The following is a 115,343-nucleotide window of genomic DNA, read 5'->3' as shown; positions in this document are numbered from 1 at the left end:
GACTGTCCAGATTATCGCCTACCGTATTTCGCCGTGATAACGGAACGCCCTGATGAAAGAAAAAATCAGCCAGCCAGGCGGCATTGGTGTCAACGATTTGTCCGTGCAACACCTCATCCCCGGTGGATAGCATTTCCACATTTAGCATTGTGTTCTCCTGCTCTTATGATGAAAACACTATAACGCAAAGAGGAATAGGACGTGGAAAGAAGAATGACGGGAAAAGGAGGAATATGGCGCGACGATTGCCGCGCCGTTAGCATCAAAAGCTGGCGTTTACGCCAACATAAGGGCCGTCAGCAATCGCATTATCGCGGTTGCCGTCTTTACCCGCCAGGTTCAGGTAACGATAACCGGCTTCAATGCTCAGCGGGCGCATAATGGTGAAACGCGCGCCTGCATTCGCTTCTTCATAGCTGTCGATACCGCTGGACAGCGAATCTGGTGAATAATAATACTCGCCGAACAGACGGAAGCTGTTGCCGATTTTCCATTGTAGCCCACCGCCGACAGCCGCCGCATAGCCTTCATCGCTGTCTTTCGGATTGGTATAAATACCTTTACCGCCGACCGTCGCCAGCAGCGGTCCCACCGGAATGTTCAGTCCCAGACCCACGCCCGCAGCGTCGCCATCATCATCGTTGTGCATCCAGTTGCCGCTTAGCGCCAGCCCCGTCGATTCCGTACCAAAACCCACGCCAATGTTGGTGTAATCTTCGCCCGCCTGGCCGCTAATACTGATGGCCTGCGCCGATGCAGAAACGAACAGCATTCCGGCAAAACCTAATAATATGCTTTTTTTCATTTTTACCCTTTCCAGCAAGCACATAAAGAAAAACTCCCCAAAACGGCAGAATTGTACTGCCAGACGCTGAGGAATCAATGCACTAAAAAACCATTCCAAAAACATATTGTAACGAAATACTACTTTCGCCATGCCGCATCATTGCGCCATCACATGGCGACGCCTGCATCAACTGGATTAACAAAAAACGCAGTCTGCGTTATCGCTTCCATTTTTCACAAAGAATTTCGCAGAATGATTTGTTAAGCTGACGACCTGGTGGTTTAAGGAAGCGACTTATGCGTCAACGAACTATAGTTTGCCCATTAATTCAAAATGATGGCTGTTATCTGCTGTGCAAAATGGCCGACAACCGCGGCGTCTTTCCCGGTCAGTGGGCGCTGTCGGGCGGCGGGGTCGAGCCAGGCGAACGCATTGAAGAGGCGCTGCGTCGGGAGGTTCGGGAAGAACTCGGCGAACAACTGATTCTGAGCGATATTACGCCGTGGACCTTCCGCGACGATATCCGCGTTAAAACCTACGCTGATGGCAGACAAGAAGAGATTTATATGATTTATCTCATCTTCGACTGTGTTTCCGCTAATCGCGATATATGTATTAACGACGAATTTCAGGACTACGCCTGGGTCAAGCCAGAAGAACTGGCGCTGTATGATTTGAATGTAGCGACACGCCACACATTAGCATTGAAAGGGTTATTATAATGACGACAGCCGCTTCAGGCTGTCTTTACGCTTTTAACATGCGGCTAGCCGGGAACAAATTCACCATCTAAAAAGAGTTTTCCGTTTTCCGCATGCATAACGAGCGCATTAAGATAGTCCGGATCAAACTTTACGCCGCGCTTATTTTTTGCAATATACGTCAAACAATGATTATGGGTAAAAATGACTATATTTTTATTCTGCGACTTTTTCAGTAACGTATTGATTGAAGCATAAATACCGCTGCCGCAATCCATCATTTTTTTATCCACCGTAAGCGACCTGCCCGCAGAAAACCAGGTTGCCGACTGGATGGTGCGCACCGTATTACTGGAATAGAGATTGTAATTTTGTATATCGGCACTGAAGGCTTTACCCAGCGCTCTGGCATCTTGCGCACCGTTGACCGTAATCCCCGTGCTGTCTGACAGGCAGGTATTATCGGAACGATCGCACCGCTCGGCATGGCGGAATAACACGACTACCGGATGCTGCTTCGCCAGCGCCGCCAGCGCTTTACCGTTAATCTGCGGTAGACCGTTACCACTCCAGGCATGTTGTGAGGTCAACCCGGCGATAATAACCAACGCCCCCGCCAGAGTCGCGAGATAGCGTTTGTTTTTAATAAAGCGTAGGGTAAATGCCAGCACATTAACCTCTCAGGCAGACAGTGCAGCTAACTTAATAGCAATACGATTAAAATGAAATTCCGCAACGGAAGACCAGGCCAGAAACATAAAAACAGCTTTTGGGCATGCATAAAATGCCTTAAACTTTCGGCGAAAGCAAAGCATAATTCCGTTAAAAATTATCTTTTTACTTCACCTTAATTTCTTAATGTTAATTTAATATTCATCCAGTAGGGTTCAGCTAAATGCGTTAAAAAATAAGCCCTTTTCTATTGCCGAAATATTTGAAAAGCGGCTTTCAATGGCTGAAGGAAAAATGATGTCGGACTTTTTGCCTTTCTCCCGTCCGGCGATGGGCGCGGAAGAGCTTGCTGCCGTTAAGATCGTACTGGACTCAGGTTGGATAACAACCGGCCCGAAAAATCAGGAACTGGAAGCGGCGTTTTGTCGGCTAACTGGCAATCAATATGCCGTTGCCGTCAGTTCAGCCACTGCCGGTATGCACATCGCGTTGATGGCGCTGGGCATTGGTGAAGGCGACGAGGTCATTACACCGTCAATGACGTGGGTTTCTACGCTAAATATGATCGTTTTACTCGGCGCGAACCCCGTCATGGTCGATGTCGATCGCGATACGCTGATGGTCACGCCTGAACATATCGAAGCCGCGATTACGCCACAAACCAAAGCAATTATCCCCGTCCACTACGCTGGCGCGCCCGCCGATCTGGACGCTATTTACGCTCTTGGCGAGCGTTATGGCATTCCAGTGATTGAAGACGCGGCGCACGCGACAGGAACCAGCTACAAAGGTCGCCACATTGGCGCCCGGGGCACCGCGATTTTCTCCTTCCACGCCATTAAGAACATTACCTGCGCTGAAGGCGGTATCGTCGTCACGGATAACCCGCAATTCGCCGATAAACTGCGCAGTCTCAAGTTTCACGGGCTTGGCGTTGATGCCTGGGATCGACAGAGCGGAGGACGCGCGCCACAAGCGGAAGTCCTGGCGCCGGGCTACAAATATAATTTGCCCGACCTCAACGCCGCTATCGCGCTTGCCCAGTTACAGAAACTGGATGCGCTTAACGCTCGCCGCGCCGCCATCGCAGCGCAGTACCATCAGGCAATGGCAGACCTGCCTTTTCAGCCTCTGAGCCTTCCGTCGTGGGAGCATATTCACGCCTGGCATTTATTCATTATCCGGGTCGATGAAGCCCGCTGCGGTATTACCCGGGATGCTCTGATGGCATCGCTGAAAGCGAAAGGCATCGGCACAGGGCTGCATTTCCGCGCCGCGCATACGCAAAAATATTATCGCGAACGTTTCCCAACGCTCACGCTGCCTGACACCGAGTGGAACAGCGAGCGGATCTGCTCACTGCCGCTCTTCCCGGACATGACCGAGAGTGACTTTGATCGGGTCATTACCGCCCTTCATCAGATAGCAGGACAATAAGCATGTTTGACGCCGCCCCCATAAAAAAAGTCTCGGTGGTTATTCCTGTCTATAACGAACAGGAAAGCCTGCCGGAATTGATAAGACGCACCACCGCCGCCTGCGAGAGTCTGGGCAAAGCGTGGGAGATTTTATTGATAGATGATGGTAGCAGCGATAGCTCGGCGGAGCTGATGGTTAAGGCGTCCCAGGAGGCCGATAGCCATATCATCTCTATTTTACTCAACCGTAACTACGGTCAACATGCAGCGATTATGGCGGGGTTTAGCCATGTAAGCGGCGATCTTATCATTACGCTGGATGCCGATCTGCAAAACCCGCCGGAAGAGATCCCACGTCTGGTGGCGAAAGCCGATGAAGGGTTCGATGTGGTAGGCACTGTGCGCCAGAACCGACAGGACAGCCTGTTTCGCAAATCGGCGTCAAAAATCATTAATCTACTGATCCAGCGCACAACGGGCAAAGCGATGGGCGATTACGGCTGCATGTTACGCGCCTATCGCCGCCCTATTATCGATACCATGTTGCGCTGCCATGAACGCAGCACCTTTATCCCTATTCTGGCCAACATTTTCGCTCGTCGGGCTACCGAGATCCCGGTGCATCACGCTGAACGTGAATTTGGCGACTCTAAATACAGTTTTATGCGTCTCATTAACCTGATGTATGACCTGGTGACCTGCCTGACGACAACGCCGCTGCGCCTGTTGAGCCTGCTGGGCAGCGTTATCGCCATCGGCGGGTTTAGCCTGTCGGTATTGCTTATTGTACTTCGCCTGGCGCTGGGGCCGCAGTGGGCGGCGGAAGGCGTATTTATGCTCTTTGCCGTCCTGTTTACCTTCATCGGCGCGCAATTCATCGGTATGGGACTGCTGGGCGAATACATCGGTCGCATTTATAACGATGTCCGCGCCCGCCCCCGCTATTTTGTTCAACAAGTTATCTACCCGGAAAGCACGCCGTTTACTGAGGAAAGTCACCAATGAAAGCCGTTATTTTTGCCTATCACGATATGGGATGTCAGGGCGTGCAGGCCGTACTGGATGCCGGGTATGAGATTGCCGCGATTTTTACTCATGCCGACAATCCTGCGGAAAACACCTTTTTTGGCTCCGTCTCCCGGCTGGCGGCAGAATTAGGGATTCCGGTTTATGCGCCGGATAACGTAAATCATCCTATCTGGGTCGACCGCATCGCTGAACTTGCGCCGGATATTATTTTTTCGTTCTATTACCGCAACCTGTTAAGCGAAGAAATTCTGCACCTCGCCCCGGCTGGCGCGTTCAATCTGCACGGTTCTCTATTGCCTGCCTATCGTGGCCGTGCGCCGCTAAACTGGGTTCTGGTTAACGGCGAAAGCGAAACGGGCGTAACGCTGCATCGTATGGTCAAACGTGCCGACGCCGGAGAGATTGTCGCCAGTCAACGCGTTGCTATTGCGCAGGACGATGTTGCGCTTACCCTGCATCATAAGCTATGTCAGGCCGCGCGCCAGTTGCTTAATAGCATCCTGCCCACCATGAAATGCGGCGATATACCTTCTGTTCCCCAGCGTGAGTCTGACGCTACGTATTATGGTCGCCGCAGGCCGGAAGATGGCCTTATCGACTGGCACAAACCGGTTTCCACGGTGCATAACCTGGTGCGGGCGGTAGCCGCCCCCTGGCCCGGCGCGTTCAGCTATAACGGCTCGCAAAAATTCACTATCTGGTCTTCCCGAATTTGTCCGGATGCGCAGGGCGCGCTTCCCGGCTCGGTAATTTCGGTCTCTCCGCTGCGGGTCGCCTGCGCCGATGGCGCGCTGGAGATTATTACCGGCCAGGCCGGAGACGGTATTACTGTACAAGGCTCGCAGCTTGCACAGACGCTTGGTCTGGTGGCGGGCGCGCGTTTGAACCGTCCACCAGCGACCAGCGGTAAACGTCGCATTCGCGTTCTCATCCTCGGCGTCAACGGTTTTATCGGCAATCATTTGACCGAACGGTTACTGAATGAAGAGAATTACGAGGTCTACGGTATGGATATCGGCAGCAACGCCATTAGCCGATTCCTGCTCCACCCTCGCTTTCATTTCGTGGAGGGAGATATCAGCATCCACTCAGAATGGATCGAATATCATGTCAAAAAATGCGATGTCGTACTGCCGCTGGTAGCGATTGCTACCCCGATTGAATACACCCGCAACCCGCTGCGCGTCTTTGAACTTGATTTTGAAGAAAACCTGCGGATTATCCGTTATTGCGTAAAATACCGTAAACGCGTGGTTTTTCCGTCTACCTCTGAAGTGTACGGCATGTGTACGGACGCCTCTTTTGACGAGGACAAATCGAATCTGATCGTCGGGCCGGTGAATAAGCCGCGCTGGATTTACTCCGTTTCCAAACAGCTTCTCGACCGGGTGATTTGGGCTTATGGCGAAAAAGAGGGATTGCGCTTCACGCTTTTCCGTCCCTTTAACTGGATGGGGCCGCGGCTGGATAGCCTGAACGCGGCGCGTATCGGCAGTTCACGCGCGATAACGCAGTTGATTCTGAACCTGGTAGAAGGAACACCGATCAAGCTTATCGACGGTGGTCAGCAGAAGCGCTGTTTTACCGATATTCGCGATGGGATCGAAGCATTATTCCGCATTATTGTGAATGAGGGCGATCGGTGCGATGGCAAAATCATTAATATCGGCAATCCTGACAACGAAGCCAGTATTCAGGAACTGGCGACGCTGTTGCTCGACAGTTTTGATAAGCATCCGCTGCGCTGCCATTTCCCACCGTTTGCCGGTTTCCAGGTCGTCGAAAGCCGTAGTTATTACGGCAAGGGTTATCAGGATGTCGCACACCGGAAACCCAGTATCGACAATGCCAGGCGCTGTCTGGGCTGGGAGCCGTCTATTGCGATGCGTGATACGGTTGAAGAAACGCTGGACTTCTTCCTGCGCAGCGTAGATGTCGCGGAACGCGCATCATGACGAAAGTCGGTTTACGCATTGATGTTGATACCTTGCGAGGAACGCGTGAAGGTGTTCCCCGGCTGCTGGCGACATTGCATCGCCACGGCGTTCAGGCCAGCTTTTTCTTCAGCGTCGGGCCGGACAATATGGGACGTCATCTTTGGCGTCTGATAAGACCGCGATTTTTATGGAAAATGCTACGTTCAAACGCCGCTTCGCTCTACGGCTGGGATATCCTGCTGGCCGGTACCGCCTGGCCGGGAAAAAATATCGGCAACGCCAATGCCGGGATTATTCGTGAAACGGCAACATACCATGAGACGGGACTACATGCCTGGGATCACCATGCGTGGCAGACTCACAGCGGCCACTGGAGTATCCGCCAGCTTGAAGAAGATATCGCGCGCGGCATAACGGCGCTTGAGGCCATTATCGGAAAACCCGTCACCTGCTCAGCCGCGGCCGGCTGGCGAGCGGATGGGCGCGTTGTTCGTGCGAAAGAGCCGTTCAACCTGCGGTATAACAGCGATTGCCGTGGAACCACCTTATTCCGTCCGCTACTGATGCCGGGCCAGACAGGGACGCCGCAAATCCCCGTCACCTTACCCACGTGGGATGAGGTTATCGGCCCCGCCGTTCAGGCGCAGTCGTTCAATACCTGGATTATCTCCCGTATGTTGCAGGACAAAGGCACGCCGGTATATACCATCCATGCGGAAGTCGAAGGTATTGTCCATCAGCCGCTGTTTGAAGATTTGCTCGTTCGTGCACGTGACGCGGGGATCACCTTTTGTCCTCTGGGCGAACTGCTGCCGACATCGCCTGAGTCTCTGCCGTTGGGGCAAATTGTACGTGGACACATCCCTGGCCGTGAAGGTTGGCTGGGGTGCCAACAGGCAGCGAGCGCCTCATGATGAAATCGATACGCTATTATCTGGCTTTCGCCGCATTTATCGCGCTCTACTATGTTATTCCTGTCAATAGCCGCCTGCTCTGGCAGCCGGATGAAACGCGCTATGCCGAAATAAGTCGGGAGATGCTGGCGTCTGGCGACTGGATCGTGCCGCATTTTCTGGGATTACGTTATTTTGAAAAACCGATAGCCGGTTACTGGATAAACAGTCTGGGTCAGTGGCTTTTTGGCGCTACCAATTTTGGCGTGCGGGCTGGCGCTATTTTAACGACATTGCTGGCCGCAGCGCTGGTGGCGTGGCTGACGTTCCGCTTATGGCGGGATAAACGTACCGCGTTGCTCGCCCCCGTTATCTTTCTCTCCCTCTTTGCCGTTTACAGTATCGGGACGTATGCGGTACTCGACCCGATGATCGCGCTTTGGCTTACGGCCGGGATGTGTTGTTTCTGGCAGGGGATGCAGGCCACGACCCGAACGGGCAAGATTGGGATGTTTTTGCTACTGGGCGCAACCTGCGGTCTGGGTGTATTAACTAAAGGCTTCCTCGCCCTGGCCGTACCGGTAGTGAGCGTGCTGCCGTGGGTCATTGTCCAGAAACGCTGGAAGGACTTTTTGCTTTACGGCTGGCTGGCGGTCTTGAGCTGCTTTGTGGTTGTCCTTCCCTGGGCGATCGCCATTGCGCGACGCGAAGCCGATTTCTGGCATTACTTTTTCTGGGTGGAGCATATCCAGCGATTCGCCATGAGCGATGCCCAGCATAAAGCCCCTTTCTGGTACTATCTGCCGGTACTGCTCGCGGGAAGTTTACCGTGGCTGGGGTTACTGCCTGGCGCGCTTAAACTGGGCTGGCGCGAGCGAAACGGCGCATTCTATTTGCTCGGATGGACGATCATGCCGCTTCTCTTTTTCAGCATTGCGAAAGGGAAACTGCCCACCTATGTTCTTTCCTGTTTCGCACCGATAGCGATACTCATGGCGCGCTTCGTCCTGCATAACGTAAAAGAAGGCGTCGCCGCGCTACGTGTCAACGGCGGGATCAACCTGGTGTTCGGGTTAGTCGGGATCGTCGCAGCGTTTGTCGTCTCCTCATGGGGCCCGCTGAAATCGCCGGTGTGGACGCATATCGAAACCTATAAAGTTTTTTGCGTCTGGGGCGTCTTTACTGTTTGGGCGTTTGTGGGCTGGTATAGCCTCTGTCATAGCCAAAAATACCTATTACCCGCGTTTTGTCCGCTGGGACTGGCGCTGCTGTTCGGCTTTTCCATCCCCGACAGGGTGATGGAGTCCAAACAGCCACAGTTTTTTGTCGAAATGACCCAGGCGCCTTTGGCATCAAGCCGCTATATTCTTGCCGACAACGTCGGCGTCGCCGCCGGGCTGGCCTGGAGTCTGAAACGAGACGATATTATGCTCTACGGACACGCGGGCGAACTCAGGTATGGTCTTAGCTATCCTGATGTGCAGGATAAATTCGTTAAAGCCGACGATTTTAACGCCTGGCTCAACCAGCATCGTCAGGAGGGCATTATTACGCTAGTACTTTCAATAGCCAAAGATGAAGACATCAGCGCTCTTTCCCTTCCCCCTGCGGACAATATTGATTATCAGGGGCGTCTGGTGTTAATTCAGTATCGGCCTAAATGATCGGCGTCGTTCTGGTGCTTGCCAGTCTGCTCAGCGTTGGCGGTCAGCTCTGCCAGAAGCAAGCGACACGGCCATTGACGGTGGGCGGACGCCGCCGTCACCTGATGCTGTGGCTGGGCCTGGCACTAATATGCATGGGCGCAGCGATGGTGCTGTGGCTGCTGGTGCTACAAACCCTGCCGGTGGGAATTGCTTACCCGATGTTGAGTCTGAATTTTGTCTGGGTCACGCTGGCGGCCTGGAAAATCTGGCATGAACAGGTTCCGCCCCGCCACTGGTTGGGCGTCGCATTGATTATCAGCGGCATTATCATTCTGGGGAGTGCGGCATAATGGGCGTAATGTGGGGACTGATAAGCGTTGCGATTGCCTCCCTCGCCCAGTTGAGTTTAGGATTCGCCATGATGCGGCTGCCATCGATAGCGCATCCACTGGCGTTTATTTCCGGACTGGGCGCATTTAATGCCGCGACCCTGGCGCTATTCGCCGGTTTGGCGGGGTATCTGGTTTCCGTCTTCTGCTGGCATAAAACATTACACACGCTCGCGCTCAGCAAAGCCTATGCGCTACTGAGTCTCAGCTATGTGCTTGTCTGGGTAGCCTCAATGCTGTTACCCGGTTTGCAAGGCGCTTTCAGCCTAAAAGCGATGCTCGGCGTATTGTGTATTATGGCGGGGGTAATGCTGATTTTTCTGCCCGCCAGATCATGATGGCTTGCGCGTCAACCGCTGCCATTCGTCGCAGGAATAACAGCGTGCATCAACGATTTTTAAGGTCTGGTGTTTTTCCCGATTAATACAATACTGCGCATCCTGTAAAGGCGACAGGATATCGCCGGGACTCAGTAATATCATGGAATTCGCCTCGGCGATCATTTTTAGCGAACCGCCGCTATCGCACAGCACCAGAACATGGCACGCCCTCTTTTTGACATAATGCGATTTCTTAACCAACCATTCCATAGCGCCCCCGTTTCACGCTGATTGTTCATAACACGTTACACATCAACGGATAAACAAAACGGCAATAGCGATGGAATGGTTGTATATTAACCTAACATTAATTTTTACAGTTCTCACACACCCACTGCTGGAGCGCACGGCGAGATATTTTAATCCCTCCGTTTTTCAGTTCTGACGGCAGCGTCAACCAGCGAACCGGCTGCTGAAAACGCGCCAGCTTATCGCGAACCCATTCAGCGAGGTTCACGTCTCCGGCCTGCGATACATACTCCACAACCGCAACGGGACGATGGCCAAACTCTTTATCTTCTACCGGCACGACGAAGGCTTGTTGCACCAGCGGATGCGCGTTAATAACGCGTTCGACTTCCTCCGGCTGAATGCCTTCGCCGCCGCTAAAGAACAGGTTGTCCAGCCGCCCGGCGATGGTTAGCCTGCCGTGGTTCAGCTCGCCGCGATCGCGCGTGGCAAACCAGCCCTCGTCATTAACCAGCGGGATCAGTTTGCCATCACGCCAGTAACCTTCCGCCATACTGGCGGCGCGCAGCCAGACTTCATTATCGACGATTCTGATCTCTCTGCCGGGAAGCGGCGCGCCAACATCATCCGAACCATCGGCCTCTTTGGCGCATACCGTAGACGCGAACTCCGTGAGCCCATACCCGCACCAGCAGCGAATCCCTTGTTTGCTGGCCTGGTCGGTGAGTTCAACCGGAATCACCGCGCCGCCGAGCAAAACGGCTTTCAGCGTCACCGCAGCCCGATTCGCCAGCAGCCGCCACAGCTGCGTCGGCACCAGCGAAGCATGAGTACACCCTGCCAGCATCTGCTCCAGCGGTTGCTTATCGCGTACCGTCATGCGCGCCCCGGCGAAGAGCCAACGCCACATAATACCCTGCCCGGATACATGAAACAGCGGCAGCGATAGCAGCCAGTCATCCTGCGGGCCAAACGGCATTAGCGAAAGCACCCCCTGCGCGCTGGCAAGATGCGCCTGGCACGTATGTACGGCCGCTTTTGGCAATCCTGTGGAACCCGATGTCAGCGTCATGGAAACCAGACGCTGCGGTTGCCAGGCCACGGCATACGCCGCTGTGCTCTTTTGTATCTGCAACGCGGTTAACCCGGAAAATACGTTTTCGCCTTCCAGTGTCAGCGCAAAACGCAGCGTTAACTTCGGCACCAGCGCCTCCAGCAACGTCTGGGGCAACTGCGGATTGACGGGCAGAACCCGCGCGCCGCACTGCATCAGCGCAAGCCATGCCAACAGAGTGCGCGGCTGATTCCCGGCGCGCAGCAGGACACCGTCGCCCTCGCGTACGCCCTGCGCGGCAAACCCGCCCGCCAGCGCATCAATACGCTCACAGAGGGCGTGCCAGCTTAGCACTTCATCGTTCAGGCGCAGAGCGGGCGCCTGGCTGCGAACCTGACGCCAGTGGCGCCACGGCCAGTCCGTGAATGTCATAACAGTCGTTCCAGCTCATCACGCTTCAGACAAGGCAACGCGCTACCGGGCCAGGGACGAATCTGTTGCGCCTGCATCAGATGCAAGGTATCCAGTCCGGGCAGCGTTCCCGGCGTCAACCAGGCGGCAATCCGCGCCAGTTGCGTCAGGCCGAGGCTGGACTCGATCGAAGAGCTGATGACCGCCGTCAGTCCCAACGCATGGGCGGCAGCGACTTGCTCACGCACTTTATCAAGCGATCCGGTCAGAGTAGGTTTGATAACCACAGCCTTGACGCCCTCTTCGGCTTCAAAGGTGAAATCCGCTTCGCGCAGACTTTCGTCCCAGGCAATCGCGATGCCGGTTTCACGGGCAAAGGCGCGGGAATCATCCCGCGTCTTACACGGTTCTTCGAGAAAGGCGATACGAGCGCGGTAATCCGGATTAACATACTTTGCGAACTGTTGGGCTTTTAGCGGCGTCCAGGCGCGATTCGCATCCAGACGCAGATGCAGATCCGGGATCGCCTCCAGCAGCAAATTAACCACCATGCCGTCGCGTACCGCTTCATAAAGACCCACTTTGACCTTAGCGATTTTCTCGCCGGGCATATCGGCAAGCCGCAGCACCAAATCGTCAGGATCGCCAGTGCATAACGGCGCAGCGCGATAGTCCGCCGCCTCCGGCAATACGCCTGTCAGTTCCGCCAGCGCGCAGCTTGCGCCAAACGCGACCGAAGGCATCTCCGGTAATCCCTCGCTCCCCTGAAGCCAGTCGTTCACCCACGTCAGGAGCGCCGTCTGCGCCTCTTCCCACGTTTCCTGACTGAAGCCCGGCAGCGGAGAGATCTCTCCCCATCCCTCACGCTCGCCGTCACGCAGACAAACATACAGCCCGTCGCGAGTTTTTAACCGCCTGTCGCGCAGAACCACCCCCGCGTCCATGGGGATCTGCCAGCGGTATACCTGCGCGCTACGCATTATGGGTTCCGTTTGAATTTGCTGAAGTCAGGCTGACGCTTCTGGTTAAAGGCGTTACGGCCTTCCTGCCCTTCTTCGGTCATGTAGAACAGCATGGTAGCGTTGCCCGCCAGCTCCTGCAGCCCGGCCTGACCGTCACAATCGGCATTCAGCGCCGCTTTCAGGCAACGCAGCGCCATCGGACTGTTTTGCAACATTTCGCGGCACCAGCGCACGGTCTCTTTTTCCAGATCCGCCAGCGGCACAACGGTGTTAACCAGCCCCATGTCCAGCGCCTGTTGCGCATCGTACTGGCGGCACAGGAACCAGATTTCACGCGCTTTCTTCTGACCAACGATACGCGCCATATAAGAGGCACCCCAGCCGCCGTCAAAGGAGCCGACTTTCGGACCGGTCTGGCCGAAGATGGCGTTTTCCGCCGCGATGGTCAGGTCACACATCATGTGCAGCACATGACCACCGCCAATGGAATATCCCGCGACCATCGCGACAACCGGTTTCGGACAGGTGCGAATCTGGCGCTGGAAGTCCAGCACGTTCAGGTGATGCACGCCGGAGTCATCCTGATAACCGCCGTAATCGCCGCGTACCTTCTGGTCGCCGCCCGCGCAAAACGCTTTATCGCCTTCGCCGGTCAGAATAATCACGCCCACGTTGTCGTCGTAACGGGCATCCGCCAGCGCCTGAATCATCTCTTTGACGGTCAACGGACGAAATGCATTGCGCACCTGTGGACGATTAATGGTGATTTTTGCAATACCGTCGGTGGATTTTTCATAACGAATGTCGGTGTAACCCTCCGAGCAGTCGTGCCATTCTACCGGTGCGTAAAGCATTGTTTCATCAGGATAGATCATAGTGTGTCCTTTAGTCAGAGACGCAGAATCTGAGCCAGACTGTCTACCACGCCAGCGGGGTTTTCCCGATGCGCGTTGTGTCCGGCGTTACGAATAACATGGCATGTCGCCGCCACTTCCTGCGCCAGGGCGCGGAATTTGCTGTCGCGTTCGCCACATAAATAATAAAACGGAAATGCCAGCGCGTTGAGCGCCTCGCGTAAATCCGGCTGGGCGGCAAGCGATGTCGCCTCCAGCATCGCAGCCAGCGTTTCGCCGTTATTCTGGCTACGCAGCGCCGTCAGCGCCTGCCTTTGCTGCGCCGTCAGCGAGGCGAACACCGGCTGCTGATACCAGTCGTGAAAAACCTCAGTCAGGGGTTCACGACGAAAACGCTCTGCCCAGCGCCCGTCGGACAATCGTCTTTCAGCGCGCGCCTGTTCATTTTGCAGCCCCGGATGACCGCCTTCAACCACCAGGCCGCACAGGCCTGGTATTCCCTGGCAGGCTGCCATCATCGCCACCCGGCCGCCAAGGGAGTATCCCACCAACCAAAACTTTAGTATGTTGTAACTAATTAACGTGGCGCGCAGTAATCTGATGACATCGGCAAAGCCGCCGACCGGAATAGCCGCAGATCCGCCATGTCCCGGTAAGTCAATATAAAGCCGCGAACAGCCGTGAAACTGTTCGCCAACCGGCTGCCATTCACGGCAATCGCCAGAAAAACCGTGCAGGAAAACCAGCGAGGGCGCCCCAGGCTGTCCGGGCATGTGCTGCGCGTGCAACATCATAGATGGCTTACCTGAGCCAAAAGTTGCTGCAGCGTCTGCGCGCCGTCCGTATCGTTTACCACCAGCTCAATCACCGTTGTCGCCGGGGTTCGCCACGCGCCAGCCAGCGCAGACTCCAGCTCTTCCCAGTTTTCCGGGCGATGATAGCGCAGGTTAAACATGGCGGCCGCATGGTCAAAATGGACGTTTTGCGGCATCAAATAAAAGCGCTCACGTTTGCTTTGCGGCGTCGGCAGCAGGGAAAAGATCTGCCCGCCGTTATTGTTGACCACAATCAACACAAACGGCGCGGATACCTGACGTAGTAACGCCAGCGCGTTAAGATCGTACAGCGCGGATAAATCGCCGACGATAGCCAGCGTCGATTTGGCGCTGGCGCGCTGCACGCCCGCCGCCGTGGAAAGCAGGCCGTCAATGCCGCTCGCCCCGCGATTGCTGTATACCGGATAGCCGGCCGGCAACTGTGACAGCGCGTCGATCAGACGTACCACCAGACTATTGCCCACGAACAATTGCCCCTGCTCCGGCAGATAGTCGCGGATACGGTGCGCCAGCTGCGCTTCGCCAAAGGTGTCTCGCTGCGCGACCACCCGTTGCCACGCCAGTTCCGCCAGACGCGGGATCTCTACACACCACGGTTTACGTTTTTCCGCCGGATGCAGTTCCAGCCAGTCGGCGATTTTCGCTACCAGTCTGCGTCCACGATGGTGCGCAGGGTCCAGACGACCTTCAATATTGTCGATTACCCAGTACTCTTCCGGCTCGCAGGTTGCCTGCCATTGCAGTAAGCGTTTTCCGGTAAGGCTACTGCCAAGCTGGACGACAATCTGCGCCTGCTGCAGTTCGGTAACCGCTTTGGCGTTGCCGAGCCACAGGTCGGCGCACGGCAGCGGCTGCCCGGTTTGCGACAATACGTCGCCAATTAATGGCCATCCCAGAGTTTGCGCCCACTGCGCCACTTTTTTGCCTTCTTCCGCGCTCATACGCCCGGCGACAACGACGCCGCGTTTTTGTCGCCAGAAGAACCAGTCGCGCTGTTTGTCGCTTTCCAGTCGACGCGCTTCGCGCAGCCAGGGTTTTTCATCCTGCCACCAGTCGCCGAGACGCTGCTGCCAGACCAGACCGGTGTCATTCATATCGCCATACAGCGGTTCGGCAAAAGGACAGTTAATGTGCAGCGCGCCCGCATGAAGCATGGCGAGCGCATTATCGATGGTCGACACCAGCCAGCGCGCCGGAATATCCTGCGTGGGACGCGGCAACGACAGAGTTTGGGAGGGGTGCGAGGCAAACATCCCCGCCTGACGGATCGCCTGGTTGGCGCCGCAGTCAATCAGCTCCGGCGGGCGATCGGCGGTAAGTAAAATGAGCTTCTCGCCCGTCAGACCCGCCTCAATCAGCGCCGGATAGAGGTTCGCCACGGCGGTACCTGAAGTGACAATAACGGCAACCGGCTGCTGGCTGACTTTCGCCAGCCCTAACGCCAGATGACCAAGCCCACGCTCATCAAAGTGCGTATGGTGAATAAAAGCAGGATTCTCTGCCGCCGCCAACGTGAGCGGCGTGGAACGGGAACCAGGGGCGATACAAACATGCCTGACGCCATGACGGGTTAAGGCTTCCAGGATGACCGCCGCCCAGCGCCGGTTAAATGCACTTACTGACATGAGTTTGTCCGGTATCAATCATTGGGACTAAGTATAAAGAGCTGCAAAAATGGATTATTGATATGGGTCGGGAATATGTGACTCATTACGCATCCATCTGCAATAAGGTACGTAACCCGGCCGCTTTATTATCTATTTCCTGCCATTCCTGTTCCGGATCGGAGCCGCGGACGATTCCCGCGCCGGCATACAATCGCACCACATTGGCCGTCACTTTGGCTGAACGTAACGTCACGCAAAACTCACTTTGCCGCGTGGAGAGATAGCCTGCCGACCCGGCATACCATTCACGTTCGAACGGCTCATGTTGTTCTATAAAACAACGCGCGGGTTCACGAGGGATCCCGGCGACCGCTGCGGTAGGCTGTAACTGGTGCAGGCAGAGCGTGTCGTCCGCCTGATTAAGCGCCGTCCAGATACAGCGGCGCAAATGCTGTACCTTGCGCAGTCTGAGCACCTGCGGCGGCAGCACATCCAGCGAGTGGGTGCAGTTTTGCAGTCGCTGGCAGATGTCTTCGACAACCAGCATATTTTCTCGCTGGTTTTTATCGTCTTTCATTAACCATTCGCCAAGCTGCCAGGCTTTATGGTTATCCGGATGGTTCGCCACCGTCCCGGCCAGCGCTTCGGTACGCAGCGCCGTTTCACGCCGCCGCCAGAGCCGCTCCGGCGATGATCCCAAAAAGGCGGTATCGGCGGAAAAGGCCATAAAAAAGTGGTAGCAGTTGAGATTTAAACGACGACTGGACGCCATCATCGCGGCGGCATTGACCGGACGGGAGAATTGTAAGTCGGTGGCCCGCGCCAGCACAACTTTATCAAACGCCTCTTGCGCAATGGTGTGGGTGGCCTGCTGAATCAGCTTCACCCAACCGTCTTTGTCCGGCCAGTGCTGTTCGCTCGTGAGCGAAAGGCGCAGCGCCGGAACAGGCTTAATACCGACCAGAGAAGCGAGAAACGCTTTCGCCTGGCGCGCATCATCGCGTAGCGAAACGTCACTGTGCAGATGTAAGCGTAAGGTCGCCGTACCCCCGCTACGTCGCCACTCCAGCCGCGGCAGCAATAAGTAGCCCTCTTTCGGCTCGAACGCATTCAGCCCCCAAATACGCAGATCAGGCTGCGCGTGCTGACGTAAAAACCGTTGCGCCAGATCGAGCGATGAAAAAACGGTGATTGCCCCGAGAACGGCAGCTTCTTCGTCGCCATTGCGCTGTTGCCAGTAGAATTGCGGAAAGGATGACTGGCTGGCCAGCCAGCTCAATGCATCGAAGGCATCGTTTAAAGGGAAAGGCGCATCGAAAACGCAAAGCCCTGGCGTCGCCGGTATCTCTTGCGATAGCTGACGCGTCAGATTTTCCAGCGCAGTAGTAATAGAATGCACGCGGACCCTCCCTGTTAAAAACCCCACATTATACGGGGTACTGCCCTAAAAAAGCAGTACCTCATTTAGGGAGGGTTGCAATTCTGTTCAGTGGGGGGATTTAGCGCCGCGCCAGCAGCAGTCCAAGCACCAGTCCTACCGCCGCGCCTACGCCAATACCCTGCCAGGGTTTTTCATGAACGTAGTCATCCGCTTTATAAACGGCCTGCTTTGCCCGGTAATAATAGCTATCCGACGCATGGCTTACGCGGTTTTTCACCTCTTCCAGCGCTTGTTCCGCGCGGGCTTTCAGCTCAATGTATTTTTGATCGGCGGGATCGCCTGAGGAACGTAAAACCTCTTCCAGCGTTTCGCTGAGCAAAGTCAGATCATCATCAACACGTGATTCACCAAATTGATATGACATTCTCATTCTCCGTTGTGTTAACACCTGCTCCTAACTATAGTCAACGGTTTCGGTTTATGCCTGATGAACCTCCCGCGCCATTCCCCGGTGCGGAATGCCGTCTTCGTCATAAACATCGGTGACGGGAATAAAACCAAACCGCGCATAAAAAGGTTGCAGATGCGCCTGCGCCCCCAGATATAGCGGCTTATCCGGCCAGTGCCGCCCACAAGATTCCAGCGTTTTCGCCATTAATTGCTGGCCCAGTTTCGCCCCTCGCCAGGCGTCGCTGACGATCACCCGGCCAATGACAACCGGGTCTGATTCGTTATCGCTTTTCAGAATCCTCGCATACGCCACCAGCTCATCCTGGTGCCAGCCCAGAATATGCCGATTGTCGCCGACTAAATCATCGCCATCCACATCCAGGTAAGGACAGCGCTGTTCTACCACAAAGACTGCGCAGCGCAATTTGAGTAACGCGTAAAGTTGAGGAACGGTAAGTTCGCTATGGTGGAGATCCTGCCAGTCAATCATGATGCGCTCCTGTGTTGTGGTAATCTTGGGTTAAACGATAACCAAACGTGTATGGACAAGATGGAATTAATTTTTTTAGGTACGTCCGCAGGCGTTCCCACGCGCTCACGCAATGTAACGGCAATTTTATTACATCTGCAACATCCAACGCAGCCGGGAGTATGGCTTTTTGATTGCGGCGAAGGGACACAGCATCAAATGCTTAATACCGCGTTTCATCCCGGTAAGCTTGAGCGCATTTTTATCAGCCATCTTCACGGAGATCATCTGTTTGGCCTGCCGGGTCTGCTATGCAGCCGGTCGATGGCGGGGAATCCCCATCCGCTAACCGTATACGGGCCTCAAGGCGTGCGTGAGTTTATTGCAACCACACTGCGCCTTAGCGGTTCATGGACCGATTTTCCGTTGCAAATTGAAGAAATTAGCGCAGGCGATATTCTTGACGACGGTCTGCGTAAAGTGACCGCATTCAGGCTGGAGCATCCACTGGAGTGCTACGGATATCGCGTTGTTGAACATGACAAGCCTGGCGCGCTGAATGCCAGGGCGTTAAAAGCCGCAGGCGTTACGCCCGGCCCGCTGTTTCAGGCGTTGAAGGCAGGAAAAACCGTCACGCTTGCCGATGGAAGGCAGATCAATGGCGCCGACTACCTTGCTCCCGCCGTGGCCGGGAAATCAGTGGCGATTTTCGGCGATACCGCGCCCTGCGAGGCCGCCCTCGCGCTGGCGCAAGGTGTGGATGTGATGGTCCATGAAACCACGCTGGATGCGTCAATGGAGGAGAAAGCCAACGCTCGCGGACACAGCTCCACCCGTCAAACCGCGACGCTGGCGCGGGAAGCTGCCGTCGGTCGGCTGATCATGACCCATATTAGCTCACGCTATGACGATAAAGGCTGTCAGCGCTTACTGGCGGAATGCCGCGCTATTTTCCCGGCGACGGAGCTGGCTTACGATTTTTCTGTTTTCCCGGTTTAGCGCTCCATTTTTTGTCCTCATTGCCGATAACACTAAAAAAGGCAGGCTTTCATAATGAGGTTAGGATGGACAATTTTCAGAAAGATATTGATGACAGGGCCAATTTAACCCTGTCCAACCGTTTTGAACTGCTGTTATTCCGTCTTGGTACATCGCTGCATGAACAGAAGTCAGAGCTGTTCGGCATCAATGTATTTAAGCTGCGCGAAATCGTACCGATGCCCGCCTTTACGCGCCCGGCAGGCATGAAAGCGCCGCTATTGGGCATGGTCAATATTCGGGATCAGGTCATTCCGGTGATTGATTTACCAGCGGTAGCGGGCTGCAAGCCGGAAACCGGGCTGAATATTTTGCTGATCACCGAATATGCGCGCAGCGTACAGGCATTTGCCGTCGAGTCGGTGGAAAATATTATGCGTCTTGACTGGCAACAGGTGCATACCGCCGAGAAAGCCGTCAACGGTCGCTACATCACCAGTATTGCCTGCCTGGATGACAACAAAGAAACCAACAACCTGGCGCTGGTGCTCGACGTTGAGCAGATTCTTTATGATATTGTCCCCTCCAGCCACGATCTGCGCGCCACCAATCTGAAGACCAATAAATTTTATATTACCCCTGGCGCGGTAGCCATTGTGGCGGAAGACTCCAAAGTCGCCCGCGCGATGCTGGAAAAAGGGCTGAACGCGATGGGAATTCCGCATCAGATGCATGTGACCGGCAAGGATGCATGGGAGAGAATCCAGCAACTGGCGCAGGAAGCGGAGGCCGAAGGTAAGCCAATTAGCGAGAAAATCGCGCTGGTCCTGACAGATCTTGAGATGCCGGAGATGGATGGCTTTACGTTAACGCGTAAAATTAAAACCGATGAACGGCTGAAAAAGATCCCGGTCGTTATTCACTCTTCCCTTTCCGGCAGCGCCAACGAAGATCATATACGTAAAGTGCAGGCCGACGGCTACGTGGCCAAGTTTGAGATTAACGAACTCTCTTCGGTCATTCAGGAAGTGCTGGAGCGCGCAGCAACAAACAGCCAGGGACCACTGATCAGCCGCAAAAGCGCCTGACGTAACAGGGGATGCCTACAGTACAGGCATCCCCTGACGCTTAGTGAGACAAGCCTTCCGCCAGTTTTACCAGTTTAATAAACTCCGCGCGATAGCCTTGTTTATCTTCTCCGCGCGCCTGTTCACCCCATTTAATAATTTGCGGCCAGCTCGTATCTGCCAGCGTTTCTGAGCCACGCAGTTTTTGCCCGAAAGCCGCTACCGCCGCGCGGAAACGAAAATCTTCAGAGGCGTCAGCAAAGATCGGCATTTTTCCCATAACGACCGGGAACTCGGCTAATGTACTTTCGCTGCCCTGCGGCGCTTTCCAGCGCAATTTGATCCACGCCAGCTCGCTTGATTTTGTTGTCTTTGAGGCGGCTTTGTTCTGAGCGTAGCGCAGTTTATCCACCGAGGCTTTCTGCCCGTTAAGCGTCAGTTCAAAGAATAGCGTGACGTGTTTACCCGCGCCGATATCACCGGCATCAACCTTATCGTTATTGAAATCCTCGTCGCGCAGTTGGCGTTTTTCATAACCAATCTGCCGGTACTCAGTCACCCACTGCGGATTAAATTCGATTTGCGATTTTACATCTTTGGCAACGGTGACCAGCGTTTGATGCATCTCATCCTTGAGGACTTTTTGCGCCTCAGAGAGGGAGTCGATGTAGCTGTAATTGCCGTTACCCACATCAGCAATTCTCACCATCATGGCTTCGTTGAAATTGTCATCGCCGACGCCCAGCGTAGATAAGGTAATACCTTTCTCGCGCTCTTTTTTTACCAGCGCTTCGATGTCTTTGGGATCGGTAATACCGAGGTTAAAATCACCGTCGGTGGTCAACAAAATGCGGTTAACGCCGCCTTTGATAAACCCTTTTTCGGCCTGCTCGTAGGCTAGTCGTAATCCCGCTTCACCACCGGTACTCCCGTAAGCATCCAGATTATCAATTGCCGCTTTAATCGCGGTTGTGTTATTTCCCGCTGTAGACGCCAGCGCGACGTGAGTGCCGCCCGCGTAGGTCACAATCGTGATGTTATCCTGCGCACGCAGATCGTTCACCAGCAGTTTTAGCGCCGACTGGATCAACGGCAGGCGTTCCGCTGGCTGCATAGAACCGGAAGTATCAATGAGAAAAACCAGGTTGGCAGGTGGCAGATCTCTGGTCTGCATGTCCCGGGCCTGAACATCAACTTTTAATAGCGTACGCTGCGCGTTCCACGGCGAGGGAGCCAGTTCGTATTTAACCGCAAATGGCATCGGTATACAGGCCGCAATGGGTTTAGTGTTATCCTGCTTATCCGCAACGGGCTGAGGCGCGGGAAAATAGTTCAGCATCTCTTCTACCCGCACGGCTTCCGGCGGCGGCAGTTGCCCCTGATTCAGAAAGCGCCGCACGTTAGCGTAGCTGCCAGTGTCTACATCCAGACTAAACGTGGCGAGCGGCGCCTGACTTACCTGTTTAATCGGATTTTCATCGTAGTGTTCGTAACGCGCGGTCCCCATTACATTACCGCCTTGTGCAGCGAACGCTTTTGATGCCGAGGCACGTGTCCGCATTTCATGTTGCGGTGCTTCGGCTGTTGCCAGAGATCCCGCTTTGGCATCTGCCAGGGCTTTGGCTTCAGCTTTCGCTTTATATTCGGCTGCTTTTTTCGCAGCCTGTTGGGCGGCCTCGGCTTGTCTTTTCTGGACAGTGTCATCCCCGGCCTGAGCGCTATTTTCTTTCTGGATAGCCTGCTCCTGTTTTAACTCAGCCGGATTATTTCCCTGCGGGTCGGAGGGCTCCGGCCCACAGCCCGAGAGAACAACCCCACCCAACAACAGCATTAATGTTTTTCCATTAAGCATACAAATTCCTTTTCAATTATATTCGGGTAATTCTCTGCAGATGTTCTGCATTATATTCCGCTTTACTTTTATTATCAGCATGACGAAAGTAGAAAATGGTATTATCTGCGTTAATAACCACCCATAATAAAAAAGATAATTATATTTTTGAGGCAAATAATATTTATGTTTAAGATGAACGACTTAATCAGTTGCTGGCGTTCGACCCACAGATTCTGCGTGAAGAACACTATTTACAGGTGACCGATTTACCAAAAGTGAATATATAAGATGGGGGACTATCTGCACTGTGCCCTCGCCGATACTTCCTTTTACAACCCACCAAACAGCAATCCATTAAGCCGTGCCGACACTCACGTTATTGATGGAAAGATATTATATGCCGCCGTCACATGAAATAATGAACTGAGCGCGATCGGACGCCCTGAAAAACGCTGACAGAAATACGCTTCAGATCAAGTTTTTCCAATTGAAGTCGATGAGATAGACATTTATCCGGGAAACGGGTCACGAAAACAGTTGGGAGAGTTGTTCCACTGCCTGCTTGCGGAACCGGATACCGAATGTTGCGTTGCGCTCTACCCAACCTACGCCTGATGGCGCTTCGCTTATCAGGCCTACGAATTATCACATATTGATAACCCTGCAGGCCGGATAAGGCGTAGCCGCCATCCGGCATAAATGTTGTACTATGCCTGGTCAGCAACCTACCAGTTATAGCGCATGTTCAGGCTAAAGCTGGCGTCGCCGTAGTCGTTCTTTCCCTTCTGACCGGCGGCCTGGGCGTAGACGCTTAGCCGTTCGCTGATGTTTGCCTGAATCCCCACTTTCACTTCCACGCGGTCGTTCGGCAAATCCTGCGATACCTTCGTGTCGCCAAAGGTGGCCGAGGCATTGTCGCTGGCGTGCAGCCAGTTGACCTCCATAAACGGCTGGATCCTGCCGCTCTCTTTGTACAGTTTACCGTCCACACGCACGCCTAAGCGCGTCGTCCAGCTATCATCGTTCTGGCCGCTGATGCGGGTACCGCCATCGTCAATAACCGTGTCGGCGCTGTAGCGCTGCCAGGTGACCTGCGCCTGCGGTGTCAGGCTGACCGTGTTGCGGTTGCTTAACGCAATATCATAACGATAACCCGTTTCCAGCGAGACGGCGTGCGCGGCGGAGTCGTAACGGCTGGCGCTGAGTCCGTCGTTATCCACGCTGTTGTTGTAAGCGCCGTACTGATACCAGCTATCGATGTAAGCCCCGCGATGGCTTTGAGCATCGGCAAACCAGGTGGCGTAGAGGCCGAGGTTGTAGCCGTCCACGCTACCGTTGGCGGAGAACTGGCTGCCGTCCGCCCCCCGGTTGCCGGTGCTGTCGGTGCTGGCGTTGATGTAGCTGCCCATCAGGCCAACGGTGACGCTCTGCGCGCCGTCGCTCCAGGTCAGGATGTCGCCGCCGAGCTGGAACTGCGAGTAGTCGCTGTCGATATCTACGTTGCCGTTAACCGCCTGCGATTCGGCTTTACCGGCCTTAAAACGCATCCAGATGCTGCCGTCGGCGGAACGGTACTGGCTGCCTTCCCGGTCATAGAGGGTCTGCATTTGCAGGTTGCGCGCCATCCACTGGTTGCCGAGATAAACGCCAATGTCGGCGCGGTACTGCGGCGCCACGGGCGTGACGTCGCCGCCGTCAGGTGGAGTGATATCGCCGCCATCGTCAGGCGGAGTGATATCGCCGCCGTCGTCAGGCGGAGTGACCTCGCCGCCGTCGTCAGGCGGAGTGACCTCACCGCCATCGTCAGGCGGGGTGACCTCACCACCGTCGTCCGGCGGAGTGACATCGCCGCCATCGTCAGGCGGAGTGACCTCGCCGCCATCGTCAGGCGGAGTGACCTCGCCGCCATCGTCAGGCGGAGTGACCTCACCGCCGTCGTCCGGCACGTCATCAGACTCGGAGCGCAAGTACCAGTCGCCGCCGTCTTGTTTCAGCGTGTAGGTCCAGGCGTTAATATCAACATGCCCTTTGTAGAGCGTAAAATCACCGTCGGACTGACCGCCCACCTCAATAACTTCAATACCGTTAACCGTTTGTGCGCCCAGGCCATTGACGTTGGTGATATGCAGCGTGGTGCTGCCGGCGGTGTCGCCGGTGACGATCAGTTTATCGGTGGGCGAGCTGTCATCGCCCAGTTGGGTATTGAGATAGAGATGACCGTCGTTGCCGGTATAGTTTCCCGCGATCGTCAGCGTATTGTTGGGCTGGTCGCTGCCGCTTATCATCGCGCTGCTGTTGACGACATCGCCGTTGACAGTGAACGTATCGACAAAGTACAGGCTGCCCAGGTTGTTAACATGGCCGTTCACCGTGGCGTTGTGGCCGCCAAAGGCGGCGTTCGCGGCGATATTAACCGCCTGCGCGCTCCCCGCAGAGCCGATGGTCGCCGTTTCGGCCAGCCATAGCGCGCCCTCCTGCACGTCGGTGTCGCCGCTGTAGGTATTTTGCGCCCCCAGGATCAGCGTGCCAGCGCCCCGTTTGATGAGCGATTTGCCGTCCCAGTCGGTGGCGCTGTCGGGATCGAGCGTGGCGTCAACGTCCGTCAGCGCGGTGTTCAGCGTGAAGCTGTGGCCTTGCTCGCTCAGGGTGAAGGTGCCGTGAGCGTCGGTGGCGGCGTTGTCGCTGTCAGCATACCAGGACAACGAGGCGGTTACGTCATAGCGGGTGTCGTCGTCGGCGTTCACGCGCCCATCGACGGTGAGAAAATCCACCTGTTTGGCGTCCATACCGGCTACGGTGAATTGCGCAAAATCGCTATCGATGGCGCTGTCCGAGTCAATCAGCGTGTAGGCGTACGCGTCGCGGGTCCAGGATTTCGCTACGTTGCCGATGCCGGTAATATCCAGCGTACCGCCCAGGTTGGCGTGGTCGGCGGTGACGATGGCGTCGCTGTTGCTGTCGGTCAGGTGTACGGCCAGGGTGCTGTTCGCCTCCTGCGTTAGCGTATTTGCCCGCAATGCGCTGCCTGCGCCGATTGCGGTGGTGGCGTTATCGTGAGTGGTGAGATTTGCCGTAACGAACTGGCCGCTGGCGTTCAGTTGCAGGCTGGCGTAATTGTCGATATTGCCGCTACCCAGCGCCTCAACGTTGCTGGCGACCAGCGTGCCGTCGCTGATAAGGGTGCCGCCGGTGTAGCTGTTGTTGCCAGAAAGCGTGAGCGTGTCGCCGCCGGATTTCACCACCTGCCCGCTGCCGCTGATGGCGTTGTCAAAATCACCGCCGGTGTTCAGCTCCAGCGTGGCGTTGTCGGTAACGTCGCCGCTGCCCAACGCCTCAACGTTGCTGGCGACCAGCGTGCCGCCGCTGATGGTAGTGCCGCCGGTATAAGAATTGGCGCCGGAGAGTGTGAGCGTCTCGTCGCCGGATTTCACCACCTGCCCGCTGCCACTGATGTTGTTGGTAAAGTCACCGCCGGTGTTCAGTTCCAGCGTGGCGTTGTTGGTAACATCGCCGGTGCCCAGCGCCTCAAGGTTAGTGGCAACCAGCGTGCCGCCGCTGATGGTGGTGCCATCGGTGTAAGAATTGGTGCCGGAAAGCGTGAGCGTCTCGTCGCCGGATTTCACCACCTGCCCGCTGCCGCTGATGGCGTTGTCAAAATCGCCGCCGGTGTTCAGTTCCAGCACGGCGTTGTCGGTGACGTCGCCACTTCCCAGCGCATCAACGCTAGTGGCAATCAGCGTGCCGTCGTTGATGGTGGTGCCGCCGGTATAAGTATTGCTGCCGGAAAGCGTGAGCGTCTCGTCGCCGGATTTCACCACCTGCCCGCTGCCGCTGATGGCGCTGTCGAACGTGCCGCCGGTGTTCAGTTCCAGCACGGCGTTGTTGGTAACGTCGCCGCTGCCCAGCGCCTCAACGTTGGTGGCGACCAGCGTGCCGTCGCTGATGAGCGTGCCGCCGCTGTAGCTGTTGGCACCTGAGAGCGTCAGCACGTCGTCGCCGGATTTTTCCACCTGCCCGCTGCCGCTGATGCTGTTGGTAAAGTCACCGCCGGTGTTCAGTTCCAGCACGGCGTTGTCGGTGACGTCGCCGCTGCCCAGCGCCTCAACGTTGCTGGCGACCAGCGTGCCGCCGCTGATGGTGGTGCCGCCGGTGTAAGAATTGGCGCCAGAAAGCGTGAGCGTCTCGTCGCCGGATTTCACCACGCTGCCCGTACCGCCAATGTTGTTGGCGAAGTCACCGCCGGTATTCAGCTCCAGCGTGGCGTTGTCGGTGACGTCGCCGCTGCCCAACGCCTCAACGTTGATGGCGACCAGCGTGCCGCCGCTGATAAGGGTACCGCCGGTATAAGTATTGCTGCCGGAAAGCGTGAGCGTCTCGTCGCCGGATTTCACCACCTGCCCGCTGCCGCTGATGGCGTTGTCAAAATCGCCGCCGGTGTTCAGTTCCAGCACGGCGTCGTTGGTGACGTCGCCGGTACCCAGCGCCTCAACGTTGCTGGCGACCAGCGTGCCGTCGCTGATGAGCGTGCCGCCGCTGTAGCTGTTGGCGCCGGAAAGCGTGAGCATCTTGTCGCCGGATTTGACCACCTGACCGCTGCCGCTGATGGCGTTGTCGAACGTGCCGCCGGTGTTCAGCTCCAGCGTAGCGTCGTCGGTGACGTCGCCGCTGCCTAGCGCGTCAACGTTAGTGGCGACCAGCGTGCCGCCGCTGATGGTGGTGCCGCCGGTATAGGTGTTTTCCGCATTCAGGATCAGCGTGCCTGCGCCCTGTTTGATCAGCGATGTGCCGTCCCAGCCGGTGGCGCTGTCGGGATCGAGCGTGGCGTCAACGTTTTCCAGCACCGTATTGACCGCAAAACTGCCGTCGGCATTGGTCAGGTTAAACGTGCCGTGGGCGTCGGTAACGGCGTCGTCGCGGTCGGCATACCATGTCAGGGCGGTGGTCAGTTCGTACTGCTTGCCCGTGTCATCAATGCGGCCATCGACGGTGATAAAGTCGGCCAGATCGGCGTCCATTCCGGCGACGGTAAGCTTTTCAAAATCGCCCGCAATGGTTTTGTCTGACGCGATCAGGGTGAAGGTATCCAGATCGTCCGTGCTGGCGGGATCGCTGTCCAGCACATCGCCGACGCCGGTGATGTCCAGCGTACCGGCCAGCGAGACCTGAGAAGCGGCGTGGATAACAGGATCGGCGGTGTTGCTGTTCAGGTTGATGGTCAGCGTGCTATCGCTTTTTTGCGTCAGCGTGGTCGCCTGTAACGTGCTGCCTGCGCCGATTTCGGTGTTGCCGCCGCTTTCGGTGGTGAGATCCGTTACCGCAAACTGGCCGCTGGCGTCCAGCAACAGGCTGGCGCGGTTGTCGATAGCGCCCGTACCCAGCGCGTTGACGTGAGTGGCAATCAGCGTGCCGCCGCTGATGGTGGTGCCGCCGGTGTAAGTATTGGTGCCGGAAAGCGTGAGCGTCTCGTCGCCGGATTTCACCACCTGCCCGCTGCCGCTGATGGCGTTGTCAAAATCACCGCCGGTGTTCAGTTCCAGCACGGCGTTGTCGGTAATGTCGCCGCTGCCCAGCGCCTCAACGTTGCTGGCGATCAGCGTGCCGCCGCTGATGGTGGTGCCGCCGGTGTAAGAATTGGCGCCGGAAAGCGTGAGCGTCTTGTCGCCGGATTTCACCACGCTGCCCGTACCGCCGATATTGTTGGCGAAGTCACCGCCGGTATTCATCTCCAGCGTGGCGTTGTCGGTGACGTCGCCACTCCCCAGCGCCTCAACGTTGCTGGCGACCAGCGTGCCGCCGCTGATGGTGGTGCCGCCGGTGTAAGAATTGGCGCCGGAGAGCGTGAGCGTCTTGTCGCCGGATTTCACCACGCTGCCCGTACCGCCGATGTTGTTGTCAAAATCGCCGCCGGTATTCATCTCCAGCGTGGCGTTGTCGGTAACGTCGCCGCTGCCCAGCGCGTCAACGTTGCTGGCGACCAGCGTGCCGCCGCTGATGGTGGTGCCGCCGGTATAAGAATTGGCGCCGGAGAGCGTGAGCGTCTCGTCGCCGGATTTCACCACCTGGCCGCTGCCGCTGATGGCGTTGTCAAAATCGCCGCCGGTGTTCAGCTCCAGCGTGGCGTCGTCGGTGACGTTGCCGGTACCCAGCGCCTCAACGTTGGTGGCAATCAGCGTACCGCCGCTGATGGTGGTGCCGCCGGTGTAAGAATTGGCGCCGGAGAGCGTGAGCGTCTTGTCGCCGGATTTCACCACGCTGCCCGTACCGCCGATGTTGTTGTCAAAATCACCGCCGGTGTTCAGCTCCAGCGTGGCGTTGTCGGTGACGTCGCCGCTGCCCAGCGCCTCAACGTTGCTGACGACCAGCGTGCCGCCGCTGATGGTGGTGCCGCCGGTATAAGAATTGGCGCCGGAGAGAGTGAGCATCTCGTCGCCGGATTTCACCACCTGGCCGCTGCCGCTGATGACGTTGTCGAACGTGCCGCCGGTGTTCAGCTCCAGCGTGGCGTTGTCGGTGACGTCGCCGCTGCCCAGCGCCTCAACGTTGGTGGCGACCAGCGTGCCGCCGCTGATGGTGGTGCCGCCGGTATAAGAATTGGCGCCGGAGAGCGTGAGCGTCTTGTCGCCGGATTTCACCACCTGGCCGCTGCCGCTGATGGCGTTGTCAAAATCGCCGCCGGTGTTCAGCTCCAGCGTGGCGTTGTCGGTGACATTGCCGGTACCCAGCGCCTCAACGTTGTTGGCGACCAGCGTACCGTCGCTGATAGTGGTGCCGCCGGTATAGGTGTTTTCCGCATTCAGGATCAGCGTGCCTGCGCCGGTTTTGGTAAGCGACTGGCCGTTCCAGCCGCTGTTGGCGTCAACGTTTTCCAGCACCGTGTTGACCGTAAAACTGTCGTCGGCATCCGCCAGGTTGAAGGTGCCGTGGGCGTCGATGGCGGCGTTGTCGCGATCGGCATACCACGTCAACGTCTCAACCAGATCATAGTGTGTGTCATTGACGTTTTTCTGCCCCACGACGGTAATAAACGCGTCCGGGTTCATGGCGTTGCCGTTGATAGTGATGTCGTCAAAATCGCCGCTAATGGCGTTGTCCGATTCGATAAGCGCCAGGGAGATCAGATCGTCGGTGCTGCGTATCGGCTCCTGGCTGGCGGGCGAAGCGACATTCAGCGTGCCGTCCAGATTCACGTTTTTTGCGCGGATGGCGGGGCCGCTGGTCGCCGTCAAATCGGCCGTCAGCGTGCTGCCGTCCTGCTGGGTCAGGGTATTGGCCTGTAGCGTGCTGCCCGCGCCGATTTCAACGGTGGCGCCGCTGTGGGTGGTGAGATCCGCCACGATAAAGGGATCGCTGGCGCTTGCCGCTTCCAGTTTGAGGTAAGCGCGGTTGTCGATATTGCCGCTGCCCAGCGCGCCGCCAGCGGTGGCGGTCAGCGTTCCCTCTGCAATGGTGGTGCCGCCGCTGTAGCTGTTGTTGTTACTGAGCGTCAGCTCGCCGCCGCCCTGTTTTACCACGTTGCCGCTACCGCTGATGACGCTGCCGTAGGCGGCGGCATCGCTGCGGTTAAACGTCAGCGTGCCGTTGTCAACAATGTTGCCGTTGAACGCGCCCAGCGTGCCGCCGTTGCCAATCTGTAGCGTCGTGCCGCTATCGACGGTCGCGCCTTTGGCGGTCATCGCGCCGTTCACTATCAGCGTGCCGGATTTTACCCAAAGCGCGCTGTTGGTCGTTCCCGAGAGGTTCATCGTCGCGCCCGACAGCGTCCAGTCGCCGCTGCTGGTCACGCTGTTCAGGCCGCTGATGCTGCTGCCCAGCGTACCCTCTCCGTCCAGAATCAGATTATTGTTGGCGCTGGCGCTATTGTTGCCGTCGGTAATGCTGCCGGACATCTCCGTACCGGTATTGAGGGTGAGGGTGTTGTTCTTGCTGCCGCTATTGATGAGAACGGCGTTGGTTACGCCGGTTATTTTCCCCTGATTGGTCAGAGTGTTGCCGGAGCCGCTAATGGTTACGCCATTGGTGTCGCCCAGGATTGCTCCCGCATTAGCGAGCGTATTGTTATTGCCGTTGAGCTGAACGGCGGTATTTGCCGTGATGGAGCCGCCCGCCAGGTTATTGAGCGTGTGGCCCGTGGTGACGTAGACGCCGAATACCGAGGAGTCCATCGTGCCGCTGTTGTTAATCGTGACGGCGCCGCCGTGGGCATAGACGCTCGCGTCCCCGGCGCCTTTACCCGTTGTGGTAATGGTGCCGGTGTTGGTGATAGTGCCGCTGGTGCCGCTATTGTACTGGATGCCGTAAGAGATACTGGAGCCGGTCGCCGCGATGCTGCCGCCATTGGTGACGTTGTTGGCGCCGCTGTTAATCAGAATGCCGTTGTCTTTGGCGACGATAGCGCTTCCGCTTTCGGTCGTGACCTGGTTATTGCCGCTCGCGATACTGATGCCGGTGCTGGTGGCGGTAATCTTACTTCCACTTTTGGCCGTTATCTGGTTGCCGCTGCCTTTACTGACGCGGATACCATTTTTGCCTGAAATTTCACCGCCTGAGGTGGTGACGATATTGTTATTGCCGCTGATAAGGAGGCCGTCGCTTACGCCGGTCATCTTCCCCTGGTTGGTGATGGTATTGCCGTTGCCATTAATCGCCACCGCCGTGTTGGCCGAAATTGCGCCCCCAGCCTGGTTATTGAGCGTATGGCCTTTGGAACGTGCCGAGTCGAGATAGACGCCATAGACGGTGGAACTCATGGTTCCGCTGTTATTAACGATGGTGCCGTCGCCGTTGCCGTGGACATAGACGCTGGCATCTCCCGAGCCGCCGCCCGTGGTGGTAATGGAGCCGGTATTGGTGATAACGCCGCCGGAGGTACTTTCGCCATAATGGATGCCGTAAGTATTGGCAGTGCCATATGCGGAAATCGTGCCGTCATTGGTGACGAGGTTGTCGACGCCCGCTTTAAGTTCCATGGCGGCGGACTGGATGCCGACGAGGCTGCTGTTTCCCGCCGTGATCACCCCGCCGGCGCGGTTGATCACTTCAAAATGCGCGCCGTGATAGAGCGCGACGGCAATAAAATCAGACTGCAAAAGACCGCTATTATCAACAGAAACATAATCGCCCGCCGCGATATCATCAAAGGTATGGGCATAAATCGCCGCATCCTCAATCTCGCCTGAACCATCGCTGGCCGTGGTGATAATGGTGCCGGTATTGACAATCGTACCGTAAGCGCCGCCCCGAAGCTCGACGCCATAAGAGCGCCAGGAGCCATCGGAGTTAATCGTCCCGCCGTTGGTGATGTGGACCTCGCCGCTCTGGACGATCACCCCGGAAACGCCTTTCAACACACCGTTTTCGCTGCTGACATAACTGCCGCCGTTGAGCATATAAATGGCGGCATCTATTTCGGGGGCGCCGAGGTCGAGATTATGAACGTAGATTGCGCTGTTCTCGATCCGGCCATCATTGATCACGCTGCCGCCGTTTTGAAGCAATATCGTTCCATCCGCGCTGGAACCGGTGATCGTCCCCTGGTTATGTACGCTGGTGGCGCCCGTTAACGAATCCAGGTTCATCGCCTGGCTGTCGATCAGGCTGCTCCCCACGACAGCGCCGCTTTCAATCAGCAGATCCCAGTCGTTGCTGTTATCGCCGACGATGGCGGCGCTGGCCGCTGTGTCGGTGGCGATGGTATTGCCCGTTTCCACGACGAACGGCGTAGCGCCTGACAGGGTGTAGGTGGTGGTCTGGGAGGGAATGGAAACTCGCGTTTCCTCTGCGACGGCGGGGGCAGCATCCATCGCCAGCAGAGTTACCGCGCACGAGGCGCTGACGCTGACGATAGCGCGGCTACCGCTGCGCGCCAGTTCGGAGGTGACAATATACATGCCGCGGGCGGCGTTCCATATAATATTGTAGGTTTTGTTCACTTACTATGTCCTTATTTTCTTTTTGTCCTTTTTGTTTACCTCCGTGGAGCAGCACAAAACCCGGCTATATCGGAGTAACGTTTACGACATAATAAATCGGAATTTGTCATTTTATTAAAATTTATAAATGAACATTAGCATGACATGATATGTAAATAAATTTATTTAACGATTATATGCACTTAGAGGTTGCAGTAATAATTAGTAATTCTACCGTTTGGATTCATGTAAATTAAATAAATCAAAATAACATTACTGCGAATTATATTAACAAAGCTGGCTGGCGTTGAATTTTATCGCTTCAGTCTATTATTCAGGGGGAATATAGAGGAGATGTGAATATAATAGCGCCTGGCGGCGCTGTCGGATTGCTGACAAAGGGGAATACAACGTTGATGCCGGATGGCGACTACGCCTTATCCGGCATCTGGTTCTGTGTTCGTTGGAAAAGTGTTGGGTTTCGGCTACGCCTCACCCAACGAGTCTATGGTCTCTATGCGTCACAGGTTTTCATAAGTTGGATGCAATCCAACATTTAGAGGCTCCGGTGTTGGTCATCAGCCTCAACCGCCGATAAATCGGCGGTTATTGACATCATCAACGCGGCATTACATCAGCGGCATCGCCAGTTGCACAAGGCTAATCAGCGGCTGCGGCCAGACGCCCAGTACCAACACCAGCAACGCGGAGATCAGCACCACGATACCGCCTGCGCTGTACTGCCAGTTTGTCGGCGCGTCGCGTCCCGGTTGCTGCGGCGCGTGCAGGTAGAGACTCACCGCAACGCGCAGGTAGTAGTACAAACCAATCGCGGAACCCACTACCACGGCGGCGACCAGCCACCACAAGCTGGCCTGAACGCCGACCGCCAACACGTAAAATTTGCCGATAAAGCCCAGCGTCATCGGGATACCTGCCAGCGACAGCATCATCACCGTCATCACCGCGGCAAGAACCGGACGGTGCCAGAACAGACCACGGTAAGAGTACAGGGAATCGGCATCCGGGCCGCGGAACGGGCTGGACATCAGGCTGACCACGCCAAACGCGCCGAGGCTGCTGAACAGATAACCGGCCAGGTAAACGCCAACCGCTTCCATCGACATCTCGCCGCTCTGCAGGGCAATCAGCGCCACCAGCAGATAGCCGAGGTGAGAGATAGAAGAGTAACCGAGCAGACGTTTGATGTTGGTCTGGCTCAGCGCCATCAGGTTACCAAAGATGATAGAGGCAAAGGCGATAATGCCCAGCACCACGCGTACCGCTTCGCTATCGCCTACCGGCGCATAGAGGAACAGACGCATCACCACGCCGAAGATAGCAATTTTGCTCGCCGTCGCCAGGAAGGTGGAAACCGGCGCAGGCGCGCCCTGATAAACGTCTGGCGTCCACAGGTGGAACGGCACCAGAGAGAGTTTAAAGCCCAGACCGACAATCATCAGGCCAAAGCCCGCCAGCAGCAACGGCTCGTGCAGCATACCATCGCCGAGGCTCTTACCGAGCGCTTCGAAAGACAGGTTGCCGGACTGCGCATAGACCAGCGCCATCCCGAACAGCAGGAAAGACGAGGCGGCGGCGGAGAGGATGGTGTATTTGATACTGGCTTCCAGCGAGCGTTTCTGGCGGAAAGCATAACCAATCAGGCCGAACAGCGGCAGCGAGATCAGTTCAATACCGAGGAACAGCGCCGCCAGATGGTTAGCGTTCGCCAGCAGAATTCCGCCCAGGCTGGCGATTAACACCAGCAGGTAGAACTCTTCCTGGTTATCGTTATAGCCTTCCAGCCACGGGTAGGCAAAGGTACAGGTGGCGAGGCTCGCCAGCAGCACCAGCCCGGTGTAGAGCATCGCAAAGCCGTCAACGCGCATCAGCGGCGTGACGTCCATTGCCCCGGCCTGGCCGACAAACCAAAGCGAAACCAGAGCAGCGTTAAGCCCAATGACCGACAGCGTGGCATTGAGGAAGTGATTGCGTCGCCACGCAATGGAGAGCATCACAACCACCACCGTCAAGCCGACGATCAGCAGCGGTAGCAGCGCAATCAGGTGTTGTGGAGTTATTGTCATGGCGATTTACGGCCTTGTAGTAGTAACGGAATTAACAAACCACTGCTGGATGTTGCTCATCGCAGAATGCGAGGTATCCAGAATCGGCTGCGGATAGAAGCCAAGCAGTACCAGAAGCACCACCAGCAACAGAATGATAAACAGCTCGCGCAGCGACATCCCTGGCAGTTCCTGGCTGGCAATCTGGCTCTTCGCTTTACCGAAGTAAGCGCGATGCAGCATCGCCAGCGAGTATACAGAGGCGAATACCAGCCCAAAGGTGGAGATCACGGTAATCATCGGCACCACCTGGTAGCTGCCGAACAGAATCATAAATTCGCCAACGAAGTTACCGGTGCCCGGCATCCCGAGCGTCGCCACCGCAAAGAACATGGACAGCGCAGGCAACCACTTCATCTTGCCCCACAGGCCGCCCATCATACGCATGTCACGCGTATGCAGACGTTCGTACAACTGGCCACACAGAATGAACAGACCGGCTGCGGACAAACCGTGCGCAATCATCTGAATCACCGCGCCCTGGTACGCCAGCTGACTGCCGGTGTAGATAGCGATCAGCACGAAGCCCATGTGGGAAACGGAGGTATAAGCAATCAGACGCTTGATGTCGTATTGGGTAAAGGCCATCCACGCGCCGTAGAAAATGCCGATAACGCCAAGCCACATAGCGATCGGCGCAAACTCCGCCGACGCGTTCGGGAACAATGGCAGGGAGAAACGCAGCAGACCGTAAGCGGCGGTTTTCAGCAAGATACCGGCCAGGTCGACAGAACCGGCGGTCGGCGCCTGGGAGTGCGCATCCGGCAGCCAGCCATGCAGCGGCACCACCGGCATTTTCACCGCGAAGGCGATGAAGAAGCCCAGCATCAGCAGATATTCCACTCCGTGGGACATCGGCGTATTCAGCAGCTCTTCATAGTTGAAGGTCCACACGCCGGTCGCGTTGTAGTGCACAAAGACCAGCGCCAGGATGGCAATCAGCATCACCAGACCACTCGCCTGGGTGTAGATGAAGAACTTGGTCGCCGCCGTGATACGCGTTTTCCCGTCAGAAGCTTTGTGGCCCCACAGCGCTATCAGGAAGTACATCGGCACCAGCATCATTTCCCAGAAGAAGAAGAACAGGAACATGTCGATGGCCAGGAACACGCCGATAACGCCGCCTAAGATCCACATCAGGTTCAGGTGGAAGAAGCCCTGATATTTTTCGATTTCTCGCCAGGAGCAAAGCACCGCCAGAACGCCGAGCAGGCCGGTCAGCACCACCATTAGCAGCGACAGTCCGTCGAGCGCCAGATGGATAGAGATGCCAAAACGCGGGATCCACGGCAGAACAAATTCAGATTGCCACTGCGGAATACCGGCGGATTGCGTCAGTGAATAGCCGCCCTGCAACCACAATTGCAGACCGAGCGCCAGCGTCAGCCCCATGGTAATCAGCGCTATCCAGCGCGGCACCTTCACGCCAAAGCGTTCGGTCTGCCAGCACAGAAAGCCGCCGATAAAGGGGATTAATATCAACCAGGGTAATAACATAGCTAAGTATGTCCCTTATATTTACTCCTGCTCAGGCTATCTCACTCGTCAGCCCAAATCCTGCCAGTGCTCACACAAAACGCAGCGCGTTTTGAACGTCCGTAAGGACGGCCCCGTAGGGGTGAGCTTCGCGAATCATCCTCACGTACTTCAGTACGCTCCGGTTGCTGTGCGCTGGCGGTATCCGGTCTGACTTCGCCGATGACGCCTGTACTTCAGGAACAGATTTTCAACGAATTCTAAAAATTATTTTTGGGTTTGTAGGCCGGATAAGCACTGCGTCATCCGGCAGTCGTTCATCCAGCCAACAAACTCAACGCAGTACCATCAACAGTGCCAGCACAACGACAGCGCCGATGCTCATGGATGCCACATACCAGCGCAAATAACCGTTCTCGCTCAGTACCAGGCCTTTGCCTGCAAAACGGGAAAGGATAGCCGGAATGTTCATCAACGCATTAAGCGGGTCGCGCTTCAGCAGCCAGGCGATACCGAGGAATGGCTTGACGAATACTTTGTCGTACAGCCAGTCAAAGCCCCAGGCGTTATACCACCAGGTCCCCAGCAGACGGCCCGGCGCGCTGTTGGCGATCGACGTCACCAGCGTGCGTTTACCCAGCCACAGCCATGCGGCAATCAGGATGCCGGCAATCGCCACTACGCCAGAGGTAATTTCCAGCGTCATGACGCGACCATGCGCCAGTTCAGTTGTCTGCGGCAGCACCCCCTGCAATGGCGGCACAATCAGCGCGCCAACAAAGGTAGACAGAATCATCAGGACAATCAGCGGCAGATGGTGGGTAATCCCCTTCCCTGCATGAGCATGAATTTGTTCTTTCCCGTGGAATACGATGAAAATCATCCGGAAGGTGTACAGCGAGGTCATGAACGCGCCGACCAGACCCGCCACCATCAGATTGATATGGCCATTCGCCATCGCCCCGGCAAGGATTTCGTCTTTACTGAAGAAGCCTGCGGTAATCAGCGGCAGCGCGGAGAGCGCGGCGCCACCGACCAGGAAGCAGGCATACACCAGCGGAATTGACTTACGCAGGCCGCCCATCTTGAAGATGTTCTGTTCGTGATGACAGGCCAGAATCACCGAGCCGGACGCCAGGAACAGCAGCGCTTTGAAGAACGCATGGGTCATCAGATGGAAAATCGCCGCATCCCACGCCTGTACGCCCAGCGCCAGGAACATGTAGCCAATCTGGCTCATGGTAGAATAGGCCAGCACGCGTTTGATGTCGGTCTGCACCAGCGCAGCGAAACCTGCCATTACCAGCGTAATCGCCCCGATAATGCCCACCAGATGCAGAATTTCCGGGGTCATCAGGAACAGACCATGGGTACGAGCGATCAGGTAGACACCGGCGGTGACCATGGTAGCGGCGTGGATCAGCGCGGAGACCGGCGTCGGACCGGCCATCGCGTCGGCAAGCCAGGTCTGCAACGGTAGCTGCGCAGATTTACCGACCGCGCCGCCCAGCAGCATCAGCGTCGCCCACATCAGCATGTTGTTGCCGTCAGCAAAGTGCGCTGGCGCCAGCTCGACCATTTCGCGGAAGTTCAGCGTGCCCAGTTCGTTGTAGAGGATGAACAGCGCGAAGGCGAGGAACACGTCACCGACACGGGTCACCACGAAGGCTTTCATTGCCGCTGCGCCATTCTTCGGATCGCTGTAATAGAAGCCGATCAACAGATAAGAGCACAGGCCCACGCCTTCCCAGCCGAGGTACATCAACAGCAGGTTATCGGACAGCACCAGAACAACCATGCTGGCGATAAACAGGTTGGTATAAGCGAAGAAGCGGGAGTAACCCTCTTCTCCACGCATGTACCAGGACGCGAACATGTGGATCAAGAAGCCGACGCCGGTGACCACAGAGAGCATGGTCAGCGACAGGCCGTCCAGCACCAGGTTAAAACCGATGTTGAAGTTACCGACCGACATCCACGTCCACAGCGGCTGGCTGAACGCCTGTTTGCCGTTGGCGAAGAAATCCATCCCGACAAACGCTGTCACCAACGCCGCCAGACCAACGGAGCCCACGCCAATGGTCGCGGAGAGATTTTCCGACCAGCGTCCGCGAGAGAACGCCAGCAATACAAAGCCAATCAATGGCAGAATAATGGTTAAGGCAAGCATGTTCATCCACGCATCTCACTTACTGAATCGATGTTCAGGTTCTGGCGACGGCGATGGAGTTGCAGCAACAGCGCAAGTCCAATACTCGCTTCCGCAGCCGCAAGGCTGATGGCGAGAATGTACATCACCTGACCATCGGTCTGGCCCCAGTAGCTCCCGGCGACCACAAAGGCCAGCGCGGAGGCGTTAATCATGATTTCCAGCCCGATCAGCATAAACAGCAGATTGCGGCGGATAACCAGACCGGTTAAACCCAGGACGAATAAAATCGCAGCGAGGATCAGTCCGTGTGTTAAGGGGATCATGCGCGCTCCTCCGTTTTTCTTTTCGCGCGGTCATCGGCGCGGTTGCTTAGCACTTCGCCCGCACGCTCTTCACGACCGACGTGGAACGCCACCACCAGGCCTGCCAGCAGCAGCATAGACGCCAGTTCGACCGCCAGAACATAAGGCCCGAACAGCGTGATGCCCACCGCTTTCGCGCTAATCGGCGTGCCGTCGATGCCCTGGTCGTTAACGCCCAGAATGGCGTACACAATGACCGCCAGCATAATGGCCGACAAAACCGCCGGACCAATCCACACCTGCGGCTTCAGCCACTGGCGTTCCTGTTCGATTTCGCTGCCGCCGAGGTTGAGCATCATCACCACGAACACAAACAGCACCATGATGGCGCCTGCGTAGACGATAATTTCCAGCGCACCGGCAAAATAAGCGCCCAGCGAAAAGAACACCCCGGAAATCGCCAATAGCGATATCACCAGATACAACAGCGCGTGTACCGGATTGGTATGGGTGATCACTCGCAGGGTCGCGAGGATGGCTATCAGGCCACAGATATAAAAAGCGAATTCCATTGCCCTCTCCTTACGGTAACAGGCTCTTGACGTCGATAGGCTTAGCTTCGTTCTCTGCTTCGCCTTTATCTTTGCCGTCGATTGCCATACCCGCCATCCGGTAGAAGTTATATTCCGGGTATTTGCCCGGACCGGAAATCAGCAGATCCTCTTTTTCGTACACCAGATCCTGACGTTTGTATTCGCCCAGTTCGAAGTCCGGGGTCAACTGAATCGCCGTGGTCGGGCACGCTTCTTCGCACAGACCGCAGAAGATGCAGCGTGAGAAGTTAATGCGGAAAAATTCCGGATACCAGCGGCCATCTTTGGTCTCCGCTTTTTGCAGAGAGATACAGCCTACCGGACAGGCTACCGCGCACAGGTTACAGGCAACGCAGCGCTCTTCACCGTCCGGGTCGCGCGTGAGCACGATACGACCACGGTAACGGGGCGGTAAATAGACCGGCTCTTCCGGATACATCCGCGTTTCGCGTTTGGCGAACGCATGCAGGCCGATCATCCAGATACTGCGTACCTGAGTGCCGAAACCTACTAATAATTCTTTTAAGGTCATGGTCTTTGTGTCCCTTATTGCGCCTGCCACAGAATGACAGCCGCCGTTACCAGCAAGTTGATGAGCGTCAGCGGCAGGCAAACTTTCCAGCCGAAGGACATTACCTGGTCATAACGCGGACGCGGTAACGACGCACGAATCAAAATGAACATCATCATGAAGAACGCGGTTTTCAGCGTGAACCAGACGAATGGCGGTAAGAACGGGCCATGCCAGCCACCGAAGAACAGCGTTACCATCAGCGCGGAAACGGTGACGATGCCGATGTACTCCCCCACGAAGAACAGACCGAATTTCATCCCGGAATATTCGATGTGGTAACCGTCCGCCAGTTCCTGCTCGGCTTCCGGCTGGTCAAACGGGTGACGGTGACAGACCGCTACGCCCGCGATGGCGAAAGTAACAAACCCAAAGAATTGCGGAATCACGTTCCACAGATGCGCCTGGTTATTGACGATATCGGTCATATTAAATGAACCGGCCTGCGCCACCACGCCCATCAGGGAAAGACCAAGGAACACTTCGTAGCTCACCGTCTGGGCAGACGCGCGCATCGCGCCCAGCAGCGAGTATTTGTTGTTGCTCGACCAACCGGCGAACAGAACCGCGTAAACCGCCAGACCGGCCATCATCAGGAAGAACAAAATCCCGATGTTTAAATCGGCCACCACCCAATTAGGGCTAACCGGCACAATGGCGAAGGAGAGCAGCAGCGAAGTAAACGCGATCATCGGCGCCAGGGTAAAGATGACGCGATCCGAGAATTTCGGGATCCAGTCTTCTTTAAAGAACATCTTGATCATATCCGCGACCAGCTGGAGCGAGCCACCCCAGCCAACGCGGTTTGGTCCATAACGGTTCTGGAACAGACCCAGCAGACGACGTTCGCCAAAGCTCATGAAGGCCCCGCAGGTGACGACCACCAGCAGAATCACCACCGCTTTGAGAATGCTCAGCAGGATCTCAATCAGATCCGGTGTAATCCAACTCATTGTTGCGCCTCCCGCAGATCCTCAAGACGCGCGCCAGCCAGAACCGGCGCGATGCCAGGCATACCCATCGGCAGCCCTACCTGCCCTGCCGCTAACCCTTCAGAGATTTCAACCGGCAGCGTCACCGTATTGCCATCGTAGCTAAAGGAGACGCGCGTCCCGGCATTGACGCCCAACTTCGCGGCATCCGCCGGGTTAAGTTTGATATACGGCTGCGGCATACGGCTCTGGAAGACCGGAGAACGCTGAGACAATTCGTCGCTGCCAAACAGGTGGTAATACGGCGCAATACGCCACTGACCGTCCTGCGCCTGGAAGCTTGCCGGCACGGTAGTGAAATAATCCAGACCGCCCTCAGTCGCTTCAATCAAACGCACGCCCGGATCGCCGTGACGCAGTTTGCCGCCCACTTCATCCTGGAATTTGTTCCACGCCTGCGGGGAGTTCCAGCCCGGCGCCCAGGCGAACGGAATTTCAGATCGCGGGGCAGTCGGTTGGTTATTCCCTTCCATCGAGAAGGCGAACATGGTGTCTTTATCCTGCGGCTGACGTGGTTCATGCACGCTGATATTGGCGCGCATCGCCGTACGACCGCTGTAACGATGCGGTTCGCGCGCCAGCTTCTGCCCACGAATGCGGAAGGTCGCATCCGGCGCGGCGTCTTTAATGCCGGCAAATTGCGGCATGGCGGCAATGACCGCGTCGATCACGTGGTCAAGCTGAGTCCAGTCCACTTCGCGGTTTTCGACGGTGCTGTGCAGCGAATGCAGCCAGCGCCAGCTTTCCAGCATAATCGTCTTGTTATCGTAGTAGGCCGGATCATAAACCTGGAAGAAGCGCTGCGCGCGGCCTTCGTTGTTGATGACCGTACCATCGCTTTCGGCGAAGCTTGCCGCGGAAAGCACCAGATGCGCGTTTTCCATAATCGCCGTGCGCTGATGGTCAACCACCATCACCAGCGGCGCTTTGGCGAGCGCGGCGTTCACGCGCGTAGCGCTTGCATGACGGTGGAGATCGTTTTCCAGCACCACCACCGCGTCCGCGTTGCCGGTTTCCAGCTCGCCCAACGCATCGTCAAGCGAACCGCCGCCCATCATACCCAGCCCCATGCTGTTCACGGAACGGGCAATCATAGTAATACCGACGTCGGCGCCACGGCCTTTCAGCGCTTTCGCCACGTTGGCGGCCGCCTGAATCACCTCACTGCTACCGGCGTTAGTGCCGGAGATAATCAGCGGTTTTTTCGCGCCGGCCAACGCCTGCACAATGACATCAATTTTGTTTTGCAAGTCGCTGTCGATACCGTCAACCGCAGGCGCTGTATTGTCCAGCGCATGGGCAATCGCAAAGCCCAGGCGCGCCTGATCTTCCACCGGCGCGCGATAGGTCCAGGCGGCGATATCATCCAGACGGGTGTCGTCCACGTTGGTCACGAACAGCGGATGTTTGGCACGCTGGCCGATGTTAAGGATGGCCGCAATCTGCCAGTCGGCCACTTTCTGCGCCGCCGCCATTTCACGCGCTTTACCTTTCACCGCCTGACGTACCGCCAGCGCAACGCGCGCGCCGGTCTGGGTAACGTCTTCGCCCAAGACCAGTACCGCGTCATAAGATTCGATTTCCCGCAGCGCCGGGGTGTAAATGCCGCCTTCACGCAGCACTTTCAGCGCCAGTTGCAGACGTTCCTGCTCGCCGCGCGCGATACCGGTGTAGAAGTTTTCCGCACCAACCAGTTCACGCAGCGCAAAGTTGCTCTCAATGCTGGCGCGTGGCGAACCGATACCGATCACTTTCTTCGACTGGCGCAGAATATCCGCCGCGCCCTGCATCGCCTGCTCGGCGTTGAGAGTAATAAAGTCATCGCCGCGGCGCTGAACCGGCTGACGCGGACGGTCTTTCAGGTTCACATAGCCATAGCCGAAACGACCGCGGTCGCAGAGGAAGTAGTGGTTAACGGTACCGTTGTAACGGTTTTCGATACGGCGTAATTCGCCATAGCGCTCGCCCGGGCTGATGTTACAGCCGATGGAACACTGCTGGCAGATGCTCGGCGCAAACTGCATGTCCCATTTACGGTTGTAACGCTCGGAGTGCGTTTTATCGGTGAAGACGCCGGTCGGGCAAATCTCGACCAGGTTACCGGAGAATTCGCTTTCCAGCGTACCGTCTTCCGGACGCCCGAAGTAGACGTTGTCATGCGCGCCATAGACGCCCAGATCGGTGCCGTCGGCATAATCTTTGTAGTAACGCACACAACGGTAGCAGGCGATGCAGCGGTTCATTTCGTGCGAGATGAACGGCCCCAGATCCTGGTTGCGGTGGGTACGTTTGGTGAAACGGTAGCGGCGGAAACTATGCCCCGTCATCACGGTCATATCCTGAAGATGGCAGTTACCGCCCTCTTCACAGACCGGACAGTCGTGCGGGTGGTTAGTCATCAGCCACTCCACCACGCTTTCACGGAACTGTTTCGCTTCTTCGTCGTCAATAGAGATAAAGGTACCGTCGGTGGCTGGCGTCATACAGGACATCACCAGGCGACCACGCGTATCTTCCGCGTTTTGGTATTGCTTCACCGCACACTGGCGGCAAGCACCGACGCTTCCCAGCGCCGGGTGCCAGCAAAAATACGGAATATCAAGGCCGAGGGACAGACATGCCTGTAGCAGGTTGTCCGCGCCGTTGACCTCGTATTCTTTGCCGTCTACATGAATCGTAGCCATTAGCATGCTTCCAAATTAAAAATCGTTAACTCACCAGCGCTCTTTGAGCAGGTTCGGCTGAATACCATTGATTAAATGGGTATTGCTGAACGGCTGCTTGATGCCAGCTTCGAATTCTTCGCGGAAATACTTAATTGCGCTTTGCAGTGGCTCAACCGCGCCCGGCGCATGCGCGCAGAAGGTTTTACCCGGTCCGAGGAAACGACACAGTTGCTCAAGTGTCTCGATATCCCCCGGCTGGCCTTCGCCACGCTCCAGCGCGCGCAGAATTTTCACGCTCCACGGCAACCCGTCGCGGCATGGCGTACACCAGCCGCAGGATTCGCGGGCAAAGAACTCTTCCAGGTTACGCACCAGCGACACCATGCCGATTTCGTGGTCTACCGCCATCGCCAGCGCGGTGCCCAAACGGCTGCCTGCTTTACCAATACTTTCGAACTCCATCGGCAGGTCAAGATGCGCCTCGGTCAGGAAGTCGGTTCCCGCCCCGCCCGGCTGCCAGGCTTTGAATTTCAGGCCATCGCGCATACCGCCCGCGTAGTCTTCGAGGATCTCGCGCGCGGTGGTGCCGAACGGTAATTCCCACAGACCCGGATTCTTCACGCGGCCCGAGAAGCCCATCAGCTTAGTACCCGCATCTTTGCTCTTCGAGATGTTCTGGTACCACTCCACGCCGTTGGCGAGGATTGCCGGGACGTTGCACAACGTTTCGACGTTATTCACACAGGTCGGCTTGCCCCATACGCCGGAGGTCGCCGGGAAGGGCGGCTTGGAGCGCGGGTTCGCGCGGCGGCCTTCGAGGGAGTTAATCAGCGCCGTTTCTTCACCACAGATGTAACGCCCTGCCCCGGTGTGCACGAACAGTTCGAAGTCAAAACCGGTGCCAAGGATATTTTTCCCCAACAGGCCCGCCTCGGTGGCTTCAGCAATCGCACGGCGCAAATGTACAGCCGCTTCGATATATTCGCCGCGCAGGAAGATGTAACCACGATACGCTTTCAGCGCAAACGCGGAGATCAGCATGCCTTCCACCAGCAGGTGCGGCAGCTGTTCCATCAGCAGACGGTCTTTATAGGTGCCCGGTTCCATTTCATCGGCGTTACACAGCAGGTAACGGATGTTCATGGATTCATCTTTCGGCATCAGGCTCCACTTGAGACCGGTGGAAAAGCCCGCGCCGCCGCGCCCTTTCAGACCGGCGTCTTTTACCTGGCTGACGATTTCATCCGGAGACAGGCCGGTCAGCGCCTTACGCGCGCCTTCGTAGCCGTTTTTGCTACGATATTCATCCAGCCAGACCGGCTGTTTGTCATCGCGCAGACGCCAGGTCAGCGGATGGGTTTCGGGAGTACGGATAACGTTTTTCATTTATACCGCTCCAGTAGTTCAGGAATGGCTTCCGGGGTCAGATGGCTGTGAGTATCCTCATCAATCATCATGTTCGGCCCTTTATCGCAATTCCCCAGGCAGCAGGTCGGCAGCAGCGTAAAGCGACCATCAAAGGTCGTCTGCCCCGGTTTGATGTTGAGATTTTTTTCCAGCGCGGCCTGAATCCCCTGATAGCCGGTGATATGGCACACCACGCTGTCGCAGTAGCGAATCACGTGGCGACCGACCGGCTGACGGAAAATCTGGCTGTAGAATGTGGCGACGCCTTCGACGTCGCTCGCCGGAATACCCAGCACATCGGCAATAGCGTAGATCGCGCCGTCCGGCACCCAGCCACGCTGCTTCTGAACGATTTTCAGCGCTTCAATGGACGCCGCACGCGGGTCTTCGTAGTGGTGCTTCTCGTGCTCTATCGCTTCACGCTCTGCCGCACTCAGCTCAAAAGCCTCGGTTTGTGGTTGTTGATTCTCGTGCATAATTAGCGGTCCACATCTGACATAACAAAATCGATACTACCCAGATAGACAATCAGGTCGGAGACCAGGCTACCGCGGATCGCCGAGGGAATCTGCTGCAGGTGCGCAAAGCTCGGTGTGCGCACGCGGGTACGGTAGCTCATAGTGCTGCCGTCGCTGGTCAGGTAGTAACTGTTAATCCCCTTCGTCGCTTCCACCATCTGGAAGGACTCCTGCGCCGGCATCACCGGGCCCCAGGAGACCTGCAGGAAGTGGGTGATCAGGGTTTCGATATGTTGCAGCGTGCGCTCTTTCGGCGGCGGCGTGGTCAGCGGGTGATCCGCTTTGAACGGGCCTTCCGGCATGTTATCGAGGCACTGCTGAAGAATGCGCAGACTCTGGCGCAGCTCTTCCACTTTCAGCATCACGCGGGTATAGCAGTCGGAAACGCCGCCGCCCACCGGCACTTCAAAGTCAAAGTTTTCGTAGCCAGAGTATGGACGCCATTTACGTACGTCGAAGTCGATCCCGGTCGCGCGCAGCCCTGCGCCGGTGGTGCCCCACTCCAGCGCCTCTTTCGCGCCGTAAGCGGCAACGCCCTGCGAACGCCCTTTCAGAATGGTGTTACGCAGCGCGGCTTTCTCGTAAGAATCCAGACGCTTCGGCATCCACTCAAGGAACTCTCGCAGCAGGCGATCCCAACCGCGCGGCAAGTCGTGCGCGACGCCGCCGATACGGAACCAGGCCGGGTGCATACGGAAACCGGTAATGGCTTCCACCAGGTCATAAATTTTCTGCCGGTCGGTAAAGGCAAAGAAGACCGGCGTCATCGCGCCGACGTCCTGAATAAAGGTCGAGATGTACAGCAGATGACTGTTAATGCGGAACAGTTCGGAGAGCATCACGCGGATGACGTTCACACGATCCGGGACGGTGATCCCTGCCAACTTTTCTACCGCCAGCACGTACGGCATTTCATTGACGCAACCACCGAGGTATTCGATACGGTCGGTATAGGGAATGTAGCTATGCCAGGACTGGCGCTCGCCCATTTTTTCGGCGCCGCGGTGGTGATAGCCGATATCCGGCACGCAGTCGACGATTTCTTCACCGTCAAGTTGCAGGATAATACGAAACGCACCGTGCGCAGACGGGTGGTTCGGGCCGAGGTTGAGGAACATAAAGTCCTCGTTGTCAGTCCCGCGCTTCATCCCCCAGTCTTCCGGCTTAAAGGTCAGCGCTTCCATTTCCAGATCCTGCTTGGCTTTGGTCAGCTCAAACGGGTCGAATTCGGTCGCGCGCGCCGGATAATCTTTACGCAGCGGATGGCCTTCCCAGGTTTGCGGCATCATGATGCGCGTCAGGTGCGGGTGGCCTTCGATATCAATACCAAACATCTCCCAGGTCTCACGCTCGTACCAGTTGGCGTTAGGGAAAAGTTTAGTGAAGGTCGGCACGCGCAGGTCGTTTTCAGACAACGCCACCTTGAGCATGATATCGCGATTACGCTCAATGGAAATCAGGTGGTAGAAAACGGAAAAATCCGCGGCGGGTAACCCGTCACGGTGCGTACGCAGGCGTTCATCCATGCCGTGTAAGTCAAACAGCATGACGTAAGGTTTCGGCAGTTTCTTTAAGAAATCGCCAACCTCCAGTAGTTGTTCACGCTTGACCCAAACAACGGGGATACCGGTGCGGGTCGCCTGAACGGTAAAGGCATCCGGCCCAAAACGGTTGCGCAGTTCGCCGATAACCGGATCATCAAGATGATCGCGGGTACTCCATGCAGCGTCTTGCGCGGTTAAGTCGGTCATATTGTTCACCATTGCAAATGGTCCGTGGTGGTCGGCAGTGCTTCGCGCTATTAAAATAGTGGTTAGCGAAGTGAAGTGCTGCTGCCGACAGGCGCAAATTAAATCTCGTCCGGGGTACGCAGGTTCGTGACGGCAATACGCTCGCCGCGTTTACGTTCGCGTTCTGGCTGCATATTGGCGCGATACACGCCCTGATCGCCCACCACCCATGAGAGCGGACGGCGCTCTTTGCCAATCGATTCTTGCAGCAGCATCAACGCCTGCATATACGCTTCCGGACGCGGCGGACAGCCAGGGATATACACATCCACCGGGATGAACTTATCAACGCCCTGCACTACCGAATAAATATCGTACATGCCGCCGGAGTTGGCGCAGGCGCCCATAGAAATGACCCATTTTGGCTCCAGCATTTGGTCATACAGACGCTGAATAACCGGGGCCATTTTGGTAAAGCAGGTACCGGCCACCACCATCAGGTCAGCCTGACGTGGCGACGCACGCAGCACTTCCGCGCCGAAACGGGCAACGTCATGCACTGCGGTAAAAGAGGTCACCATCTCTACATAGCAGCAAGAAAGGCCGAAGTTGTAGGGCCAAATTGAGTTTTTACGGCCCCAGTTAACCATGTCATGCAGTTTGCCCATGAACACGTTTTTGTTAACTTCCTGCTCCAGGGGGTCGGTTACGATCTCCTGTTTTTGCAGGGGGTAACGGTCATTCTCACCGTTAGGATCTATGCGGGTGAGCGTATAATCCATCTTAATGCCTCGCGGTTAGCGTTGACGATTAGCGATACTGTTCGTTTCCGGGTTCATACGCTCGCGGCGTGAACGCGCGGGCGTCCAGTCCAACGCGCCAATACGCGCCAGATAAACCAGACCAGCCAGTAACACAAAAATAAAAATTGCAGCTTCCACAAAGCCAACCCAGCCGCTTTCGCGGATAGAAGTTGACCATGCGAACAGATACAGCGCTTCAACGTCGAAGATAACGAAGAACATGGCTACCAGGTAAAACTTGGCAGACAGGCGTAAGCGGGCGGTGCCGACCGAGTCGATACCTGATTCAAACGGAACGTTCTTGTGCCTCGCGCGTGCGCGACCGCCCAAAAACCAACCGCCTACCAGCATCAGGCAGCACAGGCCAATGGCAACGATAAGAAAGATAGCGAATGCCCAGTGATGAGCGATGACTTCAGTGGATGTTGACATACTCATTGCTTACTCATCAAAAGTAGCGCCAGTTTCTCTGCTCTTTACGGCAGATGGGCGCCACATCGATTCATGGGGAGGAATAAAAAAAACCCTACAATTACTGTAGAAAATGATAAAAACAGCTAATTGATGTGGTTTTTTACTCCTTTCTATAACCTTTTGTCAACTTTAACAAAAGTTCCTTCACATTAATTTACATCAATTCATCACCATTAACATTAAGTGCCATCCTGGAGAAAATGACTCTTCGGCCAGGGGGGATTTTATGTTGTTGAATCGTGTCCGTTGTGAAGCAAAAGAAATAACACACACCTATTTTGACAGGAATTTGTGAAGATGCCTCCCCCTAAATGGGAGTATTTTCTTGATCTGTGACACGCTTTTGTTAATTCACCCCCTAAAACAGCAACAATTTCTCTAGTTTTTTAACATGCAAATTCATAAAATGGATGTTCTGGTTATTTTTTGCCCACATTGAACTGCGAATTGCTACTGGCTGATTTACCGCAACTTTTACAATTTGTGCGGTTAAGCGCGTACAGATGGGCACAAAAAAAGAGCCACTGAGCGTTTTTTCATCGCCAGCGGCTCTTTTTTTACATTTACGACTTAGCGCCTTTTGTCTGCGAGCTACTCAAAACCCCCTTCCACCATCAGCGGATCATCTCCGCCCTCTGCAGAAAACTGGTTGTAATGCCATGGGTTTTGATAGCTTTCCATCGCATGGAAAATCACCATCGCCAGCTCGTTCTGGCTATTGGGATCGCGGCACAACAGATATTCCGTATCCGGCAAAGGCGGTAATCCGTCTGCGGCGCCCAGCACGCGAAGGTCTGGACTCATCATTTCGACAGGTCGAGCCGTTACGCCAAGACCGGCTTTAACGGCCGCGCGTACCGCCGGTAATGTAGACGCCACATAGGCCAGCCGCCAGGGAATACCCGCTGCATTTAGCGTCTCCAGCACCATATCGCGGAATGGGCTGGGATCGTCCAGCAGGACTAATGGTACGGGCTCTCCCCTTTGCAAAACATACTCAGCCGCACAATACCAATGGGTGGGCGAGGTCCGCAAATTCAGACAGTCCAGCGAATGAGGTTGGTTAGTCGTCACCACCAAATCTACTTCCTGCGATTTAACCATGTCCACCATATAGGCGTTGCGTTTTACCCGTACATCAAGCGCGAGTTTCGGATAAACCGAGCTGATTCGGCTAAGCAAAAAAGGCAGGATAGTATCAGCTGATTCATCAGAAGCGCCGATTGTTAACACTCCCTGAAGATTACTGAACATTAATGATGAACACGCCTCATCATTAAAACGCAGGATTTTTCTGGCGTACCCCAGAAGCTGGATACCGTGTTCGGTCAAAAGTTTGTTACGGCCATGGCGGGCGAACAATTCCTTTCCCACGAGTTGCTCAAGACGCTGCATTTGCTGACTGACCGCAGACTGAGTACGACATACCGCCGCCGCCGCCGCGGCGAAGGTGTTCAGATCGGCAACGGCCACGAACGTTCTCAGCAGATCGAGATCGAGGTTAATTATCGGACGATTTGCATTTATCATAATTTTTCACTTACTGGCGGGTCATATCGGGCTGACCTGGTTAATGCTGTGCATTCAGAAACAAGCAATTCCATTTGTAATGTGCATCCTTCGCAGTACCGCCTGGTTACCCAGGTAAATGTTAGAATGTAATTGAAAATACGACCAAAACACTTCTCTTACTTACTGATATAATACCAAATGCAACTGATCGGGATATATCAAAGAGAATGTGTCATACCTTTAGGCGTCTACAGATTTCTGCTAATGATGGACGTGTAAATCTTGTAACAGCGTCAAATAGTTTACCGAGACGCACAGATACAAAAACAATATATTGAACAATAGGTTATGTATAAAATCGCGTCATGATAATTAGCAGACAACGCAGACTACGCCCCCGTTTCGGATCATTATCTTAACCTAAAACCGCTATATTTATAAGTATTATTACGAATAATCTTAACCTTGGATATGTTATACTAATCGGACCAGAAAGATATTATTACGACTTTAGTAAATGCTTTTTAAATATTAAATAATAATTAATTAAGATTTCTACCATTCATTAATTATACTTAACAATAGTTTCACACCCCCCGCCGCCGGAAAGGTCTAACCTTCTCATTTTACCTTTAATACTCAGTATTTCCGAAATAGCCAGCGCGACACTAATGATGAATGCTTATCTCTCATAAAACAGATAATTTCTGACAACATAAAAAACCACATTACGCGCAATCATATAGAATAAAACACTATACATACAAACAAAAATAGAAAATACATCTAACCAAATGATTTTATGAAGTTTTAAACAGCACGAAAGCGCGTTAAAAATAAACAAAATCTTCTTCTGTTCACTCTTCAAAACTCACCGTCGTGGGAGTACATTGTTTCGTGCTGACTTCCACGGCAGGGAGTGGCAATAACAGCTAAAAGGTCAAGATTCATGTCCCCCATTGAAAAATCCAGCAAACTCGAAAATGTCTGTTATGACATTCGTGGCCCCGTTCTGAAAGAAGCGAAACGCCTTGAGGAAGAAGGTAATAAAGTTCTTAAACTGAATATCGGCAACCCCGCCCCCTTCGGATTCGAAGCGCCGGACGAAATTCTGGTCGATGTCATTCGTAATTTGCCGACGGCGCAAGGATATTGCGACTCGAAAGGGCTTTATTCTGCCCGTAAAGCGATTATGCAGCATTATCAGGCCCGTGGAATGCGCGATGTAACCGTGGAAGATATCTATATCGGTAACGGCGTTTCCGAGCTGATCGTTCAGGCGATGCAGGCGTTGCTTAACAGTGGCGATGAAATGCTGGTTCCCGCGCCCGATTATCCGTTATGGACAGCGGCGGTATCGCTCTCCAGCGGCAAGGCGGTACATTATCTTTGCGATGAATCTTCCGACTGGTTCCCGGACCTTGACGATATCCGCGCCAAAATCACCCCACGTACGCGTGGTATTGTCATTATTAATCCAAACAACCCTACTGGCGCCGTCTATTCTAAAGAATTGTTGATGGAAATTGTCAACATTGCGCGCGAGCATAATCTCATCATCTTCGCCGATGAAATTTATGACAAGATTCTCTATGACGATGCCGAGCATCACTCTATCGCCGCACTGGCGCCTGATCTGCTGACCATCACCTTTAATGGTTTGTCTAAAACCTATCGCGTCGCCGGCTTCCGCCAGGGCTGGATGGTGCTGAACGGGCCGAAAAAACATGCGAAAGGCTATATTGAAGGGCTGGAGATGTTAGCCTCAATGCGCCTGTGCGCCAACGTCCCGGCGCAACATGCTATTCAGACCGCGCTCGGCGGCTATCAAAGCATTAGCGAATTTATTCTGCCGGGCGGTCGACTGTATGAACAGCGTAACCGCGCCTGGGAGTTGATTAACGATATCCCCGGCGTTTCCTGCGTAAAACCGCGCGGCGCGTTGTACATGTTCCCCAGGATCGACGCTAAACGTTTTAATATTCACGACGACCAGAAGATGGTGCTGGACTTCCTGCTACAGGAAAAGGTGCTGCTGGTGCAAGGTACCGCCTTTAACTGGCCGTGGCCGGATCACTTCCGCATTGTGACGCTACCGCGTGAAGATGACCTGGAGATGGCCATCAACCGTTTTGGGCGTTTCCTCTCAGGTTACCATCAATAATCTTAAATTCAGGCTACTTCGGTAGCCTGAATTGCATCTTCATCTCCCTCCCCGCACAATGAAGTCTGCCGCAGTGAAAACAAAAGGTAATCTATGAAGCAGAGCCATTTTTTCGCCCATCTCTCCCGCATGAAGTTGATTAACCGCTGGCCGCTGATGCGTAACGTGCGTACGGAAAACGTCTCCGAACATAGTCTGCAGGTGGCGATGGTCGCCCATGCGTTGGCGGCGATAAAAAACCGTAAATTTGGCGGTCAGCTCAATGCTGAACGCATCTCGCTTCTGGCGATGTATCATGATGCCTCGGAAGTACTGACCGGCGATCTGCCAACGCCGGTAAAATATTTTAATTCCCAGATAGCCCAGGAATATAAAGCGATCGAAAAAATCGCCCAGCAAAAGCTGGTTGATATGGCGCCGGATGAATTACGCGATATTTTCGCACCGCTTATTGATGAGAATGCCTGGAGCGAAGAAGAACAGGCAATCGTAAAACAGGCCGATGCGCTTTGCGCCTACCTGAAATGCCTGGAAGAGCTATCGGCGGGAAACAATGAGTTTGGACTGGCAAAAACGCGGCTGGAAAAAACGCTGGAATTACGTCGCAGCCAGGAGATGGACTATTTTATGGCGGTGTTCGTACCAAGTTTCCATCTCTCTCTTGACGAGATAAGCCAGGATTCACCGCTTTAGTTGCCGGATGGCGGCTAACGCCTTATCCGGCCTACCGTTCTTCCCGTAGGCCTGATAAGCGTAGCGCCATCAGGCCTTTTCCTGTCTGGGGTTAAAACGGAAACAACATCGGAATCATCACAATACAAACCGCCATCACAATAAGCGTGAACGGCACGCCAAGCTTCACAAAATCGCTAAAGCTATAGTTTCCCGGCCCCAGAACCAGAGTATTGACCGGCGATGAAACCGGCGTCATAAAGGCGGCGGATGCCGCCATCGCCACCGCCATCGCAAACGGATAGGGCGACACCCCCATCGATTTCGCCGCCGCCAGCGCAATCGGCGCCATCAGCACCGCCGTTGCCGTGTTAGAAATGAACAGTCCTATGACGGCACACAGCACGAACAGGCATCCCAGCATCATATACGGCCCATAGCCGCCGCCGATATTCATTAACCCTTGCACGACCAGAGAGACGCCGCCGGTTTTTTGCAACGCCTGCGCAAACGGCATCATACCCACAATCAAGATAATACTCGGCCAGTGGATCGCTTTATATGCGCTTTCAGCATCAATACAGCGAAATTTTCCCATCAGCAGGCAGGCGATAATCGCCGCGATCGGGTTGGGAATTTCATCGGTCAACATCAGCGCCACCATCAGTACCAGGCAGAAAATGGCGTGCGGCGCCTGGCTGTGCGCAGGAGAGGCTTCGCTGACCTCGACCGGCATATTCAGCACTACAAAGTCGCGGCCTTTTTGCCCCAGCAGGCTGATTAACTTCCAGTTCCCCACGACCAGAATGATATCGCCCATCAATAACGGCTCATCGGCCAGCGACCCTTCCAGCGCGACGCCGTCGCGTTTCAGGCCGACCACATTCAGCCCGTAACGTGTACGGAAAGCGATTTCACGCACCGACTTGCCAATCAGTTCAGACTCCGGAATAAGCGAAATTTCCGCCATCCCGACATCCAACGCCTGATCGGAAAAATATTCTCCACGCAATACCATCGGTTCCAGCAGTTGCTCGGCGCAGAACTCTCTGAGGTCAACCTCCGCCGCCGACATATCAATCAGCAGAACGTCGCGAGCGCGAAACTCCGATACGCCGTTCACATTGACGATAACCCGCCGAAAGCGCCGCCAGCGTTCAACGCCGATGACATTGGCGCCGTAACGTTCGCGCAATTTAAGGTCGTCCAGCCGCTGTCCCACCATTGGCGAACCGGGGCGAATCGCCAGACGGCGAGCGCGCCCCGTCAGACGGTACTCGCGGATAAGATCGCGGAAAGTGCGCCGCTTACCGGCCTGTTGTCCGGGCGCATCGCCTTTTAGCATGAAGCGCATCACCAGCATATAAACAATGCCGAGCGCCAACACCACTATCCCCAGCGGCGTCACGCTAAAAAAGTTGAACCCGTGCAGGCCTTCACGCAGCAGTTCACTGTTAACCACCAGGTTCGGCGGCGTCGCCACCAGCGTCATCATTCCGCTGATAAGCCCGGCAAAACTCAGCGGCATCATCAGGCGCGAAGGCGAGGTTTGCATATGCATAGAAACGCTAAGAACAACGGGGATAAAGATCGCCACCACGCCGGTTGAACTCATGAAAGCGCCAAGTCCGGCGACGGTGATCATCAGTAAAACCAGCATTTTGATTTCACTGCTGCCCGCCATTTTAACCAGCCAGGTACCGACCACCGTCGCAACGCCGGTGCGCACGAGGCCGTCGCCAATAATAAATAAGGCGGCGATAAGAATGACATTCGGATCGCTAAAGCCGGAGAAGGCTTCCGGAAGGGTCAAGGTACCGCTAAGGACAAAAGCAACAATGACGAATAAAGCCACCGCATCCATACGTACTTTGCCCGTCGCAAACAACACGACGGCAATCGCCAGTAAAGAGAGAACCCAAATCAATTCACCGTTCACAACATATCCTTGTCAGATGAGAAGATAACGCGATTCTGCCATAAATATGCCCCGCCAAAGCGGGGCGATATCATGATCAGGTCTTTCTTAACACCACCACATCGCCGTTTGGTTGTTTAGCGACCGATAATTGCGTCAGGCTATCCAACGCAAAATCAACATCCGCCAGACGCGGCGTGTCGGCCGGCGCATTGACCGCAATGACGTGGCAGCCCGCAGCCAGCCCGGACAGCACGCCAGCCGGGGCATCTTCTACTACGACGCACTCCTGAGGGGCCAGGCCAAGCAGTTGTGCGCCCAGCAAATACGCATCCGGCTCCGGTTTGCCGCGTTTGACTCGTTCGGCGGTGACAAACACCTCTGGCGCTGGAAGGCCCGCGACCTGATGGCGCGCACGCGCGACCGGCATTGAACCGGAGGTGACGATAGCCCACGGAATGCCCGCTTTATTCAGGTGATTGAGTAAATCGACTGCCCCCGGCAACGCGGTGATCCCTGCGGTTTCAGTGGCTTCTATTTGCTCCAGGCGCGTAAACTCAGCGGCAATTTCCGCCTCCGATTTACCCGCCATAAAATGCCGCAACGAGGTGATCGCCTGTTTGCCATGAATAAAGCCCAGCACCTCATCATGAGCAAGGTTAAAACGATCGGCCCAGCTACACCACGCGCGTTCGACGGCAGGTAATGAGTCAACCAACGTTCCATCCAGATCAAACAGAAAACCTTTACACTGCACGCGAGCCTCCTCAGGCATTAATGATTTGATTGATTTCATTCGCGCTCAGGTGGTACTGACGCGGGCAGGCATGCCAGACATTCAACATCCGCTGGTATTTTTCCCACATCGGCGTCTGGGCATTAAAGCCGTGCGTCCCGGCGTCAAAGTGAGTGTAGCGTCCTTCTATATTCACCATAAAACGGACATAGCCGAGGTAACGCGCTTCCGTCGCGGCGTCAAACCCCAGGAAGGTGACGCGACGTTCGTCGATGGTTTGCGTATCTTTGAGGTTGGTCCAGGAGACGTGCAGCGCATGGTACATCTCCATAATATCGATGATGGTACGACAGGTCTCTTCCGTCAGCTCGCCAAACTCGCGATCCAGCTCGCGCATCTGCAGGCCGTAGCCGCGTTCAATAATTGTTTGTAAGCGACGGTAACGCTCGGCGTTGGTGGGATCGAGCATCGTCATCATTTTGTACTGGTTAGACAAAATCAGACGTTGCGCGTTGGTCATTTCCATTTTGAACTCCTGTATCACGCTATAGCGATGAAAAAAAGAAGGCATTGGTATGCCTTCTTTTATATGCGTAATCCGGGGTCAATTACAAATCATCCAGGAAAGTTTTATCCAGTTGTTTGAAGGCGCGCTTAAGCGTGTCAGCTAATGCCTGGTAATCCGGCTTTCCTTCTACCGGCGCCAGCGCTTGTCCAGCCTCCTGCAATTTACCGCGAACTTCGTAAAACCAGTTAAGGATTGAAGGCGGCAATGGCGTCACAGAACGTTTCCCTAACCACCATAATCCCTGCATAGGCAAGCTCAGGGCGAACAGGGCGGTCGCCACGGCCGGACCTAACTGACCGCCCAGCGCTATCTGCCAGCATAATGTAAAGACGGCGACAGGCGGCATAAATCGTATGGCATAGCGCGTCATACGAATGACGCGGTTTTCGACGAAAACGGGCGCCAGCCGCTTTTCCATCGGCCACGTCTTCGCGTAGTGCTGCCCCCGGCGAAATAAGCTAAAAAAATTTACGGAGCGATTATCCGGTGTCGACATGGCCTACCTCAACTTCACATATAAAATTTAAAAAATTTGTGCAAAACAACAACTGCGAGGGACAACGTTCAAAACATTTTGTCTTCGATACCCACTATCAGGTATCCTGTGTCGGCCTGTCAAAGGCCGGTAGTTTAAAATCATTGAGTCGTCAATATTACACATAGTATGCCATTGGCTGAAAAATACGCAAAATGGCATAGACTCAAAGGTATTTCTTCCATCATGCCCAAAAAAACTCCTGCGCATGATGTTAATCATAAATGTCAGGGCTATCATGCGCTACGCTCTATGGCTCACTGACGTTTTTTTAGCCACGTATCATAAATAGGTACTTCCATGTCGAGTAAGTTAGTACTGGTTCTGAACTGCGGTAGTTCTTCACTGAAATTTGCAATTATTGATGCAGTTAATGGTGATGAATACCTTTCTGGTTTAGCCGAATGTTTCCATCTGCCAGAAGCACGCATCAAATGGAAAATGGACGGCAGTAAACAAGAAGCGGCTTTAGGTGCAGGCGCCGCTCACAGTGAAGCGCTGAACTTTATCGTTAACACTATTCTGGCACAAAAACCAGAACTGTCTGCGCAGTTAACTGCAATTGGTCACCGTATCGTACACGGCGGCGAGAAGTATACCAGCTCCGTAGTCATTGATGAGTCCGTCATTCAGGGCATCAAAGATTCCGCCTCTTTCGCACCGCTGCATAACCCGGCTCACCTGATTGGTATCGCCGAAGCGCTGAAATCTTTCCCGCAGCTGAAAGATAAAAACGTTGCAGTATTCGACACCGCCTTCCATCAGACCATGCCGGAAGAATCTTACCTGTATGCCCTGCCGTACAGCCTGTATAAAGAACACGGCGTTCGTCGCTATGGCGCACACGGCACCAGCCACTTCTATGTAACTCAGGAAGCGGCAAAAATGCTGAACAAGCCGGTAGAAGAACTGAACATTATCACCTGCCACCTGGGCAACGGCGGTTCTGTTTCCGCTATCCGTAACGGTAAATGCGTGGATACCTCTATGGGTCTGACCCCGCTGGAAGGCCTGGTCATGGGTACCCGTTCCGGCGATATCGACCCTGCGATTATCTTCCACCTGCACGACACTCTGGGCATGAGCGTGGATCAGATCAACAAAATGCTGACCAAAGAGTCCGGTCTGCTGGGTCTGACTGAAGTGACCAGCGACTGCCGTTATGTTGAAGACAACTACGCCACCAAAGAAGACGCTAAACGTGCGATGGACGTTTACTGCCACCGCCTGGCGAAGTACATCGGTTCTTACACCGCTCTGATGGACGGTCGTCTGGATGCAGTCGTGTTCACCGGCGGTATCGGTGAAAACGCCGCGATGGTTCGCGAACTGTCTCTGGGTAAACTGGGCGTACTGGGCTTCGAAGTTGATCACGAACGTAACCTGGCTGCCCGTTTCGGCAAGTCTGGCTTCATCAACAAAGAAGGCACCCGTCCTGCCATCGTTATCCCGACCAACGAAGAACTGGTCATCGCACAAGACGCAAGCCGTCTGACTGCCTGATTTCACACCGCCAGCTTAGCTGGCGGTGCTGTTTTGTATCCCGCCTGAAACTGGCGGTAACGAAAGAGGATAAACCGTGTCCCGTATTATTATGCTGATCCCTACCGGAACCAGCGTCGGCCTGACCAGCGTCAGCCTCGGCGTCATCCGTGCTATGGAACGCAAAGGCGTTCGTCTGAGCGTCTTTAAGCCTATCGCCCAGCCTCGCGCTGGCGGCGATGCGCCTGACCAGACCACCACTATCGTTCGCGCGAACTCTACCCTGCCGGCGGCTGAACCGCTGAAGATGAGCCACGTTGAATCTCTGCTCTCCAGCAACCAGAAAGACGTGCTGATGGAAGAGATCATCGCGAACTACCATGCGAATACCAAAGACGCGGAAGTGGTGCTGGTTGAAGGTCTGGTTCCGACCCGTAAACATCAGTTCGCTCAGTCTCTGAACTATGAAATCGCGAAAACGCTGAATGCGGAAATCGTTTTTGTCATGTCTCAGGGTACCGACACGCCAGAACAGCTGAACGAGCGTATCGAACTGACGCGCAGCAGCTTCGGCGGCGCGAAAAACACCAACATCACCGGCGTTATCATCAACAAACTGAATGCGCCGGTTGATGAACAAGGTCGTACTCGCCCGGATCTGTCGGAGATCTTTGACGACTCTTCCAAAGCGCAGGTGATCAAAATCGATCCTGCTAAACTGCAGGAATCCAGCCCGCTGCCGGTTCTGGGCGCGGTGCCGTGGAGCTTCGATCTGATTGCGACCCGCGCTATCGATATGGCGCGTCACCTGAACGCCACCATCATTAACGAAGGCGATATCAAAACCCGCCGCGTTAAATCCGTTACGTTCTGCGCGCGTAGTATTCCGCATATGCTGGAACATTTCCGCGCAGGCTCGTTGTTAGTGACCTCCGCTGACCGTCCGGACGTACTGGTCGCAGCTTGCCTGGCCGCGATGAACGGCGTAGAAATCGGCGCCCTGTTGCTGACCGGCGGCTATGAAATGGACGCACGCATTTCTAAACTGTGCGAACGCGCATTCGCCACCGGTCTGCCGGTCTTTATGGTGAACACCAACACCTGGCAGACTTCGCTGAGCCTGCAAAGCTTCAATCTGGAAGTCCCGGTTGATGACCATGAGCGCATCGAGAAAGTTCAGGAATACGTCGCGAACTACGTTAACGCTGAGTGGATCGAGTCGCTGACCGCCACTTCCGAGCGTAGCCGTCGTCTCTCTCCGCCGGCGTTCCGCTACCAACTGACCGAGCTGGCGCGTAAAGCCGGTAAACGCGTGGTGCTGCCGGAAGGCGACGAACCGCGTACCGTCAAAGCGGCGGCAATCTGCGCTGAACGCGGCATCGCCACTTGCGTACTGCTGGGCAACCCGGATGAAATCAACCGCGTCGCGGCATCTCAGGGCGTTGAGCTGGGCGCAGGTATTGAAATCGTCGATCCGGAAGTGGTGCGTGAAAGCTATGTCGCTCGCCTGGTTGAGCTGCGTAAGAGCAAAGGCATGACCGAACCGGTTGCCCGCGAACAGCTGGAAGACAACGTGGTGCTCGGCACGCTGATGCTGGAGCAAGACGAAGTCGACGGCCTGGTTTCCGGCGCGGTTCATACCACCGCCAACACCATCCGTCCGCCGCTGCAGCTTATTAAAACGGCGCCGGGTAGCTCCCTGGTCTCTTCTGTGTTCTTTATGCTACTGCCGGAGCAGGTTTACGTTTACGGCGACTGCGCAATCAACCCAGACCCGACTGCAGAGCAGCTGGCAGAAATCGCGATTCAGTCTGCGGATTCCGCCATTGCCTTCGGCATCGAACCGCGTGTGGCAATGCTCTCCTACTCCACCGGCACCTCTGGCGCGGGCAGCGACGTAGAGAAAGTACGTGAAGCGACGCGTCTGGCGCAGGAAAAACGTCCTGACCTGATGATCGACGGTCCGTTGCAGTACGACGCCGCGGTCATGGCTGACGTAGCGAAATCCAAAGCGCCGAACTCACCGGTTGCGGGTCGCGCTACCGTGTTCATTTTCCCGGATCTGAACACCGGTAACACCACCTACAAAGCGGTACAGCGTTCTGCCGACCTGATCTCCATCGGGCCGATGCTGCAGGGTATGCGCAAGCCGGTGAACGACCTGTCCCGTGGCGCGCTGGTTGACGATATCGTCTATACCATCGCCCTGACGGCGATCCAGGCTTCCCAACAGCAGCAGTAACAGTAAAAGCTAATGCCGGATGGCGGCGTGAACGCCTTGTCCGGCCTACAGGTGAGATACCGTTGTAGGCCGGACAAGACGCGTTAGCATCGCCATCCGGCATTCTGCTATTTACCCTGCAAAGCGGAATTTTTTGCTTAACTGCGCTGCATCAATGAATAACTATTCCCTTCTTCTCATACTTAGCCTCTTTGCTTTGCAACAGGGATAGTCTGTCATGTCTGTCGTTACAGAATCAAAAACAGCCAGAAAATGGGCAATGCCCGATACGCTGGTCATCATCTTTTTTGTCGCCATTTTAACCAGTATCGCCACCTGGGTCGTACCCGTTGGGATGTTTGATAGCCAGGAAGTGCAGTATCAGGTCGATGGTCAGACAAAAACCCGCAAAGTCGTCGACCCGCACTCTTTTCGCATTGTGACCAATGAGGCCGGGGAAGCGCAGTATCATCGCGTACAATTTTTCACTACCGGCGATGAAAGACCAGGGCTGATGAATTTTCCGTTTGAAGGGTTAACATCCGGATCGAAATTCGGCACTGCCGTCGGCATCATTATGTTTATGTTGGTGATTGGCGGCGCATTCGGCATCGTGATGCGTACCGGCACCGTGGATAACGGCATTCTCGCGCTTATTCGCCACACGCGGGGCAACGAAGTCCTGTTTATTCCGGTGCTATTTGTCCTCTTTTCGTTAGGGGGCGCCGTATTTGGCATGGGCGAAGAGGCGGTCGCCTTTGCAATTATCATAGCCCCGCTGATGGTCAGGCTGGGCTATGACAGCATTACCACCGTCCTGGTGACCTATATCGCCACCCAAATTGGCTTTGCCAGTTCGTGGATGAACCCTTTCTGCGTAGTCGTCGCCCAGGGGATTGCCGGCGTGCCGGTACTTTCCGGCTCCGGGCTGCGTATTGTGGTCTGGATTGTCGCCACGCTGATTGGGCTGGTTTTTACACTGGTCTACGCCTCACGCGTGAAAAAGAATCCTCTGCTTTCCCGCGTCCACGAATCCGATCGCTATTTCCGCGAACAGCAGGATGAAGTCGTCCAGCGCCCTTTCACCTTCGGTGACTGGCTGGTACTGCTGGTCCTGACCGGCGTAATGATTTGGGTCGTCTGGGGCGTGATTGTCCACGCCTGGTTTATTCCGGAGATCGCCAGCCAGTTTTTCACCATGGGCGTGGTGATCGGCCTCATCGGCGTTATCTTCCGCCTCAACGGTATGACGGTCAACGTGATGGCGTCCTCATTCACCGAAGGGGCGAGGATGATGATCGCACCCGCCTTGCTGGTGGGTTTTGCCAAAGGCATTCTGCTGCTGGTCGGCAACGGCGAAGCCGGGGAACCCAGCGTGCTCAATACGCTGCTTAACAGTATCGCGCATGGCATCAGCGGGCTTAATAATGCTATCGCCGCCTGGTTTATGCTGCTCTTCCAGGCGGTATTTAATTTCTTTGTCACGTCCGGTTCGGGTCAGGCGGCGTTAACCATGCCATTACTGGCGCCGCTCGGCGATCTGGTCGGCGTTAACCGTCAGGTGACTGTTCTGGCCTTCCAGTTTGGCGATGGCTTCAGCCATATCATCTATCCGACATCGGCCTCGCTGATGGCCACGCTGGGCGTGTGCCGGGTCGATTTTCGCAACTGGCTGAAAGTGGGGGCGTCGCTGCTGGGACTACTGTTTATTATGTCCAGCGTGGTCGTCATTGGCGCGCAGATGATGGGATATCATTGATCCAAAATGCCGGATGAGCATCAGCGCCATCCGGCAATATCTCCATGATTAAAGCAGTGATTTCGCGGCTTCTACAATCGCTGCGGCGGTGAGTCCGTACTCTTGTTGTAAGAAATCCTGCGTTCCTACCTGCCCATAACGCTCTTTGACGCCAACACGGCGCATCGGCACCGGGCAGTTTTCCACCAGCACTTCCGCCACCGCTGACCCCAGTCCATTATGGATGCTGTGGTTTTCACACGTGACGATACGCCGCGTTTTTTCCGCGTAGTTTTTCACCAACATGCGATCGATAGGCTTTAAGGTGAACATATCAATGACCGCGGCGCTCACGCCTTCCTGCTCCAGTTGGCGCGCCGCCTCCAGCGCCTCCGCCACCATAATGCCGTTGGCGATAAGCGTAATATCATCGCCCTCGCGCAGTACGTTGCCCTTGCCAATGGTAAAGGTAGAGCCTGGCGCATAGATACTCCGCGCCTGCTTACGGATGGTACGCAGCCAGTAAAAACCGTCCAGGTCCATTAGCTGGCGTAAAATATCCGCGAACATCACCGCATCCGTGACCTCCAGTACTACGGAGTGCGCCAGCCCGCGAACAATCCCCATATCTTCAAAAGACATATGGGTGCCGCCGTTATGGCACGCTGTCACTCCGGCATCGGAGGCGATCACTTTGACGTTGTTACGCTGATAATCCAGCGCCATGAAGAGCTGATCAAAACAGCGACGGCTGGCAAAAGCGGTAAAGGTATGCACAAACGGTTTACGACCGGTCAGCGCCAGCCCCGCCGCAGTGCCAATCACATTCGCCTCCATAATACCGCAGTTAATGACATGATGCGGGTAGTCACGCGCCACGCTGTCCATCGCCATTGAGCTCATTAAATCAGCCTCAAGCGCAATAATTGGGCTTCCGGCCTCAATCTGCCCGGCGACAAAACCGGCGTAAACTTTGCGCATTTCGATATCGTCTTTAAGCCCTGCGGGCGCAAGCTTAATCATGCATGACCTCCAGTTGATGAATGGCCTCATTGAGCGTCTGCTTCATGCCATCCGTCAGGCGTAAGTGGTGAGAATTCGTTAACTGCTCCAGGCATGGCACCCCCTGCCCTTTAATGCTGTCAAGGATCACAACCCGTGGCTGGGCATCGGCGGGCGGCACTGGCTGAACCACCGCCAGTAGTCCGGCGATATCATCGCCTTTGACGGTAACGACATCGAAACCAAACGCACGGAATTTCCCTTCCAGATCGAATGGATTGATAATCTCCTCCAGCTCGCCGTCAAGCTGCTGTTTATTCCAGTCAATGAAAACGGTCAGATTATTCAGGCGGTGGTGGGCAATAAACTGAAACGCCTCCCAGCACTGCCCTTCATTTAGCTCCCCATCGCCGACAATACAAAATACCCGGTTGGGTCGCCGCGCCAGTTTATGCGACAACGCCATACCGCCCGCAATAGAGATGCCCTGTCCCAGTGAGCCGGTCGTGGCGTCCACGCCGCGCGTTTTTAGCCGATCCGGATGGCTGGGAAGACGGGTGCCGTTCTGGTTAAGCGTATTCAGCTCTTCGCGCGGGAAATAGCCTTTAATCGCCAGGGTACTGTACAACGCGGGGCCCGCATGGCCTTTCGACAGTACGAAGTAATCGCGTTCCGGCCAGTCCGGGTCGGCAGGGTCGATTTTCATCACCGCGCCGTACAGAACCGCCAGAGTTTCCACTACCGACATGCTGCCGCCATAGTGACCAAAGCCAAGATGGTTTAAGGATTTGAGCGTGGCGACGCGAATATCGCGCGCCAGTTGGGTGATTTCGGTTACGTTCATTCTTTCGCTCCGCTATTTTCCTGCACTTCGGCATTCGCTTTTTTGTTTTTGGCCAACACGTTGTACGCCACCAGTAGCGCGAATAGCGCCACCACCAGCCCCGTGATAGCCATCGGCGACAGATAACGCGCCAGGTTGCCCAGCAAAATACCGATTACGCCAAAGTCAGCATCCGAGAACGTGGTATTGGCGAAGCCGATCGCGCCGAGAACCGGCAGTAACAGCACTGGCAGGAAAGTGATTAATAGACCATTAGCAAATGCGCCGATCATCGCCCCGCGGCGACCGCCGGTGGCATTGCCAAAGACGCCTGCGGTCGCGCCGGTAAAGAAGTGCGGCACAACGCCTGGCAGGATTAACACAAGCTTCATCTGTCCAAGCAGGAACAGCCCCACCAGCCCGCCGAGAAAACTGAACAGGAAGCCAATCAGTACCGCGTTAGGGGCATAGGGATACACCACCGGGCAGTCCAGCGCCGGACGCGCGTTTGGCACCAGTTTTTCTGAAAAGCCGGTAAAGGCCGGAACAATTTCCGCCAGAATCAGACGGACGCCTTGCAGAATGATGAATACGCCGGCGGCGAAGGTGATTGCCATGATGATGGCGTACACCAGATAGTTTTGCCCGCCGCTAAACGTCGCTTCGACATACTCACGCCCTGCGCTGACTGCCATGATCAGATAGATAATCATCATGGTCAGCGAAATCGAGATAGAACTGTCGCGTAAAAAACTGAGGTTTTTCGGCAGGTTCATCTCTTCCGTGGAGCGGGAGCCTTTACCACACAGGCTGCCAATCCAGCCGGAAAGCACATATCCCAGGGTACCGAAGTGACCAAACGCAATGTCATCGGTACCGGTAATCCGCCTCATATAACGTTGGGCCAACGCCGGGAAGAAGGCCATCACCAGCCCCAGGATTAGCGATCCGGTGAAGACCAGCCCTACGCCCTCAAACCCCGCCACGGTCAGGATTACGCCAATCATACAGGCCATATAAAAGGTGTGATGCCCGGTCAAAAAGATATATTTAAGACGCGTAAAGCGCGCCACGACAATATTGGCCACCATACCAAATGCCATAATTAACGCCGTGGACGCGCCATATTTCTCCAGCGCGATTGAGACTATCGCTTCATTATTAGGAATAATGCCCTGAATATTAAAAGCGTGTTCAAACATACCCCCTAGCGGATTTAATGAACCCACCAGTACGGTTGCGCCACCGCCAAGCACAATAAAACCTAAAATGGTTTTAATCGTGCCTTTCACCACATCGGAAAACGCTTTTTTCTGCGCCACCAGACCAATCAGCGCAATTAACCCTACAAGAACCGAGGGCACTTTTAAAATATCAACAACAAAATTCAGCGTTTCAAGGATAAACATATCCACCTCGCCAGCAATAATTATTGTTTAGCGAACCATGCGCGCAGCTGCGTTTCCAGTTCGTTGATGTCGATGATGTTATTGATCACCACCAGTTGGCTTTCCGGTACGCTGGCGCTGGCCGCAATATCTTTGGCCATTACAAAAAGATCGGCAGCCCCGGGCGTGGCCGATGAGAGATCGGAGTGTTCCACTTCAGCGTCAATATTGAGTTTCTTTAATACTTTTTTAATGTTCATTTCTACCATAAAACTACTACCCAGGCCGGAACCGCAAATTGCCATGATTTTCATTATTGTCACCTTTTAAAAGTAGAGTTGGTCTGCATCACGCACGGGCGTAATGTTATTTACCGCAAGAAAATGGAATAAAATCAGAAACGGTCAATAATCGTTTTAATGTCCTCCAGGTTTTTTGCCTGATGTAATTTTTCCATATCTACATCACTGGAAAATAATTCCGCCAGCGCCGATATCATTTCGATATGACTGTGCTTATCAGGCGCCGCCAGCATAATAATGATGTCAACCGGATCAAATTCGTCTGCGCCAAATGAAACGCCGCGCTGTAGTTTCAGTAACGATAAACCTAACCCTTTCGCCCCCTCTTCCGGCCTCGCATGCGGCATCGCTAACCCTGGCGCTAATACATAATACGGCCCAAGCTTTTGGTGCTGCTGAACAATCGCCGTAAGGTATTCCGGTGCGATAACACCTGCGTCCAGCAGGGGTTTGCCGCAAATTTCCAGCGCCTGCGGCCACGTTTCCACGCTCTCCTGTAGCGTGATGGTTGCGTCAGATAACCAGGTTCCCAGCATGTTATTCGCCCCCACGGTGTATGAAATTATGAACAAACTTTATTCAAGCCATTCGATATTAGCTGCGATCGTTATCACAAAGATAGCGCTACCAGCGACTATTACTCAGAATTGTGATAGCGCTATCAAATTAAAATCATGGTGTGAAATCACAGCAAAAAAGCGGATTTAAGGCGTATACTGCCAGTCATGCGAAGCAAAGAACGACAATAAAAAAGCATCTCAACATGTTGTAATGACGCAGGAATTTGTATGTCGATACCCCGTAAACGGCGCAGTACCGGTAAAGTGACTATCGCCGATGTAGCCCAACTTGCCGGTGTAGGCACGATGACCGTATCACGAGCCTTACGCACGCCGGAACAGGTCTCTGATAAACTCCGGGAAAAAATCGAAGCGGCAGTGCATGAGCTGGGCTATATGCCTAATCTCGCCGCCAGCGCGCTGGCGTCTGCCTCCTCGCACACCATCGCAATGGTCGTACCGAACCTTGCGGAAGCGGGGTGTTCTGAAATGTTCGCCGGGCTGCAACAAATTTTACAGCCCGCAGGCTACCAGATAATGCTGGCGGAATCGCAGCATCGCGTGGAACAAGAGGAGAAGCTGCTCGAAACGCTGCTGGCCTCCAACATTGCCGCGGCGATTCTGCTTAGCGTCGAACATAGCACTACCGTGCGCCAGTGGCTGAAAAATGCCTCTATCCCGGTGATGGAGATGGGCGCGATTCGCAGCGATCCTATTGATATGAATATCGGTATTGATAACGTTGCGGCAATGTATGAGCTGACGGAAATGCTGATTCAGCGCGGTTATCAGAATATCGGGCTGCTATGCGCCAATCAGGAACAGTGGATTTTTCAGCAACATCTGCACGGCTGGTACAAAGCGATGCTTCGCCACCATATGTCGCCAAACCGGGTGATTAATGCCGCTTTGCCGCCCAATTTTTCTACCGGCGCGTCGCAACTGCCGGAGTTTTTACTGGCGTGGCCGGAGCTGGACGCGCTGGTATGCGTATCGGATGAGCTGGCCTGCGGCGCGTTATACGAGTGCCAACGACGGCGGATCAAAGTTCCGGACGATTTAGCGGTGGTCGGGTTTGGCGATAGCGATGTCAGCCGGGTCTGCCAGCCGCCGTTAACCACCATGGCCGTACCGCACCGTAAGATTGGCAGTGAAGCCGGACGGGCGCTGTTGGAAAGGTTAAATCAGGGAAACTGGAGCGATCGAAAATCCATCGCCTCCAGTTTATGTATGCGGGAAAGCTGCTAAAACGCTTATTCCGTCTCTTCCGGTTTCTCCTGAAGCGCGGCTTCGTTTTTGGCGTTGCGGGTCATCCACAGCGCCAGCGCTTTGAGCGAATCTGGCGTAAACTCATCACAGCGCGCGGTGATCTCCTCCGGAGTCAGCCAACACACTTCGCTGACTTCATCTTCCTGAAGCGCGAAAGGCCCGTGGGAAACGCAGCTAAACAGCGCGCCCCAAACCCGGCAATGTTGGTCTTCAAAGTAAAACAGACCGTGTTCGGCAAACGGCACGCCTGCAATACCCAACTCTTCTTCCGCTTCGCGGCGGGCAGATTCCAGTAGCTGCTCATCAGCCTGGACCACGCCGCCTGCGGTAGCATCTAACATACCGGGCAAAAAATCTTTTGTTTCGGTACGACGCTGCACCAGAATTTTACCCATACCATCATGAACGACGATATACGTCGCACGATGCCGTAAGCGTTGCGCACGCATCTGTTCCCGGCTGGACTGTGCAATGACTTCATTGTCTTCATTCACAATATCCACCCATTCCGTACTTGCCAAACGACGCTGTTCCACCATCAGGAAACCTTCTTATTTCTGGCGCTCTTACGGCGCATTTACGTTTGTGAGGTAAATTACGAGTTAATTGCAACCTGCGCAATGATACTTTGATCATTGAGTGCGATTACGCTCAACACATTATCATCCAGAATACCGTAGCTTGCTGCATACCCGCCTTTCGGGATGCTCACTGACCCAGGATTAAAGTGATACAGTCCTTCCTGCTGTTGCGCCACCGGCAGATGCGTATGACCATAAACCAACACATCGCCAGTATGCAGAGCGGGCAGATTCGTCGGCCCGAAGAGGTGCCCATGCGTTAAAAATAGCCGCCTCTCTTGCGTCAATATTTGCTGCCACGGCGCAGTTATCGGGAAATGCAGCAGCATCTGATCCACTTCGCTATCGCAGTTGCCGCGCACGGCAATGATTTGCGTCGCCACCGCGTTCAGGCGTTCGGCAACCTGGGCGGGCGCATAGCCTTCAGGCAGCGCATTTCGCGGCCCGTGGTTAAGGACATCGCCTAATATCACCAGCCAACGCGCGCCGCTTTGCGCGAACCGCTCAAGCACGCGTTCCGTGGCGGGTAAAGAACCATGAATGTCCGATGCGAACATCAGTTTCATCGCTCACTCCTCGTTGTGAAAAACGGCGTTATGATACTGGAATATGAATAGATTTTCAGCCTGAACGCTTCGAGGAAAGCGCAATAAAACGCTGTACGGAAGCACGCTGCCACTGGAATGTCGCATACGCCGCCAGCGACGCCGGCACGTCATCGCCATGCAGCGCCAGACGATTGATCATCAATGCCAGATCGGTATCGGCAATGCACCATTCACCAAATAAATTTTGCGTCCCCTGCCCCAATAGCGCTTCAGCCGTCGCAAACAGTTTTGCCGCGCTGGCTTTTCCAGCCTCGCTTAGCGGCGCTTTTTTCGCCCCGGCAAACACTACGTCGGTAGGCCGTTCTTCGCGAAGCGGCAGTAAATCGCTGCGTAGCCACGCCTGAATCTGTCGCGCGCGGGCGCGTTTTTGTAAATCGTGCGGGTAGATACGCTCCCACTGCGGCGGCGCGAAACGCTCCTCCAGGTATTCCGCAATAGCGGACGACTCGCTCAGCTCAAAATTGTCGGTCTCAAGCACCGGTACGCGCTGCGTCAGCGTATATCCCCGCCAGCCAGGTTGCAGATGTTCTCCCTGGTCCAGATCGCGGGTTTTCAGAGTAAAGGAAAGCCCTTTTTCTTGTAATGCCACCCAGGCGGACAAGACGTAGGGAGAAAAAAAGTTCGCATCCGACCACAGCACAATAACAGGCTTACTCATAATGTCCTCTTGAGGGCGTATTAAGTTTCTTCCCAAAATATAGCGTCTTTCGCCTGCTGTCACCTGATGAAAACTCACACACATCAGGAGGCTTTCTATACTTAATTCAGCCCAGACTCTTTACGCACATGCAGGAGCCAAAATGATTGACCTTTACTACGCCCCCACGCCCAACGGGCATAAAATAACGCTGTTTCTGGAAGAGGCGGAGCTGGCGTATCGTTTGCTAAAAGTAGATATCAGCAAGGGCAATCAGTTTCGCCCTGATTTTTTGGCTATCTCTCCCAATAATAAAATTCCTGCCATCGTCGATCACGCCCCGGCAGACGGCGGTCAACCGCTTAGTCTTTTTGAATCCGGCGAAATTCTTCTCTACCTGGCGGAAAAAAGCGGCAAACTGCTTAGCGGGGAGCTGCGTGAACGCCATACCACGCTGCAATGGCTGTTCTGGCAGGTCGGCGGGTTAGGGCCGATGCTGGGCCAGAATCACCACTTTAACCATTTTGCGCCGCAGGCCATCCCCTATGCGATTGAACGCTATCAGGTTGAAACGCAACGCTTATACAACGTCCTGAATAAACGCCTGGAAACCTCCCCGTGGCTGGGCGGCGACCACTACAGTATTGCGGATATCGCCAGTTGGCCGTGGGTTAACGCACATCAGCGTCAGCGAATCGATCTTGATACCTACCCGGCGGTGTATAACTGGTTTGAACGCATTCGCACGCGTCCTGCGACAGCGCGCGCACTGTTACAAGCGCAACTGCACTGTAACAGTACGAAAGCGTAACGCGGTAGCATACATCATGTATGATGTAGAGGTGTATACACGGAAAAAACCTGCGTCCGGCACCCTTATTCGTATTAAAAACCTGACATTAGGGAAGAGGAAATCCTCCCTACTCTGGAGGTCATATGCAGATTCTGATTACCGGCGGTACGGGCCTGATAGGGCGTCATCTCATTCCCCGGCTGTTAACACTGGGGCACCAGGTGACGGTCGTTACGCGCAATCCCGATAACGCGCGTCAGATTCTCGATTCCAGAGTGACATTATGGAAAGGGCTGGCGGAACGTGAGCACCTCAATGAGATTGATGCCATCATCAATCTGGCGGGCGAACCGATTGCCGACAAGCGCTGGACGTCGCAACAAAAAGAACGGTTGTGCCAAAGCCGCTGGGCTATCACGCAAAAGTTGGTGGATTTAATTCATGCCAGCGCTACGCCGCCCTCGGTGTTGATATCCGGCTCCGCCACGGGCTATTACGGCGATCTGGGCGACGTTGTCGTCACTGAAGATGAGCCGCCGCACAACGAATTTACGCATAAACTTTGCGCCCGCTGGGAACAGATTGCCTGTCGTGCGCAGAGCGACCAGACCCGCGTCTGCCTGCTGCGTACCGGCGTTGTCCTGGCGCCGCAAGGCGGGATTCTGGGGAAAATGGTTCCGCCGTTTCGCCTCGGACTCGGCGGTCCGGTGGGTAATGGTCGGCAATATCTGGCCTGGATTCACATCGACGATATGGTCAACGGCATCCTGTGGCTGCTGGATAACGATCTTCGCGGTCCCTTCAATATGGTCTCGCCGTATCCCGTCCATAATGAGCATTTTGCTCATGCGCTGGGTCGCGCGCTGCGCCGTCCGGCGATTATTCGCATTCCGGCGACGGCAATTCGCTTATTGATGGGAGAGTCGTCAGTGCTGGTATTGGGCGGACAGCGGGCGCTGCCAAAACGGCTTGAAGCCGCCGGATTCGCATTTCGCTGGTATGATTTAGAAGAGGCGCTGGCGGATGTGATTCGCTAGTTCCCAAAGCGCCGTATCCTGCCCGGTGAGCGATGCGCCGCCGGGCTTCTTTTATTTCAGCGAGCCTTTCAGGAATTGCTGTAAACGCGGGCTTTGCGGATTGCCGAACACCTGCTCCGGATCGCCCTCTTCTTCAATTTTCCCCTGATGCAGAAAAATAACGTGCGAAGAGACATGGCGGGCGAAGCCCATTTCATGCGTGACCACCACCATCGTTTTGCCTTCTTCCGCCAGTTGTTGCATGATGCGCAACACTTCGCCGACCAGTTCAGGATCAAGTGCCGATGTGGGTTCATCGAACAGTAAAACGTCAGGTTCCATCGCCAGCGCGCGCGCAATAGAAACGCGCTGCTGTTGGCCGCCGGAGAGATGGACGGGATATTTGCCCTGAGCGCGCTCATCAATCCCCACCTTCGCCAGATATTTCAACGCCCGCTCGCGCGCGTCGTGCTTGCTTAATCCCAGTACCTGAATCGGCGCTTCCATCACATTTTCCAGCACCGTCATGTGGCTCCAGAGGTTGAAGTGCTGAAACACCATCGTCAGGCGGGTACGCAACAAGCGTAGCTGATTTTTATCCGCCACTTTGAGCTGCCCGTCTTTGTCGCGCACCAGATTAATGTTCTGACCGTTCACGATAATCGCGCCTTCGCTCGGTTTTTCGAGGAAGTTAATACAGCGCAAAAAAGTGCTTTTACCGGAGCCGGACGAGCCGATGATGCTAATCACATCTCCGGCGCGGGCCTGCAGCGATACCCCTTTCAGCACTTCATGACCGCCGTAGCGTTTGTGCAAATCGATAACGTGTAATTTATTTTCTGACATCATGTTACTCGAATTATTTAGAGGACACGTGCTGCAACCAGCGTCTTTCCGCCCGACGGAACAGGCTTATCAGGACATACGAAATGAGTAAATACAACACGGCGGCAATGCCAAACGCGGTAAACGGCTGGTAAGTCGCTGAGTTAATATCGCGGGCGATTTTCAACAAATCCGGCACCGTCGCGGTAAACGCCAGCGCCGTAGAGTGCAGCATTAAAATCACTTCGTTGCTGTAGGCAGGCAAGGCGATGCGTAATGCCGACGGCAAAATAATGCAGCGATACATTTTAAATGACGAGAAGCCATAGGCCCGTGCCGCTTCAATTTCACCGTGCGGCACCGAGCGAATCGCCCCGGCGAAAATCTCCGTGGTATACGCGCAGGTATTCAGCGTCAGCGCCAGTACGGTACAGTTCAGTCCGCTGCGGAAAAACGCGTTAAGAAGATCGGTGCCTTTGACTATCTCCAGCGTATACATCCCCGAATAGAACACCAGTAGCTGTACGTACAGCGGCGTGCCGCGAAAAATATACGTGAACAGCCAGATGGGAAAACGGATGAATTTATTACTGGAAACGCGACCTACCGCCAGAATCACCGCCAGAAGACCGCCCATCACCACCGATGAAATTAACAACCACAGCGTAATCGCCACGCCGGTAAAACGATAGCCATCCGTCCACAGCAGGGATTTCCAGTACTCCTGAATGATCTCAATCACAAATCGGCCCTCTTCACGCCCACGGAATAGCGACGCTCAAGTAAGAGCAGCACACCATTGGAAACGGTGGTAAATACCAGGTAGATAAGTCCACAGACCACGGCAAAATAGAAAGGCTCCCAGGTGCTTTTACCGGCAAGCTGCGTGGCTTTGACGACATCTTCCAGGCCCAGCAGCGACACCAGCGCCGTCGCTTTGAGTATCACCTGCCAGTTATTGCCGATCCCCGGCAGGGCGTAACGCATCATCGCCGGGAACATAATCCGCCGGAAGGTTTGCCCGTGGGTAAAACCAAAAGCCGTCGCCGCCTCGATATGGCCTTTCGGCACCGCCATAAACGCGCCGCGAAAGGTTTCGGTAAAATAGGCGCCATAGATGAAACCGAGGGTGATAATACCGGCCACCATCGGATCAATATCTATCTGGTCGATACCCAGCGAATCGGTCACCACGTTAAGCGCGATTTGCAATCCGTAAAATATCAGCAGCATTAAGACCAGATCCGGCACCCCGCGAATCAGGGTGGTGTATCCTTCAAAAATAAGCCCCGTTACCCGGTTTTGCGAAAGCTTCGCCCCCGCGCCGACAAGACCGATAAGCACGGCCAGCACCACGGAACTGAGCGCCAGTTCCAGCGTGACGATCGCGCCCTGTAAAATTACGCCTGAAAACCCGTACAACATGCAGCCTGTCCTGTTGTGTGTGGTGAAGTAAGAAGCCTCTTTTGCATTTTTGCCTCACATCACGCCGGATGGCGGCTGTGCCTTGCCCGACCTACGATGCTCCGTAGGCCTGACATGCACAGCGCCATCAGGCAATGCAGACAGTCAACATTCTTTGGGCTTTATCTGCACCGACGGTGATTAACCGCCATAAACATCAAAATCAAAGTACTTTTTCGCCAGCTTTTCGTAAGTACCGTCAGCACGCATTTCAGCAAAGGCTTTGTTCAGCGCTTCGCGCAGCTCGTTATCCTCTTTGCGCAGCCCCATACCGGTTCCTACGCCGAATAACTTCTCATCTTTCACCGCCGGGCCGCCGAATTTATAGTCTTTTCCGACGGGCTGTTTAAGGAAACCTTCGCTGGCCGCGACCTCGTCCTGGAACGCTGCATCAATACGACCAGCCGTCAGATCGGAATAAATGTTGTCCTGCCCCTGGTAAGAGACGATCTCAATCCCTTTCGGCGCCCAGTGCTCATTGCCGAAGGTCTCCTGCGTCGTCCCCTGTAGCACGCCGACGCGCTTGCCTTTCAGCGACGCGACGGTCGGCTGAATATCAGAGTTCTTCGCCACCACCAGACGGGAATCAGCGGCGTAAAGCTTGTCGGTAAACGCGATTTCCTGCTGGCGCTTTTCAGTGATGGACAGCGAGGACATGATGGCATCAATTTTCTTCGCTTTTAAAGACGGAATCAGCGCATCCAGCGGGTTTTCCACGAACGTACACTGTGTGTTGATACGTTTGCACAGCTCTTTGGCCAGCTCGATATCAAAGCCGACCAATTCACCTTGTGCATTTTTGGATTCAAACGGTGCGTATGTAGGATCGGTACCGATACGAATCTTTTGTGGAATAGCGGCAAATGCTGCGGTAGCGCTGGAAAATGCCAGCACCAGAGAAAGGGATAACGCCAGTTTTTTCATAACTATCCTCAACAGACTGTCTTTCCAGGAGATCTTTACAGATCCGATGCGACTATCGTGCCATTAATCAGGCCGACAAGGCAAAGCATTCTACCTTGTCAGCCGGTTTATTTTGCATAAAAATCGATTAAGTATGCATTTACGCGCCTGTTCCGCAACGGCTTATGCACCAAAAAGGTGCAAAACATCTATTTTGCACCGTGATAGTTCCCCAGCGCGGCGCGTTATCCCCTTCCCTCAATCGCCGTAAACATTAAAATCGAAGTACTTTTTGGCCATTTTGTCGTAAGTTCCGTCCTGGCGCAGTTCGGTCAGCGCTTTATCAAACGCGGCTTTTAGCTCGGTATCGTCTTTACGCAGCCCAACCCCCGTCCCGTCGCCAAAATATTTTTTATCCTTCACGGAAGGACCGGCAAACGCATACTCTTTGCCCGCTGGCTGCTTCAGGAAACCTTCGCTGGCGGCGACTTCATCCTGTAATGCGGCATCCAGACGACCGGCGGTTAAATCGGAATAGATAAGATCCTGGTTGGCATAAGCCACCACATCCACACCTTTTGTGCGCCAGTTATCATTGGCGTAAGCCTCTTGCGTGGACCCTTGCAGCACGCCGACATGCTTGCCTTTCAGCGATTCCAGCGTCGGCTGAATGGGAGACCCTTTTGCCGCAATCAGGCGTGAATCCGCCGCGTAAAGTTTGTCGGAAAACGCGATTTCTTGCTGGCGTTTATCAGTGATAGAGAGCGATGAAATAATGGCATCAATTTTTTTCGCTTTTAGTGAGGGAATAAGCGCATCAAAGTCGCTGGCGACCCAGGTACATTTCACCTGCATACGCTTACACATTTCATTACCGAGATCGATATCAAAGCCAATAAACTCGCCTTTGGCATCTTTTGATGAGAAAGGCGCGTAGGTGGTATCTGTTCCAATACGAACCGTTTGCGGGAGCGCGGCGTAACTGGCCGCCGTCGCGCCCAGACCTACCAGCAAAGACAAAGCGAGAACGGTCTTCTTCATACATACCCCTCAAGTGGCGTCATTTTCTTATGTTTTACGTGGTGTTGTGTGTTTGCAGACTTTTTCATGCAGGTCTTATGCCATTTTCACGTCAGCAAAACGATTCGACGTTAAATTTGTTAATAAAACGTTGCAATATTGTCCTGATGTTGAAGATAGCAGGTATGACGGTTGAACCGCAGCGTTTCGGCGGCTTTTAACGAATTAAATGTTGAGGATATGATCGCGGTTACAAAATTGCCCTGAAACAGGGCAACAGGGACAATAATGCACGCTAAACAGACAACGCTATGCGCCCTGCCAGCGAACAAAAAGATCGTGCGGAAGGGGGATATCAAACTGATCCAAAACTCGGTTAACCGTTTGATTTATAATATCATCTAACGTCTGAGGAAGATGATAAAAAGCCGGAACCGGCGGCATAATCACCGCGCCTATCTCAGCGGCCTGGGTCATTAAACGCAAATGCCCGATATGCAGCGGCGTTTCGCGCACACACAGCACCAGAGGTCGCCGCTCTTTTAATATCACATCCGCCGCGCGGGTAAGCAGCCCGTCAGTATAACTGTGGACAATCCCCGACAGCGTTTTAATCGAACAGGGCAAGATAACCATTCCCGCCGTCGGGTAAGAGCCCGAGGAAATGCTGGCGGCAATGTCGCGCGCATCGTGCGTCACATCGGCCAGCGCCTGCACCTCGCGCAGCGAAAAATGGGTCTCCAGCGCCAGCGTTTGCCGGGCCGCCTGGCTCATCACCAGATGCGTTTCCACGCTATCGACATCGCGCAAAATTTGTAATAAGCGCACGCCATAAATCGCTCCGCTGGCGCCGCTAATTCCTACAATGAGTCGTTTCATGTTCTCTTACCGTTTACGAGCGCCGTTCATCCCACTGTGTTACGTAATCGGCTCAAAGTGGGTCTGAAGAGATACCATGACAAAAGAATCCCTATCATAAAAGCCAGCTCAACCAACATTATCACTACCCCTTGCTCACTAAACCAAGTGCCGACCATAATGGCAAAATTGGTGATAATGACAAATCGGGCCGTCCAGGGGAAAAGCGGCGATCGATAGCGTAGCAAATCGCTGGCGTACGTTCCATTACGCACCGATTGTCGGAAACGATACTGGCACCATCCGATGGTTATCCATGCCAGGCAACCCACCTGCCCGGTACTGGCGATCAGATATAAATAAAATTGCTGTGCGGGAATATAGCGGGTCAGCAACGACACCAACGCCAACAAGGCCGTGATTAAAATAGCATACACCGGCACGCCGCCGCCGTTCGTTTTACCAAAGCAGGCTGGCGCAAAGCGATCGCCCGCCATAGACCACAGCATACGCGAACTGGCGTAAATGGCCGAGTTAGCGGCAGAAACCGCGGCGGAAAAGATCACCAGCGTCATCAGCGTATCCGCCCCCGGAATGCCCGCGTGGGAGAATACCCATACAAAGGGACTTTGTCCATTTGGCGTCAGTTCATGCGGATAGACCAGCGCCAGCACCGCAATCGCCAGGCCGTAAAACAAAATGATTCTGAGACCGATCCCCAGGATCACTTTCGGTAAAATAATGTGCGGCGATTCGGTCTCCCCTGCCGCATTTCCTACCAGTTCCACCCCCTGGAAGGAGTAAATCACGATCGTCATACAGACCACAATTTGCTCCCAACCGTGGGGAAACCACATTCCGTCTGTTTTTAACGTCGGGTGCCAGTCACTATGGCCCATTAGCGAGTAGATCATGACCCCGCCCGCGCAGATAAACAGCACGATCGCGAAGACCTTAATGGCCGAAAGCCAGTATTCGCATTCGCCAAAACTTTTTGCGGAGGTGAGATTGATGGCCGTCAGGATGAGCAGAATCGCCAGACAGAACATATATACCGGAACCGCGGGGAAAAACTGGTGAGCAATAAACCCTGCGGCAGTGAGGTCGGCTGCCAGGGAAAAGACCCAGCTAAACCAGTAAAGCCAGCCAATGGTATAGCTCCAGCAAGGTGACGGCATAAACATCAGCGCGTAATGTTGAAATGAACCGGAGTGAGGAAAGGCGCATGATAATTCGCCAAGACACATCATCGTTGCCAGCATAATGGTTCCGGCAAACAGATAGGCCAGTAAGGTTCCCGCCGGCCCGACGCTGCTTAACGGTTCGGCAATGCCGATAAATAAGCCGGTGCCAATCGTGCCGCCCAGCGACATCATCAGCAGGTGCCGCTTCTTCAGGTTACGCCGCAGACCGCCTTCAGGCTCTGCTGGCGGAGATTGTTGCAGGGTATCCATCGTTACTCCCTGTCTTTCGTGAGGTCAAAGATGCCGCCGCGACATAGCCGCGGCGGTTATGCGTTAACGCGTAAACCTCCAGGCGACGCCTTTGGTCTGGCAGGCCATTAACAGGCCCGTATAATCCAGCTCAAAGCGAACCACATCGCCTACTTTTAGCGACTGACGACAATCTTCAATATCCACCAGCGTATGATCGCTGGTTTGCCCTAAGATAGTGATAGCGTCGTCGCATGGCACACAGTTATCCGACGGCACATCCTGGCGACCAAACGCCAGCAATGCGCGTCGGCGTATGCCACGATCGACAAAGGTTTTACTTTGCAAAAAGGCATCGACGCCCAGCTCCCCGACCGGGACCGTCGGTTTACTGTTCAGTTCGATAATTTCCGCTTCCAGGATATACATATCGGAACAGGCTTTATCGACCGGTTTTGCGGAGTGGTGAAATTCATTCAGGTATTTCATGTCCACATATTCAATGCCGAATTCATGCAGTCCGCCGATGCGCAGATGATTCAGCCCCTGCGGCCAGATACCTTTATCCAGCAGGTGATAGCTGGTGCAGTTTCCCGCAGAAAGCCGCCGGACAGGAATACCGCTGTCGGCTTCCAGCCGGGCGGCCAGCGCCAGAAAATCCTCGCCATTTTTTACCGTTGGCAACACGGTGCCGTAACAATTAAAGTTGGTGCCCAGTCCATATAATTCCAGACCGGGCAGACCAGTAATCAGAGTCACGGTCTCAAGAATGCGTTGATATTCACCAAACCAGATACCCTCGCGTAAATCGCCCATATCCACCATCAGTAATACCTGATGCGTTTTCCCCTGGCGTTGGGCTTCTTGCGATAATGCCCGTAATACCACCGGCTCGCTATTTAAACTAATATCCGCGTAGCGCACCACATCTTCGATTTCACTCAGACACGGGCTGCGTAACAGGCAAGTCGTACATCCTGTCTCGCGTATTTTTTTCAAATTATAGGTTCGTGATTCAGCAATAACGGTAATTCCGCCGTTGAACACCGCCTGCGCGGTTTCCACGCAGCCGTCAAAAACTTTATTGACAGCCATCACGTCAATACCGCTACTTGCCAGCAGAGCTTTTTCCGTGCGGGCGTTTTCTTCCAGCTTGCGTAGATTTATTTCCAGAACTGGCATATACATTTTATTTTCCTCCCGCCATGCTTAAACGGGCATTACGTTTCTGCGCCCGATGGTAAATGTACTCCGCGACGACAACCGCCAGCACGGCTCCGCCAATAATTTTCCCGGCGTACTGGAAATATCCGCCCATATCAATTTGAGAAGGCGGAATAAATAACAGCGCAACGGCAAAGGCGATAGAAAGAAAGCCCAGCGCGGGTAAAATAGCCGGTAAAACCTTGCCCGGAATTTTAAAACTTCTTGGCGTATCCGGCTGAGTCTTACGTAAACGCCAGAACGCCGGGAACATCACCAGATAAGGAATAAAATAGGTGATGGTCGTTAGCGCCGTTAACATCCAGTAAGCCGCCGCAACGCTTGGCGAAATAAAAGTCGAAAAACACAGGACCGTGACAATAATCGCCTGTACAGTCAAGGCAAAGGCGGGCGTTTTCCACACCGGATGTAATTTGCCGATTCGGTCCCCCAACAGATTATCTTCACGCGAGGCTTCCTGGAGCATATAAATCGGCCCCACCAGCCAGGAGTTAATCTGCCCGAGAGCGCCAAAAAACATACAGATGGCCATAACAGGAATTAACCACGGCATATGCAGCGTGTCCGCAGCAGCATGCATAGCCTGCATGACGCCTGCCACGATGTCGGTTTTCCCTGCGGGTAAAAGCGTGTTTAGCGCCCAGGTACCGACCATATAGATCCCAACGATAACGGCGGCGGAGACGGCCATCGCTCGCGGAAAATCACGCTGTGGATTACGGGTACGCCCGGCAATCATCGGGGCGACCTCCAGTCCGGCAAACGCAAACATCATGCTGGATAAGAAAACGATCGTATCCCAGTGTCCGAGATCCGGAATCCAGTTTTTCGCTGTAGTGTAGTCCGTCTGCATCTGGTGTCCGGTACATAGCCATACCACCGCCAGTAAAATGAGGATGGCGGAGGGAATAAATACACCGCACCAGGCGCTGATGCTATTAATAATTTTTGTCCATTCCATCCCGCGGATATTCATCAGCGTTAATAGCCAGAAAATTACCGCGGAACCAATACCGATAAATGCTTTATTTTCCGCCAGGCCGCCGCCGATCATATAGCCCAACGCGGTAAAGCCGAATTGCAGCATTAATGGGAAAAACAGTACGCAGGAAAAGAGAAAACAAACCACGACAATCCATGCAATACGTTTACCAAATGCCTCTTTAATCCAGACAAATATCCCGCCATCTTTCGGCCAGCCGGTTGACAGCTCGCCGCATACCATCGCTAAAGGAAAAAACAAGCAGAATGCGGCTATCACCCATAACAACATGGCCGATGCCCCGTAAGGCGCCACGTTAGGGATTTGCCGCAAACTCAGAATAGCGATGACATTCATAAAGACAATGTCTTTGATGCCAAGTAAGCCAGAATTCGTGTTACTCATGGCCATCTCCTGTTATGCATTCAGGCATCACTGCCCTCTTCTTATCATCTGACGACGGGCTTCAGCATGAAACTGAAGCCCAAAACAGTATTAATAAATGTCGTACTTGACCATATCTTCGTAACTGTCTTCCCGACGAATCAGACGCGTTTCACCATTTTTATCGATCATCACCACGCCCGTGCGCGGACGGTTGTTATAAACGGTTTGACTTTCAATGGTGTATGCCCCGGCATCAAGAAATGCGACAATATCGCCAACATGAGTCTCCTTCGGCAGTAAAAACTCTTCGCCTTTCACTCCCATGTGGAAATAATCTCCGCCATCACACAGCGGCCCGGCTAATTTTATCCAGGCGTCGTGCGCTGCCGTCATGCGAGAGGCGTTATAGACATAAAAGAACCAGTCAAAATGCTGGCTGTCAGAAAGTACGCTGTAACCGGCGTCGACAAATTTCCATTCAACGTGGCATTCCACATTGCCGTTAAGATCGTAATTTGTTTTACGTTTTTCGCAGGAGACTTCCGTCAGTAACACCGCCGCCGACCCGGTCACTTTACGTCCCGGTTCAATACATATTTCCACATCGGTACGCCATTTATGTACTTCGCGAATGACCGCATCGGCAAAATCCTGGGCGGTAATACCGGCATACATATTATCTTTTAACGGGTCGCCATTCTCGTCGTCATATTTATAGGGAACCGGAATTCCGCCGCCCACGTTGATCAAATCAAATTTAATACCGAGCACCTCTTCCAGACGACGGGATTCATCCACCAGCACTTTAGTCGCTTTTGCGAAAGGCTCTGACTCCGGCACCTGATCGCCCACATGCATATGCAAGCCGCGCAAATGCACATAAGGCATCGCCAGAATGCGGCGGCAGGTTTCTTCCGCCTGTTCCAGGTCGAGACCCGACTTCGCATGGAAAGCGGTAACCAGTTCCGCATGCGTCGCCGAGGGAACATTCGGCTCTACGCGGACGCAAACATTGGCGACTTTCTTCAGCTTGCGAGAGATAGCATCAATATGTTCCAGCTCATACAGGCTATCAACATTAATAAGATACAGATCGTTGGCGATGGCATATTCCAGATCGGCAGGCTTTTTCACCACGCCGTTGAAGACGATCTGATCGCCGCGAAAGCCTATCTCCAGGCACTTGCGAACCTCATATTGTGAGTTTGCCTCCGCGCAAATTCCGGCGTCACGAATGGCTTTCAACACCCCCATGACCGAGCAGGTTTTTGACGCAAAGAAGGTTTTGGTATTTTTATGCGCCGCAAATGCCTGCTGGATTTCATGAATGTTACGAATAATCTCCGGCTCAGAAAACACATAGAACGGCGTGGGGTACTGGCGCGCCAGTGCGTCCAGATCGACCCCTTCAAAACACAAATGACCGTCTTTGTGCTGGAAACGGCGATCGCCGTTGATTACCTGCTCACGTAGCTGGTTGTAATTCTGCATAATCGAGTCAGTCATAACGCCCTCTGCTTAATGTTTATGGTAAAAATCCGCATTCTTTACAGGGATAAAGCAAAAGGCATGCCACTATTTTTTATCATAATAATCAATTACTTATAAAAATAAGCTGTTTCTCATTTTCGTCATTGAGTTTGTTATTCATCACAGCGACGAAAATTCGTCACTTTTATAATGACAACATGAATAATAGATATGAGGAATGCGTGTATGGCATCCACCAATCAGGAACTGGCCTCGGCGCTCAGGATGTTTTCCCGCTTTTTCGATTTGATTCATCAGCCGTTGGCCGTCATTAATGAGCGTGGTGAATACGTTTACTACAATCAGGAAAGCGCGGATCTGGACGGCTACAGTATTGAACGGGCAATGGGAAAACATATGCTGGATGTCTATCCGGGCATGAAAGAGACCCAAAGTACGATGCTTTCATCGTTAAAAAAAGGCGTGGAATACATTGGCCATTATCAAATTTATTACAATGCGCGAGGCCAGGCCGTTGACTATCAGCACACCACCGCGCCGCTCTATGCAAGCGATGGCGGCATGGTCGGCGTTATCGAAATCGGCAGGAATATGTCCGGCGTCAGGCGGCTCCAGGAGCAGGTGGTAGAATTGAACCAACTGCTGTATGCCGATCACCATGAGAAGCACCATGCCATTATTACCGAAAACCCGGAAATGCTCAGTAATATCGCCAAAGCCAAACGGCTGGCCGCCAGTAATATTCCGGTGACGATTGTCGGGGAGACGGGAACGGGTAAGGAGTTATTTTCCCGCCTGATACATCAATGCAGCAAGCGGGCGAATAAACCCTTCATCGCCCTGAACTGCGGCGCCCTACCGCCTACGCTTATCGAAAGTACGCTTTTCGGCACCGTGCGCGGCGCCTATACCGGCGCGGAAAATAGCCAGGGCTATCTGGAACTGGCAAACGGGGGAACGCTCTTTCTTGATGAGCTGAACGCCATGCCGATAGAGATGCAAAGTAAGCTGCTGCGATTCTTGCAGGATAAAACCTTCTGGCGGCTCGGCGGACAACAGCAACTCCACTCTGATGTCAGGATCGTTGCCGCCATGAACGAAGCGCCCGTCAAATTAATTCAACAAGAACGTCTGCGGGCAGATCTTTTTTATCGGTTGAGCGTCGGAATGTTGACGTTACCGCCGCTGCGCGCCCGCCCGGAAGATATTCCCTTACTGGCGAATTATTTTATTGATAAATACCGTAATGACGTGCCGCAGGACATTCACGGATTAAGCGAGACGGCGCGTGCTGATCTGCTCAATCACGCCTGGCCGGGTAATGTCAGGATGCTGGAAAACGCGATTGTACGCAGCATGATCATGCAGGAAAAAGATGGGCTGCTCAAACACATCATTTTTGAACAGGACGAGTTAAATTTAGGCGTACCGGAAACCGCGCCGGAAAATCCCCTTCCCTCGTCACCCGATCCGCAGTATGAAGGGTCGCTGGAGGTACGGGTTGCTAACTACGAAAGGCATTTAATAGAAACCGCGCTGGATACGCATCAGGGGAATATTGCCGCCGCGGCCCGCAGCCTTAACGTATCGCGCACCACGTTACAGTACAAAGTACAAAAATACGCTATTCGCTTCGGCGTGGTGCGTAATTGACATCGGCCAGCGGCATTGCGCCGCTGGCAAAGCCATTAGCCTTCGTTATGCATTTCCAGGTTTTCCATTTCGTTCTGGAACAGCACCGCTTTGGCGTCGTCATTACGTAATGAATCCAGGAAGTCGAGGTATTGCTGGTCTACGTCTTTGGTGACATATACCCCGTTAAATACCGAACACTCAAACTGCTGGATATCCGGATTTTCCGCGCGCACGGCTTCGATCAGATCGTTCAGATCCTGGAAGATAAGCCCGTCTGCGCCGATGATCTGACGAATCTCATCCACCTCGCGACCATGCGCGATCAGCTCATTGGCGGTCGGCATATCAATGCCATAGACGTTGGGGAAACGAATTTCCGGCGCGGCGGACGCCAGATAAACCTTCTTCGCGCCGGCCTCCCGGGCCATCTCGATGATCTGCTCTGATGTGGTGCCACGCACGATGGAATCATCCACCAGCAGGACGTTCTTATCGCGGAATTCCGCGCGATTAGCATTGAGCTTACGGCGCACGGATTTACGGCGTAGCTGTTGGCCCGGCATGATAAAGGTACGTCCCACGTAACGATTTTTGACAAATCCCTGGCGGTACGGCTTGCCGAGAATACGGGCAATTTCCAGTGCGATATCGCAGGAGGTTTCCGGGATAGGGATCACGACGTCGATGTCCAGATCTTCCCATTCACGAGCGATTTTTTCGCCAAGTTTGGTGCCCATATTCACACGAGCGCTGTAGACGGAGATCTTGTCGATAAAGGAATCCGGACGAGCAAAATAAACGTACTCAAACAGACAGGGGTTACTGACCGGGTTATCCGCGCACTGGCGCGTGAACAGTTGCCCCTTTTCGGTAATATAGATAGCTTCGCCTGGCGCGACATCGCGCAGGAATTCGAAGCCCAGCGTATCCAGCGCCACGCTTTCAGAAGCGACCATATACTCCGTACGACCATCGCCAACGTCACGCTTACCCAGCACTAACGGGCGAATGCCGTGCGGATCGCGAAAAGCCACCATACCGTGGCCGATAATCATCGCCACGCAGGCATAGGCGCCGCGGATTTGACGGTTAGTCGCGGCAATCGCGGCAAAAATATTGTCGGCTTCCAGCGGATAGTGACGGAAGTTGTCGAGCTCGCTGGCGAAAATATTGAGCAGGATTTCGGAATCGGAGGTGGTGTTGATATGACGGCGCTTTTCTTCAAACAGCTTTTTACGTAGCTCGTGCGCGTTAGTCAGGTTGCCATTATGGGCCAACGTGATGCCATACGGCGAGTTAACATAAAAAGGTTGCGCTTCGGAAGCGCTGGAGCTGCCTGCGGTAGGGTAGCGCACATGGCCGATCCCCATGTTGCCCTGCAAACGCTGCATGTGGCGAGCTTCAAAAATATCGTTCACCAGCCCGTTTGCCTTACGCAAGCGGAAGCAGTTATTCGCATCAATGGTGATGATACCGGCAGCATCCTGACCACGATGCTGGAGCACTGTTAACGCGTCATAAATCGACTGGTTGACCGGCATAACACCGGCGATACCGACAATACCGCACATACGTCATTTTCCTCGTTAAGCCACATCTCAGAACCTGTTACGTCCTGGGCAAGAAACTCGACGAGCTTTGCAGATAGTCAAAGAACCATCTGATGATGAAGCTGAACTGCGGGATGAGCTGCGATTTGCTCCAGTCTTCGCTTTTCGACAAGCCGGTAAAGGTATCAAGGAAGAACAGAATGGCGGCGACAATCAGCGCGCCTCGCAGTGCGCCGAAACAGATCCCCAACACCCGGTCAGTTCCCGACAGGCCGGTCTTTTCTACTAGCTGACCTATCACAAAATTCACGATAGCGCCGACGATAAGCGTCGCGATAAACAGTACCGCGATAGCAATCCCATTACGAACCAGTTCGTCTTCAAAGCCCGTAAACCAGACAGACAGGTAAGTGTAGTAGTGACTGGCGACAAAGAAAGCACAACCCCACGTCACCAGCGATAACGCTTCACGAACAAAGCCGCGGATCAGGCTAACCAGACAGGAAAAAGCAATCACCGCGATAATGGCGTAATCAATCCAGACCATAGATGTCCCACGATTTTACGCCCTGTCGTCCTGTTCGGGGCGCATTCTAACAGAAAAAGAAAACGTTTGCGTAGGGATTTCCTTCCCACGCGTAAATAAAAATGGCGCTGAAAAAATATTCAACGCCATCACACTTTTTATCTCTTCGGGCACGACCAGAAGAGCTGCCATCGGCCTGATAAGCGCAGGATACCAGGTTCATTCCTTCTGCCGGATGGCGGCGTAAACGCCTTATCCAGCCTACAGAACTTCGGCTATTACCAGGTGAACACCGTAGGCCTTAACGCTGCGCGCTCAGGCAAAACGCGCCTTAGTTCGGGCTATATCCCATCACCACGCCGCTTAACCCGGAAATCTGCTTGAGCTCGCCAAGCGATCCTTTCATCTTATCTTTCGACGCATCCGGCCCGACGAGAATACGGGTTATTTTACCCTGTACCGGCGTTGAGGGGGAAGTATAAACCCGGAACCCGGCGGAACGAAGCTTGCCGACTATCTCGTTGACTTTATCCGCGTTTTTCAGCGCGCCCAACTGTACGACATAGGCTTTGCCGGTCGGCGCAGGTTTATCGTCGGCGACTGGTTGCGGCGCGGGCGTCGGCGTGGAAGCGGCGACAACCGGCTGTTGCGGTTTAGTCTGCGGCTTCGGCTTTTCAACCGGCTTCGGTTTAGGCGTCTCCACCGGTATCGGATCAAGCTCGACATTGTTAGACGCCATGCGCGACGGGTCCAGCGACGGCGCGGCCGCATCTCCCGCCCGCACCTCTTCAGCCGCCCCTTCCGGCGGCTGTGTCGGCAGCGCCTGCGTTGCGGCAGGCATCATATCCGGCTCATCACGGTCGCCAGGCTTCGGTACCAGTGGAATCGCAGCAAATTCATCCTGATAATGCTTTTTCTGTCCGTCCAGCAGACCGGGAAGCACAATAACCCCCAGCGCGACTAACACAATCGTGCCGACTAAACGATTCTGAAACTTACTCGCCACCGATTCTCCCCGCGTCTATCACTTCCATAACATGTGCGACGGTGTGGAACGATCCGCACACCAGCACGGTATCTTCTGGCTGCGCCGCGTCGATAGCGGCCTGCCATGCCTGCGCGACGCTATCATAGACATTCCCTTTCCCCAGATGTTCCAGAAGTTGTTCCGCCGTCGCGCCGCGCGGCCCCTCTAACGGAGCACAATACCAGTCGTCAACCACGCTTTTCAACCAGGCTAACGTGCCGGCGATATCTTTATCATGCAGCATACCAATCACCGCAAGCACGCGCCCGCGTTTCGGCAACATTTTCAGACGACCCGTCAGGTATTCCGCCGCGTGAGGATTATGGGCGACATCAAAGATAACGCGCGGCGACTCACTCACGATTTGAAAACGTCCCGGCAAGGTAGCCTGCGCAATACCGTCGCGAATCGCCTGCTCGTCAATGTTCAACCTGCTGGCGCGCAGCGCGGCCAGAGCGGTGGCGGCATTCGGCTGGGGAACCTGCGGCAACGGCAGTCCGGCAAGCGTGCCGTCACCATCGGTAAACGCCCAGTGGGTCGCTGTCACCTCATAACGCCAGTCAACGCCGCGACGCCGCAACAGCGCGCCGGTCTCCTGCGCGACATCCGCGATGGTTGCCGGCATTTCCGGTTCGCCGACGATAGCGGGTTTTTCCGCGCGAAAAATCCCGGCCTTCTCGCGGCCGATACTTTCGCGATCCGGCCCCAGCCAGTCAGTATGGTCAAGCGCGATGCTGGTAATTACCGCTACATCGGCATCCACAATGTTCGTGGCGTCCAGGCGGCCGCCCAACCCGACCTCCAGAATCACCACGTCAAGGTTAGCCTGTTTAAACAGCCACAATGCCGACAACGTGCCATATTCAAAATAGGTCAATGAAATATCGCCGCGCGCCGTTTCTATTTCCGCAAAGGACGCGGTATGCGCGGATTCCGCTAATTCTTTCCCCTGCACGCGCACGCGCTCGGTGTAACGTACCAGATGAGGTGAACTATAGACGCCCACACGGTATCCCGCCGCGATTAACACCGACTCCAGCGTTCGACAGGTCGTACCTTTGCCGTTGGTTCCCGCAACGGTAAAAACGAACGGCGCAGGCTTGAGGATGTCCAGACGCGCTGCCACCTGGCTTACGCGCTCAAGGCCTAAATCGATACTCTTGCTGTGCAGGTTTTCCAGATAAGAAAGCCACGAGGCCAGGGGCGACGCAGCTTGAGGTATAGATTTGTTTTTCATTGATTCCGCTGCTTCTTTACGGTGAAAAGCAAAAGGGCAGAGCCTGCGGCCCTGCCCTTTTCAGTTATCAGGCCTCAGACTCCTGATCCGGCGCCGGAGGCACCACCACGCCTTCACGCGGGGCGTCCGGGTTCGGCGCGGGCAGATTCATCAGCTTCGCCAGAATGCTCGCCAGCTTCAGGCGCATTTCCGGGCGGCGGACTATCATATCAATAGCGCCTTTTTCGATCAGGAACTCACTGCGCTGGAATCCTGGCGGGAGCTTCTCACGAACGGTTTGTTCGATAACGCGCGGGCCGGCGAAGCCAATCAGGGCTTTTGGCTCGGCGATGTTGAGATCGCCCAGCATCGCAAAACTGGCGGAAACGCCGCCCATTGTCGGATCGGTCAATACCGAAATGTAGGGCAGACCACGTTCCTGCATTTTCGCCAGCGCAGCAGAGGTTTTCGCCATCTGCATCAGCGACATCAACGCTTCTTGCATACGCGCGCCGCCGGAAGCAGAGAAACACACTAACGGACAGTTATCTTCCAGCGCCTGTTCAACGGCGCGAACGAAGCGTGCGCCAACGACAGACCCCATTGAGCCGCCCATGAACGCGAATTCAAACGCGGCGGCGACAACCGGCATACCGTGAAGCGTCCCTTTCATGACCACCAGCGCGTCTTTCTCGCCGGTTTCTTTCTGCGCGGACGCCAGTCTGTCTTTATATTTTTTGGAGTCGCGGAACTTGAGCACGTCTTTCGGCTCCAGCTCGCTACCCAACTCCACAAGGGAACCTTCATCTAACAGGCTATGCAGGCGATTGCGCGCCGACATGCGCATATGATGGTCACACTTAGGACAGACCTCAAGATTACGTTCCAGCTCAGCGCGGTATAAAACCTGACCGCAGCTATCACACTTGGTCCACACCCCTTCAGGAATGCTTGCCTTGCGGGTGGGAGTAATGTTGCTTTTAATTCGTTCAATCCAGCTCATTGGTGACCTTTCTGCCTGAACCTTAGTCAGCTTTATTATAAGGGGCGCATAATGCCATTTTTGCCCCCAACAGACCATGAATGTTGCACATTAAAACATAACAGCCCGAAACTTTGGATAAAAAAGTGGTCGAACCGCTGAGTTACTTTCTATTTTGCGGCACGCGACGCAGCGCGCTTATGCCGGACAATCTCAATGACGCCAGGTAATATCGAAACCACGATAATCCCCACAATCAGCAGCTTAAGGTTATCCTGAATCAACGGTATCGTACCGAAGAAATAACCGGCGTAGGTAAAGAGCAGTACCCACAGCAGCGCGCCTATGACGTTATAGGCGGCAAAATGCCGATAGGACATGTGCCCCATCCCTGCCACAAACGGCGCAAAGGTTCTGACGATCGGCACGAAGCGAGCGAGAATGATAGTTTTACCGCCGTGTTTTTCATAAAACTGGTGGGTTTTATCCAGATAACTGCGGCGGAAAATTTTCGAATTCGGATTACTGAACAGTTTTTCGCCGAACAGTCGACCAATCGTGTAATTTACCGCATCGCCGACAATTGCGGCGATCAGCATTAACGCCACCATGACATGCACATTGAGATCGTTGGTTTCCAGCGAAGCCAGCGCCCCGGCGACAAACAGCAGCGAGTCGCCCGGCAGGAACGGCGTGACGACCAGGCCGGTTTCACAAAACAGAATCAAAAACAAAATAGCGTACACCCAGACGCCGTACTCCGCGACCAGCTCCGCCAGATGCACATCGATGTGCAGAATAAAATCAATAATAAAGTAGATCAGGTCCATATTTGTCTTTGCCTTTCTACCCGACACGTTTCGGGTGTACGATTCGGATTAGTCCGCCAGAAATAGCGGGCCCATTGGCGGTTTTGGAAGGTCAAACCGGTCAGGGTAATCCACCGCAACCAAATATAGCCCCTCCGCCTTCGCCGTTGCCGCCGCCAGCGTTCTGTCCCTGGCCGCTAACAGCTCTGCGATCCAGCTCTCCGGCTGGTTGTGAGCGCCTACTTCCAGCAGGCTGCCGACAATATTCCTGACCATATGATGAACAAAGGCATTCGCTTTGATATCGACCACCACATAAGGGCCGTGGCGGGTAACGTTGATGTGCATCACATTACGCCACGGCGTGCGCGACTGGCACTGCACTGCGCGAAACGAGGTAAAATCATTTTCGCCAAGCAGACACTGCGCCGCGCGATGCATCCGCTCTGCATCCAGCGGCTCATAGTAATGCGTCACGCCTTTTGCTAATACCGCAGGACGCAGTCGATGATTGTAGATGATATAGCGATAACGGCGAGCCGTAGCGCTAAATCGCGCGTGAAAATCATCCGGTACAGTTTTCACCCAGCGCACGGCAATGTCACCAGGCAAATTCGCATTTACCCCCAGCGTCCATGCCGCATCTTTGCGCAATGCGGTCGTTTCGAAATGGACAACCTGCCCGGTGCCGTGAACGCCGGCATCGGTACGCCCGGCGCAGAACACGTTAATAGGTTCATTTGCCACCTGCGAGAGCGCTTTTTCCAGCTTTTCCTGCACGCTGCGCACTTCATTCTGACGCTGCCAGCCATAATACTTGCTGCCGTCGTACTCAATACCCAGCGCAATTTTATAGACCGGCGATGATTGCTGTCCGGACATCAGTACAGATACTCCTGCACCAGCTTCTCCGCAATTTTAACGGCCATCAGCGCGCCGCCGAAACGCACGTTGTCCGCCACTGACCAGAACTGAATTTGTTCCGGCATACCGTAATCATTATGCACACAGCCAATAGATAGCTGTGGATTGCCGGAAGCGTCGCCCACCTGCGTCGGGTAATCCGTCTCTTCTGACAGTACGATATCTTCACCGCGGGAAAACGCCTCGCGCGCCTCTTCCGCCGCCAGCGGACGGAGCGCTTCAAAGCTCACCATCTGCGCATGGCCATAGAACACCGGCGACTGCACGACACTGGCGGAGATCATCACGCCATCGTCCTGCAAAATTTTACGCACTTCATCGACGATACGACGTTCCTGGCGCACGCTGCCTTCACGATCCGGCAGCAGCGGCAGCATATTGAACGCTAACTGGCGGCCAAAGAAATCATCTTCATCAATCGGTATGCCGTTAAGCAGCTTCGCACTCTGTCCGGCCAGCGCATCGACCGCTTTTTTCCCCTGTGCGGACGCTGATAACATACTGGTGACGGCGATGCGCGACAGTCCCCCCTGATCGATTAACGGCTTGAGCGCCGCCAGCAGTTGACTGGTCAGACTATCGGCGACCGCAATCACGTTACGGTTACGGTAATCCGCCAGTACATACGGGTTAACTTCCGGCACGACCAGCGGCACATCAGGCTCCAGCGCGAACAGACCGCTGGAATCTATCACCAGGCAACCTGCATTAGTCGCGTCGTCTATCCAGGCAGCCGATGCCTCTGCGCCGGCAACGAAAAACGCCAACTGCGCCTGCGTCCAGTCAAAGTCCGCCGCATCCTGGACAATGACCGACTTGCCACCAAAACGGAGGTGCTCGCCCGCGCTTTCATGACGCGCCAACGCATAAATTTCACCGACCGGGAACTGGCGTTCAGCCAGTGTTTCAAGCAGGGCTTCGCCTACGGCGCCCGTTGCGCCCAGAATGGCAATGTTCCAGCCTTCAGACATGGTGATTTACTCCAGAAATACATAAGCGTCCCTGTCGCATTATTCGACAGGGAGCATTAAGAAGACATTAATGTGCCGGGTGATGAACAGCGTTAAAACCTAGCTTACACAGCAAGGCGGCTGCCGTTTCGTCGTCACACATCACGTATAAAGACGACCATTCACGGCGCTCAAGATAATTTTTACGCAATTTATCAAATTCATCCGGAATTCCAGCGACTTTACGCAGTGGCGCATCGTCGCGGCGCACATCATACACCAAATGCGCCAGTCTTTTCAGCGTCGGTTGATCCAGCGGGCCATGAAGCGTAATACGACCAAACTCAGGCGCAGGCAGTAATGTCTCCAGCGCGACATGCTGCTCGCGGCCGATAAACGCGCTATACGCCTCAAAGACCTGGGTGGTGCCGCGCGCTTTGCCTTCCAGCGTATAGCCGGCAATATGCGACGTGCCGATATCCACGGCTTCCAGCAGCGCGACGTTAAGATCCGGTTCGCCCTCCCACACATCAAGCACCACGCTCAGCGGCTGCCCGGCATTGAGTCGCGCCAGCAATGCGGCGTTATCCACCACCGGGCCGCGGCAGGCGTTAATGAGAATGGCGCCGGGTTTCAGTCGACGGATCAGCGTCTCATCGGCCAGATGCAGCGTTTTGTACGGTCCGTCTTTATAGAGCGGCGTATGGAAAGTCAGGACATCCGCTTCCTGCACCAGCTCATCCAGCGTACGAAAATCACCCTCGTCCCCGCGTGCGGCGCGTGGCGGATCGCACAGCAACGTGCGGATACCCAACGCTTCAAGCCTGGTCTGTAGCCGGCTTCCGACGTTACCCACGCCGACAATCCCTATAGTGCGATCGCGTAACGAAAAGCCGTCACGTTCGGCCAGCATCAACAGCGCGGAAAACACATACTCCACCACGGCGATAGCATTACAGCCGGGCGCGGCTGAAAAACCGATGCCCGCCTGCTTCAGCCATGCCTCATCCACATGATCGGTGCCTGCCGTAGCAGTACCAACGAAGTTAATCGGCGTGCCGCTCAGCAGCGATTCATTCACTTTCGTGACCGAACGCACCATTAACGCATCGGCATGGTTCAATTCTTCAACGGGGATCGGGCGACCCGGCACTGCCTTTACCTCACCCAGGCGGCTAAATAATTCGCGGGCGTAAGGCATATTTTCATCAACGAGAATTTTCACGACTGTCGTACCTGTTTGAGAACGAGAGTTAACCGGACAAGTGTGCCATAATCTGGCCGCCAGGCATATATTGCTCAGATTTATGGTTAAAGGATAATTAATTATGCATCCCATCTCCGGCGCCCCTGCACAGCCTCCAGGCGAAGGGCGTAATCCTCTTTCCGCTGCGAGCGAGCAGCCGCTTTCCATGCAACAGCGTACGGTACTGGAAAGGCTGATCACGCGCCTGATTTCACTGACCCAGCAGCAAAGCGCGGAAGTATGGGCCGGAATGAAACACGATCTGGGGATAAAAAATGACGCGCCGCTACTGTCGCGCCACTTCCCCGCCGCTGAACAGAATCTTACCCAGCGTCTGGGCGTAGCGCAGCAAAATCACGCCAATCGTCAGGTACTTTCACAGCTAACAGAGCTGCTTGGCGTCGGGAATAATCGTCAGGCCGTCAGCGATTTTATCCGTCAGCAATACGGTCAAACCGCGCTTAGCCAGCTTACGCCCGATCAACTCAAAAACGTGCTGACGCTCCTGCAACAGGGGCAGCTTTCCATTCCGCAGCCGCAGCAACGTCCGGCAACGGATCGGCCATTATTGCCTGCTGAACATAATACGTTGAATCAGTTGGTGACGAAGCTGGCGGCCGCGACCGGCGAGTCAAACAAACTTATCTGGCAATCAATGCTGGAACTCTCCGGCGTGAAAAGCGGCGAGCTCATTCCGGCAAAACAGTTTACCCATCTGGCAACATGGCTACAGGCGCGGCAGACGCTGTCACTACAACACGCGCCTACGCTACATACGCTGCAGGCTGCGTTAAAACAACCGCTTGAGCCAGACGAGCTCACAGCGATCAAAGAGTATGCCCAACACACTTATCAAATTCAGCCGCAAACGGTGTTGACCACCGCCCAGGTGCAGGACTTACTTAACCATATTTTCCTGCGTCGCGTAGAGCGGGAGGCGGATGAGCTGGAACCGCTCTCTATTCAACCCATCTACCGCCCGTTCGCGCCGATGATTGAAACCGTAAAAAATCTGTCTGCGCGGCCAGGCCTGTTGTTTATCGCGCTAATAATTGTACTGGCGCTTTTCTGGCTGGTTTCTTAACCACGCCGGAACGATAATATCGTCACCAGGATGCCAACCACCGCGGAGATCGCTCCCGCGAGGAATACGGAAGGATAGCCGCATGACGTGGCCAGCACGCCCGCCAGCGGGCCGGTAACGCCGTAGGAGATATCCTGAAACGCGGCGTAACCGCCGAGCGCCGTACCGCGTACCTGAGAAGGTACGCGTTTCACAACCTCCACGCCCAGCGCCGGGAAAATCAATGAACACCCTGCCCCGGTGAGCGCCGCGCCTACCAGCGCTATCCAGGCCGTCGGCGCCAGCCACAAGAGCAGCAGTCCTGCCGTCTCAACCAGCAATGAGACAACGGCGACCTTCACGCCGCCAAAGCGGTCCGGCATCCAACCGAACAATATGCGCATCAGTACAAACGCACCGCCAAACGCGGTCAGGGTGAATCCCGCCATCGTCCAGCCATTGCTGACAAAATAAAGTGAAATAAACGTACCGATGACGGCAAAACCCACGCCCTGCAATGCCAGACCCAGACCCGGTTTCCAGATAAGCCCGACCACGCTCCACAGTGAAGGTCGCTCCCCCGTATACGCAGGCACTTTACGCACGGTGCCGTTGAATGCCCAGGCCAGCAGCGGTAAAACCATCGTCGTCCCCGCCAGCGCCGCGAAGCCAAAGTGGCTATGGATCAGCAAGCCCAACGGCGCACCGGCCGCCAGCGCGCCGTAAATCGCCATTCCGTTCCACGACATCACCTTACCGGAACGCGTTGGGCCAACCAGCCCCAGTCCCCAGGTCAGGGTTCCGGTCAGCAGCTGACTTTCGCCAAATCCGAGGATCAAACGCCCGACAATAAGCAGCGCGAATTTTACCGGCGCGGAAACCGGCAGCAGCGCGGCCAGGAGCCAGGCGGCGCCCGCCAGCCCGCAGGCAAACATCCCCTGTAACGCCGATCGTTTAGCGCCATATTGATCCGCCAGCCGTCCGGCATAGCCGCGCGTCAGTACCGTCGCAAAAAACTGAATGCCCACGGCGATCCCAACCATCGTATTGCTATAGCCCAGTTCGTGATGGACAAAAAGCGGGATGACGGGTAACGGCAGGCCGACCGTCATATAGGTCAGGAAAACCGCAAAGGCGATGCGGAACAGCGAAAAATTCGCAGACGGGGTCGTTGTTTTTTGGCTAACTGCTGTCATGCATTACTCCAGAATGCAGAGTAAGGCGGGGAAAGGCCACGCCCCCCTCTACCTGAACATCAGGATTAAGGTGCGTTGGATAACGTTAAACGCTTACGCATTATCGGAAGGATAATGTAGAAAGTGAAGTCTGCCTGTGAGACGCGAAACTTGTCAACCTTGAAATTGCAGCCAGGGTATCAACGTGGCGGCGTGTCATCAAACAGAAAGGGAAAGACCGCTTTCATTCCTCTCACCTTAAAGCGTCCGGTCACCTGCTTGCGCTGTTCTGGCGTCAGTAACCTGAACATCATCTCCCAGATATCTTCAGGCTCCGCTTCCTGTAAGGAAATGGGTTCTGGCGTCGGTTCCTCTCCACTGTCGTCAAGATAACGATGAACATAAAGAGGGAAAACAGATATATGAAACTCCTCGGCCTTTGATTTAACACGCTTACGCCTGACACCCTCTTTCCCTTCGCTGTACTTATACAAACGTTCGCGAACCGCAGGCTCGCTTCCCGGAAACCCCGGTAAGCCAAGACATTCCTTAACCGTGAACCATTCCTTTGCCATCGGTTTCTTTCCTTTCCCCTGATGAAATAAAAATATTTCTTCTTTTTCGCGAAATTTTGCTTTCTTTCTGGCACTATTCTCAGAGTGAAAAAGAAAGTAACTTTCTTTTTCTCGCGCTAATTTTTACCTTAAAAATATCGGTGCCGATAACACATCTTCTTAGGATTACAGAATGGAACCAAAAAGCCAGGACTGGCATCGTGCAGATATTAAAAGTGCACTGGAAAAAAGAGGTATTACGCTCAGAGATCTTTCTCGTCAGGCCGGTTTATCACCTGATTCACTGCGCAATGTCTTTACCCGCTCCTGGCCGAGAGCTGAACGGATTATTGCGGACGCGCTGGGCATCACGCCGCAGGAGATCTGGCCGTCGCGCTATGGCGATATGCAAATAAAAAATGATGCCGATATCGCAGAATAATAGTTAATGTTGAATAAATTAGCCCTAACTTATCAATCTCAACAATTAATAAATATTTAAACTTATTCTATTGAAAATAGTAATAGCACTATCTGTCATGCTTCCCGAATCAAATACTGTTAAAGCATTACGTAATTGCTATTACGTATTTTATTAACAGGAATCATTATGAGTTGGGATAAAAGAGTGGCGGTTAATTATGCCAAAACGCATGCAGGTTCTCATTCTCAAGGCCGGTGTGCGGAATTTACCCGAAAGGCAATTCAGGCGGGCGGTATCACGCTGGGGCATACGTATCATGCGAAAGATTATGGCCCAATGTTAAGAAGCGCCGGATTCACCGCTATTGGTACCTATGAAATGCCGCGCGAGGGTGACGTCATCATTATTCAACCTTACGCTGGCGGAAACCCGAGCGGTCACATGGCGATATACGATGGCACAGAGTGGTATTCAGATTTTAAACAACGCGATATGTGGGCCGGCCCGGGCTACCGGGCAGCCAGGCCCTCATATACCATCTACAGGAAGAATTAATGAAAACGTTCTCCCTTGTCGCGCTTATCCTGTTGCTTTGTAGTTGCTCTGCGCCTCATCACGACAGTACGCAGGCCGTGAAGCAGTTCTATACCTCATGGATGACGACGTTCACGAACGATGTGAATCCCCCTGACGACACCACCGCCTTAATGCAACGTTACGTTGCTAAAGAGGTTATTCTTCGCCTGGCGCTAATACAGTCCCTTTATGAACAGGAGATTGTGGGGGCAGATTATTTTATGTATGCGCAGGACTATGCGCCAGAGTGGATTCCACAGTTACGGGTTGGGAAGGCACACCCTTTCCTCGGCGGAGAAAAAGTGGATGTTCTGTTGGGCACAGAGTCAACGCCCATCCACCTGGAAGTTTATACCCGTTGGGAAGAGGGACGCTGGAAAATTTACCGCGTTCGGGATGCTGACAGGGGTTATGAACAGCCGATTTATGACGCAGGCGCCATCACCCAGGCTGAGGCCTGGTCAGCAAAAGTCGCGCCGGAATATAAGAAGCATTAAAAAAGGGAATCGCCATCGGTCTCTTGTTCGTACCGGAGAGGTTAAAGCGCCTATTTCATCAGGCTCTTATTCCGTCGCTGAAAACAGTAAGCCGAAAACAACCCAGGCATTATTTAAAATATGAAGTGTTATCGGTATCATTAGCCCACGGCTTCTCATTCGAACAACGCATAATATCGATGAAAAAACAAACAGATAAACAAAAGTCACCGCAAAGAGATATTGTGTATGCATAAATGCAAAAGCGAGTGAAGTAATAATAATACCGGAAGCTCTTGAGTACCGCCCCCAACCGATACTGCTGTTTAATAAAAACCCTCTGAATATAATTTCCTCCGCCACAGGAGCCAGAAAGCACATCGCCAGCGTGTTAAGAAATTTATGAAGAAAAAATTGCCTTGATAACTCGGCCATCCAGGGTTCCGGGCCACTAAAAGCATTGTAGAGAACGGTAAGGCACACCAGGGCCAGCGCCGGAACAAAACACTCCACGAATGATAAGCGACCCAATGATAAAAACGGGTAATACTTTGAATAAATACTCCAGGCGGCAATCGCATAGACAAAAACAATACTATATATAAAAGGCGCAGCCAGACCTCCCAAATAAAGCCAGGCATAGGAAGGCGAAAATGAGGCAAAAACAAAAATGCCGAACAAACCAAATAAAACAGCCACACAACTCAAACTATGCCTAATTTTATCTAATGTATTAGTTGGCATTTATATAATATCCATATAATTTGTTGTTCCCTGAATGAAAAAACAGGTCGCATTAGCGACCTGTTTCATTGTTGATACTACAACGTAATAGTCAGGCTTACAACTTACGCATCACCAGCGTGGCGTTGGTGCCGCCAAAACCGAAGCTGTTAGACATTACGGTAGTCAGTTCACGCTCGGTCGTTTCGGTCACGATGTTCAGACCCGCAGCCTGCTCATCCAGCTCTTCGATGTTGATGCTCGGCGCGATAAAACCGTGCTCCAGCATCAGCAGAGAGTAGATGGCTTCCTGCACGCCAGCCGCACCCAGCGAGTGGCCGGTCATCGCTTTGGTCGCGGAGATAGCCGGGCTGTTATCGCCAAACACTTCACGGATTGCACCGAGTTCTTTCACGTCGCCTACCGGAGTAGAGGTACCGTGAGAGTTCAGGTAGTCGATCGGCGTGTCTACGCCGTGCATCGCCATCTGCATGCAACGTACTGCGCCTTCACCAGACGGAGCAACCATGTCTGCGCCATCGGATGTTGCGCCATAGCCGACGATTTCCGCATAGATATGCGCGCCGCGCGCCAGAGCGTGCTCCAGCTCTTCGACAACAACCATACCGCCACCGCCCGCGATGACAAACCCATCACGGTGCGCATCATAGGTACGGGACGCTTTTTCAGGCGTATCGTTGTATTTGGTGGACAGTGCGCCCATCGCATCGAACTCACAGGCCATTTCCCAGCACAGCTCTTCGCCGCCGCCAGCAAAAACGATGTCCTGTTTGCCCAGTTGGATCTGTTCAACCGCATTGCCGATACAGTGTGCGGAGGTCGCGCAAGCGGAGCTAATGGAGTAGTTCACGCCATAAATTTTAAACGGCGTAGCGAGGCAGGCGGAAACGCCGGATGCCATTGCTTTCGTCACCACATACGGGCCCACGGCTTTCAGACCACGCGGGCTACGCATGGCGTCTGCGCCAAAGACCTGGAATTTCGGGGAGCCGCCGCCGGAACCTGCAATCAGGCCGACACGCGGGTTATTCTGATAGACTTCCGGCGCCAGACCGGCGTCGGCCACTGCCTGCTCCATAGACAGATAAGCATAGATGGAGGCGTCGCTCATAAAGCGCACGACTTTGCGGTCAATGAGGCCAGTGGTATCCAGTTTTACGTTGCCCCATACCTGGCTACGCATGCCGGCGTCCTTCAGCTCCTGAGAGAAAGTGATCCCTGAACGTCCTTCACGCAGAGATGCCAGGACTTCCTGCTGGTTATTACCGATGCTGGAAACGATGCCCAGGCCAGTAATCACTGCACGTTTCATTCAATACCTCTGTAATTCGCACTATTTTTAAGTTTCGATTGGCACAATAGCGTACACTTGTACGCCGAACAAGTCCGATCAGCCATTTAGTACGGAAATTTGCGCCATCAGGCACACATCGTTAAGATCGCGATACCGCCCGTCAGACGAGTAACTTACGTGAAACAATACGCCATACAACCCGCCACACTCGAATTTAACGCTGAGGGTACACCTGTTTCCCGAGATTTTGATGATGTCTATTTTTCTAATGACAATGGACTCGAAGAGACACGCTACGTTTTTCTTGGCGGCAATCGTCTTGCGGAGCGATTTCCCGTACATTCACATCCATTATTTATAGTCGCGGAAAGCGGTTTTGGCACCGGACTCAACTTCCTGACGCTGTGGCAGGCGTTTGACAGCTTTCGTTCTGCGCACCCACAGGCGACGCTGCAAAGGTTACATTTCATCAGTTTTGAGAAATTCCCGTTAACGCGCGACGATCTGGCGCTGTCGCACCAACACTGGCCGGAGCTCGCGCCCTGGGCAGAGCAGCTGCAGGCGCAATGGCCGCTGCCGCTCCCGGGGTGCCACCGCCTATTGCTGGATCGGGGCCGGGTGACACTGGATTTGTGGTTTGGCGATATTAATGAATTGACCGACCAACTGGACGCCACGCTGAATCAAACAGTCGACGCCTGGTTCCTCGACGGTTTTGCCCCGGCGAAAAATCCGGATATGTGGACGCCAAACCTGTTTAACGCGATGGCGCGGCTGGCGCGGCCCGGCGCAACGCTGGCGACGTTTACCTCGGCGGGCTTCGTTCGTCGGGGATTACAGGAAGCCGGTTTTACCATGCAAAAACGCAAAGGCTTCGGACGTAAACGCGAGATGCTTTGCGGAGTGATGGAACAACACCTCATGCCGACCCTTTCCGCGCCCTGGTTTTACCGCAGCGGAAGCGAAAAACGTGAAACGGCGATCATTGGCGGCGGCATCGCCAGCGCGCTGTTATCACTGGCGTTACTGCGTCGCGGCTGGCAGGTGACGCTCTATTGCGCGGACGACCAGCCCGCCCAGGGCGCCTCCGGTAATCGACAGGGTGCGCTTTATCCACTCCTTAGCAAACATGACGCCGCCATTAATCGCTTTTTCCCGACCGCATTCACCTTTGCCCGTCGCCTGTATGATGCCCTGCCCGTCTCTTTTGATCATGACTGGTGCGGCGTGACACAGCTCGGATGGGATGAGAAAAGCCAGCAGAAAATTGCCCAGATGCTGTCCCTGGCGCTGCCCGCCGGACTGGCCTCGGCGCTCAATGCCGAAGAGGCGGAACAGGCGGTTGGCGTGACGACACGCTGCGGAGGAATTACCTATCCGGCAGGCGGCTGGCTGTGCCCGGAACAATTAACTCGCGCAGTCATCGCTCTGGCGACCGAGCAGGGTTTACAAACGCGCTTTTGCCATACGCTCACGTCGCTCGTTGCGCAGGAGTCGCGCTGGCAACTGCGCTTTACGTCAGGTGAAACCGCCAGCCATGAGACCGTCGTCCTGGCGAACGGCCATCAGATTAACCGTTTTGATCAGACCCAGCCGCTGCCGGTGTATGCCGTCGGGGGACAGGTCAGTCATATTCCCACCACCCCCGCCCTCTCGGCGTTGCGTCAGGTGTTATGCTACGACGGCTATCTGACGCCGCAAAATCCGCATAATCAGCAGCACTGTATTGGCGCCAGCTATCACCGGGGTGACGAAAGCACCGTCTGGCGCGAAGAAGATCAGCGTCAGAACCGACAGCGTCTGCTTGACTGTTTTCCGGATGCGAACTGGGCCACAGAGGTTGACGTTAGCGGCAACAGCGCCCGTTGCGGCGTGCGTTGCGCAACCCGCGACCATCTGCCGATGGTGGGCAATGTTCCTGATTACCATGCCACGCTGACGCATTACGCCGATTTAGCCGATAACAAAACGTCGGCGGCGCCTGCGCCTGTGTATCCGGGTTTATTTATGCTCGGCGCGCTGGGATCGCGCGGTTTGTGCTCAGCGCCATTATGCGCAGAAATTCTGGCGGCGCAGATGAGTAACGAGCCGATTCCACTGGATGCCGGTACGCTGGCGGCGTTAAATCCAAATCGGTTATGGGTGAGAAAGTTATTGAAGGGAAAAGCGGTGAAGTAATGGGTCAGTCAATAGCGGAAGGCGGCAAGCGTCGCCTTCCGGCCCACGGCGTTATTGTTTTGCCTTGTCGAACAAATTGTCCCACATCGCTTTGACTAACGCCTGATCGCGCGGCGACAGTTCGCCGGCGCCGATCGCTTTCTCCAGACTTTGGCTAACGTTGGCATAGACCGCCTCAACGGAGTGGTCATCACCGCTCTCCAGCTCGGCAATGGCTAACGTCAGGTGGCCACGCAGGTATCCACTGGCAAAAAGCTCATCGTCGCTGGCGTGCTCTACCATATCGTCAATTAATGCCAGAATGCGTGATTCAAACTCCGCGATCATCTTCTTTCCTCATTGTAAACGTGGCGCTGGCTTTAATTAAGCGCTTCCGGCCACGGGAACTGTTCCGCCTTAAGTTCGGGCGTGTGATAGTAATTCTGTAGCGCTTTGATGAAGCGGGCCGGACGTTCAGGAATGCCCTGCTCCAGATACGCCATTACCTGCGCATGAACCCGGCGCTGAAACGCCACGCGATCCGGCTCAATATCGCCTTCCAGATTGTCGCAACTGACGTTAAAGGGATACCCCGCCGCCACGCAAAACAACCAGTCGAAAGCCTGTGGCTTCACCTCGACGTCTTCAAATTGACTTTGGGTCTGCGCGTCGCGTCCATCCGGGCAGTACCAGTAACCAAAGTCAACCAGTTCGCGGCGCGCCTTACCGGCGATACACCAGTGAGAAATCTCATGCAGCGCGCTGGCGTAAAACCCATGCGCAAAGACGATGCGGTGGTACGGTACCTGCGCGTCAGCAGGAAGATAGATCGGTTCGTCGTCGCCTTTAATCAGACGGGTATTAAATTCTTCGGCAAAGCAGCCGTTAAAAATCTCAATTAACTGTTCGTAATGGTGCGTATTGTTCATTAATTCATCCCCAACCAGTGGAGGATCTCCTGTCCGTGGCTATCATAAAGTAACCTGGCGCTCATTACCGCCGAGACAATAACGATCATCGGTCTGATAAGCTTTTGGCCTTTGCTCAATACCAGACGCGACCCCATTCGCGCCCCTAAAAACTGACCAACCAGCATCACGAAGCCCGTCGCCCAGATCACTTTGCCGCCGATGATAAATAACAGCAGGCCGCCAACGTTGGAGGTAGCGTTAAGCACTTTGGCATGTGCCGTGGATTTCGCCAGGTTATAGCCACATAAGGTGACAAACGCCAGAGCGTAAAACGACCCGGCGGCAGGCCCGAAAAAGCCGTCGTAAAACCCGACGCATCCCCCGGCTATCAGCGCGAACGGTAATCCATACAGGCGGCGCTGGCGATCTTCCTCGCCCAGCTTCGGCATCAATAAAAAATAGAGGCCGATGAAAATCACCAGGATAGGCAAGATCTGGCGCAAAATATCCGCCTGCACGTGCTGCACCAGCAGCGCGCCGCTCATCGAGCCAATGAACGTCATCAGAATATTGAGCTTTTGCTCGGCCAGGTTTACCACTTTACGGCGAATAAAATAGAGCGAAGACGAGAGGGAGCCGCCGCACGCCTGTAATTTATTGGTCGCCAGCGCGTTTGCTGGCGACATCCCGGCGGCCATCAGCGCAGGGATAGTGAGCAGCCCTCCGCCCCCGGCGATAGAATCGATAAATCCTGCCAGTACGGCGACAAAAAACAGCACCACCAGCAGCAGCGGGGAGACCATAAACAGATCATAAAAATTGTCCATCAGAGTACATGCTCATCCAGTAGCGCCTGGCAGGAAGGCGGCAGCGGCGGCGGTGTCTTCTTCTCAGGCTTTGTGGTGCCAGGTTTTGGCGGTTCGAACCAGCTTTGCAGTTCAGCGCCGCATCCATCGCCCGGCGGGGGTAAAGGTTGATCTTCGCACTCCAGGCTGTCGGCAGGGCAGCGTAAACGCACGTGCATATGCGCGCGATGCTGGAACCAGGGGCGTACTTTACGTAGCCAGTCACGATCGTTTCCGGCATCGAGGCAAAGCTGTTGTTTAATAGCCGGATTGACGAAAATACGGGTGACGTCATTGTCTTGTGCCGCCAGTTTGATCAGACTGGCGATATCCGACGACCAGCGCGACGGCACGACGTGTTTACCGTCGCGGGACACCAGATCTAACGCCTGCGGGCGCAATAGCTGCGCCTGGCTCCAGCGCGTTTTCGGCAACTGCAAGAAAATATCCACATCAAGCCCGGTCTGATGACTGGCGTGTCCGCCATTAAAGCGGCCTCCGGCAGGCATCCCCATGTCGCCTATCAGGACGGTTCCGAGCCCCCGTTGCTGCGCCTGATGACTCAACCGCTGGATAAACATGACCAAGTCCGGGTGGCCGAAATAACGGCGCTGATCGGTGCGCATCACCTGATAATTATCGGACTGTACCGGCAACGTGTCGGCGCCGATGATGCATCCGTTGGCAAAGCTACCGATAGACTGGGCGGCGCCGGGGACAGGATGGGTTATTTTCTGCCACGGCGTCGCCGCCAGGCTGGCGCTACTGACAAACCATGCCAGCAGCGCAATCGCGGTTTTTTTCATTTCTTACCAGCGTGGAATCTCTGTCTTTACATCCGCATTCTGTGCCCGATGGCGCAGCAGGTGATCCATCAGCACGATCGCCAGCATGGCTTCTGCGATCGGCACTGCGCGAATCCCCACACACGGATCGTGGCGCCCTTTGGTGATCATCTCGACTTCTTCACCCATCCGGTTGATCGTACGTCCCGGTACGGTAATGCTGGAGGTAGGTTTCAGCGCCATATGCGCCACAATGTGTTGCCCGCTACTGATGCCACCGAGGATGCCGCCAGCGTGGTTGCTCTGAAAACCCTGCGCCGTGATTTCATCGCGATTCTGGCTGCCGCGCAGCGCCACCACGTTAAATCCTTCGCCGATCTCCACGCCTTTCACCGCATTGATGCTCATCAGCGCATGGGCGATGTCCGCATCCAGTCGGTCAAATACCGGTTCGCCAAGCCCTGCCGGCACGCCGCTCGCCATCACCGTCACTTTCGCGCCGATGGAGTCACCCTCTTTTTTCAGCGCGCGCATCAGTTCGTCCAGCGCGTCAAGTTTGTCTGCATCGGGGCAAAAGAACGGATTAAGCTCAACCTGACGCCAGTCTTTAATCTCCAGCGGAATATCGCCCATCTGGGTCAGGCAGCCGCGGATTTCGATGCCGAACTTTTCCGCCAGGTATTTCTTGGCAATCGCCCCTGCCGCTACGCGCATCGCGGTTTCACGCGCGGAAGAACGTCCACCGCCACGGTAATCACGCAGGCCGTATTTCTGCTCATAGGTGTAATCCGCGTGTCCCGGACGAAAAACATCTTTAATCGCGCTGTAGTCCTGCGAGCGCTGATCGGTGTTTTCAATCAGCAGGCCAATGCTGGTGCCGGTCGTCACGCCATCAAACACGCCGGAGAGAATTTTTACCTGGTCCGGTTCGCGGCGCTGGGTAGTATAGCGCGAGGTGCCGGGGCGGCGTCTGTCGAGATCGTGCTGCAGATCGGCCTCCGTCAACGGGATGCCGGGCGGCACGCCATCGACGATACACCCAAGCGCCAGCCCGTGTGATTCGCCGAAAGTGGTTACGCGAAAGAGTTGTCCAATTGTGTTTCCTGCCATCACGGCTCCGTTATCGTTGTTGTCGTTTGCGTGTTTTAATCTTTATAAATATTGAAATGTTCACGGGCCGCGAGCAACTGCGCTTTGGTCAACATAAAGACGCCATCGCCGCCGTTGTCAAACTCCAGCCAGGTGAACGGCACATCCGGATACTGCTCCATCAGATGTACCATGCTGTTTCCGACTTCACAAATCAGAACGCCGTCATCGGACAGATAATCCGGCGCATTCCCCAGGATACGACGGGTCAATTTGAGGCCGTCAGTGCCGGACGCCAGCCCCAGCTCAGGTTCGTGGCGATATTCGTTCGGCAGATCGGACATATCCTCCGCATCGACATAAGGCGGGTTAGTGACAATCAGATCGTACTGAACTTTCGGCAGATCGCGGAACAGATCGGAACGGATTGGCGTCACGTGATGGATAAGACCGTGTTCTTCAATGTTATGCTCGGCGACAGCCAGCGCATCCGGCGAAATATCGACCGCATCAACCTCTGCGTCCGGGAAAGCATAAGCACAGGCGATGGCGATGCAGCCGCTGCCGGTACACATATCCAGAATATATTTCGGCTGTTGGCTAATAAGGCCGGCGAAGTGGTTATTAATCAGCTCGCCAATGGGCGAACGCGGCACCAGCACGCGCTCATCGACATAAAATTCGTGGCCGCAGAACCAGGCTTTATTGGTCAGGTAGGCGACCGGGATACGCTCGTTAATGCGACGAATCACTCGCTCGACAATGCGGTGTTTTTCGCTGGACGTCAGCCGCGCGGTCCGCATATCTTCCGGAATATCCAGCGGCAGATAAAGAGACGGCAACACCAGTTGTACCGCTTCATCCCACGGGTTATCGGTACCGTGTCCATACCAGATATTCGCCGCGCTAAAGCGGCTTACCGCCCAGCGCAACATGTCCTGAATGGTATGCAGTTCACTTACTGCTTCATCGACGAAAATTTTATCCACGTATTCCTCCAGGGCATGCTCGCATTAAATTCGGCGGCTAGTTTGCCACGAAGACAGGGATAAATCAGCATTGACGCGGCGGGAGAATACGAAAAATCCGTTTTGACCGTTCGGATATCCTCCGGGTCGGGTAAACTAAGGCAAAAGATCAGACGAGACCCACGAATGAAAAAGAAAACATCGCTCAGCGAGGAGGACCAGGCGCTGTTCCGTCAGCTGATGGTCGGCACCCGAAAGATTAAACAGGATACTATCGTCCATCGGCCACTGCGCAAGAAAATCACGGAAGTCCCTACCCGAAGGTTAATTCAGGAACAGGCGGACGCCAGCCACTATTTTTCCGATGAGTTCCAGCCGCTGCTCAATACGGAAGGGCCGATAAAGTATGTCCGTGAAGATGTCAGCCATTTCGAGCTAAAAAAAATGCGTCGCGGCGACTATTCGCCGGAACTGTTTCTGGATTTACACGGCTTAACGCAGCTTCAGGCCAAGCAGGAACTGGGGGCGCTGATTGCCGCCTGCCGTCGGGAACATATTTTTTGCGCCTGCGTCATGCATGGACACGGTAAACATATTCTGAAACAGCAAACGCCGTTATGGCTGGCGCAGCATCCGCATGTGATGGCCTTTCATCAGGCGCCGAAAGAGTACGGCGGCGACGCCGCGCTGCTGGTGTTGATTGAAGTGGAAGAGTGGCAACCGCCCGAATTACCCTGATGCGGAATTGCCGGATGGCGGCGCAAGCGCCTTATCCAGCCTACGAACAGCCAACGCTGTCGTAGGCCTGATAAGCGAAGCGCCATCAGGCAGCAAAGATTAAATCGCTTTCGCCATTTTCAGATTGCAGGGACTCATTTGCCAGTTGAATGTCCCCTTGCCGCTTTCATCAAGCGTAACGTTGGCAATTGCGGACGTCGTGAACATCGGCGGCGTTTCGCCCGGACAAAGCTCAGATACCAGGTATCCGACCAGAGGTAAGTGAGAAATCACCAGCACCGATCCGATCTCTTCATTGGCCAGCGCCTGGAGGTAGGCGCTGACCAGACCGACATCGCCACAGGGCGTTAGCTCCGGCAGGACATCCACCTGAGCCGGCAGATTCATACAATCGCCGACCACATCTAACGTCTGTTCGGCCCGAAGAAACGGACTCACCAGAACACGTTCGATATCCACTTTTTGACCTTTCAGCCAGTTCGCCATCAGGCGAGACTCGTCACACCCACAAGGGGTCAAGGGACGAACCGAATCACTGGCGGCATCGAGGGCTGCGTCGCCGTGACGCATGATAAAAACTTGCATATTGCACCGCTTTTGTTAACCAGTTTCACCAACACGCTTACCACATGCCCCTATTGGCTGCGGCAAAAATGCGGTGGCCGGCATTGTGCCTTATCCATTCACTGAATGAAACGCTGTTTTTTACCTCAATGGCGTAAGTATAGTCAATCCTTGATTATTATTTCGCCATTAAAGAGGCATTCAGTGCGGATTCATATTCTCTTTGACCTCAATTTCCCTGGTCAGTTTCCCCATTCGTCCAGAAATGCTCCCTGCGCTCCGCCATGCGCACTAATTGTTCACAAGGCGCGTAACGAGGACCGTAAAGTGCGGCCAGGCGCTGTAATGTCGCCACCATTTCACCCGGCCCAAGAGCATCCATATAGCGGAACGGGCCACCGAGAAACGGCGGAAAACCGATACCAAACACGGCGCCGATATCGCCATCGCGCGCGCTGCGAATCACTTTTTCGTCGAAACAGCGCGCCGCTTCGTTAAGCATTAACATGACACAGCGCTCTGCCACCTGCTGCGCAGATAGTCGACTCTGCCCTTGCACGCCAATAAGCTTATAAATAGCAGGGTCAACCTGTTTTTTGCTTTTACGCCCTTTTTCGCCATAAAGATAGAAACCGCGACCATTTTTTCTACCTTTGCGATCGTCATTCAAAATTGAAGCAACAACATTTGCAGGCGCGCTAAAACGTTCTCCATACGCCGCCTCAAGCACAGGAATAATTTTAGTGCCCGTGTCGATTCCCACCTCATCCAAAAGTTGGATTGGTCCCACCGGAAAACCAAATTTTACCAGGGCGGCGTCAATATGTTCGACGCGTTCGCCTTCAGTCAGCATCCGAATCGCCTCATTGATATATGGCGCAAGAATTCGGTTAACATAAAACCCGGCTTTATCACTGACGACTATCGGGGTTTTACCCTGTTTTTTCGCCAGCTTAACGGTCGTGGCGATGGTCTGCGCGGAAGTAGACGCATGAGGAATAACCTCAACCAGCGGCATTTTTTCGACCGGGCTAAAAAAGTGCAATCCAATCACCTGTTCCGGTCTGGCCGCATTCGCCGCAATATCGCCAATCGGCAGGGAAGAAGTATTGGAGGCAAAAATGGTGTGAGCAGCGCAATTTTGCTCCACTTCCGCCACCATCTGTTGTTTTAACGGCAGATCTTCAAACACCGCTTCAATGACCAGATCACGATGACTGAAACCACGGTAATCGGTAGAACCTGATATCAACGCCAACTGTTTATCGCGTTCGCTGGCTTTGATATGGCGGCGGCGTACTTTTGTTTCAAGCAGATCCCAGCTGTATTTCAGAGCATGATTGATCCCCTGAGTATTTATATCCTTAATTCGTACTGGCAAGCCGCCTTTACAGGCCGTAACCCAGGCGATACCGCCGCCCATTAACCCGCCGCCTAAGATGCCCACGCTGTTCAGCGGGCCGGGCGGCGCATCGCTACCGGGATCTTTTTTCACCTCGGTACTGGCAAAGAAAATAGCGCGCAGCGCCTGAGATTGAGGCGTCATCGCCAGCTCGCCGAAAGCGCGCGCTTCCGCGTCATAGCCGCTACTGCTGCCCTGCGCCAGTCCAGTTTCAATCACATCAATGATCCGCTCCGTCGCCGGATAATTACCCTGCGTTTTTTGCGCCGTCTTTTTACGCACCAGGCGAAATAACAGCGCGCGCCCCAGCGGCCCCGCCAGGATACGTTCCCGGACCGGCAATGTCCGTTGCGCCAGGCGTTCTTTTTTAGCCAGCTCGACAGCCGCTTCCAGTAAAATAGTTTGCGGCACCACATCATCAACCAGCCCGGCTTTAAGCGCCTGTCTGGCGCGAAGCTGTTTACCTGTCAGGATCATATCCAGCGCGGTACTGACCCCCACCAGCCGTGGAAGTCGCTGCGTTCCGCCCGATCCCGGTAAAAGCCCTAACTGTACCTCCGGCAGTCCAAGAACGGTTTTAACGTCATCGGTACAGATGCGCCGATGGCAGGCCAGCGCCATTTCAAGGCCGCCCCCCAGACAGGCGCCATGAATGGCAGCGATAACCGGAACAGGCAACGCCTGAATCTCCGCCATCAGTTGTTGCCCCTGACGCGCCAGCGTTTCCGCTTCCTGCGCATTTTGGCAGTGACCTATCATGTTGATATCAGCGCCAGCAATAAAGTTATCTGCTTTGGCTGAGATAAAAACAACGCCCTGCAACGCTTTATTTTCCCGGATCTGCTTCAGGATGGCGCGTACCTGCGCGGCAAACTCCGCTTTCAGGGTGTTCACCTTTTCTCCAGGGACATCAATAGCGACAACCGCGACATTATCCAGACGCACGTTAAGCATAAAAGCTGATGTGGTAGTCATTATTCCGCCTCCAGAACCATCGCCGCGCCAAGACCGCCAGCCGCGCAGGCTGTGACCAGACCAAAACCTCCGCCCCGATGCCGTAACTCATGCAACGTTTGGGTTATCATCCGCGCGCCCGTTGCGGCAAAAGGATGCCCGTAGGCGATTGAGCCGCCGAGCACGTTGAATTTAGCGTCATCCACCTCCCCTGTCGCCTGCGCACGACCAAGCACCTCACGGGCAAATCGTTCGCTGCCCAGCAGTTGTAAGTTCGCCAGAGTCTGAGCGGCAAACGCTTCATGCATGTCAAAAAGCGTCAGATCGGCCATCGTCAACCCGGCCCGCTCCAGCGCCAGCGGCGTTGACCAGGCCGGCCCCAATAGCATGTCCTGCCAGACATCAATAGCGGTAAAGGCGTAGCTGCGCAGATAACCAAGCGGGCGCAGCCCCAGCTCTTTAGCGCGGGATTCGGTCATCATAATAACGGCGGCAGCGCCGTCGGTCAGCGGTGTACTATTGGCGGCGGTCACAGAGCCATGTTTTCGGTCAAAAGCGGGACGCAGTTTGGCGTAGTCCGCCAGCGTGGAGGTGCCGCGAATGTTGTTGTCTTCTGCAAAGGGGTTTTTATACGGCGGCACATAGGTCGTCATCACTTCTTCCGCCAGTTTGCCCTCCGCCCATGCCTGCGCGGCGCGCTGATGTGAACGATGCGCCAGCGCGTCCTGCTGTTCACGCGTAATACCATACGTTTTCGCCATCTGTTCGGCGGTATCGCCCATGCGCAGACCGGTGGAATACTCAGCAACGGCGGGAGGAACGGGCAGCAGGTCGCGTAAGCGCAGACGAGAAAAAAGCGTCAGCCGTTGGCGGGTCGTCCGGGCTTTATTGACATCAACCAGTACCCGCGCCAGGGCTTTACTCACGCCTATTGGCAGTACCGACGACGAATCTGCGCCGCCAGCGATACCCGCGCGTATCGTGCCGGCCATCAGGCTTTCCGCCACATTCGCTACCGCCTGAAAACTGGTGGCGCAGGCGCGGCTTACGCTATAGGCATCGGTATGAACATTCATTCCCGTACCCAGCACAATTTCGCGCGCAATATTGGGGGCTTCCGGCATTTGTACTACCTGACCAAAAACCAGTTGCTCAATGGCATCGGCTGGAATTTCACTGCGCGCCAGCAGCTCGCCTACCACCATCTTGCCGAGATCAACAGCGGGAATACCATGAAATGCAGTGGCCTGACGAGCAAAGGGGGTTCGTAACCCACTGACAATAGCAATGCGATCGCCCTGACGGGTGACCAACGGTAAAGCCTGACGCATAGTACTCCCCTGTAAAAAAATAAATTAGTGGTCTGACCTGATCACAGTCTTAACCAATTTTTTACATTTAGCCAAGCAGAGAGAAAAGAAAGTGGGAGCTAAGGCACAGTGAAGGGAAGCGACAAAAAAAGAAAACGCCTCCGCCAGATGATGACGGAGGCGTCGTGAATGAACGGATTAACGCAGGCCGAGCTGGAAGATCAGCGTTTCTGCTTCGCAGGCGAAAACAAAATCAATATCCAGACGAACGCCTTCGGATTCCTCGGTAAAGGTTGGCGTAATTTGGCAAGGTTCAGACTCCACGCTACGCGCTTTTTCGGTTAACGCCGCCAGCGTCTCTTCAGCCTCTGCGCGGGTAGCGAATACGCGGCTGTATGACGCGGTGCAATCGGAGTTGTCCATGATGGTTCCAACGTCCATACAGCAGCAAACCGGGGTTTCATCAGCACTGCATTTACTCATTGTAGATTTCCTCTGTATTTGCACCCAGGGTGCCAGATAAACGATGGGGATATTTTACGCTCCCGGCATTCGCCTCTCCAGTCGTTAATGGTGGGAAACGCGTTAAGTGACCGAAATCACACTTAAAAATGATCTAAAACAAAAATCGCGCGATCGGGTGACCGTTAAGCCCGCCGATTTTGCCAGCCAGATCTCGTTTCTAAGATCACAATTGAAAAAACTTATAAACATACTTGCAACATTCTAGCTGGTCAGACCTATACTCTCGCCACTGGTCTGATTTCTAAGTCGTACCGCAGACCCTACACTTCGCGCTCCTGTTACAGCATGTAACATAGTTTGTATAAAAATAATCAATGAGGTTATGGTCATGAGCCAGAAAACCCTGTTTACAAAGTCTGCTCTCGCAGTCGCAGTGGCAATCATCTCCACCCAGGCCTGGTCTGCAGGCTTTCAGTTAAACGAATTTTCTTCCTCTGGCCTTGGCCGGGCCTATTCGGGTGAAGGCGCAATCGCAGATGATGCGGGTAACGTTAGCCGCAACCCGGCGTTAATTACCATGTTTGACCGCCCGACGTTTTCAGCGGGCGCGGTTTATATTGATCCTGATGTTAATATTAGCGGGACATCGCCATCTCGTCGGACGTTAGATGCGGATAACATCGCGCCGACGGCCTGGGTGCCGAACGTCCATTTTGTCGCACCGATTAACGATCAGTTTGGCTGGGGGGCTTCTATTACCTCTAACTATGGCCTGGCGACAGAGTTTAACGACACATACGCCGGCGGCTCGGTTGGCGGTACGACCGATCTTGAAACCATGAACCTGAATTTAAGCGGCGCTTATCGCTTAAATGAGGCCTGGAGCTTCGGCCTCGGCTTTGATGCGGTATACGCGCGTGCAAAAATCGAACGTTTTGCGGGCGATTTAGGCCAGTTGGTCGCGGCACAGAATCCGGCGCTGGCGCCGGTCGCGGGTCAGATTCCCAGCGACACCAAGATTGCCCACCTGAACGGTAATCAGTGGGGCTTTGGCTGGAATGCCGGTATCCTTTATGAACTGGATAAAAATAACCGCTACGCGCTGACCTACCGCTCGGAAGTCAAAATTGACTTTAAAGGCAACTACAGTAGCGATCTTCCCATCGCTATAAACCGCTTTAACCTGCCTATCCCAACGGCAACCGGCGGCGCGACGCAGTCAGGCTACCTGACGCTGAATCTGCCGGAAATGTGGGAAGTGTCCGGTTATAACCGTGTGGCGCCACAGTGGGCCATCCACTATAGCCTGGCCTATACCAGCTGGAGTCAGTTCCAGGAATTGAAGGCAAAATCGACCGCCGGCGATACGCTCTTTGAGAAGCATGAAGGCTTTAAAGACGCTTACCGCATTGCGTTGGGTACCACCTATTACTACGATGACAACTGGACGTTCCGTACCGGTATCGCCTTCGATGACAGCCCGGTACCAGCGCAAAACCGTTCTATCTCTATTCCGGACCAGGACCGTTTCTGGCTGAGCGCCGGTACGACTTACGCCTTTAATAAAGATGCGTCTGTCGACGTTGGCGTCTCTTATATGCATGGTCAGAGCGTGAAAATTAATGAAGGCCCTTATCAGTTTGAATCTGAAGGGAAAGCCTGGCTGTTCGGTACTAACTTTAACTACGCGTTCTAATCTCTTTCTGAAACGGATCAAAAAGGTGAGCATTGCGCTCACCTTTTTATTTACTGCCGTTTATTCCGAGTCGATCTCTTTGAGTTCGTCCTGAATCGCCTGCGCGTTCGGGTTTTCCTGCGGCTTGAGTTTTCCGCCATTGGCGATAAAGTCATGACGCTGGAAGTACGCCTCACGCACCATAATATAAGGATCGGAAGACTGGCGCAGCAAACCATCGGAGTCCAGCAACTGCGCGCGGGTTTCTATCCCTTCGATAGTCCATTTTCCTATGGACATTGGCCAGGTCAACCACGAGAGCACCGGATACAAGGTATCCGCCATATCCCCGCCATCTTCACGCAGCGTGAAGCTGCCGTAGAACGGAAGTTGCATATAAGGCCCATACCCCACGCCATAATGGCCCAGCGTACTGCCAAAGCGATGCGGTTCAACGCGCTGCAGCTTAGGATTCGCCATTCCCGCGACGTCAATAAATCCGCCCATCCCTAATAAGGTGTTCAGGAAGAAACGGGTGAAATGCACCATACCCTGATAAGGATCGCCCTGCAGGAAATAGTTCACCATGATCGCCGGTTCTTCGAGGTTGCCGGTGAAATTACTTAAACCGTTACGCGCAGGCTGTGGAACATAATCACGCCAGGCGACCGCGACCGGCCGAACAACATACGGGTCCAGCACATTAAAGTTGAAGTTGTACATGGTGCGGTTAAACCCTTCAAATGGGTCTGAACGCCCCTGCTGTTCTGTACCGGAACTCGCACACCCGACCAGCAGTGTGGTTCCCAGCGCCAGCGCCGACAGGCGAAGCTTCATAGATGTCTCCCTGTGAATTATGGCTATCGCTGATTGCCATCCATGACGGAACGCTACCGTATCCGCCTGTTTAGGTGTGAGCGATTTTAACAGCACGTCAAACGATGTCTATATGCGCGATCTCATTGCTTTGAGCATAGCCTGGTAACGCAACAACGTGACGGCCCTATTCTAACGAAACAGATAAAAACGAGCGTGATCATTTTTATTTTTTCGGAGAATGCCCCGGCCTGGGTAAATGAAAAACCGCTACGCTTTATTAATATGTGTTAATCAGCAGAGATCATCATGGATAGCCTTAACGACGATAAAATTAACCGGCACAGCAGTGACCTGGAAGTTGAAAGCGAAGAAAAACAAAGCGGTAAAGAGATTGAAGTGGATGAAGATCGTCTTCCTTCCCGCGCCATGGCGATTCATGAACATATTCGCCAGGATGGTGAAAAAGAGATGGAACGCGATGCGATGGCTTTGCTCTGGTCAGCTATTGCCGCAGGACTTTCTATGGGGGCATCACTCCTGGCGAAAGGGATTTTTCACGTGCAGCTTGAAGGCGTTCCCGGCGGCTTTTTACTGGAAAATCTCGGCTATACCTTTGGTTTTATCATTGTCATCATGGCCCGCCAGCAATTATTTACTGAAAATACCGTTACCGCCGTATTACCGGTAATGCAAAATCCCACTCTGAGTAACGTTGGCCTGCTGATGCGCTTATGGGGCGTAGTCTTATTGGGCAACCTTATTGGCACCGGGGTTGCGGCGTGGGCATTTGAATATATGCCTATATTTGATGAAGAGCCCCGCGACGCCTTTGTCAAAATTGGTATGGAGGTCATGAAAAATAGCCCAACGGAGATGTTTGCCAACGCGATTATCTCTGGCTGGATCATCGCCACAATGGTATGGATGTTTCCTGCTGCAGGCGGGGCAAAAATTGTGGTCATTATTTTGATGACCTGGCTTATCGCGCTGGGCGATACCACCCATATTGTCGTCGGTTCCGTTGAAATTTTGTATTTGGTTTTCAACGGCACGCTGCCCTGGAGCGACTTTCTCTGGCCCTTCGCCCTTCCCACACTTGCCGGAAATATCTGCGGCGGCACCTTTATTTTCGCATTAATGAGCCACGCGCAGATCCGCAACGATATGAGCAATAAACGTAAGGAAGAAGCGAGGTTACGCGGCGAGCGCCTGGAACGGGAGCGGAAAAAAGCGGAAAAACAGCGCTGAGTGGCGACGGTTTAACCAGTCAGGCGGCGCTACACTTACTCCGGCGAATAAAAAACGCTATACTGGCGCCGCGTTGTCCCCTTAGTTAAATGGATATAACGAGCCCCTCCTAAGGGCTAGTTGCAGGTTCGATTCCTGCAGGGGACACCATTGATACCCAGGACATTCTCTTCTTGCTGCATAACCTTTCGAGCGGTTCCCCTTTCATGTTGCTTTTATTGCCCCTATGCAATATCACCGGACATGCCATACGTTCAGCAAAAAGTCGTCATCGGCCGGTTATGACCGATGACATCCCGATGTGGTCTAGAAGCGATACTGCAACCCCGCGGTAACCGTATAGTTATTATTAGCTATACCTGCGGCATCGCCACCAAAATACGCCGTATCACCGCTGGTTTTATCTATGATTTGCGTACCGCCCTTACCTTCTTCATATTTACTGTAAGCGAACTCAGCAAAGATTTTTGCATTACTGGTAATATAATATCCGGCGTCAATAGAAGCGCCATAATATCGTGAATTTTCCGTTTTTTCACGGAAGGTAAGTTTGCGCATGTAGTGTTCGTCATTATCATGCGCATTTACCCAGTCGCTGTATTTAAACAGTACATTACACTCAAAGTCATTAATACGATAATCACCCGCCAGCCCGATATAGGGCATTTCGAAACGCTGGCTATAACCTATGCCGCGCACGCCATGAGGAAAATTACCAATATATCGACCATTATCATAAATATAAGACCCGCCTCTTGCCGTCCAGCTAAAACGGGTTTCCTGATAGCCCGCTGTTACGCCCGCCTTGTAGTTATCGCCCTGCAATAACCAACCTTTCACGTTCAAATCGTATTCATTAGCATAGTTGGCGCTGGTGTCCGGATGAATTGAACGATCGGTCCAGCCAGGCTGCTCACTGCTCATCCAGTCATGGTCAACCATATGACCCGATCCCGACGCCAAAGACGTCCAGCCGCGGGCGTCCAGCGTCATGAACGAATAGGGTTCCCATGATAAATCCCCCTGCAACGTGGCGACATTTTTTATTTTCCAGTCCAGTTGACTCAGCTTCCGCCCGGTGTCGGTATCATAAACCAGCTCCCTGGATTTACCATTTAACACCCCCACAGAAAGGGATGTCGTGACGCTATCAGGAGAGACGTCCGGAATAAATAAGGTAGACTCCGCATAAACCGACTCAGAAAATAGGGCGATCATCATTACTGCAATAGCATGTTTTTTCATTTCTCTTGTCCTCATATTCAGATGTAATCTGGAGAGGTGATGAAGTTTTCATCTTGTCAAATCGTCGGACAAGAGTACATTTATTACGCCAGAGAACTTGACGCATTTTTACCTTATATTGAAGTTAAGAAATAGAATTTGATGCTCAGGTGAATAATAAGCAATCTATAATCATAATGGAATGATTTACCATTACGGTGATGCGACGTTATCTGGCTAACGA

The 115,343-nt window shown here is 54.3% G+C and carries 103 protein-coding genes and 1 tRNA gene (1 of these 104 cut by a window edge); 28 read left to right on the top strand and 76 right to left on the bottom strand.

Annotated features, from left to right (window positions below):
- Positions 1 to 148 carry the beginning of a nicotinamide mononucleotide deamidase-related protein YfaY gene (locus tag EOS98_RS07580; protein ID WP_000935682.1) on the bottom strand. 1,049 nt of this gene lie to the left of the window's left edge, so the window shows 148 of its 1,197 coding nt (coding positions 1-148); it begins with the start codon at positions 146 to 148; its stop codon lies beyond the left edge, outside the window.
- A gap of 114 nt (positions 149 to 262) precedes the next feature.
- Positions 263 to 805: a YfaZ family protein gene (locus tag EOS98_RS07575; RefSeq protein WP_001670658.1), complete on the bottom strand. Its 543-nt coding sequence runs from the start codon at positions 803 to 805 to the stop codon at positions 263 to 265.
- A gap of 278 nt (positions 806 to 1,083) precedes the next feature.
- Here EOS98_RS07575 and nudI point away from each other — a divergent pair, with 278 nt between their 5' ends.
- On the top strand, positions 1,084 to 1,509 hold the full coding sequence (gene nudI, locus EOS98_RS07570) for a nucleoside triphosphatase NudI (protein ID WP_001249905.1): 426 nt from the start codon (positions 1,084 to 1,086) through the stop codon (positions 1,507 to 1,509).
- A gap of 44 nt (positions 1,510 to 1,553) precedes the next feature.
- Here the strand turns inward: nudI and pmrG are convergent, their stop codons facing one another.
- A complete protein-coding gene (gene pmrG / locus EOS98_RS07565) occupies positions 1,554 to 2,159 on the bottom strand; it encodes a lipopolysaccharide core heptose(II)-phosphate phosphatase PmrG (protein WP_000879258.1) in 606 nt (201 codons plus the stop codon).
- A 298-nt stretch (positions 2,160 to 2,457) separates the two neighbouring features.
- Between pmrG and arnB the strand changes: the two genes are divergently transcribed.
- From arnB to arnF, 7 genes are read left to right on the top strand one after another with little or no spacing between them, the layout of a single operon-like run.
- Positions 2,458 to 3,597 (top strand): UDP-4-amino-4-deoxy-L-arabinose aminotransferase, encoded by a 1,140-nt coding sequence (gene arnB / locus EOS98_RS07560; RefSeq protein ID WP_126524422.1) that lies wholly within the window; start codon positions 2,458 to 2,460, stop codon positions 3,595 to 3,597.
- 2 nt (positions 3,598 to 3,599) lie between these two features.
- On the top strand, positions 3,600 to 4,583 hold the full coding sequence (gene arnC, locus EOS98_RS07555) for an undecaprenyl-phosphate 4-deoxy-4-formamido-L-arabinose transferase (RefSeq protein ID WP_000458887.1): 984 nt from the start codon (positions 3,600 to 3,602) through the stop codon (positions 4,581 to 4,583).
- On the top strand, positions 4,580 to 6,562 hold the full coding sequence (gene arnA, locus EOS98_RS07550; protein WP_021000543.1) for a bifunctional UDP-4-amino-4-deoxy-L-arabinose formyltransferase/UDP-glucuronic acid oxidase ArnA: 1,983 nt from the start codon (positions 4,580 to 4,582) through the stop codon (positions 6,560 to 6,562). The genes arnC and arnA overlap by 4 nt, the downstream gene beginning before the upstream one ends.
- Entirely contained in the window at positions 6,559 to 7,458 is a 900-nt protein-coding gene (gene arnD / locus EOS98_RS07545) for a 4-deoxy-4-formamido-L-arabinose-phosphoundecaprenol deformylase (protein WP_000169766.1), read from the top strand. Before arnA ends, arnD begins: the two co-directional genes overlap by 4 nt.
- The gene (gene arnT / locus EOS98_RS07540) at positions 7,455 to 9,101 is read left to right on the top strand and encodes a lipid IV(A) 4-amino-4-deoxy-L-arabinosyltransferase (protein ID WP_126523945.1); all 1,647 of its coding nucleotides are present in this window, start codon (positions 7,455 to 7,457) and stop codon (positions 9,099 to 9,101) included. Before arnD ends, arnT begins: the two co-directional genes overlap by 4 nt.
- Positions 9,098 to 9,433, top strand: a complete 336-nt coding sequence (gene arnE, locus EOS98_RS07535; RefSeq protein WP_126523944.1) for a 4-amino-4-deoxy-L-arabinose-phosphoundecaprenol flippase subunit ArnE — start codon at positions 9,098 to 9,100, stop codon at positions 9,431 to 9,433. Before arnT ends, arnE begins: the two co-directional genes overlap by 4 nt.
- Positions 9,433 to 9,810, top strand: a complete 378-nt coding sequence (gene arnF / locus EOS98_RS07530) for a 4-amino-4-deoxy-L-arabinose-phosphoundecaprenol flippase subunit ArnF (protein WP_000538692.1) — start codon at positions 9,433 to 9,435, stop codon at positions 9,808 to 9,810. The genes arnE and arnF overlap by 1 nt, the downstream gene beginning before the upstream one ends.
- Here the strand turns inward: arnF and pmrD are convergent.
- The 9 genes from pmrD to EOS98_RS07485 all read right to left on the bottom strand — a co-directional run bounded on the left by pmrD (position 9,805) and on the right by EOS98_RS07485 (position 18,086).
- Positions 9,805 to 10,062 carry a signal transduction protein PmrD gene (gene pmrD, locus EOS98_RS07525; RefSeq protein WP_000455132.1) on the bottom strand — a complete coding sequence of 86 codons (258 nt, stop codon included), beginning with the start codon at positions 10,060 to 10,062 and terminating at the stop codon, positions 9,805 to 9,807. The genes arnF and pmrD overlap by 6 nt on opposite strands.
- Before the next feature lie 97 nt (positions 10,063 to 10,159).
- A complete protein-coding gene (gene menE / locus EOS98_RS07520) occupies positions 10,160 to 11,527 on the bottom strand; it encodes an o-succinylbenzoate--CoA ligase (protein WP_076735813.1) in 1,368 nt (455 codons plus the stop codon).
- Positions 11,524 to 12,486 (bottom strand): o-succinylbenzoate synthase, encoded by a 963-nt coding sequence (gene menC / locus EOS98_RS07515; RefSeq protein WP_001606474.1) that lies wholly within the window; start codon positions 12,484 to 12,486, stop codon positions 11,524 to 11,526. Before menC ends, menE begins: the two co-directional genes overlap by 4 nt.
- Positions 12,486 to 13,343 carry a 1,4-dihydroxy-2-naphthoyl-CoA synthase gene (gene menB / locus EOS98_RS07510; protein WP_000640013.1) on the bottom strand — a complete coding sequence of 286 codons (858 nt, stop codon included), beginning with the start codon at positions 13,341 to 13,343 and terminating at the stop codon, positions 12,486 to 12,488. Before menB ends, menC begins: the two co-directional genes overlap by 1 nt.
- A gap of 14 nt (positions 13,344 to 13,357) precedes the next feature.
- Positions 13,358 to 14,116, bottom strand: a complete 759-nt coding sequence (gene menH, locus EOS98_RS07505) for a 2-succinyl-6-hydroxy-2,4-cyclohexadiene-1-carboxylate synthase (protein ID WP_000979134.1) — start codon at positions 14,114 to 14,116, stop codon at positions 13,358 to 13,360.
- Positions 14,113 to 15,783 carry a 2-succinyl-5-enolpyruvyl-6-hydroxy-3-cyclohexene-1-carboxylic-acid synthase gene (menD, locus tag EOS98_RS07500; protein WP_000116392.1) on the bottom strand — a complete coding sequence of 557 codons (1,671 nt, stop codon included), beginning with the start codon at positions 15,781 to 15,783 and terminating at the stop codon, positions 14,113 to 14,115. Before menD ends, menH begins: the two co-directional genes overlap by 4 nt.
- Before the next feature lie 85 nt (positions 15,784 to 15,868).
- The gene (menF, locus tag EOS98_RS07495; protein ID WP_000555674.1) at positions 15,869 to 17,164 is read right to left on the bottom strand and encodes an isochorismate synthase MenF; all 1,296 of its coding nucleotides are present in this window, start codon (positions 17,162 to 17,164) and stop codon (positions 15,869 to 15,871) included.
- Positions 17,165 to 17,264: 100 nt separating this feature from the next.
- Entirely contained in the window at positions 17,265 to 17,570 is a 306-nt protein-coding gene (elaB, locus tag EOS98_RS07490; protein ID WP_001522308.1) for a stress response protein ElaB, read from the bottom strand.
- 54 nt (positions 17,571 to 17,624) lie between these two features.
- On the bottom strand, positions 17,625 to 18,086 hold the full coding sequence (locus EOS98_RS07485) for a GNAT family N-acetyltransferase (protein ID WP_000568155.1): 462 nt from the start codon (positions 18,084 to 18,086) through the stop codon (positions 17,625 to 17,627).
- Positions 18,087 to 18,146: 60 nt separating this feature from the next.
- Between EOS98_RS07485 and rbn the strand changes: the two genes are divergently transcribed.
- Both rbn and EOS98_RS07475 read left to right on the top strand, forming a co-directional pair.
- Positions 18,147 to 19,064, top strand: coding sequence for a ribonuclease BN (rbn, locus tag EOS98_RS07480; RefSeq protein ID WP_000419093.1), 918 nt, complete (start codon positions 18,147 to 18,149; stop codon positions 19,062 to 19,064).
- A gap of 65 nt (positions 19,065 to 19,129) precedes the next feature.
- Positions 19,130 to 20,131: a chemotaxis protein gene (locus EOS98_RS07475; RefSeq protein ID WP_000368560.1), complete on the top strand. Its 1,002-nt coding sequence runs from the start codon at positions 19,130 to 19,132 to the stop codon at positions 20,129 to 20,131.
- Between the two features lie 40 nt (positions 20,132 to 20,171).
- Here the strand turns inward: EOS98_RS07475 and EOS98_RS07470 are convergent, their stop codons facing one another.
- The 17 genes from EOS98_RS07470 to lrhA form a co-directional block, all read right to left on the bottom strand.
- Entirely contained in the window at positions 20,172 to 21,962 is a 1,791-nt protein-coding gene (locus EOS98_RS07470) for a vWA domain-containing protein (RefSeq protein WP_127821157.1), read from the bottom strand.
- Between the two features lie 707 nt (positions 21,963 to 22,669).
- Positions 22,670 to 31,873, bottom strand: a complete 9,204-nt coding sequence (locus EOS98_RS07460; protein ID WP_127821156.1) for an autotransporter-associated beta strand repeat-containing protein — start codon at positions 31,871 to 31,873, stop codon at positions 22,670 to 22,672.
- Positions 31,874 to 32,481: 608 nt separating this feature from the next.
- Positions 32,482 to 33,939: an NADH-quinone oxidoreductase subunit NuoN gene (nuoN, locus tag EOS98_RS07455; protein WP_000156667.1), complete on the bottom strand. Its 1,458-nt coding sequence runs from the start codon at positions 33,937 to 33,939 to the stop codon at positions 32,482 to 32,484.
- Positions 33,940 to 33,945: 6 nt separating this feature from the next.
- On the bottom strand, positions 33,946 to 35,475 hold the full coding sequence (gene nuoM, locus EOS98_RS07450) for an NADH-quinone oxidoreductase subunit M (RefSeq protein WP_000926428.1): 1,530 nt from the start codon (positions 35,473 to 35,475) through the stop codon (positions 33,946 to 33,948).
- A 313-nt stretch (positions 35,476 to 35,788) separates the two neighbouring features.
- Positions 35,789 to 37,630, bottom strand: coding sequence for an NADH-quinone oxidoreductase subunit L (gene nuoL / locus EOS98_RS07445; RefSeq protein ID WP_047606909.1), 1,842 nt, complete (start codon positions 37,628 to 37,630; stop codon positions 35,789 to 35,791).
- Positions 37,627 to 37,929, bottom strand: coding sequence for an NADH-quinone oxidoreductase subunit NuoK (gene nuoK / locus EOS98_RS07440; RefSeq protein ID WP_000612687.1), 303 nt, complete (start codon positions 37,927 to 37,929; stop codon positions 37,627 to 37,629). Before nuoK ends, nuoL begins: the two co-directional genes overlap by 4 nt.
- Positions 37,926 to 38,480, bottom strand: coding sequence for an NADH-quinone oxidoreductase subunit J (gene nuoJ, locus EOS98_RS07435; protein ID WP_000393522.1), 555 nt, complete (start codon positions 38,478 to 38,480; stop codon positions 37,926 to 37,928). The genes nuoK and nuoJ overlap by 4 nt, the downstream gene beginning before the upstream one ends.
- Before the next feature lie 10 nt (positions 38,481 to 38,490).
- Complete coding sequence (gene nuoI, locus EOS98_RS07430) at positions 38,491 to 39,033, bottom strand: NADH-quinone oxidoreductase subunit NuoI (RefSeq protein ID WP_000172747.1); 543 nt, start codon at positions 39,031 to 39,033, stop codon at positions 38,491 to 38,493.
- Between the two features lie 14 nt (positions 39,034 to 39,047).
- Positions 39,048 to 40,025: an NADH-quinone oxidoreductase subunit NuoH gene (nuoH, locus tag EOS98_RS07425; RefSeq protein ID WP_126523943.1), complete on the bottom strand. Its 978-nt coding sequence runs from the start codon at positions 40,023 to 40,025 to the stop codon at positions 39,048 to 39,050.
- Positions 40,022 to 42,748 carry an NADH-quinone oxidoreductase subunit NuoG gene (gene nuoG, locus EOS98_RS07420; RefSeq protein WP_001728014.1) on the bottom strand — a complete coding sequence of 909 codons (2,727 nt, stop codon included), beginning with the start codon at positions 42,746 to 42,748 and terminating at the stop codon, positions 40,022 to 40,024. Before nuoG ends, nuoH begins: the two co-directional genes overlap by 4 nt.
- Positions 42,749 to 42,778: 30 nt before the next feature.
- Positions 42,779 to 44,116 carry an NADH-quinone oxidoreductase subunit NuoF gene (gene nuoF / locus EOS98_RS07415; protein WP_023218371.1) on the bottom strand — a complete coding sequence of 446 codons (1,338 nt, stop codon included), beginning with the start codon at positions 44,114 to 44,116 and terminating at the stop codon, positions 42,779 to 42,781.
- Complete coding sequence (nuoE, locus tag EOS98_RS07410) at positions 44,113 to 44,613, bottom strand: NADH-quinone oxidoreductase subunit NuoE (RefSeq protein ID WP_000545038.1); 501 nt, start codon at positions 44,611 to 44,613, stop codon at positions 44,113 to 44,115. Before nuoE ends, nuoF begins: the two co-directional genes overlap by 4 nt.
- Before the next feature lie 2 nt (positions 44,614 to 44,615).
- Positions 44,616 to 46,418, bottom strand: a complete 1,803-nt coding sequence (nuoC, locus tag EOS98_RS07405) for an NADH-quinone oxidoreductase subunit C/D (RefSeq protein WP_000247855.1) — start codon at positions 46,416 to 46,418, stop codon at positions 44,616 to 44,618.
- 86 nt (positions 46,419 to 46,504) lie between these two features.
- Entirely contained in the window at positions 46,505 to 47,167 is a 663-nt protein-coding gene (gene nuoB, locus EOS98_RS07400) for an NADH-quinone oxidoreductase subunit NuoB (RefSeq protein WP_000386728.1), read from the bottom strand.
- A gap of 15 nt (positions 47,168 to 47,182) precedes the next feature.
- Positions 47,183 to 47,626 carry an NADH-quinone oxidoreductase subunit NuoA gene (gene nuoA, locus EOS98_RS07395; RefSeq protein ID WP_000062993.1) on the bottom strand — a complete coding sequence of 148 codons (444 nt, stop codon included), beginning with the start codon at positions 47,624 to 47,626 and terminating at the stop codon, positions 47,183 to 47,185.
- A gap of 394 nt (positions 47,627 to 48,020) precedes the next feature.
- Entirely contained in the window at positions 48,021 to 48,173 is a 153-nt protein-coding gene (locus tag EOS98_RS07390; protein ID WP_001522276.1) for an STM2329 family putative cytoplasmic protein, read from the bottom strand.
- Positions 48,174 to 48,253: 80 nt separating this feature from the next.
- A complete protein-coding gene (gene lrhA / locus EOS98_RS07385; protein ID WP_000606288.1) occupies positions 48,254 to 49,192 on the bottom strand; it encodes a transcriptional regulator LrhA in 939 nt (312 codons plus the stop codon).
- Positions 49,193 to 50,123: 931 nt separating this feature from the next.
- On the opposite strand from lrhA, the gene alaA reads away from it, so the two are divergent.
- Together alaA and yfbR are read left to right on the top strand one after the other, a co-directional pair.
- Entirely contained in the window at positions 50,124 to 51,338 is a 1,215-nt protein-coding gene (gene alaA, locus EOS98_RS07375; RefSeq protein ID WP_000074540.1) for an alanine transaminase AlaA, read from the top strand.
- A gap of 93 nt (positions 51,339 to 51,431) precedes the next feature.
- Complete coding sequence (yfbR, locus tag EOS98_RS07370; protein WP_000813885.1) at positions 51,432 to 52,031, top strand: 5'-deoxynucleotidase; 600 nt, start codon at positions 51,432 to 51,434, stop codon at positions 52,029 to 52,031.
- A 91-nt stretch (positions 52,032 to 52,122) separates the two neighbouring features.
- Here the strand turns inward: yfbR and EOS98_RS07360 are convergent, their stop codons facing one another.
- The 4 genes from EOS98_RS07360 to yfbV form a co-directional block, all read right to left on the bottom strand.
- Complete coding sequence (locus EOS98_RS07360) at positions 52,123 to 53,949, bottom strand: SLC13 family permease (protein ID WP_001012857.1); 1,827 nt, start codon at positions 53,947 to 53,949, stop codon at positions 52,123 to 52,125.
- 76 nt (positions 53,950 to 54,025) lie between these two features.
- Positions 54,026 to 54,703 carry a sugar phosphatase gene (locus EOS98_RS07355; protein ID WP_001555201.1) on the bottom strand — a complete coding sequence of 226 codons (678 nt, stop codon included), beginning with the start codon at positions 54,701 to 54,703 and terminating at the stop codon, positions 54,026 to 54,028.
- Positions 54,696 to 55,190 (bottom strand): YfbU family protein, encoded by a 495-nt coding sequence (locus EOS98_RS07350; RefSeq protein ID WP_000426137.1) that lies wholly within the window; start codon positions 55,188 to 55,190, stop codon positions 54,696 to 54,698. Before EOS98_RS07350 ends, EOS98_RS07355 begins: the two co-directional genes overlap by 8 nt.
- An 82-nt stretch (positions 55,191 to 55,272) precedes the next feature.
- Positions 55,273 to 55,728 carry a terminus macrodomain insulation protein YfbV gene (gene yfbV / locus EOS98_RS07345; RefSeq protein ID WP_000106617.1) on the bottom strand — a complete coding sequence of 152 codons (456 nt, stop codon included), beginning with the start codon at positions 55,726 to 55,728 and terminating at the stop codon, positions 55,273 to 55,275.
- 339 nt (positions 55,729 to 56,067) lie between these two features.
- On the opposite strand from yfbV, the gene ackA reads away from it, so the two are divergent.
- The 3 genes from ackA (at position 56,068) to yfcC (ending at position 61,229) form a co-directional block, all read left to right on the top strand.
- Complete coding sequence (gene ackA / locus EOS98_RS07335) at positions 56,068 to 57,270, top strand: acetate kinase (RefSeq protein WP_126523942.1); 1,203 nt, start codon at positions 56,068 to 56,070, stop codon at positions 57,268 to 57,270.
- A 76-nt stretch (positions 57,271 to 57,346) separates the two neighbouring features.
- Positions 57,347 to 59,491 (top strand): phosphate acetyltransferase, encoded by a 2,145-nt coding sequence (gene pta, locus EOS98_RS07330; RefSeq protein WP_000086692.1) that lies wholly within the window; start codon positions 57,347 to 57,349, stop codon positions 59,489 to 59,491.
- A 217-nt stretch (positions 59,492 to 59,708) separates the two neighbouring features.
- Entirely contained in the window at positions 59,709 to 61,229 is a 1,521-nt protein-coding gene (gene yfcC, locus EOS98_RS07325) for a putative basic amino acid antiporter YfcC (protein ID WP_000117932.1), read from the top strand.
- A gap of 48 nt (positions 61,230 to 61,277) precedes the next feature.
- Here yfcC and EOS98_RS07320 read toward each other — a convergent pair whose 3' ends face one another.
- The 5 genes from EOS98_RS07320 to EOS98_RS07300 all read right to left on the bottom strand — a co-directional run bounded on the left by EOS98_RS07320 (position 61,278) and on the right by EOS98_RS07300 (position 65,259).
- Entirely contained in the window at positions 61,278 to 62,231 is a 954-nt protein-coding gene (locus tag EOS98_RS07320; protein ID WP_079942174.1) for a transketolase family protein, read from the bottom strand.
- Complete coding sequence (locus EOS98_RS07315) at positions 62,224 to 63,054, bottom strand: transketolase (RefSeq protein WP_001103265.1); 831 nt, start codon at positions 63,052 to 63,054, stop codon at positions 62,224 to 62,226. Before EOS98_RS07315 ends, EOS98_RS07320 begins: the two co-directional genes overlap by 8 nt.
- A complete protein-coding gene (locus tag EOS98_RS07310) occupies positions 63,051 to 64,442 on the bottom strand; it encodes a PTS ascorbate transporter subunit IIC (protein ID WP_001518515.1) in 1,392 nt (463 codons plus the stop codon). Before EOS98_RS07310 ends, EOS98_RS07315 begins: the two co-directional genes overlap by 4 nt.
- Positions 64,443 to 64,462: 20 nt before the next feature.
- Entirely contained in the window at positions 64,463 to 64,735 is a 273-nt protein-coding gene (locus tag EOS98_RS07305; RefSeq protein WP_000699818.1) for a PTS sugar transporter subunit IIB, read from the bottom strand.
- Positions 64,736 to 64,815: 80 nt separating this feature from the next.
- The gene (locus EOS98_RS07300) at positions 64,816 to 65,259 is read right to left on the bottom strand and encodes a PTS sugar transporter subunit IIA (protein WP_000901813.1); all 444 of its coding nucleotides are present in this window, start codon (positions 65,257 to 65,259) and stop codon (positions 64,816 to 64,818) included.
- Positions 65,260 to 65,511: 252 nt separating this feature from the next.
- Between EOS98_RS07300 and EOS98_RS07290 the strand changes: the two genes are divergently transcribed.
- A complete protein-coding gene (locus EOS98_RS07290) occupies positions 65,512 to 66,531 on the top strand; it encodes a LacI family DNA-binding transcriptional regulator (RefSeq protein WP_000026949.1) in 1,020 nt (339 codons plus the stop codon).
- A 5-nt stretch (positions 66,532 to 66,536) separates the two neighbouring features.
- On the opposite strand, the gene yfcD is transcribed toward EOS98_RS07290, so the two are convergent.
- The 3 genes from yfcD to yfcF are packed head-to-tail and all read right to left on the bottom strand — an operon-like array spanning position 66,537 to position 68,399.
- Entirely contained in the window at positions 66,537 to 67,091 is a 555-nt protein-coding gene (yfcD, locus tag EOS98_RS07285; RefSeq protein WP_000230215.1) for an NUDIX hydrolase YfcD, read from the bottom strand.
- 56 nt (positions 67,092 to 67,147) lie between these two features.
- Complete coding sequence (gene yfcE, locus EOS98_RS07280) at positions 67,148 to 67,699, bottom strand: phosphodiesterase (protein ID WP_000772458.1); 552 nt, start codon at positions 67,697 to 67,699, stop codon at positions 67,148 to 67,150.
- A 55-nt stretch (positions 67,700 to 67,754) separates the two neighbouring features.
- Positions 67,755 to 68,399: a glutathione transferase gene (gene yfcF / locus EOS98_RS07275; protein ID WP_080194517.1), complete on the bottom strand. Its 645-nt coding sequence runs from the start codon at positions 68,397 to 68,399 to the stop codon at positions 67,755 to 67,757.
- A 142-nt stretch (positions 68,400 to 68,541) separates the two neighbouring features.
- Between yfcF and yfcG the strand changes: the two genes are divergently transcribed.
- Both yfcG and EOS98_RS07265 read left to right on the top strand, forming a co-directional pair.
- Positions 68,542 to 69,189, top strand: coding sequence for a GSH-dependent disulfide bond oxidoreductase (gene yfcG, locus EOS98_RS07270; RefSeq protein ID WP_000566563.1), 648 nt, complete (start codon positions 68,542 to 68,544; stop codon positions 69,187 to 69,189).
- Positions 69,190 to 69,314: 125 nt separating this feature from the next.
- Positions 69,315 to 70,208 carry a TIGR01777 family oxidoreductase gene (locus EOS98_RS07265; protein ID WP_001166274.1) on the top strand — a complete coding sequence of 298 codons (894 nt, stop codon included), beginning with the start codon at positions 69,315 to 69,317 and terminating at the stop codon, positions 70,206 to 70,208.
- A 51-nt stretch (positions 70,209 to 70,259) separates the two neighbouring features.
- Here the strand turns inward: EOS98_RS07265 and hisP are convergent, their stop codons facing one another.
- The 10 genes from hisP to EOS98_RS07210 all read right to left on the bottom strand — a co-directional run bounded on the left by hisP (position 70,260) and on the right by EOS98_RS07210 (position 80,789).
- Positions 70,260 to 71,033, bottom strand: a complete 774-nt coding sequence (gene hisP, locus EOS98_RS07260; protein ID WP_001293591.1) for a histidine ABC transporter ATP-binding protein HisP — start codon at positions 71,031 to 71,033, stop codon at positions 70,260 to 70,262.
- A 13-nt stretch (positions 71,034 to 71,046) separates the two neighbouring features.
- On the bottom strand, positions 71,047 to 71,754 hold the full coding sequence (gene hisM / locus EOS98_RS07255) for a histidine ABC transporter permease HisM (RefSeq protein ID WP_000569771.1): 708 nt from the start codon (positions 71,752 to 71,754) through the stop codon (positions 71,047 to 71,049).
- On the bottom strand, positions 71,751 to 72,437 hold the full coding sequence (locus tag EOS98_RS07250; protein WP_000965498.1) for a histidine ABC transporter permease HisQ: 687 nt from the start codon (positions 72,435 to 72,437) through the stop codon (positions 71,751 to 71,753). Before EOS98_RS07250 ends, hisM begins: the two co-directional genes overlap by 4 nt.
- Before the next feature lie 180 nt (positions 72,438 to 72,617).
- On the bottom strand, positions 72,618 to 73,400 hold the full coding sequence (gene hisJ, locus EOS98_RS07245; protein ID WP_126523941.1) for a histidine ABC transporter substrate-binding protein HisJ: 783 nt from the start codon (positions 73,398 to 73,400) through the stop codon (positions 72,618 to 72,620).
- A gap of 237 nt (positions 73,401 to 73,637) precedes the next feature.
- Positions 73,638 to 74,420: a lysine/arginine/ornithine ABC transporter substrate-binding protein ArgT gene (gene argT / locus EOS98_RS07240; RefSeq protein ID WP_079944962.1), complete on the bottom strand. Its 783-nt coding sequence runs from the start codon at positions 74,418 to 74,420 to the stop codon at positions 73,638 to 73,640.
- A gap of 288 nt (positions 74,421 to 74,708) precedes the next feature.
- On the bottom strand, positions 74,709 to 75,278 hold the full coding sequence (locus EOS98_RS07230; protein ID WP_000825680.1) for a UbiX family flavin prenyltransferase: 570 nt from the start codon (positions 75,276 to 75,278) through the stop codon (positions 74,709 to 74,711).
- Between the two features lie 26 nt (positions 75,279 to 75,304).
- Positions 75,305 to 76,711 (bottom strand): amino acid permease, encoded by a 1,407-nt coding sequence (locus tag EOS98_RS07225; protein WP_000380356.1) that lies wholly within the window; start codon positions 76,709 to 76,711, stop codon positions 75,305 to 75,307.
- 63 nt (positions 76,712 to 76,774) lie between these two features.
- Positions 76,775 to 77,878, bottom strand: a complete 1,104-nt coding sequence (locus EOS98_RS07220; protein ID WP_000281907.1) for an alanine/ornithine racemase family PLP-dependent enzyme — start codon at positions 77,876 to 77,878, stop codon at positions 76,775 to 76,777.
- Between the two features lies 1 nt (position 77,879).
- The gene (locus tag EOS98_RS07215) at positions 77,880 to 79,301 is read right to left on the bottom strand and encodes an APC family permease (protein WP_000072512.1); all 1,422 of its coding nucleotides are present in this window, start codon (positions 79,299 to 79,301) and stop codon (positions 77,880 to 77,882) included.
- 90 nt (positions 79,302 to 79,391) lie between these two features.
- A complete protein-coding gene (locus tag EOS98_RS07210) occupies positions 79,392 to 80,789 on the bottom strand; it encodes a diaminopimelate decarboxylase family protein (protein ID WP_000132306.1) in 1,398 nt (465 codons plus the stop codon).
- A gap of 210 nt (positions 80,790 to 80,999) precedes the next feature.
- Between EOS98_RS07210 and EOS98_RS07205 the strand changes: the two genes are divergently transcribed.
- Positions 81,000 to 82,427, top strand: coding sequence for a sigma-54 interaction domain-containing protein (locus EOS98_RS07205; RefSeq protein ID WP_000168925.1), 1,428 nt, complete (start codon positions 81,000 to 81,002; stop codon positions 82,425 to 82,427).
- A 35-nt stretch (positions 82,428 to 82,462) separates the two neighbouring features.
- On the opposite strand, the gene purF is transcribed toward EOS98_RS07205, so the two are convergent.
- The 9 genes from purF to pdxB all read right to left on the bottom strand — a co-directional run bounded on the left by purF (position 82,463) and on the right by pdxB (position 91,618).
- The gene (gene purF, locus EOS98_RS07200; protein WP_000334205.1) at positions 82,463 to 83,980 is read right to left on the bottom strand and encodes an amidophosphoribosyltransferase; all 1,518 of its coding nucleotides are present in this window, start codon (positions 83,978 to 83,980) and stop codon (positions 82,463 to 82,465) included.
- Positions 83,981 to 84,017: 37 nt separating this feature from the next.
- Entirely contained in the window at positions 84,018 to 84,506 is a 489-nt protein-coding gene (cvpA, locus tag EOS98_RS07195) for a colicin V production protein (RefSeq protein WP_000262102.1), read from the bottom strand.
- Between the two features lie 310 nt (positions 84,507 to 84,816).
- Positions 84,817 to 85,491, bottom strand: coding sequence for a cell division protein DedD (dedD, locus tag EOS98_RS07190; RefSeq protein ID WP_126523940.1), 675 nt, complete (start codon positions 85,489 to 85,491; stop codon positions 84,817 to 84,819).
- Complete coding sequence (gene folC / locus EOS98_RS07185; protein WP_000792289.1) at positions 85,481 to 86,749, bottom strand: bifunctional tetrahydrofolate synthase/dihydrofolate synthase; 1,269 nt, start codon at positions 86,747 to 86,749, stop codon at positions 85,481 to 85,483. The genes dedD and folC overlap by 11 nt, the downstream gene beginning before the upstream one ends.
- Before the next feature lie 67 nt (positions 86,750 to 86,816).
- A complete protein-coding gene (gene accD / locus EOS98_RS07180) occupies positions 86,817 to 87,731 on the bottom strand; it encodes an acetyl-CoA carboxylase, carboxyltransferase subunit beta (protein WP_000118383.1) in 915 nt (304 codons plus the stop codon).
- Between the two features lie 149 nt (positions 87,732 to 87,880).
- Positions 87,881 to 88,540 carry a DedA family protein gene (locus tag EOS98_RS07175; RefSeq protein WP_000364318.1) on the bottom strand — a complete coding sequence of 220 codons (660 nt, stop codon included), beginning with the start codon at positions 88,538 to 88,540 and terminating at the stop codon, positions 87,881 to 87,883.
- A gap of 48 nt (positions 88,541 to 88,588) precedes the next feature.
- Positions 88,589 to 89,401 (bottom strand): tRNA pseudouridine(38-40) synthase TruA, encoded by an 813-nt coding sequence (gene truA, locus EOS98_RS07170; RefSeq protein WP_000016631.1) that lies wholly within the window; start codon positions 89,399 to 89,401, stop codon positions 88,589 to 88,591.
- Complete coding sequence (locus EOS98_RS07165; protein ID WP_001289141.1) at positions 89,401 to 90,414, bottom strand: aspartate-semialdehyde dehydrogenase; 1,014 nt, start codon at positions 90,412 to 90,414, stop codon at positions 89,401 to 89,403. Before EOS98_RS07165 ends, truA begins: the two co-directional genes overlap by 1 nt.
- A 67-nt stretch (positions 90,415 to 90,481) precedes the next feature.
- The gene (pdxB, locus tag EOS98_RS07160; protein ID WP_126523939.1) at positions 90,482 to 91,618 is read right to left on the bottom strand and encodes a 4-phosphoerythronate dehydrogenase PdxB; all 1,137 of its coding nucleotides are present in this window, start codon (positions 91,616 to 91,618) and stop codon (positions 90,482 to 90,484) included.
- 103 nt (positions 91,619 to 91,721) lie between these two features.
- On the opposite strand from pdxB, the gene flk reads away from it, so the two are divergent.
- Positions 91,722 to 92,723: a flagella biosynthesis regulator Flk gene (flk, locus tag EOS98_RS07155; RefSeq protein WP_000553395.1), complete on the top strand. Its 1,002-nt coding sequence runs from the start codon at positions 91,722 to 91,724 to the stop codon at positions 92,721 to 92,723.
- On the opposite strand, the gene EOS98_RS07150 is transcribed toward flk, so the two are convergent.
- Positions 92,720 to 93,898 carry an MFS transporter gene (locus EOS98_RS07150; RefSeq protein ID WP_000127730.1) on the bottom strand — a complete coding sequence of 393 codons (1,179 nt, stop codon included), beginning with the start codon at positions 93,896 to 93,898 and terminating at the stop codon, positions 92,720 to 92,722. The genes flk and EOS98_RS07150 overlap by 4 nt on opposite strands.
- A gap of 179 nt (positions 93,899 to 94,077) precedes the next feature.
- Positions 94,078 to 94,452, bottom strand: a complete 375-nt coding sequence (locus EOS98_RS07145; protein ID WP_001051266.1) for a hypothetical protein — start codon at positions 94,450 to 94,452, stop codon at positions 94,078 to 94,080.
- Positions 94,453 to 94,624: 172 nt separating this feature from the next.
- On the opposite strand from EOS98_RS07145, the gene EOS98_RS07140 reads away from it, so the two are divergent.
- From EOS98_RS07140 to EOS98_RS07130, 3 genes are all read left to right on the top strand, one after another.
- On the top strand, positions 94,625 to 94,873 hold the full coding sequence (locus EOS98_RS07140; protein ID WP_000433427.1) for a helix-turn-helix domain-containing protein: 249 nt from the start codon (positions 94,625 to 94,627) through the stop codon (positions 94,871 to 94,873).
- A gap of 168 nt (positions 94,874 to 95,041) precedes the next feature.
- Positions 95,042 to 95,410, top strand: a complete 369-nt coding sequence (locus EOS98_RS07135; protein WP_000118258.1) for an NlpC/P60 family protein — start codon at positions 95,042 to 95,044, stop codon at positions 95,408 to 95,410.
- Complete coding sequence (locus tag EOS98_RS07130) at positions 95,410 to 95,928, top strand: YbjP/YqhG family protein (RefSeq protein ID WP_000847535.1); 519 nt, start codon at positions 95,410 to 95,412, stop codon at positions 95,926 to 95,928. Before EOS98_RS07135 ends, EOS98_RS07130 begins: the two co-directional genes overlap by 1 nt.
- A gap of 66 nt (positions 95,929 to 95,994) precedes the next feature.
- On the opposite strand, the gene EOS98_RS07125 is transcribed toward EOS98_RS07130, so the two are convergent.
- Both EOS98_RS07125 and fabB read right to left on the bottom strand, forming a co-directional pair.
- Positions 95,995 to 96,651: a CPBP family intramembrane glutamic endopeptidase gene (locus EOS98_RS07125; protein WP_001142900.1), complete on the bottom strand. Its 657-nt coding sequence runs from the start codon at positions 96,649 to 96,651 to the stop codon at positions 95,995 to 95,997.
- A 97-nt stretch (positions 96,652 to 96,748) separates the two neighbouring features.
- A complete protein-coding gene (gene fabB, locus EOS98_RS07120; RefSeq protein ID WP_000817161.1) occupies positions 96,749 to 97,963 on the bottom strand; it encodes a beta-ketoacyl-ACP synthase I in 1,215 nt (404 codons plus the stop codon).
- A gap of 159 nt (positions 97,964 to 98,122) precedes the next feature.
- Between fabB and mnmC the strand changes: the two genes are divergently transcribed.
- On the top strand, positions 98,123 to 100,123 hold the full coding sequence (gene mnmC / locus EOS98_RS07115) for a bifunctional tRNA (5-methylaminomethyl-2-thiouridine)(34)-methyltransferase MnmD/FAD-dependent 5-carboxymethylaminomethyl-2-thiouridine(34) oxidoreductase MnmC (protein WP_000816104.1): 2,001 nt from the start codon (positions 98,123 to 98,125) through the stop codon (positions 100,121 to 100,123).
- 51 nt (positions 100,124 to 100,174) lie between these two features.
- Here the strand turns inward: mnmC and EOS98_RS07110 are convergent, their stop codons facing one another.
- From EOS98_RS07110 to prmB, 6 genes are read right to left on the bottom strand one after another with little or no spacing between them, the layout of a single operon-like run.
- Positions 100,175 to 100,450, bottom strand: a complete 276-nt coding sequence (locus EOS98_RS07110; protein WP_000559749.1) for a YfcL family protein — start codon at positions 100,448 to 100,450, stop codon at positions 100,175 to 100,177.
- 32 nt (positions 100,451 to 100,482) lie between these two features.
- Positions 100,483 to 101,031: an elongation factor P hydroxylase gene (locus EOS98_RS07105; RefSeq protein ID WP_001066345.1), complete on the bottom strand. Its 549-nt coding sequence runs from the start codon at positions 101,029 to 101,031 to the stop codon at positions 100,483 to 100,485.
- A complete protein-coding gene (locus tag EOS98_RS07100) occupies positions 101,031 to 101,840 on the bottom strand; it encodes a sulfite exporter TauE/SafE family protein (RefSeq protein WP_000368599.1) in 810 nt (269 codons plus the stop codon). Before EOS98_RS07100 ends, EOS98_RS07105 begins: the two co-directional genes overlap by 1 nt.
- On the bottom strand, positions 101,840 to 102,664 hold the full coding sequence (mepA, locus tag EOS98_RS07095; RefSeq protein WP_000750428.1) for a penicillin-insensitive murein endopeptidase: 825 nt from the start codon (positions 102,662 to 102,664) through the stop codon (positions 101,840 to 101,842). Before mepA ends, EOS98_RS07100 begins: the two co-directional genes overlap by 1 nt.
- Positions 102,665 to 102,667: 3 nt before the next feature.
- Positions 102,668 to 103,753: a chorismate synthase gene (gene aroC, locus EOS98_RS07090; protein ID WP_000918457.1), complete on the bottom strand. Its 1,086-nt coding sequence runs from the start codon at positions 103,751 to 103,753 to the stop codon at positions 102,668 to 102,670.
- Between the two features lie 35 nt (positions 103,754 to 103,788).
- Positions 103,789 to 104,721: a 50S ribosomal protein L3 N(5)-glutamine methyltransferase gene (gene prmB / locus EOS98_RS07085; protein ID WP_001542329.1), complete on the bottom strand. Its 933-nt coding sequence runs from the start codon at positions 104,719 to 104,721 to the stop codon at positions 103,789 to 103,791.
- A gap of 165 nt (positions 104,722 to 104,886) precedes the next feature.
- Here prmB and smrB point away from each other — a divergent pair, with 165 nt between their 5' ends.
- Positions 104,887 to 105,438, top strand: coding sequence for an endonuclease SmrB (gene smrB, locus EOS98_RS07080; protein ID WP_127821155.1), 552 nt, complete (start codon positions 104,887 to 104,889; stop codon positions 105,436 to 105,438).
- 99 nt (positions 105,439 to 105,537) lie between these two features.
- Here the strand turns inward: smrB and sixA are convergent, their stop codons facing one another.
- From sixA to EOS98_RS07060, 4 genes are all read right to left on the bottom strand, one after another.
- The gene (gene sixA / locus EOS98_RS07075; protein WP_001195800.1) at positions 105,538 to 106,023 is read right to left on the bottom strand and encodes a phosphohistidine phosphatase SixA; all 486 of its coding nucleotides are present in this window, start codon (positions 106,021 to 106,023) and stop codon (positions 105,538 to 105,540) included.
- 208 nt (positions 106,024 to 106,231) lie between these two features.
- On the bottom strand, positions 106,232 to 108,379 hold the full coding sequence (gene fadJ / locus EOS98_RS07070) for a fatty acid oxidation complex subunit alpha FadJ (RefSeq protein ID WP_000214135.1): 2,148 nt from the start codon (positions 108,377 to 108,379) through the stop codon (positions 106,232 to 106,234).
- Positions 108,379 to 109,689 carry an acetyl-CoA C-acyltransferase FadI gene (gene fadI, locus EOS98_RS07065; RefSeq protein WP_126523938.1) on the bottom strand — a complete coding sequence of 437 codons (1,311 nt, stop codon included), beginning with the start codon at positions 109,687 to 109,689 and terminating at the stop codon, positions 108,379 to 108,381. The genes fadJ and fadI overlap by 1 nt, the downstream gene beginning before the upstream one ends.
- A gap of 177 nt (positions 109,690 to 109,866) precedes the next feature.
- Positions 109,867 to 110,151, bottom strand: a complete 285-nt coding sequence (locus EOS98_RS07060; protein WP_000030904.1) for a YfcZ/YiiS family protein — start codon at positions 110,149 to 110,151, stop codon at positions 109,867 to 109,869.
- Between the two features lie 370 nt (positions 110,152 to 110,521).
- Here EOS98_RS07060 and fadL point away from each other — a divergent pair, with 370 nt between their 5' ends.
- Positions 110,522 to 111,829 carry a long-chain fatty acid transporter FadL gene (gene fadL / locus EOS98_RS07055; protein ID WP_001518618.1) on the top strand — a complete coding sequence of 436 codons (1,308 nt, stop codon included), beginning with the start codon at positions 110,522 to 110,524 and terminating at the stop codon, positions 111,827 to 111,829.
- 60 nt (positions 111,830 to 111,889) lie between these two features.
- Here the strand turns inward: fadL and mlaA are convergent, their stop codons facing one another.
- Complete coding sequence (gene mlaA / locus EOS98_RS07050) at positions 111,890 to 112,645, bottom strand: phospholipid-binding lipoprotein MlaA (protein WP_000776787.1); 756 nt, start codon at positions 112,643 to 112,645, stop codon at positions 111,890 to 111,892.
- Between the two features lie 288 nt (positions 112,646 to 112,933).
- On the opposite strand from mlaA, the gene EOS98_RS07045 reads away from it, so the two are divergent.
- Both EOS98_RS07045 and EOS98_RS07040 read left to right on the top strand, forming a co-directional pair.
- The gene (locus tag EOS98_RS07045; protein ID WP_126523937.1) at positions 112,934 to 113,875 is read left to right on the top strand and encodes a formate/nitrite transporter family protein; all 942 of its coding nucleotides are present in this window, start codon (positions 112,934 to 112,936) and stop codon (positions 113,873 to 113,875) included.
- Positions 113,876 to 113,950: 75 nt separating this feature from the next.
- A tRNA-Arg gene (locus EOS98_RS07040) sits at positions 113,951 to 114,025 on the top strand.
- Positions 114,026 to 114,181: 156 nt separating this feature from the next.
- Here EOS98_RS07040 and pgtE read toward each other — a convergent pair.
- Positions 114,182 to 115,120 carry an omptin family outer membrane protease PgtE gene (gene pgtE, locus EOS98_RS07035; RefSeq protein ID WP_000716001.1) on the bottom strand — a complete coding sequence of 313 codons (939 nt, stop codon included), beginning with the start codon at positions 115,118 to 115,120 and terminating at the stop codon, positions 114,182 to 114,184.
- Positions 115,121 to 115,343: the final 223 nt, after the last annotated feature.

Source organism: Salmonella sp. SSDFZ69 (genome assembly GCF_004010755.1).
GTDB lineage: Bacteria > Pseudomonadota > Gammaproteobacteria > Enterobacterales > Enterobacteriaceae > Salmonella > Salmonella enterica.
This window is presented reverse-complemented; position numbering and strand designations above follow the sequence as displayed.

Excerpts from the sequence above, each read along its gene's own strand:
- EOS98_RS07575 (WP_001670658.1), bottom strand. The coding sequence starts at position 805 with ATGAAAAAAAGCATATTATTAGGTTTTGCCGGAATGCTGTTCGTTTCT.
- nudI (WP_001249905.1), top strand. The coding sequence starts at position 1,084 with ATGCGTCAACGAACTATAGTTTGCCCATTAATTCAAAATGATGGCTGT.
- arnB (WP_126524422.1), top strand. The coding sequence starts at position 2,458 with ATGTCGGACTTTTTGCCTTTCTCCCGTCCGGCGATGGGCGCGGAAGAG.
- arnC (WP_000458887.1), top strand. The coding sequence starts at position 3,600 with ATGTTTGACGCCGCCCCCATAAAAAAAGTCTCGGTGGTTATTCCTGTC.
- arnA (WP_021000543.1), top strand. The coding sequence starts at position 4,580 with ATGAAAGCCGTTATTTTTGCCTATCACGATATGGGATGTCAGGGCGTG.
- arnD (WP_000169766.1), top strand. The coding sequence starts at position 6,559 with ATGACGAAAGTCGGTTTACGCATTGATGTTGATACCTTGCGAGGAACG.
- arnT (WP_126523945.1), top strand. The coding sequence starts at position 7,455 with ATGATGAAATCGATACGCTATTATCTGGCTTTCGCCGCATTTATCGCG.
- arnE (WP_126523944.1), top strand. The coding sequence starts at position 9,098 with ATGATCGGCGTCGTTCTGGTGCTTGCCAGTCTGCTCAGCGTTGGCGGT.
- arnF (WP_000538692.1), top strand. The coding sequence starts at position 9,433 with ATGGGCGTAATGTGGGGACTGATAAGCGTTGCGATTGCCTCCCTCGCC.
- pmrD (WP_000455132.1), bottom strand. The coding sequence starts at position 10,062 with ATGGAATGGTTGGTTAAGAAATCGCATTATGTCAAAAAGAGGGCGTGC.
- menE (WP_076735813.1), bottom strand. The coding sequence starts at position 11,527 with ATGACATTCACGGACTGGCCGTGGCGCCACTGGCGTCAGGTTCGCAGC.
- menC (WP_001606474.1), bottom strand. The coding sequence starts at position 12,486 with ATGCGTAGCGCGCAGGTATACCGCTGGCAGATCCCCATGGACGCGGGG.
- menB (WP_000640013.1), bottom strand. The coding sequence starts at position 13,343 with ATGATCTATCCTGATGAAACAATGCTTTACGCACCGGTAGAATGGCAC.
- menH (WP_000979134.1), bottom strand. The coding sequence starts at position 14,116 with ATGATGTTGCACGCGCAGCACATGCCCGGACAGCCTGGGGCGCCCTCG.
- menD (WP_000116392.1), bottom strand. The coding sequence starts at position 15,783 with ATGTCAGTAAGTGCATTTAACCGGCGCTGGGCGGCGGTCATCCTGGAA.
- elaB (WP_001522308.1), bottom strand. The coding sequence starts at position 17,570 with ATGTCATATCAATTTGGTGAATCACGTGTTGATGATGATCTGACTTTG.
- EOS98_RS07485 (WP_000568155.1), bottom strand. The coding sequence starts at position 18,086 with ATGATTGACTGGCAGGATCTCCACCATAGCGAACTTACCGTTCCTCAA.
- rbn (WP_000419093.1), top strand. The coding sequence starts at position 18,147 with ATGGAATTAATTTTTTTAGGTACGTCCGCAGGCGTTCCCACGCGCTCA.
- EOS98_RS07475 (WP_000368560.1), top strand. The coding sequence starts at position 19,130 with ATGGACAATTTTCAGAAAGATATTGATGACAGGGCCAATTTAACCCTG.
- EOS98_RS07470 (WP_127821157.1), bottom strand. The coding sequence starts at position 21,962 with ATGCTTAATGGAAAAACATTAATGCTGTTGTTGGGTGGGGTTGTTCTC.
- nuoN (WP_000156667.1), bottom strand. The coding sequence starts at position 33,939 with ATGACAATAACTCCACAACACCTGATTGCGCTGCTACCGCTGCTGATC.
- nuoM (WP_000926428.1), bottom strand. The coding sequence starts at position 35,475 with ATGTTATTACCCTGGTTGATATTAATCCCCTTTATCGGCGGCTTTCTG.
- nuoL (WP_047606909.1), bottom strand. The coding sequence starts at position 37,630 with ATGAACATGCTTGCCTTAACCATTATTCTGCCATTGATTGGCTTTGTA.
- nuoK (WP_000612687.1), bottom strand. The coding sequence starts at position 37,929 with ATGATCCCCTTAACACACGGACTGATCCTCGCTGCGATTTTATTCGTC.
- nuoJ (WP_000393522.1), bottom strand. The coding sequence starts at position 38,480 with ATGGAATTCGCTTTTTATATCTGTGGCCTGATAGCCATCCTCGCGACC.
- nuoI (WP_000172747.1), bottom strand. The coding sequence starts at position 39,033 with ATGACCTTAAAAGAATTATTAGTAGGTTTCGGCACTCAGGTACGCAGT.
- nuoH (WP_126523943.1), bottom strand. The coding sequence starts at position 40,025 with ATGAGTTGGATTACACCGGATCTGATTGAGATCCTGCTGAGCATTCTC.
- nuoG (WP_001728014.1), bottom strand. The coding sequence starts at position 42,748 with ATGGCTACGATTCATGTAGACGGCAAAGAATACGAGGTCAACGGCGCG.
- nuoF (WP_023218371.1), bottom strand. The coding sequence starts at position 44,116 with ATGAAAAACGTTATCCGTACTCCCGAAACCCATCCGCTGACCTGGCGT.
- nuoE (WP_000545038.1), bottom strand. The coding sequence starts at position 44,613 with ATGCACGAGAATCAACAACCACAAACCGAGGCTTTTGAGCTGAGTGCG.
- nuoC (WP_000247855.1), bottom strand. The coding sequence starts at position 46,418 with ATGGTGAACAATATGACCGACTTAACCGCGCAAGACGCTGCATGGAGT.
- nuoB (WP_000386728.1), bottom strand. The coding sequence starts at position 47,167 with ATGGATTATACGCTCACCCGCATAGATCCTAACGGTGAGAATGACCGT.
- nuoA (WP_000062993.1), bottom strand. The coding sequence starts at position 47,626 with ATGAGTATGTCAACATCCACTGAAGTCATCGCTCATCACTGGGCATTC.
- lrhA (WP_000606288.1), bottom strand. The coding sequence starts at position 49,192 with ATGATAAATGCAAATCGTCCGATAATTAACCTCGATCTCGATCTGCTG.
- alaA (WP_000074540.1), top strand. The coding sequence starts at position 50,124 with ATGTCCCCCATTGAAAAATCCAGCAAACTCGAAAATGTCTGTTATGAC.
- yfbR (WP_000813885.1), top strand. The coding sequence starts at position 51,432 with ATGAAGCAGAGCCATTTTTTCGCCCATCTCTCCCGCATGAAGTTGATT.
- EOS98_RS07355 (WP_001555201.1), bottom strand. The coding sequence starts at position 54,703 with ATGCCTGAGGAGGCTCGCGTGCAGTGTAAAGGTTTTCTGTTTGATCTG.
- EOS98_RS07350 (WP_000426137.1), bottom strand. The coding sequence starts at position 55,190 with ATGGAAATGACCAACGCGCAACGTCTGATTTTGTCTAACCAGTACAAA.
- yfbV (WP_000106617.1), bottom strand. The coding sequence starts at position 55,728 with ATGTCGACACCGGATAATCGCTCCGTAAATTTTTTTAGCTTATTTCGC.
- ackA (WP_126523942.1), top strand. The coding sequence starts at position 56,068 with ATGTCGAGTAAGTTAGTACTGGTTCTGAACTGCGGTAGTTCTTCACTG.
- yfcC (WP_000117932.1), top strand. The coding sequence starts at position 59,709 with ATGTCTGTCGTTACAGAATCAAAAACAGCCAGAAAATGGGCAATGCCC.
- EOS98_RS07320 (WP_079942174.1), bottom strand. The coding sequence starts at position 62,231 with ATGATTAAGCTTGCGCCCGCAGGGCTTAAAGACGATATCGAAATGCGC.
- EOS98_RS07315 (WP_001103265.1), bottom strand. The coding sequence starts at position 63,054 with ATGAACGTAACCGAAATCACCCAACTGGCGCGCGATATTCGCGTCGCC.
- EOS98_RS07310 (WP_001518515.1), bottom strand. The coding sequence starts at position 64,442 with ATGTTTATCCTTGAAACGCTGAATTTTGTTGTTGATATTTTAAAAGTG.
- EOS98_RS07305 (WP_000699818.1), bottom strand. The coding sequence starts at position 64,735 with ATGAAAATCATGGCAATTTGCGGTTCCGGCCTGGGTAGTAGTTTTATG.
- EOS98_RS07300 (WP_000901813.1), bottom strand. The coding sequence starts at position 65,259 with ATGCTGGGAACCTGGTTATCTGACGCAACCATCACGCTACAGGAGAGC.
- EOS98_RS07290 (WP_000026949.1), top strand. The coding sequence starts at position 65,512 with ATGTCGATACCCCGTAAACGGCGCAGTACCGGTAAAGTGACTATCGCC.
- yfcD (WP_000230215.1), bottom strand. The coding sequence starts at position 67,091 with ATGGTGGAACAGCGTCGTTTGGCAAGTACGGAATGGGTGGATATTGTG.
- yfcE (WP_000772458.1), bottom strand. The coding sequence starts at position 67,699 with ATGAAACTGATGTTCGCATCGGACATTCATGGTTCTTTACCCGCCACG.
- yfcF (WP_080194517.1), bottom strand. The coding sequence starts at position 68,399 with ATGAGTAAGCCTGTTATTGTGCTGTGGTCGGATGCGAACTTTTTTTCT.
- yfcG (WP_000566563.1), top strand. The coding sequence starts at position 68,542 with ATGATTGACCTTTACTACGCCCCCACGCCCAACGGGCATAAAATAACG.
- EOS98_RS07265 (WP_001166274.1), top strand. The coding sequence starts at position 69,315 with ATGCAGATTCTGATTACCGGCGGTACGGGCCTGATAGGGCGTCATCTC.
- hisP (WP_001293591.1), bottom strand. The coding sequence starts at position 71,033 with ATGTCAGAAAATAAATTACACGTTATCGATTTGCACAAACGCTACGGC.
- EOS98_RS07250 (WP_000965498.1), bottom strand. The coding sequence starts at position 72,437 with ATGTTGTACGGGTTTTCAGGCGTAATTTTACAGGGCGCGATCGTCACG.
- hisJ (WP_126523941.1), bottom strand. The coding sequence starts at position 73,400 with ATGAAAAAACTGGCGTTATCCCTTTCTCTGGTGCTGGCATTTTCCAGC.
- argT (WP_079944962.1), bottom strand. The coding sequence starts at position 74,420 with ATGAAGAAGACCGTTCTCGCTTTGTCTTTGCTGGTAGGTCTGGGCGCG.
- EOS98_RS07230 (WP_000825680.1), bottom strand. The coding sequence starts at position 75,278 with ATGAAACGACTCATTGTAGGAATTAGCGGCGCCAGCGGAGCGATTTAT.
- EOS98_RS07225 (WP_000380356.1), bottom strand. The coding sequence starts at position 76,711 with ATGGATACCCTGCAACAATCTCCGCCAGCAGAGCCTGAAGGCGGTCTG.
- EOS98_RS07220 (WP_000281907.1), bottom strand. The coding sequence starts at position 77,878 with ATGTATATGCCAGTTCTGGAAATAAATCTACGCAAGCTGGAAGAAAAC.
- EOS98_RS07215 (WP_000072512.1), bottom strand. The coding sequence starts at position 79,301 with ATGAGTAACACGAATTCTGGCTTACTTGGCATCAAAGACATTGTCTTT.
- EOS98_RS07210 (WP_000132306.1), bottom strand. The coding sequence starts at position 80,789 with ATGACTGACTCGATTATGCAGAATTACAACCAGCTACGTGAGCAGGTA.
- EOS98_RS07205 (WP_000168925.1), top strand. The coding sequence starts at position 81,000 with ATGGCATCCACCAATCAGGAACTGGCCTCGGCGCTCAGGATGTTTTCC.
- purF (WP_000334205.1), bottom strand. The coding sequence starts at position 83,980 with ATGTGCGGTATTGTCGGTATCGCCGGTGTTATGCCGGTCAACCAGTCG.
- cvpA (WP_000262102.1), bottom strand. The coding sequence starts at position 84,506 with ATGGTCTGGATTGATTACGCCATTATCGCGGTGATTGCTTTTTCCTGT.
- folC (WP_000792289.1), bottom strand. The coding sequence starts at position 86,749 with ATGAAAAACAAATCTATACCTCAAGCTGCGTCGCCCCTGGCCTCGTGG.
- accD (WP_000118383.1), bottom strand. The coding sequence starts at position 87,731 with ATGAGCTGGATTGAACGAATTAAAAGCAACATTACTCCCACCCGCAAG.
- EOS98_RS07175 (WP_000364318.1), bottom strand. The coding sequence starts at position 88,540 with ATGGACCTGATCTACTTTATTATTGATTTTATTCTGCACATCGATGTG.
- truA (WP_000016631.1), bottom strand. The coding sequence starts at position 89,401 with ATGTCCGGACAGCAATCATCGCCGGTCTATAAAATTGCGCTGGGTATT.
- EOS98_RS07165 (WP_001289141.1), bottom strand. The coding sequence starts at position 90,414 with ATGTCTGAAGGCTGGAACATTGCCATTCTGGGCGCAACGGGCGCCGTA.
- flk (WP_000553395.1), top strand. The coding sequence starts at position 91,722 with ATGCATCCCATCTCCGGCGCCCCTGCACAGCCTCCAGGCGAAGGGCGT.
- EOS98_RS07150 (WP_000127730.1), bottom strand. The coding sequence starts at position 93,898 with ATGACAGCAGTTAGCCAAAAAACAACGACCCCGTCTGCGAATTTTTCG.
- EOS98_RS07145 (WP_001051266.1), bottom strand. The coding sequence starts at position 94,452 with ATGGCAAAGGAATGGTTCACGGTTAAGGAATGTCTTGGCTTACCGGGG.
- EOS98_RS07140 (WP_000433427.1), top strand. The coding sequence starts at position 94,625 with ATGGAACCAAAAAGCCAGGACTGGCATCGTGCAGATATTAAAAGTGCA.
- EOS98_RS07135 (WP_000118258.1), top strand. The coding sequence starts at position 95,042 with ATGAGTTGGGATAAAAGAGTGGCGGTTAATTATGCCAAAACGCATGCA.
- EOS98_RS07130 (WP_000847535.1), top strand. The coding sequence starts at position 95,410 with ATGAAAACGTTCTCCCTTGTCGCGCTTATCCTGTTGCTTTGTAGTTGC.
- EOS98_RS07125 (WP_001142900.1), bottom strand. The coding sequence starts at position 96,651 with ATGCCAACTAATACATTAGATAAAATTAGGCATAGTTTGAGTTGTGTG.
- fabB (WP_000817161.1), bottom strand. The coding sequence starts at position 97,963 with ATGAAACGTGCAGTGATTACTGGCCTGGGCATCGTTTCCAGCATCGGT.
- EOS98_RS07110 (WP_000559749.1), bottom strand. The coding sequence starts at position 100,450 with ATGATCGCGGAGTTTGAATCACGCATTCTGGCATTAATTGACGATATG.
- EOS98_RS07105 (WP_001066345.1), bottom strand. The coding sequence starts at position 101,031 with ATGAACAATACGCACCATTACGAACAGTTAATTGAGATTTTTAACGGC.
- EOS98_RS07100 (WP_000368599.1), bottom strand. The coding sequence starts at position 101,840 with ATGGACAATTTTTATGATCTGTTTATGGTCTCCCCGCTGCTGCTGGTG.
- mepA (WP_000750428.1), bottom strand. The coding sequence starts at position 102,664 with ATGAAAAAAACCGCGATTGCGCTGCTGGCATGGTTTGTCAGTAGCGCC.
- aroC (WP_000918457.1), bottom strand. The coding sequence starts at position 103,753 with ATGGCAGGAAACACAATTGGACAACTCTTTCGCGTAACCACTTTCGGC.
- smrB (WP_127821155.1), top strand. The coding sequence starts at position 104,887 with ATGAAAAAGAAAACATCGCTCAGCGAGGAGGACCAGGCGCTGTTCCGT.
- sixA (WP_001195800.1), bottom strand. The coding sequence starts at position 106,023 with ATGCAAGTTTTTATCATGCGTCACGGCGACGCAGCCCTCGATGCCGCC.
- fadJ (WP_000214135.1), bottom strand. The coding sequence starts at position 108,379 with ATGACTACCACATCAGCTTTTATGCTTAACGTGCGTCTGGATAATGTC.
- fadI (WP_126523938.1), bottom strand. The coding sequence starts at position 109,689 with ATGCGTCAGGCTTTACCGTTGGTCACCCGTCAGGGCGATCGCATTGCT.
- EOS98_RS07060 (WP_000030904.1), bottom strand. The coding sequence starts at position 110,151 with ATGAGTAAATGCAGTGCTGATGAAACCCCGGTTTGCTGCTGTATGGAC.
- fadL (WP_001518618.1), top strand. The coding sequence starts at position 110,522 with ATGAGCCAGAAAACCCTGTTTACAAAGTCTGCTCTCGCAGTCGCAGTG.
- mlaA (WP_000776787.1), bottom strand. The coding sequence starts at position 112,645 with ATGAAGCTTCGCCTGTCGGCGCTGGCGCTGGGAACCACACTGCTGGTC.
- EOS98_RS07045 (WP_126523937.1), top strand. The coding sequence starts at position 112,934 with ATGGATAGCCTTAACGACGATAAAATTAACCGGCACAGCAGTGACCTG.
- pgtE (WP_000716001.1), bottom strand. The coding sequence starts at position 115,120 with ATGAAAAAACATGCTATTGCAGTAATGATGATCGCCCTATTTTCTGAG.